Here is an 81,055-nt window from a genome sequence, read left to right on the forward strand (position 1 = left end):
GTGTGGAAATATGGAAAACTCACGCCCTTCCTGTATACTTGGCCTTAAACCAATCCTGTCCTAACTTTTGGGGGATGCTCATTTGGAACAATGAAAGAAATTATCCCATTATGATTTATCAGATTATATCCCTTCTCTAAGAACAAAATATATAGATCTATTTGATAAGAAGCACCTTCATATTTTTTTGTCAAAAATGATTTAATGTCATCATTAAAATTTTCCCCTTTACTACCTACATAAGGCGGATTACCTACCACCACATCAAAGCCTCCTTTGGCAAAGACTTTTGGGAATTGGGTTTGCCAGTTGAAGGCTAAGTCTCCTGCTACTTCGGGATCATCAATCAGGGAGTTGCCTACTTTGATATTGGAACTGAGGGTACTGAGTTTTCTTCCTTTTTGCGCCGTGCGCAGCCATAGGCTGAGTCGAGCGATCTCGACGGACTCTTCGTTGATATCGAATCCGAAGATGTTGTTTTCGAGGATGTGGTTTTCCACGTTTGGAAAGACGATGCTGCTGCCGAAGAGCATGGATTCGAGTTCGTCCAGGTAGCGATGCTCGGCCATGAGGAATTCCAAGACTTGATTGAGGAAAGCTCCCGATCCGCAGGCCGGATCACAGATGGCGAGTTGGAGCAGCCAGTCCCGATAGGCATTGAGTTTATCCCGGAGTTCGATCTTTCGCTTTTGCTCCGCATCCTTGGTTTTATAGACTTTCCCTCGGGAGAATTCTTCGTCGACGATTTCCAATTCGGCTTTTTTCTCGGTGCAGAGTTTGCCGACGGTATTGTCCACGATGTACTTGGTGATGTATTTGGGCGTGTAGAATACCCCGTCTTTCTTCCGCTTGGTTTTGCTTTTGTCTACGAGCGTCCCTTCGAGGGAAGCGCGGACATTTTCGATGTCGTTCAGACTGTGCTCGAAGATATGCCCGAGGATATTGGTATCCACCTCGGATTCGAAGTCGTATTCGGTGAGCTTGAGGACGTGCCTTTTGAGCAGGTCATCAGAGACCTTCAGACTGTCCAGCAAGGAATCGGGTGCGAAGAGTCCTCCGTTGTAGGCGTGGATTTCGGCTTTGTCCTTGCGGGTAGGTCGCCCTGAATTCATAAAGCCAAAATACAACTTGAATCGGTCGTAAAGCGGTACATAAGAATCCAGCCGCTCCAAGGTCTCCCATTGCTTGATGATTTCGGAAATGGAATTGGGCGGAAGGAGTCCTTTGTCCTCGGCAAAGAAGATAAAGAGAAAACGGTCGAGGAGCTTTTGGCTTTTTTTGTAGAGGAGCAGTTCGTCAAGGCCGGGATTATTGGTGACCATATCCTGCCAGAGTTGCTGCTTGAAGGCAGAGTAGTCGGAATAGAGTTTTTTGGTGACCTGCTCTTCAATAAGCAGGGATTCTGTCTTGATCTGTTGAGGGATTCCCTTGAGAAGGTTGTCCTTTTGCAATAGAAGCCACAAGAGTTTGAATTCCTCCCACTGCATGTGCAGGATAGAAAACTCCTGATAATCGACTGCATTGTGTATGTAGAAGCGCAGCTTTTCAAAGTTGCTAGTGATCACATAGATGCAGTCGGGTTGATTGTTTTTGTAATTGAAGGCTTGATCACGGATTTTTTCCAAGTCTTTGGTATCGGTTCCTTTGAGCTCGATTACAGCAAGTGCTTTGCCGCCTTTAAGTATGGCCCCGTCGGTTTTCTTGCTGTCCTTTATGTTTTTGAGTTCCGTGGTCAGGTTGTAATCCGGATCGGGATTGATCGTGTAGCCGAAAATATTTATAAATAGCTCCCGAAGAAACCCCTCCTGAAACTGTTCTTCTTTGGAAGCGCGGATATTCAATCGGCGCATTGGATCGTGAAAGTAAGACATGTAGGCTCCGAAAGCGGCATGCATCGGGGCATGTTCCTGAGCAGCTAGGTATTTCTTAAGGACTGAACTTTGGAATAGAGCCATGAAAAAGGTGGGTGGAAATCTTAACACCTAAAGATATTGGTTTGCTTGAAAACGAAAAGCAATTTCTTGGATGAGAAGGGGAATGTCGGAGTAAAAAAATAATCTAGGCTAATTCTTCTTCCAATTACCTGTAAAAGCAAAAACCACTCATTTCTGAGTGGTTTTTTGAAAAGAGCCCCTTGCCGGGATCGTCCCGATAGCTATCGCGGACAGCGACCTCCTGATTTCTATCCGTGAATCTTTTCAGTAATTTTTGTATAGGTTTCTTTAAAAAGTGACCAAAAAGGAAAAGGGAAGCATTTCTGCTTCCCTTTTTTGAGCCCCTTGCCGGGATCGAACCAGCGACCTACTGATTACAAGTCAGTTGCTCTACCAGCTGAGCTAAAGAGGCTTACCTTTATCGTGGTGCAAATATAGACTTTGGGTCCATTCACTCCAAACCCGCCACCGAAGAAATCTCTATCTCTCAGATTTTGAGCGGGAAAAATTTAAAATTCCCTCAGGATCGTCAGTTTCTTTTTCAACTTGTCGATTTCATCCTCCGCCTTCTGGATTTTGACGTCGAACTGATCCTTGAGTTTATCGGCGGTCTTGGAGGCCGTGAAGAACTCAAGGTTGTTTTTCCAAAGCGTGATGCTGTTTTCCAAGTCAGAAATTTGCTTACGAATACCATGCTCCTTCTTATTCAAGGTCTTCACTGCATTCGGGTCAGACTGAATTCGGTTGAGATTCAGTCTAAACAGGAAGTCCTCCCGGTCTGTACCACTAGGATCCAGTTTCTCCAAGTATTTATCAACGGCCTCTTTGAATTGCGCCTGAATTTCCTTGATATTCTTGCGAGGTACAAAGCCGATGTCATTGAATTCAGAAACCCAAGTGGTCAAGCTATCTTCACTCAGGTCTTCACCGTTTGCAGCCTCTAAAATCCGTGCTATGAGCTCCTGCTTTTTCTTGAGGTTCTGATCAAACTCGGAATTTGCTTGCTTGTTAGAATTCCTTCTGTTTTCAAAGAAAGTATCACAGGCAGCTTTGAATTTCTTATAGAGTGAATCTCTATTCTTCTCTGGAGTCGGGCCAAGTTTTTTCCAGTCTTGCTGGAGTTTTACCAGTTGATTGGCAGTGTTTTGCCAATCCGTATTTCCCATCAACGCTTCAGCCTGCACGATCAGGTCTTCCGCTTTCTTTTGATTGGTGGCACGGATTTCATCCAGTTCTTTGAAGAATAGGTTTTTGTTGTGAAAAAAGTGCTTAAACGCTGCCCAAAAGGCTTTGTTAATCTCTTTCCCTGCTTCCTTGGGCACAGGCCCGATCTTTTCCCAGGTTTTCTGTATCTCCAGGATATCCTTGGTTTTAGCGTTCCAGTCCCTGATTCGGTCGGCCTTAAATTCCGCAAATGGAGCCAATAGGCCAATCAATTCCTCTTTGTCCGATTGGTTTTGTTTGAAGACTTCTTTTTGTCCTTCAAAATATTCCTTTCTGCGATCGTATACCGCATCGGAAGCAGCCTTAAACCGTTGCCAAAGATTTTCCTGATCCTCTCTAGGTACCGGCCCAATGTGTTTAAACTCTTCATGAAGCTCATTCAATTGGCGAATAGCTTCTTTCAGTTCCTTCACATCCTTCAGCAATTCGGCCTTTTCACAAAGCTCAGTCTTGCTTTCCAGGTTCTTCTTACGGTCAAGTTCTTTCAGCTCAAAATAGATACTACGGTTGTCGTAGAATCTGTCCATCAGCGCGTTGAAACTCGCCCATAGATTTCTGTTTTGGGCGGTTGGTACTGGACCGATTGTCTTCCATTCTTCTTGAATCGCCTTAATCGCTCCCATGCTCAGGGTAGTCTCCTCTCCGTCTACAAGTTCGCGCAGCTTGTTAAGCAATTCGTTCTTTGCGGTGAAGTTTTTCTCTTTTTGCTTTTCAGCTTCTTTTCTCAGCGAATTGATCTGATACCTAAAGTCATTAAACACTTTGAAAAACTCGCGCTCCTCCTCGTGCTGACGGTATTCAAAATCATCTTCGGCTCCGCCCTCTGCCTTGAATTTATTAAGTGCCTCGTCTTTGTCCTTCGACACCAATTCTTCAAAGGCAGCCTTTATTTCGTGTGCCAACTTATCCAGCTTCAGAACCGCTGTATGTTGAATTTTATCTTTGAGTAATTTTAAAAGCTGAACCTTAGTCAGGTCAGCGAGCTCGATATGCTCATCCGAATGGTCTTCCTCGTCCTCTGTTTCGTCGCTCTCAGCATCATCTTTTTCGGTGTCAGCATCTGCCTCCCCTTTTACTTCGGGCTCGGCTTCAGGTACAGGGGAGATTGGAGCTTCAGAAGCGGGTACCGTTTCCTCTTCTGCGGCAGGCAGTTCAGAAGATTCTTCGACTGCTTGAGGCACTTCAGCCGGGCTTGCTTCAGCGCTGGCTTCCGATTCGATAGAGCTTGATTCCGAGCTCTTCAAATCGGCTTCATTCGAAACTTCTTCAACTTCAGGTTGGTCGGCTTGTTTTGCATTTTCAATACCTTCCGCTTCTTTTTCAGTCGCTTGGGTCACCTTGTCTTTTTCGGACAATTCGTTACTTTTTTCAGTCATAAAAACTATACTATTTCAAGGCAATATGGGCAAAAGTAGGGATTTTGCCTAATTTAATCTTGGGTCCAAGGGATAATTTGCGATTACCTTAAACTCGCCTCCCATGCTTTTCAAAAGCAAACGCCAGAGCTCGTCTGGGGTATTTTGGAGCACTTCTGAATCAATTTTATGGTCACAAATGATCCAGGTATTATCCTCGAGTTCATCCGAAAGCTGGCCTGATCCCCAGCCACTGTAGCCGATAAAAAAACGCACGCTGTAGGGATCTAAAACTCCCGTTTTCAGTTGCTCCACCAAGCTCTCGAAATCTCCTCCCCACCAGAGTTTCTCGCCAATAGCAATACTGCCTTCCAAAACCTTTTCGCCAAAATAAACAAAGTGTAGCGTATTTTGCTCCACGGGGCCTCCGACGAAGACTTCATTTTCCAGAAATGACAGCTCTTCAACCAGCTCACTCAGGTGTAGAATCGACGGCTTGTTGAGCACCAATCCAAAACTGCCTTCAGAATTATGCTCACACAGCAAAACCACAGAACGCACGAAATTTTCATCCTGCAAAAAGGGTTCGGAGATTAATAGATTGCCTGCTTGAGGTATTTTCGAAGGATCATTCTTCATGCCTTTGTCTTTACTAATTCGTGAAAAATATAGGCTTAAATTTTATAAAACCAATGGCTGTGGTACTTTTATCAGACAATTTTCAACTTTTGAAAAATAGCTATGAAGCTTTCTGAAATTCGTAAAGACTACAGCTCCAAATCACTGGATATCAGAGATGTAAACCATAATCCGATACAACAATTTCGAGCTTGGATCGGCGAAGCAATCGATTCCGAAGTCCCGGAAGTTAATGCAATGTGTCTGTCCACGCTTGGTCTCGATGGATACCCCAACGGCAGAATCGTTCTCCTGAAGGAAGTGGATCACGGGTTTGTTTTTTTCACCAACTATGAAAGTGAGAAAGGGCTGGAAATAGCGAAGTGTCCCAAGGCCTCGCTTACGTTTTTTTGGCCTGAACTAGAGCGTCAGGTTAGAATCAAGGGGAAATTGGAAAAAGTAAATTCCGAAGAATCAGATGCCTATTTTCATTCCAGGCCGATAGGTTCGCAAATTGGAGCCTGGACATCTCCACAGAGTAAACCAATCGCTAGCCGGGAAGAACTTACAAGCCGTCAACATGAATTTGAAAACAAATTCTCAACCGAAGCCATTACCAGGCCACTACATTGGGGAGGATATCGCTTGCTGGCTTCAAGGATCGAGTTTTGGCAGGGAAGACCGAGCAGGCTTCATGATCGTATCAGCTATCAAAAAAACATGGCTGAAGATTGGCAAATCATCCGCCTCGCTCCCTGATCATTTCAGATCAAACAAATCATCAACTCCGATAAACCGCTCTACGGTAAATCCCTCTCCATATTTGGACATGATTCGATGGCCAAATTCTCTGGCTCTGGATTCAATAAAAGGCAAAAATTCTGGAGAAGAGATAAAACTGGAAGGCTCTTCGTTAGTCGGATCGTAAAACTGGGATTTGAAGGCCATGATGCTGGCGACTTTTACATCCCAATATTCGGATATATCGAAGATGAAATCCGGTTCAATGTAATTGTTTTGGATATAGTGGTAGACAAATCTCGGTCTCCAAGGTTCTTGTTCTTCACCATCCTGCGAGGTTTCGATTTTTCGAAGTCCACTCATAAAGCAGGCATTGGTCGCCAGGGAAGATCCTTTCCCATGGTCGGGATGACGGTCAGAAACGGCATTGGCGAGCACGATCTCTGGCCGATACTTTCTTATGACCCGGATGAGTTCCTTTTGGTGAAACTCATCGTCTTTGAAATAGATGTCTTTGAAGCCCATGTTCTCCCGGGCGTAAAGTCCAAGGATTTTTGCAGCATCATCGGATTCTCGCAATCGAATCTGCGGGGTACCTCTGGTACCCATTTCTCCTTGGGTCAGATCCACGATCCCCACCTTATGACCTTTGGCTACGTGTGCAGCTATAGTTCCTGAACAGCCCAATTCGGCATCATCAGGATGAGCTGCCAAAACCAATACATCTAGTTTCATGTTCCGTGCTATTTTACTCTAAGATTCTGACCTACTTTCAGGATCGATCTCGTGGTGATTCCATTTAACCTGGTAAGCTGACTGAGTGAGACACCATACCTACTGGCGATAGAGCCCAGGGTATCCCCCCGTTTCACTCTGTGATAGGCGGCGGCCCTGGCTTTGGCAATGTGACTGAAGAGATCTTTGGAGATCAGGATATCCTGTTTGAACAACTCCCCTTTTTCGAAGTCATAAACTCCCTCCGGGTCAAATGCCAGTCCTTTGTATCTCATTTCATAATGCAGGTGAGATCCAGTACTTCGGCCGGTACTCCCGCCTTTTCCCACTATATCTCCGGCTTTCACCTCATCCCCTACTTCGGCGATTTGCTTAGAGAGGTGGCCGTAGAGTGTCTCTAGACCATTTTTGTGTCGTACCAAAATATAATATCCCCATCCATATCGGTCATAACCTCGGACTCGTACGATTCCATCAAATCCCGCATACACAGGATCTCCGGTGTTCAGATCCAAGTCTGTTCCATAGTGCATCCGTCCCCATCTACCACCAAAGTTGGACGTGACGACAGGTTTGTCCAACGGCATCTTCCAATCCAGTCCATACCGCGTATCATAAAGTCGGAGCTGCAGGCTGTCTTGAAAGGAGCGAATATCGAGATTATAGATATCTACTTTTTTACTATCCCAAGTGGAGTAATATTCAAATGCCGTGACCCATATGCTGTCGATCTGAACTTGCTCAGAAACTTTTATCAATTGATTTGTCGGAGCCCAAGACATTCCGCCTGGCTCCTCACTGATGATCGACCTAATCCTGGCGAGGTTTACGTCATATTGAAAAATTAAAGAATCCGTCTGGAACGTGAGCGTTCTTAGATAGGATTCTTGGTCAAATTGTCTCAGTTCGATGTTTCTTCTCTCCTGAGTATTAGCGGGGTGACTCGTACTGTTTTTCTTTACGATTTTGGGAAAAACCTGAGCATTGGCGTCAACGAAACCAATGCTCAGCATAATTCCTAATATAGCTTTCAGAATAAAATTCCTCATCAACTGGTTTTAATGATTCTCTTGCGCCGCAAGGAAGCGCTCCGCATCCAATGCTGCCATACAACCCGTACCGGCGGCAGTCACTGCCTGCCTGTAAACATTATCCTGTGCATCACCGCAGGCAAAGACGCCTTCCACGTTCGTTTTAGAAGTTCCTGGAATCGTCTTAATGTAACCGGAATGATCCATGTGGATGAAATCTTTAAAGATTTCCGTGTTTGGCTGATGTCCAATAGCAACAAAGAAGCCAGAAACTGCGAGATCCCGCTTTTCACCGGTTTTATTGTTAACAATTCTAGCACCAATAACTTCATCCTCTCCCAAGATCTCCTCAGTCTCCGAATTCCAAAGTATCTCAATCTTCGGATTATTCATTACCCGTGATTGCATAATCTGAGAAGCTCGCATTTCATCTTTCCGTACAATCATGTAGACTTTAGAGCAAATATTCGAAAGATAGGTAGCTTCCTCACAGGCGGTATCTCCCGCTCCAACAATCGCAACGTCCTGGCCTTTGAAGAAAAATCCGTCACAAACAGCACAGGCCGAAACCCCTTTACCATTCAATCTGGTTTCACTTTCTATACCCAACCATTTAGCCGATGCTCCGGTAGAAATGACGGTAGTATCGGCGTGAATCATAATCTGATCGTCCACTGTCACGACATGAGGGCGAGTAGAAAAATCGACCTTCGTCACCTGTCCATATCGCACAGACGTACCAAATCTTTCGGCTTGCTTCCTGAAATCTTCCATCATCTCGGGGCCCATGATTCCATCTGGATATCCTGGATAATTTTCTACGTCATTGGTGATTGTCAACTGGCCTCCAGGTTGCCCTCCGGTGTACAATACGGGTGTCAGTCCAGCTCTTGAGGCATAAATAGCGGCTGTGTAGCCAGCGGGGCCTGATCCGATAATCAATACTTTGACCCTTTCAATTTCCTGATTCATTAATAGCTTGTATTAAATCTGTTAAAATTTGTCATTTTTGGGTAGGTAGCAAAACTAGGGATAGTTAAAATTCCCTAACTGATGTCTTGTTACTTTCAGTGGTATAAATACTAAGGAGTATTAAATAAAAAAGGGGCCTGAGCCCCTTTAGTATTATTATCCCAGGTAGGGTTTAAGCGTCTTGCTTCTGGAAGTATGACGCAGCCTCCTGATTGCCTTTTCTTTGATTTGTCTCACCCGCTCACGGGTCAGGTTGAATTTTTCACCGATTTCCTCCAGGGTCATCGCATGCTCGCCGTTCAATCCAAAGTATAGCGTAATTACGTCAGCTTCCCGTTGAGTCAATGTAGACAACGCGCGTTGAACTTCTTTTCTCAAGGAGTCAGTCATCAATCCATCGTCTGGCTTCTCGTCGCCGTCATTTTCCAAAACGTCCAAAAGGCTGTTTTCTTCGCCCTGCACGAATGGAGCATCCATGGACACGTGACGACCGGAGATCTTCATGGTGTCTACTACCTCTGAAGCAGTCACTTCAAGCACTTCTGCCAGCTCTTCAGGAGACGGCTCTCGCTCAAATTTTTGCTCCAGCTCGCTGAAAGTCTTGGAAATCTTGTTCAGGGAACCTACTCTGTTTAGCGGAAGACGGACAATTCTAGACTGCTCAGCCAAAGCCTGCAAAATAGACTGTCTGATCCACCATACCGCGTAGGAAATGAACTTAAAACCTCTCGTCTCGTCAAATCGCTGTGCAGCTTTGATCAATCCGAGGTTACCCTCATTGATCAAATCTCCGAGAGATAGACCTTGATTCTGGTATTGCTTGGCTACAGAAACCACAAATCGAAGGTTGGCTTTGGTGAGTTTTTCGAGGGCAAGTTGATCGCCTTCACGAATTCTCTTTGCCAAAATCACTTCTTCATCAGCTGTCAACAGGTCGACTTTACCAATTTCCTGTAAGTACTTATCCAGTGATTGGGATTCTCTGTTGGTAATCTGTTTGCTAATTTTTAGCTGCCTCATTCAGGATAGAATTTGAGAAATTAAATTTTTAATGCAATAAGATAATCAATTGTTTGATCAAGCAAGACCTTAGGAAACAGGTTTTTCAGGCTTTGGCAAAAGAGCCTTTCTTGAAAGCTTGAATTTCCCGGTCTTTTTATCGACGTCGATCAATTTTACACTGATTTCTTCGCCTGGCTCCAAGACGCCTTCCATGCTTTCCAATCTCTCCCACTTGATCTCGGAGATATGGAGTAAACCATCTTTGCCCGGCATAAATTCCACAAAAGCACCAAATGGCTGAATGTTTTTCACTTTGCCAGTGTACACTTCACCGATTTCAGGCTGAGCTACGATGGCTTTGATTCGCTTGATCGCAGCGTCCATATTTGCCTGGTTGGCAGAGAACACGTTGATTTTACCTTGATTTTCAACCTCTTCGATGATAATCGTAGCCCCGGTATCCTTCTGGATTTCCTGAATTACTTTTCCTCCTGGCCCGATTACGGCACCGATGAGCTCCTTAGGGATCCACATCATGAACGAACGTGGTGTATGAGGCTTAAGGTCAGTCTTTGGCGCAGCCAAAGTCTTTGAGATCTCACTTAAAATGTGAAGGCGACCTTCTTTAGCTTGGTACAGGGCTTCTTTCAAAACTGAATAATCCAGTCCTTCCACTTTGAGATCCATCTGGCATGCAGTGATTCCTTTTTCGGTTCCAGTCACTTTGAAATCCATGTCGCCCAAGTGATCTTCGTCGCCAAGGATATCAGAAAGGATCGCATAGTTACCGGTTTTTGCATCGGAGATCATCCCCATCGCAATACCTGTTACCGGCGCTTTGATTGGAATACCTGCGTCCATCAATGCCAATGACCCTGCGCAAACAGTCGCCATGGATGAAGAACCGTTTGATTCCAAGATGTCAGATACGATACGGATGGTGTATGGATTCTCTTCTACTGGAGGAAGTACTTTCTTCAAAGCTCTCATGGCAAGGTTGCCGTGACCAACTTCTCTTCTTCCTGGGCCTCTGTTTGGTTTTACCTCACCGGTAGAGAATCCCGGGAAGTTGTAGTGCAAGTAGAACTTGTTATATCCGGAGATCACCGCGCCGTCGATCATCTGCTCGTCCATCTTGGTACCGAGAGTACAAGTGGTGACAGACTGGGTTTCCCCTCTTGTAAATACAGCCGAGCCGTGTGCAGAGGGAAGATAATCCACGACAGACCAGATCGGCCTGATTTCATTCAATGCTCTTCCGTCCAATCTTTTCTTGGTCTCAAGAGTCAGATTACGCGCTGCTTCTTTGTGAATCTTATGAAAATAGGGACCGATCAGGCTTGCCTCAAACTCATGCTCAGTGCCGAGATTCGCTACAAACTCATCCTTAATGGCTTTAATCAGCGCAGAACGCTCGGTCTTATTGGCGATTTGCTTGCTTACTGATGCGAAAAGTTTGTCATAAAGCTCAGCTTTCATCTTGTCGTAAAGCGCAGCGTCAGACTTCTCGTGGCTGTAAGTACGCTTTATTTCTTTACCCACCATCGCAGTCAGCTCGATCTGAGCTTGGCAATGTCTTTTGATTTCTTCATGCGCAAACTGCATCGCTTCGAGCATTTCCTCTTCTGCGATTTCGTTTGCTTCACCTTCTACCATCAGGATGTAATCCAAAGAACCAGCTACGATGAATTCCAACGTTGCCTGCTCCAAAGACTTAGGGCTAGGGTTGATCACCAATTTGCCATCGATTTTGGCTACTCTCACTTCTGAGATCGGGCCGTTGAATGGGATATCAGAAACAGACAAAGCCGCAGAAGCAGCAAGTCCTGCCAGGCAATCCGGCAATACTTCGCTGTCATAAGACATCAAGGTGATCGCTACTTGGGTATCGGCATGGTAATCGTCCGGGAAAATCGGACGGATCGCCCGGTCAACGATTCTACTGATCAAAATTTCGTAGTCAGACAATCTGCCCTCTCTTTTCAAAAATCCTCCTGGGATTTTTCCCGAAGAGGCAAATTTCTCTTGGTAATCAACTGACAAAGGCAAAAAGTCTACACCTTCTAGGGCGTCTTTCTTAGCAACAACGGTCGCTAGAATCATCGCATTTCCCATCCGCACTACTACAGAACCGTCGGCCTGTTTGGCAAGTGCTCCGGTTTCGATAGTGATTTCTCTGCCATCCTGTAGTTGGATGGTCTTTGTGATCAAATTTGGTAACATAAATTGTTGTTAGTATAATTTCTTCGGTCTGAAAAATCTAGGCATCTAGCTTAAAAAGAAAAAAGTAAGGTTCTCAACTTATGAGAACCTTACTAAAAGGATTATTTTCTGATTCCGAGCTCGGCAATGATTGCTCTGTAGCGCTCGATTTCTTTCTTGTGGAGGTAGTCCAGTAGGCTTCTTCTCTTACCTACGAGCTTCAACAAACCCAATCTAGTGGAGTGATCCTTCTTATTTGACTTTAGGTGCTCAGTCAAATGCTTGATTCTGTGAGTGAAGAGGGCAATCTGTGATTCAGGAGATCCTGTATCGTTAGCAGATTTTAACCGTCCATGATTCTGAAATAACTCTTGTTTTTTCTCTGATGTTAAATACATGTTTAGCTAAATTTTGTAAAACAGACACAAAGGTAAGCTTATTATTCGGGAAAGTAAACGATCAGCTGGACTTTGCTTTGATTCTGGAGAAATAAACAGCTACTTTTTTCCAAATTCCAGAATAAAAATCAGCCTCAAACAATCTCGCGTCTTTTCTTGCTTGCCTTAGGAAAAACAAGCCAAAGGGAACAAGGCATAGGTTGGAGAAAACAGTCCCAAAAAGTGGTGCTGTGATCCCCTCTTTAGCCCATTTTTCGCCTGTGATGGTCAACATGTAAAAGAGTATAAAAAAGATAATTGAGATCAAAACCGGCATACCAAGCCCTCCCTTTTTAATGATCGCACCAAGAGGTGCGCCGATCAAAAACATTACAAAACAGGCGATGGCTTGGGTATATTTCTGATACCAGGCTATTTCATACCTCCTATATTCTCTTTCATGGTTATCCACCTGAGTACTTTTGACGTCAAAGGAATTTTTAAGATTCCGTGAATTATTCAAAGCCATCGTGTAGGCATTGGAGATGTATCCGCGCTTGATAACCACCGAATCGATCAACTCGCGTTCTTTGTCCGTAAGCGGCGTAGTTCGCTTTACTTTTTTGACTTCCTCAGCAGCCAAAGTATCCGCTGCTGCGATTGACGATGATTTAGTCAACGCCACAGAATCTCCCATCGTCAGCCGGCGATTGGATTTCTGGCTAAAAATAGAATCTGACTTTGAAATCTCAGCGCTTGCGGTCACATTCAGTGGCGACTCTTTACTTTGAAGAGAGTCTTCCCCTTTAATTGCGGTAGAGTCTTCCAAATTCTTAAGATTTTTTATGGAATCCTGTTCCTTTTTCTCTCTTTCAAGCCTCGCCTTTCTTAACGCGTCATCTCTGGTTTTGCGGTCTTTAATTTCCTGAGGTGGCGTGAGCGGACGTTCTCTGGTGAAAAAAGGGTAGATACTTTGGGCTGTTTGATAATTCTGAAATTTGAGATCATTAACCAGCGTATTGATCGAATCCAATCCCAGTTTGATTTGCGCGATGTTTTTGATCGCCCGGTTAGTGGACCAGAGATCTTCTGGTGTACGGCTGAGCTGGAATGCATCGAGATCAAATACGATCACATTCTCGTCAAACTTAGTCCTTGAAAACTCCACCGGAGCCTCCTGTATTCCGCGGGTCGCCCGTTGTTCTTTATAGCTTCGTCCGTTATATAACGTCAACTTGAGGTAGCTGTCGCTGAAAAAGGTCTCCATTCTACCGGAATCAGCCAGGGTTACATTTAGATTACCCTGCTGATCCGCATGATTGTAGATTATTATATCTTTCAATCGGACATCGTCGAGTTTCTCATTGACCTTAATACTATAGGAAGGAATTCCCGAATAAAACACCCCCTCCTTAATATCCAGTGCGGGAGATTTCATCCGAATATCATACAGCAAACTGAAGGTCTTCAGATTGACTTTTGGTACGAGATAATTATTGGACAGATAGGCCGCTATGGTCAACACAACTGCGAAAATGCCGATAGGCCTCATGGCCCTAATCAATGAGATACCGCTGCTTTTGATGGCGGTCAGTTCGAAGTGCTCGCCAAGATTTCCGAAAGTCATCAAGCTGGAAAGCAAAACCGCAAGCGGCAATGCCATCGGAGAAATACTGATCACGAAGTAGCCAATCAACTCTGCGTAAATCCAAAATCCCAGCCCTTTCCCGAAGATCTCGTCAAAATACTTGAGCATGTTGACAATCAATAAGATGAAGTCAACAACCAAAAAAGTCAGTAAAAATGGCCCTATAAAGGATCCTAAAATTAGCTTATCGAGTTTTTTCATTCGTGCAAACTTCCTCCGGCAAGGAAAACGATTTACCAATGCCAGGGTTCAAAGTTGGCAAATAGAAGGGAATTTATCCACCTATAATTTCCTTGAGCTTCGAAATCAGCCCATCCCAAATCGCCTCGAGTTCCTCTTCCTCGTACTCATTCGAGTAATCAATGACCTTAATGAAAAGCGATTGGGTCAGCTCATTTTCTTCCAACTTAAATTCGATAAAGGAGTGATCGGTTTCATTTGGGATTTTTGGGTCAAAAAAATCAAACTTCACATGCAGATTTGATCTCAGTGATGTCAGCTTTGCATGATGATCCTCATTGTCAAAATTGAAAATATAATTTTTATCCTCGTCAATTCGCACCTCGTCTGCAAACCACTCCTCTAAACCACTGGCAGAACTTAAATAATGGAAAACAATTTTCTTGGAAGCATTTATTTGATAATCAGCGACAAACTTATTTTTGACCATGATGCGTTATTTTAAAGGTGACTTTTTCACACTTTTCTCAAAACTGAACTTGCATTTAAGAGTACAAGACCTCATATTTGCATTCCCTTTCGCAGGGGGCTCAAAATGGCTAATTTCGCACGGAAATCGCCTGATTTTTTGAAATTCGATGATGGTTTAAGTTAGCCATTAATTTCAAAAATCAATACCAGTAAAAATTTATTAAAATATTTGGCGAGATAGCTCATCCCGATAGCCATCGGGAGGTTAGAGCGCAGGATTCATATCCGCCGCGGCGGACGGGAGTTTAAATCTCCTGTTAGATTGACATATTACCAACAAAGAATAATGGCGAGGTAGCTCAGTTGGTTAGAGCGCAGGATTCATAACCCTGAGGTCGGGAGTTCAAATCTCCCTCTCGCTACTCAAGGCTTTCGGAAACGGAAGCCTTTTCTTTTTTTGGGAATTCGATAAACTGCTCAGTTGGTTAGAGTACAGGATTCCTATCCCTACCTTCAAGTAGGCAGGCGCTGCGCCACGGCAACAGGAAAAGCGGAAGGGAGCCAACCTTCGGCAGGTAAATTCTACCCTCTCCTTCCGAAGCCTGATTGGAATCGAGAAATTTTTCTTTTTTAGAAGGAGGAAATCGATTTGACATTCACGCCCTCTAATCCCTTCGCTCTTTCTTTTCGCCGATACTTATGTCATTGCAGCGGTTCAAGCAAAATTTTTATAGCTTAACAGCAAGGATCGAGAAATTCGGCAATTCTCTTCCGCTCTTTCCTTTGTAAAAAACGCAAACCCGAAAAACCATGAATTCAAGAATCTTCTCACTTTCCCTTGCCCTAATCCTCCTTTCTGGAATTTCCTTCGCACAGGACAACGCCTTAAGCAAGAAGGAGAAAAAAGACGGCTGGAAACTACTATTCAATGGAGAAAACTTCGAAGGATGGACCTCTCCCAAGGGAGATTCTCCCGACTCAGTATGGAAGATAGAGGACGGCGTATTTTCTCTCCAAAAAAAGAACAACGACAAGCGTATGAACATCATCACCACGGATAAATATGGGGACTTTGAACTGGTGGTCGATTTCAAATTAACAGAAGCCGCAAACTCCGGCATCAAATACTTTTACAATAATCACGATCAAAGTGTTGAGCTGGGATTGGAATATCAGATCATCGACAATGATCGCCATCCTGACGCTAAAGATGAAAATCGTCGCTTGGCTGCCCTGTATGACATGTTCGAGGTCAGTACTGTCGAAAAGGTGAATGTCGGTGAATGGAACCATATCCGAATCGTATCCAAGGGTTCAACAGTCACTCATTACTTAAATGGAGTAGAAGTATTGAGTTTTGATCGCAAAAGTGATGCCTTTGAAACAGCTCGAGCTGCCAGTAAATACAGCAAGGCGAAACCTCTTTTTGGCTCATTTGACACCGGACATATCCTGATTCAAGATCACAGCGACATCGTCTATTTCAAAAACGTCAAAATAAAAGCAAACTAAAGCCTGAATCTTCCCAGCCTTGGCCAGTTGTACTTGCCTTCAAACAACTTTATAGGTAACTCCAAGCCAATGAACCCAAAATCCATTCAAAACCCACCCGAGTCGTTTTTCAAAAAGCTGCGTTTTTTAGGGCCTGGATTTATCCTGTCTGCCTCTATTGTCGGCTCTGGAGAATTGATCGCGACGACGGTACTGGGAGCGAAAGCCGGATTCATTACCTTTTGGGTGATCTTGATCAGCTGCTTGATCAAGGTCGCCATCCAACTGGAGTTCGGAAAAAACGCCATCGTCTCTGGCAGGCCTTTGATGCAGGAATTTAACCGATTGGACGGTCCTACTTTCGGAAAGGCAAACTGGGCGGTTTGGTCGACTTTTTTGCTCACCTCCTTTAAAATACTCCAAATCGGAGGTATGATTGGCGGTTCGGCGATTGTCCTGAATCTGATCTTCCCTTCCTTTCCGATCAATCTTTGGTTGGTGCTGATTGGGCTTAGTCTTAGTTTGCTGATTTTCAAAAACTACTATCACCTGATCGAGAAAGCTTCCACGCTGATGGTGTTTGGCTTTACGATGTTCACCATCGCTTCTTTGATCGGGCTATTTTATACACCGTTTAGATTTACGTTGGACGATGTGTTGTCGGGGTTGACTTTTGATTTGCCACAGAAAGTTCTTTTTGTGGCAATCGGCGCTTTTGGAATTACCGGTGTCGCTAGTGATGAAATCATAGCCTATACTTATTGGTGTCAGGAAAAAGGGTATGCAGCCTATGTCGGTGCGAATGACGGCTCGGAATCCTGGAGACAACGTGCCCGAGGTTGGACAAAGATCATGTATCTCGATGCATTTCTGGCGATGATCATCTATACCCTAGTGACTGCCGCTTTCTATTTGTTGGGAGCTGCGGTCCTCTATGGCCGCTCGGAAATTCCGGATGGAAACGATCTGATCAATTATCTCGCGAATATCTATACCGACTCTCTTGGGTCTGGAGCGAGATTCGGCTATCTAGCTGGCGCCTTTTTTGCCTTGTATTCCAGCATCTTCGCGTCGCTGGCTTATTGGTCCAGGCTCTACCCCGATGTCTTTTGTGAGTTGGGATGGATAAGGCGTGGTGATGAATTACAAAGGAAAAAATGGGTTGGAATCCTCGCTTGGTTATTCCCGATCATCTGGGTGATTACGTATCTTTTCATAAAGCTTCCTGGCATTATGGTACTTTCAGGCGGGGTCGTCGCTTCAGTATTGTTACTGGTCGTCGTCGCTGCGGCGATCAAGTTCAGGGCAAAAAATAGAGAACTGAAACTGACTTCCGGATTAGGATCAGAGCTCATGTTTTGGCTAAGTGCTGCTGCGATCCTGGGAGTGTCTGCCTACGGGATTTGGAAGCTATTTTAATCAAAGCATTCTAAAAAATCAGTAGAAATATCAGCTTCAGCGAGGTCATTCACCAACAAAAAAAGCCTTCCCATTTGGGAAGGCTCTCCGTAAAATAAGGATGTGCCGACCTTATTTTACTCTTTCAACTACAGCTTTGAATGCTTCTGGATGGTTCATTGCCAAATCAGCCAAAACCTTACGGTTAAGTTCGATTTCTGCTTTCTTCAGCAAACCCATCAATTGAGAATAGGAAACCCCGTGTACTCTCGCACCGGCGTTGATACGCTGAATCCACAAAGCTCTGAATTCTCTTTTCTTCGCTTTACGATCTCTGTATGCGTACTGAAGACCTTTCTCGTACTTGTTTTTCGCTACAGTCCATACGTTGCTACCTCTTCCGAAATAACCTCTTGTGGCCTTTAGCACTTTTTTTCTTCTTGCTCTGGACGCTACTGCGTTTACCGATCTAGGCATAGTTTTTTTAGTTTTTGACACTTGGTGTTCCGATCATTTCGGAATCTTGTCTACCAAAGCATCTGGTGAATTAATGAACCTTAATTTTAATCTTGAGTCAAGCTGAAAATCAGATCTTCAACATGTCTCTTACTCTTCCTTCGTCGGCAACGTGTACCAAACCGGTCTTGGTCAGGTTATGCTTACGCTTGGTAGATTTTTTGGTCAGGATGTGGCTTTTGAAAGCGTGTTTCCTTTTGATTTTACCGGTTCCCGTTAGGGCGAACCGCTTTTTTGCACTGGATTTGGTTTTTACTTTTGGCATTTTGCTGTATTTATATTGGTTGAAATTACTTTTTTCCTGCCTTCGCAGCGATGAAGATGCTCATTCGCTTTCCTTCCAATTTAGGCATTTGCTCCACCACTCCATGGTCTTCGAGCTCCTGCGCAAATTTCAACAGCAGCATCTCCCCTCTTTCCTTGAAGACAATAGAACGGCCGACGAAGTGTACGTAAGCTTTCACTTTTGCTCCTTCTTTCAGAAAGTTGATCGCATGCTTTAGCTTGAAGTTGAAGTCGTGATCATCGGTATTAGGCCCGAATCTGATTTCCTTTAAAACAACTTTCGCTGCATTGGCCTTGATCTCCTTTTGCTTCTTCTTTTGCTCGTATTTAAACTTCGCATAGTCGATGATCTTACATACGGGAGGCTCTGCATTGGGAGAAATCTCGACAAGATCAAGTTCGTTGTCTTGTGCAAGTTTGATGGCTTTCTCGATAGAAAGGACGGCGTTGCCGCCTTCCACGAAATCACCGACTAGTCTTACTTCGCGAACTCTTATTTTATGATTGATTCGATAAGGTTCTTCTTGTCTTCCTCTTTGTTGCTGGTATGGTCTTTGGCTCAAGTTAGCTTTGGTTGTTCTTGTGAAATTGCCTGCAAATATCGGAATTATTTCTAATTCTAAAAAGCAGAATAAAATAATACGTTCTTACTGCTTACTCAGGGATTCTGAAATAATCCCTTGAAAATACTTGATAAACTCCTCGATTGAGAAGCTTCCCAAGTCGCCCTGCCCGTGTTTTCGCACAGACACTTTTTGTTCATCCTGCTCTTTTTCACCTACTATCAGCATGAAAGGCACTTTTTTCACTTCCGAGTCACGGATCTTACGGCCGATCTTTTCATCCCGGTTGTCAATGTGCCCGGCAATACCGGCATCGTCCAGCAACGCCTTTAGTTCCTCAGCATATCCGATATATTTTTCGGAAATAGGCAAAATATTAATCTGTTCTGGAGAAAGCCACAGCGGAAAATCGCCCGCACAGTGCTCGATCAGCACGGCTACAAATCGCTCCAAGGAGCCAAATGGCGCTCGGTGAATCATCACCGGACGGTGCTTCTGATTGTCAGATCCGATGTATTCGAGCTGGAATCGGTCAGGTAACTGATAGTCCACCTGGATGGTTCCCAGCTGCCACTTTCTACCCAAAGCGTCCTTCACCATGAAGTCCAACTTCGGCCCGTAGAATGCCGCCTCTCCCAGTTCAGTCACAGTGACCAAACCTTTCTCTGCCGCCGCTTCGATGATCGCAGATTCAGCTTTTTGCCAAGCTTCATCCCCACCGATGTATTTCTCTTTCTTTTCCGGATCTCTCAAAGAAATCTGCGCAGTATAATCCTCAAAACCCAAGGCTTTGAATACATATAGCACCAAGTCAATCACCTTGATAAACTCTTCCTTCACCTGATCTGGACGACAGAAGATATGTGCATCGTCCTGGGTAAATCCTCTCACACGAGTCAACCCATGCAACTCTCCACTTTGCTCGTATCGGTAAACGGTACCAAACTCAGCGTATCGAATAGGCAAATCCTTGTAGGACCTTGGCTTGTGTTTGTAGATTTCACAGTGATGCGGACAGTTCATCGGCTTCAGCAAAAACTCCTCCCCTTCGTGTGGCGTGGTGATCGGCTGAAAGGAATCCTTCCCGTATTTCTCGTAGTGACCGGAAGTTTCATACAAAACTTTGCTCCCAATATGGGGCGTGGTGACCTGCTGATAGCCCGATTTGTCCTGGGCTTTTTTCATAAAGTTGATCAGCCGCTCACGTAGCAAAGTGCCCTTAGGAAGCCACAAAGGCAATCCCATCCCCACTTTTTCAGAAAAAGTAAAAAGCTCCAGCTCACGGCCGATCTTGCGGTGGTCACGCTTCTTGGCTTCCTCAAGTAAAGTCAGATAATCTTTCAATTCTTGCGCCTTTGGAAAAGTAACCCCGTAGATTCGGGTCAGCATCTTGCGCTTTTCGTCTCCTCTCCAGTACGCACCGGCGATATTCGTGAGCTTCACCGCTTTGACAAAACCGGTATGTGGAATATGTGGACCACGGCAAAGATCCGTGAAATCACCCTGCTGATAGAAGGTAATCGATCCATCCTCCAGACCTTCCAGGAGATCGAGTTTGTATTCGTCTCCTTTTTCCTGAAAGAAAGCTACCGCTTCCTTTTTGCCGACATTAGTTCTGATAAACTCACTTTTCTGCTTGGCAAGCTCGATCATCTTCTGCTCGATCTTCTCCAGCTCATCCCCTTCCAGCTTGTGGTCACCGAAGTCCACATCGTAGTAGAATCCGGTCTCGATTGGAGGACCGATTCCGAATTTTGTGCCTGGGTACAAGGCTTCCAAAGCCTCGGCCATCAAGTGGGCGGATGAGTGCCAAAAGGTGTTTTTACCTTCCAGATCGTTCCAGGTGAGCAATTGCAAAGTGGAATCTTCGTCGATGGCTCGGGTAGCATCCCAAACCTGACCGTTTACTTTGGCGGCGAGGACATTCCGTGCCAAACCCTCGCTGATACTTGCAGCAATCTGTAGCCCGGTAGTTCCCTTTTCGTACTCCTTCACGGTGCCATCCGGAAGGGTAATTTTAATTTGATCAGACATGTGTTGTTTTTTTCTGCCCATACAAACAGGCAATGGGTCTAAGCTGCAAATATGCACAACCGCTTAGGAAAGGAAAAATTTAGTGAAGGGGAATAAGGAAAAGTTTCGATCAAAGTATGAACTGCGCACTGATCTTCACATGAAAAGGCTTCGCCCCCGGATTGTCCAGATAGGTCATCCGGTGGAAAAAATCCACCCGGAAAAACTTGAAGATATTCTCGATTCCGTAGCCCAGTTCCAAATAGGGATTCCCAAAATCGAGACGTCCAAAGGTGTTGAGTGGATTGCCATCGGGATCGACAGCAGGGACATTTTCCACATTGTAGTCCTTCACCGACCCCCAGAGGACATTGGCGCTACCGACTAGTCTCCATTTCAGGCGCTGGATGAGCGGAATGGAATTGAGCAAAAAACCCTCAAAGGCATGGCGATACCGGATGCTGAAATATTGATCGGAGGTGAATTCGGTGAAATTCATAGTATTGAAAGCCGCCGTGGTGTAGAACAGCGTCTCGTTACCCAAGTGATTTTTCAGAATGGGATACGGCACTTCACCGAAGATCTTTCCGGCATCCAACTCATATCTGCCGACGCCCAAAAGCCCCAGATTGATGCGCTGATAGACGTACAGGCTGAGCTTCTGGTACTCCAAATCTCCTCCGAGCCACTTCATTCCTCTGGTATAGTTGACTTCAAAAATCGGCCATTTGAGGGAACCAAGTGAAGCGCGCTCATTGTCATTGATGATTACAATCTCGTCTTTGCCATAGCGGATTCCTGCTCGGATTTCGGTCGTTGCAAAATCGGATTTATATGCTCTCGTATCTTTTTCCAAATAATAAAAATCATAGAGCGGGTCGAATTGACCGACGTTCATTCCGGCTTTTACCAAGAATCCTTTGAAAAACTCCCGCTGCAGGTTCAGCCCATGATTGGTGCTGAAATAAGGACTCCGCAGCGTACCAAACCTGCTGGCTGCCAAAAAGATGCTGTTGCTTTGCAGGTTGGCAATCTCCAATCCCACTTGGTCGATCTCTTTGTTGGAGTAAGCCTGCACTGTCGTCCAGTGGCTTCTGTCCAGAATCCGTGTGGCCGACGCTGCATACTTCCATTTCATATCCCCAAAGCCATAAGCCAGATAGCCTTTCAGCTCCCACTTTTTGCTGAACTTATAATTGGTCCGCAGGCCCATGCCGAGTCGGACATTTTCGATGTTGTTGTAGTTGAAAAATCCCGGCCACGGGCCGATGTCGATCTTACCGATCGGTTTATAGCCAGTCGCAAAAAACTTCAAGCCCTCAGAATAAAATCGGATGATTGGTATTGTCTTCAAGGTATCCACCATCTGTAGCACAGCCAATTCCTCCGAACTAAGCGGGTCCGGGCGATTTGCGACCCAAAAGTCGTCCTCTGCCATCCCAAAATCTGCCTGCAACTCAACCGCCTGATTGAAGAACTTGGTCTCCTTGGGTTGGTTGACCACCACGCTATCTGTAGCGGTATAGAACTTCGCCAACAGGCCCGCCGTGTCATCGGTCACTTGGGCGATCTTGATCAAAACCCGCGTTTTGGACGGAATCAACGGGCCTGCAGCGCTCGGACCTAGTTCCTGTTGGATCTTGATCCGATCCACAAAATTCAAGTTCGCAGCTTTGGGAATCGTCAGGTCGACTTGCTTGAGCGAATAGTCTTCCTTTTTGATCCATATTGTACCCGTGAAAGCCAAATCTTGCTCCCGTCGTGGATAGACCTGAAGCTTGTAACAGGTGTCCTGTCCCACCAAAACCGAATCCAACAAATCATAGTCGTAGAAAGACTTCCAGCTATCCGAAATCGGCGAAACAAAGTCCTTGTTGAGGATGGAGAGCCAGTTTTTGTAAAAATTGTATTCCTGGAACACCGAGCCCGTGATCTGAGAAGTAGTCGAGCCGTCGGTGATTCCGACTCCGGTGACTTTGGATTTTTCGATCACTTCCTTTCGCAGTTCGGGATTGTCTCGGTAATAAAACTTCGAAACCGTCTCCGAGAAGAATACGGGAAGGATTTTTTCTCCTTCGTCATTGGTCAGTTGCCGGATGCTGTCCAAGACCTGCGTAACCTTCTGTACCGACTTTCTCTGTCTGAATTCTTCCGAAAGATTGTCAATATCGATCTCAATCTTGGTGTAATTCTTGGTCTCATAAGCTAGCAAAGACCTTTTATCAAAAACCTTTCGCCTCTCCGCAGCCCTTCTGATGATCTCAAAAGCAGGATTTTCTCCAGCTTCAAAAACAAACGCATCAAGTTCAAAATCACTCGGTCGCAGCTGAAAATTGAGAACCTGATCTGGCTGATCCGACAGCGCTTTGGATTGGCGGAAATATCCCAGATAACTCACCACTAAGCTATCGCTCAGCGATTTGGCCTGGATCAGATAATTCCCTTCAAAATCCGTGGTAATTCCAGTCGTAGTTCCCTTCAGGATGACATTGACAAAAGCGATCGGATCACTTGTTTCAGCATCTGTCACCTTTCCCCTGATAGTAAACTGGGCCCAAAGGGAAGTGGAAAAAAGTGAGAAAAAGGCAATAAAAAGGGTTTGACGCATTGAAGGTATTCTCGCAGAAAACAGAAATCAGGCGCAAGTTAAATTCAAACCGGATTGAATTGGTTCGAAGCGCTGATGAATTTTCCAAAATCATCGCCTTCTCTAGCTTATCAAATACTCTTGAATTGTGTTTTCGACCTGTATATTTGAGACCAAATTTACTTTGAAAATGACATATGATGTAGTAATTGTCGGCGGGGGAATCGTCGGCTTGGCCACTGGGTTGAAAATACAAAAAGCACGTCCCGGTCTGAAAATCGCGGTTTTGGAAAAAGAAAACCAACTGGCAAAACACCAAACCGGCAACAATTCGGGCGTCATCCACTCGGGCTTATATTACAAACCGGGGTCACTTAAAGCCACCAATTGCATCAGCGGATATCATGAGCTGATTCGATTTTGTGAGGAGGAAAAGATCCCATTCGAGATCACCGGCAAAGTTGTCGTTGCCACACGAGATGAACAAAAACCACTTCTGCAAACGCTCTTGGATCGCGGTCTGCAAAATGGTCTGGAAGGTTCTAGGTACATCACCATGGAGGAATTGAAAGGCTACGAGCCACATTGTGCCGGAGTCGCCGCGATTCATGTGCCGCAGACCGGCATCGTCGATTATATTCAGGTCGCTCTGGCCTACGGAAGAAAAATCATCCAAAACGGAGGTCAGATTTTTCTCAATCATAAAGTTCTGAAGATAAGCCAAAAGAAAGGATTCAACTACATCGAAACGGCAAATAAGACTTTCGAAGCCAAGCTGGTGATCAACTGCGCCGGACTCTACTCCGACAAAGTTGCACAGATGAACGATCCTGCAATTGACGATGTCAAGATCATTCCTTTTCGAGGTGAATATTTCAAGCTGAAAAAGGAAAAAGAATATCTCGTCAAAAACCTGATCTATCCAGTTCCCGATCCGAATTTTCCTTTCCTCGGGGTCCATTTCACAAGAATGAAAAAGGGCGGAGTGGAAGCTGGTCCAAATGCCGTTTTGGCTTTCCGCAGGGAAGGATACAAAAAATCGCAAATCAATCTGGGAGAATTGGCTGAATCACTGGCCTGGCCTGGATTTCAAAAAGTCGCTGCCAAATACTGGAAAACCGGGTTTGGAGAGATGTATCGCTCGTTTTCAAAAGCCGCATTCACCAAAGCACTTCAGGAGCTCATTCCAGAGATTCAGGAAGGCGACCTGGTCGAAGGCGGTGCCGGCGTGAGAGCTCAGGCCTGCGACCGAAGCGGTGGGCTATTGGACGACTTTGCCATTCGAGAGTCTCAATTTGCAATCAATGTCCTAAATGCCCCATCTCCTGCCGCTACAAGTTCTCTTGCCATTGGTGGAACCGTCGCGGGCATGGCGCTGAAGAGATTTGAATAGTCCGCTATTCCAAGTGATGGGTGACCGAGTCCGGAAAATAGCGATTCGCAAAATCTACCATTTCATCGCCACGCACCAGGTCCAAAACTGTCAATTCAGAGGTATGAGTGTGCCCCGTCGCGCCGAGTAGCTCCTTGACGGCATGGACGGTGTTTTTGTGAAAATTGTAAACACGCTCCGACTTATCTGTCACGACCAGGCCTTTTTCCAAATGCTTATCCTGAGTGGCGACGCCCGTCGGACAGGCGTTGGTATTGCAGCGCAGCGCTTGGATACAACCTAGACTGAACATAAATCCTCTGGCCGAATTACACATATCTGCGCCTAATGCAAGGTTTTTCAAGATTGCAAAACCACTGATTGCTTTGCCAGATGCGATTAACTTGATTCTGTCTTTCAGGTTGTATTTCACTAAAGTCAATCGGGCAAAAATTAAAGCTGGCTCCAAAGGTAATCCTACGCTGTCCGAAAACTCAAGTGGTGCGGCTCCCGTGCCTCCCTCTGCCCCATCGATGGTGATGAAATCCGGTAAAATATCAACTGCCACCATCGCCTTACACACATCCTCAAACTCCTCTGTCTTTCCGATGCAAAGTTTGAAACCTATAGGCTTTCCTCCAGAGAGATCCCGAAGTCTCTGCACGAACTGAACCAGCTGGTCCGGGTTGGAAAAAGCCGAATGTGCAGGTGGCGATAAGATGGTTGTTCCTGGGACCACTCCTCGAATGCCTGCTATTTCAAGGGTATTTTTTACCCCGGGCAGCACACCGCCGTGTCCTGGCTTGGCGCCTTGGGAAATCTTGATTTCAATCATCTTAACCTGCGGCCATGCGGCTTTTTCTTTGAATTTTTCGTCATCGAAAAAGCCCTGTTCATTCCGACACCCGAAATATCCAGTGCCGATCTGCCAGCACAGATCCCCTCCAGCCAAGTGATGTGGCGATATCCCTCCCTCTCCGGTATTATGGAAAAAATTTCCCTTTTTGGCACCCTGATTCAGAGCCAAAACCGCATTGCCGCTCAGTGAACCAAAGCTCATCGCCGAGATATTGAAGATAGAAGCAGAATAGGGCTGTTTACATTTTGGCCCACCAACCACCACCCGAATGTCTTTCTCGTCTGGATTTTTGGCATAGATCGAATGCCGAAGTGCAACATAATCTTCCATGTTGATATCTCGTTGGGTTCCAAAAGGATGAGTATCATTCACGTTTTTTGCGCGACGATAAACCAAGGCGCGAAGGTTTCGGCTGAACGGCCTACCGCTGGTGTTAGACTCGATGAAATACTGCTGGATCTCAGGGCTGATTGATTCCAAGAAGTAGCGGAAATGCCCCACCACCGGGAAGTTTCTCAGGATGGCGTGTTTTTTCTGAAAAGCGTCATACACACCCAAACAGCCAATTAGGAAGATCACCACCAAAATCAGGTATCCGATCCTAAATGAACCGAAGTCATTCAGCCACATGAAAAACAAGGTTGACAAGAAAAGGACGCCAAGGCCAACTAATGATAATTTTCTCATAAAACAGGGGAATTATATTTCGGAAAATAACAATTCCCGATCAATCAAGCCCCATGCAAAAACGCTAAGATTCTAATTTCTCCAAAAGTAAATTCTTTGTCCTGAAGCGAAAAACCGGTGTGTCCTCCCCTTTCGGGCATTTCGAGAAAGAGATTTGACTTGGATTCAGCAAGCTTTATTGGATAGCACTCCGCACCAAGAAGCGGATCATTGAGTGCATTGACGATCAAGGTAGGAATAGCGATCCGATCCATCCAATTGTCAGCACTGACGGTTTTGTAGAAATCCGCCGCATCCTTAAAACCGTGAAGCTTCGCAGTAAACTGCGTGTCGAAGGCATCAAAATCCTGCACCCTTCGCAACAATTCCAAGTCGATCAAATTCGGAAACTGGACTGCTTTAGCTTCCATTTTCTTTTTCAATTTGCCCAGAAAGCGATTTTTATAGAAAAGATTGGAGCGTGACTTAAGTGTAGCAGCACTGGATGCTAAGTTGCAGGGCGTAGAATAAACTGCCGCTTTCGTGATTATTTTCGGAAGAGACTCACCCTTCTCTCCCAAATACTTCAGCGTCTGCGCGCCACCCATGCTGACGCCGGAAAGAACAATCTCCTGATAGATATTTTGTCCTAGCACGTGATCGACCACCGTTTCTAGGTCATAGCTTGCACCATGGTGATAGAGAATCGGCTTCAGGTTCATCTCACCGCCACATGTTCGATTATTCCAGACCAGTACGTCAATTCCGCTTTGGTTGAAAATCTTCACCAAGCCCAGCGCATAGTGCCGCCGGGAATCTCCTTCGAGGCCATGCGATAGGATCAGTAGCTTGGCACCGCCGACTTTTGACCAATCCAAATTCAAAAAATCGCCATCCGGCGTGTCGATTTTTTCCCTTGTATACTCGACGCCCGCGACCTTTCTCCACAGACTTGGAATAATGGTTTCCAGATGCCCGTTGAAAAGGTAGGCTGGGGGCTTCAGATAAGTACTGGGAATTATTGGCATGGGAAAACTAAATCTTCACCTCAAAGTAACGCAGGGATAACCACAGCAAAAAAACGGAGGGATACTTTTGCGGAAGAATTTTTCATCATAGGGTATAGATACAAAAAGGGAGCCGCGGGTGTGTGCTCCCATTTTTACTCTTTCAATCGCTTCACATCCAGAAGGACTAAATCCATCAAGATCAAAAATGAAAGGAAGTGCGATTCAAATGCTAGCCCAAAGCCTTGAGCGTCCAATATTTCTCTTCCTTCCTCTAGGGAAACTGCCACCTGATCAAAATCAAACATAACCAGCGTAGGTTTGATCTTATGACGAATTTGTTGAATTTTAACTTTGTCTTTTTCAATGCGACCCTGTGCGTAGACAGTCTGCAACTCCATTAGTCCGGTGTAGATGGCCGAGATCAGTTCACTTCTAAACTCATCATCTCCTTCAGCCATATCCAGAATCCGTTGGTTCAATTCCAGGTTATTGCTCATAGCATTTTCTCTTTAACGGACTTTCCGGCTAGGTATCCAGTCGACCAGGCAGCTTGAAAATTAAAGCCGCCTGTGATTCCATCAATGTTTAAAACTTCGCCGGCAAAGTATAGGTTGGGGTGATACTTACTTTGCATGTTTTCGGGATCAACCTGATCTAAAGTGATCCCGCCCGCTGTGACGAATTCCTCTTTGAAGGTGGTTTTCCCGCTTACAGCCAAAATATAACAAAAAAGGTTTTGAACTAACTTGTTTACGCTCTTTTTTGTAATATTTCCAGAGAGGGTGTTGTCGTATATCTCTGCTCTGTCGCAAAAATGCTCCCATAGCCGAGAGGGAATATCAAACAAAGGATGGGTGCGAACTTTGCGCAACGGGTGCGCTTTTGCGTAGTTAAGGAACTGCTCCAGATAGTCATTTTCACCATATTCCGCATTCCAATTGACGATGGCGCGGGCTTGGTACTGATGCTCGTGAAGCCATTCGGCTCCAAATGCCGAAAGCTTCAAAACGGCCGGACCGCTGATTCCCCAGTGGGTGACCAATATCGGGCCGCGATAGTTCAGCTTGGTTCCTTCAATCTTCACCAGTCCCTCCGGTACAGCGACGCCCATGAGTTGTCGAAGCTGCTCGCCCGGAGTATTAAAAGTAAAAAGAGATGGAATCGGGTCATTTACTTTGTGAATGAGTGAGTTAAGAAATTGATACCCCTCGGATTTGGGATGTCCTCCGGAGGCGACGATGACTTTGTCCACCCTGAAAACTCCCTTCTCCGTGATCAGTTCAAAACCCTTCTCGATCGGGTTTAGCTCTTTAATTCCAGTCGAAACGTGAATCCTGATTTTCAGTCGCTCGGTTTCCTTTTGTAGGCAATCGATGATGGATTGAGACGAATCGCTTGTGGGAAAAACCCTTCCATCAGGTTCGATCTTCAACTCTACGCCTCGGGATTGGAACCAGTCAAAAGTGTCGGAAATAGAAAAATGACGGAAGACGCGCTTTAGAAATTTTTCTCCCCGAGGATAATTTCTCACCAGCTTGGAAATCTCCATCGGGCGATGGGTCACATTACATCTGCCCCCCCCTGAGACCTTGACTTTGGAAAGCAGCTTGGGGGTTTTCTCAAAAATCGCCACTTCGATTCCAGGTCCGCTAGCATGGATCGCTGCGAAATAACCTGCCGCACCGCCTCCGATTACTGCAACTTTCAATTTCTATATTGAGTTAATAGTCAATTAATTAGAATTACCTTTTTCTACGGGTGAATGAACCCAATATTCCACGGGCCAATTCTCGAAACAAGGTACGACCGAGCTGCCTCACCATGGTGTTTTTGCTCAGTTCTTCAATCAAAGATTCGTCTTCCTTGGTACGGGAAGTAGTGCGACCTCCGGAGGAAGGCTTCGGAAGTTGCGCTTTCTCTTGAGCCTCTTGCACACTTTGCATCTTTCGCTCCAAGATCTCGAATGCACTGTCATGATCGATATCTTTGTTATACTTGTACACCAGATCCGACGAGGCCACCAATTGATCAATCTCCGGTTCGGTGAGAATGTCCATGCGGGAGATTGGCGCTCTGACCAGGGTATGCGAAAGTGGAGTCGGAATTCCTTTCTCGTTCAGTGCAGTAACCAATGCCTCTCCGATACCCATCGCTGTCAGTACCTCCGCCGTTTCATAGAAGGGCGAGTCCGGATAGTTCTCTGCAGTTTTGGTAATGGCTTTCCGGTCTTTGGCTGTGAAGGCTCTCAAAGCATGTTGCACTTTCAGCCCCAACTGACCCAACACATTTTCGGGTACATCAGTAGGAGTTTGGGTGCAAAAGAAAACACCTACCCCCTTAGATCTGATCAGCTTGATGATGGCTTCGATCTTTTCCAAAAGATCTTTGGACGCATTACCAAAGACCAAATGCGCTTCATCGATAAACAGGCAAAGCTTGGGCTTATCGGCATCCCCTTGCTCTGGAAAGGTCTCGTAGATCTCAGAAAGCAAACTCAACATAAATGTCGAAAACAGCTTTGGCCGACTCTGAATATCCGTCAATCGAATGACTGAAATCACACCCTTTCCATCTTTGGTTCGCACAAAGTCGGTGACATCAAACGACATTTCACCAAAAAATCGCTCCGCTCCCTGCTGCTCCAGCTCGATAATCTTGCGCATGATCGTATTGACCGAAGCAGAGGAAACCTGCCCAAATTCCTTTTGAATGGCCTCTTTTCCTTCATTGGTAATAAACTGCAACACCCGCTTGAAATCCTTAAGATCCAACAAAGGCATATGGTGGGTGTCGCAATACCGAAACACCAATGCGACGACACCCTGCTGGGTATCATTCAATTCCAAAATCTGTGAAAGCAATACCGGCCCAAACTCCGAGACGGTGGCTTTGAGGCGCACACCTTTTTCCTCTGAGATAGACATCAGCTCCACCGGCAAGCCTTGTGGGCTATATTCTACCCCAATTGTTTCAGATCGATTTAAGATGAAATCATTCGTTGTTCCCGGTTTGGCCAACCCAGAGAGATCCCCCTTGAGGTCCATCAGGACAGATGGTACTCCTTTTAGCGAAAGCTGCTCCGCAATGACCTGAAGTGTTTTGGTTTTTCCAGTGCCGGTCGCTCCGGCAATCAGTCCGTGGCGATTCATCGTCTTAAGTGGAACTTTGACCTGCGCCCCTGGAACAGGACTACCATCTAAAATCCCTGAGCCTAGGACGATAAAGTCTTTTTTAAATACCTGACCTTCGGCTAGGTGTGTTCTAAACTGATCTATTTTACTCATTGGTGGAAAGATTTGCATTCCAAACTACAAAAAAACCCTGAGTCTCCTCAAGGTTTTAGATAGCTGTAAAACTCTAATTGCTCGATCAGTGAGTTACCTTCGGGTCGAGTGCTTTCGCCTGTGCTATAAAATCCTCGACTTTGGACAAGGGTGGTACAACCTTGGTCAGCCCTTTTTCTTCCTGCGTTTTGGTCAGCGCTGCATGCAGGTTTTCCGCGTTTCTGGTTCGCAATTCCTTAACAGTGTCCACTCCGGCAGCCTTTAGCAATTCAGCAAATTGGCTTCCGATTCCATTGATTCTGAAAAGATCTGCCATGTTTACCCAATCGAGGATTTTTCCCTCGTCAATTCCAGAACTTGCAGCAATTGATTTTCGACCCGATTTGGCTCCACCTTTTTCCAAAAGCCCCTCCACGCTGGTTATTCCTGCTTCGGCCAGTTTTCCTTTGAATACCTCTCCGATTCCCTCGATCATCGTGATTGTCTTACTCATCGTTTTTAAGTTTATATTTAAAATGAAAAAAGAAAAATCCGACCCTCAGACTTCCTGTTTAAATCCAAAATAATTACAATTTTTCGAACACAAAACGGAAAATCCAAAATCTTGATCTGACCGACTGCAAATTTTAACTTTGAGTTGAAATCGGAGTTAAGTAGTTTTCGAGGAATTAAATAGAATAGACTTTGCCAGTCCAATACCGCATCCCAGTCCTGCTTTTCTTTGTTTTCCTTCCGCTTATCGGTTTCAGTCAGGTAAACCTCGGCCAGACCGACAGATGGATGAAAGGTGCGCTCGCTGCAATGGAGCGAAGCGACTATGCCACTGCCAACTCCATCTTCAGAAATCTGATCGATTCCGGCCTTCCTCTGCCAGACGAGATGCCCTATTACTTCTCCGAAACGTTGTTTGAATTGGGCCAATACGACAACAGTTCGAACTTTCTAAATAAATATCTCGAATTAACCGGATTCAAGGGAGAGAATTATGAAGGCGCTAAACAGCTACAGACGAAACTAAAAGAACCTATTGCCTCGATTCAAGCTTGCCAACTCTGTGATCGCCGTGGATACCGCTACGAGGTCTGCTTCACTTGTGATGGATCCAAGCAGATTGAACAAGTGTGTGACTATTGCAAATCAAAAAGGATCGTTGGGTGCAGCAGATGCGCCGCCTCTGGGATGATCCGGAAAGTGAACGTGTTTAACATCGTCGAGTATTTTGAGTGCGAACGATGTGCAGGCAAAGGCCGCCTGACCTGCCCCGAATGCGAAGGCTCAGGCACCGATGTCACTGATTGCAAAACCTGTTCCGGAGCGGGTAAGATTACTTCAGACACCCTGTGTGATCATGAGCCACACGAGCATAAAGGCGAAGCAGGCAAATAGATTAATCATCCGGTGTCCCCACTTCAGTGATATTTGTGAGTGGAAAGGATGTTTGGGAAATAATAAGTAGCCACCGGTGCCTGCGTACGAAGTTGCATGAAACTTCGCTGTCCGATCATTTTGCTTTCGCCCCCCAACCTAAAAAACTCATTCCTAGCTGTTTACTATCAATTGGCTGTTGGCGCCAAATCTCGTGATTCTGGTATCTTGCGTCTGAGTTCTTGATACTTAGGTCTGACTGTTCAAAACAACATTCCTGCAACCGTGGCTGTCATCAAGCAAGCTAGCGATGATGCTGCCAACGAGATAAAGCCCAGTCGACTGAGATTGCCTTGTTGGTTGGGAGCAATGATGGATATACCTCCTAGCTGAATCGCGATGGAACTGAAATTAGAAAATCCACAAAGCGCATAAGTAGCGATCACAATGGATTTAGAATTCAAGGTGCCGGCCTCTTTCATCTCCGCAAGGCTCAAATAAGCCACAAACTCGTTGATGACAGTCTTTTGCCCCAGAAGACTCCCTATCTGCAGGGTATCTACCCAATCCACTCCGATCACCCAAGCAAACACCCTAAACATTTGCCCAAAGATATATTCAAGAGAAAAGCCTTTGAACTGTCCATTGGTGGAGTTTTCGACGAAAGCGTTCAACCCGGTGTATTCCCCGATCAAACCGCTCAGGCAGTAGTTAATCGCTGCGATCACGGCGATAAACGCCAACAGCATGCCACCGACGTTCAGCGCAAGTTTCAACCCTTCCGCCGCGCCGATCGACATTGCATCTATCAGGTTTACCCCCATGGCTTCCTTATTGACTTCGAGCTTGTCTTGGACGATTTCCTTTTCTGTTTCTGGGATAAAAATCTTCGAAAGAACAATCGCCGCCGGAGCGTTCATGATACTAGCCCCTAGCAGGTAAGCCGCAAATTTGCTTTGCTCCTCCAAGCTATCTCCACCGAGAAATGCTACATAGCCCGCCAGCACACCTCCTGCAATCGTAGCCATCCCACCTGTCATCAGGCACATCAGTTCGGATTTACTCATCGTGGGGATGAATGGGCGTACCAAAAGCGGGGCTTCAGTCTGTCCGAGAAAGATATTTCCAGCTGCAGAAAGCGATTCCGGGCCAGAGAGACGCATCGTACGTGCCATTACCCAGGCGATTCCAAAAACGATTTTTTGCAAAATACCCAAGTAATACAATCCCGCTGAGACTGTCGAAAAGAAGATGATCGTCGGCAATACTTTGAATGCGAATATAAAACCAAAGGTATTTCCAGCAAGGTCCCCAAAAATAAACGTCGCGCCAGCCTCACTGAAACTCAAAAACTTAACGAATCCCTGAGAAAGCGTCTCAAAGCCTACTCTGACAAATTCAACCTTGGTTATCAAAATACCAAAAACTAATTGCAGTAAAATCCCGATTGCTACAAGTCGCCAGTCTATTCTTCTCCGGTTGTTAGAAAAGAAGTATGCTATCACCACGATGATCGCAAGTCCTAAGACTCCTCTCAAATATTCCATGCAATTCAGTTAAAATACGAAGCGCTAAAAATAGCCCAAACCGAAGCAAGAAAAAAATGATGAATTTCTGATCCAAGGGGATTTTCTAATTTCAGATGACAGGCGGCTAAGCTTTGAAAATTAAAACAGAAAAGCCGAATACGTAAGCCCGAAAAAAATGGCATTCGTGTTGGTACCGAGCGTTGGTATTACCCTGAATCTTTCCCAAACCAAACAAGGGGAAACTGGTTACCTTTTGTACGCTAAAACCGTAAAACTATAGGAAAATGAAAATTTTTGAATGTAGCAACTGCTCCAACCCACTCTTCTTTGAGAATACAAGCTGTGAAAAGTGTGGACACTTTTGTGGATTTTCTGTCTCAAACCTACAGATGTTGACTTTTGCATCCACCGAAGATCCCATGATCTCAGACCGAGAAAAAGAGGCTTATCGGTACTGTAAAAATCATGAATTCTCCGTTTGCAACTGGTTGATCCCAGCTGCGCATGACGAGGAATTTTGCGTCGCCTGCGCCCTCAACCGGACAATCCCCGATCTATCCGATCAAGAAAATTTCAAAAAATGGCAAAAGCTGGAAGAAGCAAAGCATCGCTTAGTCTACCAGCTGGAGAGGCTAAAGCTCCCCTTTGTAAATCGTACTTCCGATCAGGAAAGTGGCCTTTGTTTTGACTTTATTTCACAAAAAGAAGATTCCAGTATAATGACTGGGCATGCGGGCGGCGTGGTTACGATCCTATTATCTGAGGCCGATTCGGTGCACCGTGAGCTCATGAGAAGACAGATGTCTGAACCCTACCGAACGCTTATCGGGCATTTCCGGCATGAAGTCGGACATTATTTTTGGGATCTACTAGTTGCACCAAACGCGAAACGGCTGAAATACTTCAGAAAAGTATTTGGCGACGAGCGAGTTGACTACGGAGAAGCACTTAATCTCTATTACCAAAACGGCGCTTCGGCCGATTGGCAACAACACCATATCAGCGAATATGCCACAGCCCATCCCTGGGAAGATTGGGCAGAAAGCTGGGCACATTACCTACACATCATGGACATGGCAGAGACTGCCTACTATTTTGACATATCGACAAAACCCAGGTTAAGTTCCGTCAACACCCGCTCGGCTATTCGAACCGATCCTTACAAAGTTTCTAGATTCGACAGGATCTTTAGATCGTGGATACCGGCTTCTTTTGCCCTTAACAGCTTAAACCGATCAATGGGCGTACCAGATGCCTATCCCTTTGTGGTCAGTCAGCCTGTAGTCGAAAAGATGAAAACAATTCACGAATTGGTGATGAAGGCGAGGTGAGTATCAAAACCTGGTTCTGTTTCCGAAAAAATCGGGACGATTGGCCAACAGAAACAAATCTGCACCCGCTGGAGTTTATTGGAGTCATTTTTACGTGTAGAAAATTAAATCTAGAACGCAAATTTAAATTTCGTACCGAATAGTTTCTAATTCAAAGAAAATAATCGGAAGAAAGTGGCTGCATCAACCTGCCTTCACCACTTCTCCAATCCCAACAGCTTCTTGCCCAGAGGGCTCAGTTCGGCTTGTGGATACCTCGTTTGTTCCAAATTTCTCGGATCGCCCGGAAATGCATAGCCTTCCGGTGCAATGCGGTTTTTCCAAGAAGAAATCCGCCATTCTTTTAGTGAAGTATTTTCTTCCTGAGCTGGCATCATTGAAATATACTGAGCCATGCGAACCTTACCCATACTTCGATTTGCACGAATTCCATGAGGCTGCGTGCTGTGAAAGATCAATAAATCCCCTGCTTCCATCGGAACTTTTACCGGTTCGAAGCCAGTGGTATCCGGCTTGTAGCGATCTCGATCTGGAGGTTGGTTAAGTTTCCAGGTGTCGTAGTTTCGATACAATTCCGGGACACACTGGAAGCCCCCCATATCAGGGTCAGTCTGATCCGCCAGTGCCAAAACGCCCTGCACATTCTGTGGCTTGGTCTCTGGATCATAGTCCCAGTGGATGAATGCATTATATTCATGACCTGGTCGGATGGGGAAATTCAGGTTCGCCCGATCAATCGACACCCAGAGTTTTTCGGTGCCCCAGATATCCGCAAAGGCCTGATGGATTTTGGGATACTGACGATTGTCCCAAAGACACTGATTATTGTAAACTTCCACCATGCCGGTATTAATGAGTTCCTTCATCTGAATTTCCGCGCGTGGCGGAGTGTACCAGGTTGCTGGATCATTGGGCTCCTTTTCCTCAAACTCCCAGAGGAAGGCCGCCGTCTTTTCCACTTGTTCTTTGGGCACGGCATTTTTGATCACGATATAGCCATTTTGCTTCCAAAAAGACCAATCCTCCTCCGTCAAAACCCGCAGCGAATGTGAACGCACTGCGCTCATTTTATCCAGATCACTGTTGCTCTCCGGAGTACTGGGATTTCCAGGGATTGCGATATGTGCTCCAAGTATTAAGTCCATCATACGCTAATCGTTTGGTTGATGATCGATTCGTTTCAGTTATAACCAGTAAAACGCTATTTTCACTTCCCGGGTCGCACTCTCAATGATTAAAGGTTCATTGCCCGACTTCAAATCCAAATTGACTAATATGCTTTGGATTTAAAAAAACTATTGAAAAATCATCACACTCAACACTCTCGAGCAATGGCAGCTGAAGGAACAAAAGAAAATCCGTGGAAATTAAAAACCCCTCCATTGACATCTGACTACGAAATGTATAAAGATGTAAAAGACGGCAAAGAAGTGATTATGTGCATCGTTGGCAAGACGACGCTTATTTATGACCTAAAATGCTTGACCGACCTACAAGCCATGCTAAAAGCGCATGGGGATTGGATGGAACTCGGAAGTGCAGACGAACAAAAGCCTGCAAAAGAAGGAACAGTTGAAGCTTGGGGGCGTTCGGAAAATAATCCAAACGGTGGTTGGTATGGACTAAAAAAAGGACTTCGTGGGCGGTTTGGGATGTATATCCCTCCGTTAATGGAGAAACTTGGACTTGCAGAAGTGACCCACGATGCAAGGGGAAATAAAATGAGGGCAACGTGACTCTGCTGACCTTGACGAACCAATAACAGCACCTAGCCAAAAGATTGGAGTTTGCGGACAAGAAAATCGGGGCTAACACCGTTTCAAATCGAGTGAAGCGCTTAGTGAGAGTTTTGTTTCTCAGATCAAGTTATTGCTATAAACCCCTACTCTTTAACAGAAAGTACTTTGTGGCAGTTCTCTAAGGGGCTTTCAGCTTTCTCCACTGTGAAAAATAGACAAAAAAATCCCGAGGCTTTCACCCCGGGATTCCTAAAATTAGGTCAGTCAGACTAGATAAATCGGTTGACCAGATTTTCAAAGTATTCCTGCTTGCCGCTGATCGTAGCCGGTTCGCCCGAAGCGAGGGCGTGAGCACGGAGATCTTCCAAAGTCAGCTTGCCGGCTTCGAAGTCTTTTCCTTTTCCTGAGTCATAGCTGGCATAGCGGGTCTTTCTTCTTTCCAAGTAGTCGGACTTTTCCATAATGTCCGCTGCGATCAATAACCCTCTCGCAAAGGCATCCATGGAACCGATATGCGCCAAGAACAAATCTTCGACATCAGTAGAGTTTCTACGAATCTTCGCGTCGAAGTTTACACCGCCGCCTTGAAGTCCTCCAGCAGCCAAGATGACCAACTGTGCTTCTGCCAATTCTTGCAGGTTTAGCGCAAATTGATCGGTATCCCAACCGTTTTGGTAATCACCTCTGTTCGCATCTATACTGCCCAACATTCCTGCATCTGCGGCCGCCTGAAGCTCGTGCTGAAAGGTATGACCCGCCAAAGTCGCGTGGTTCACTTCGATATTCAATTTGAAATCCTTGTCCAGGCCATAGTGACGCAAGAAGCCGATCACGGTCTCTGAGTCGAAATCGTATTGGTGCTTGGTAGGCTCCATCGGTTTAGGCTCGATGAAAAAAGTTCCTTTGAAGCCATTCTTGCGTGCATAGTCTCTGGCCATGGTGAGGAATCTCGCCAAGTGTTCTTTCTCACGCTTCATATCGGTATTGAGCAAAGACATGTAGCCTTCACGACCGCCCCAGAACACGTAGTTCTCACCACCCAATTTGATCGTCGCGTCGATCGCATTTTTCACTTGAGTACCTGCGAAAGCAAGCACATCAAAGTTCGGATTGGTCGATGCGCCGTTCATGTAGCGCGGATTGCTGAATACGTTGGCAGTGCCCCAAAGCAATTTCATACCCGTCGCCTTCTGCTTTTCCAGTGCGTAGTCGGTGATGAGTTTCATTCTTTCCTCGTACTCTTCCAAAGTCGCCGCATCATCGATCAAGTCGATGTCGTGGAAACAATAGTATTCAGCTCCGATTTTGGTAAAAAACTCGAAAGCTGCGTCCATCTTGTCCTTTGCTCGTTGGATCGGATCCGGGCTGGCATCCCATGCGTGGTTAATGGTGCCTGGGCCAAAAGGATCGGCGCCAGTGGCACAGAAGGAATGCCAGTAAGCGATGGCAAACTTAAAGTGTTCCTTCATGGACTTGCCTGCTACTACGCGGTTTTCGTCGTAAAAACGAAAAGCCAATGGGTTTTCACTTTCACGGCCTTCAAACTTGATCTTGCCGATGTTTGGGAAATAGGTTTTAGACATAATTTAATTGGTTATAATAGGTAAAATAGGTTTTCAGGATTCTATCCGGCGATCCCGGATTTGAGCAATTCATTAAGCTTATCTTCCCAATGGAAATAAGCATCCATGTAGGGCTGACTAAAGTTCGGATTGGGTTCCATCGTCTCCAATAGCTCCAGGCCTTCGAAGGCCTCCTTTTCAGAAGCAAAAACTCCGGCTCCAATCCCCGCACCTCTTGCGGCACCCTGCGCACCGTCTGTATCGTAGAGTTCCAAATTTACCTCATTCATCTGAACAAACGTCTTTCTGAATAAGGGACTGAGAAACATATTTGCCCGACCGGCCTTTACTGTATTGAGATTCATGCCCATAGATTTCATTATGTGAAATCCATAAGTCAGAGACGCCACGATTCCCTCCTGTGCAGCACGTACCAGATGCTTTCGGTCGTGTTTTAACAGGTCAAGCCCAAGCAGGTGTGCGCCGACGGGTTTGTTTTGCATGATTCGCTCGACGCCATTTCCAAAGGGAATGAACACCAATCCTTCAGATCCGATCGTTGCACCATTGCCAATCGCGTTCATTTCTTCGTAGGATATCCACTTTCCACCCATGACTTTCTTCAGCCAGGAGTTTAGAATCCCTGTGCCATTTACACAAAGCAAAACACCATAGGAAGGTTTTTTCTCTGAGTGGTTGACGTGTACAAAGGTATTGACGCGGGAATTTGGATCGTAAAGTGGCGAGTCGCAAACCCCATAAACCGTCCCTGAGGTGCCCGCAGTGGTAGCAAGTTCTCCGGGTTTTAATACCTGAAGAGAAAAGGCGTTGTTCGGTTGGTCGCCTGCCCGATAGGAAATCGGTACGCCAGCTTCAAGACCGGTTTCTTTGGCAGCTGCTGCCGTTACTTTTCCCTGAACGGAGAAAGAAGGAACCGCTTGTGGAATCCATTCTTTTGGGATTTCCATTTGCTTGAGCAGCTTTTCGCTCAGCCCATTTTCTTTAAAATCCCAAAAGATCCCCTCGGAAAGTCCGGTTTCGGAAGTAAGAATTTCACCGCTCAGCTTCATGGCAATGTAATCGCCCGGAAGCATAATCTTATGAATCTTGGCGGCAACTTCCGGCTGATTTTCAATCACCCAGCGAAGTTTGGAAGCGGTGAAATTTCCTGGCGAATTCAGTAAATGCGGCAGACAATAATCCTCTCCGAGCGCCATAAAGGCCTTTTCTCCGATTGAAACCGCACGGCTGTCGCACCAGATGATGGAGGGTCGCAAGACATTTTGATCTTTGTCCACACAGACGAGTCCGTGCATCTGATAGGCGATGCCGATGCCTTTGAGTTCGCCGGATTTAACTTCAGATTTATTGAGAACAAAGGCAGTGGTTTCCTTTATGTACTTCCACCACATCTCCGGGTCTTGTTCCGCCCAGCCAGTTTCAGGGGCATTGATACCCATTTCCTCTTCGGGAAAAGCCTTAGAGGCGATCGATTTACCCGTAGTTGCGTCAAGTAATGAAGCCTTGATAGAGGAACTTCCTATGTCAAGGCCCAATAGTAATCTTCTCATTCTTAATTTTTTACCAGAAAATGGTGTAAAGTGCCGCGATGATACCCGTGATCAAGATAGCTCCGATCTTGAATTCAGTGCTCGTTTTAAACAGTTCCGCATTAACTTCGATGCTATTCGGATGATCCTTGCCTTTGCCTTCGACCAAGCTGATTACAATCATCAAGGCTGCCAAAACTAGGAAAACGACGCCCATTCGATCTAGGAAAGGCAGATCAGGCAATACGATTTTCAATACAACGGAAAGCGGAATACTCAAAGCTGCACCCACGAGCGCGGCATTGGAAGTGGTTTTTTTCCAGAAAACTCCAAAGAAGAAGATCGCAAATACGCCCGGGCTGATAAATCCGGTGTACTCTTGGATAAACTGGAATGCTTGATCCAATTGTCCCAAAGCCGGAGCCACAATCGCCGCGATGATAAATGCCACGACAGCTGTGATACGACCGACTTTCACCTGATTGGCTTCAGAGGAAGCTTTGCCAAAATACTTGCTGTAGATATCCATCGTGAAGATGGTCGAGGTACTGTTGGCCATCGACGCCAGCGAAGAAACAATCGCCGCAGTCAAGGCGGCAAAAGCCAAACCTTTCAAACCTGTCGGCAATACTTGAAGCAACGTCGGGTATGCGCGATCAGATTTGATAATGCCTGTCACCGGATCCTTCATCGAATCGATGAAGCCAGCATCTATCCCATTGTTGACAATCACCAAAGCGGCAATCCCCGGAACAACCACTATCAAAGGCATCAACAACTTCAGGAAGCCCGCGAAAATCATCCCCTTTTGGGCTTCATCCAAGCTTTTCGCCGCAAGTGCACGTTGGGTAATGTATTGGTTAAAACCCCAATAGCTCAAGTTGGTGATCCACATCCCACCGATCAGTACCGAAAGCCCGGGCAAATCGCCGTAGGCATCACGGGTTCCGCCTTTTCCGTCAGGGATCATCATCTCACCTTTGTCCAAGATCATGGAAAAGTGTCCAGGAACCTCTTTCCTCAAAATCCCCAATCCTTCCCAAGCGTCACCACTACCGACCATTTGCAAAGCGATATAAGTTGTCGCCAAACCGCCAGCGATCAAGAAAACCACTTGCACGACGTCAGTCCAAGCAACGGCTTTCAATCCACCATAGATGGAATAGAGCATGGCAAACAGCGCCAAACCGACGATTCCGTAGGTCATTGGTACATTGAGAATGGTATTCAAACTCAAGGCTCCGAGGTACAAGACGGAGGTCAGGTTGACAAAGACGTAGAGCAACAACCAGAAGACGGCCATTGTGGTGCGTACTCTGGTGTCATAGCGATCCAGAAGAAATCCCGGCATGGTGTAGATCCCCTTCTTGATGTAAATGGGAAGAAAAAAAATCGCAACTACCAAAAGTGTGGCCGCGGCCATCCATTCGTAGGTAGAGATCGCGAGGCCGAGCGCAAAGCCCGAACCTGACATCCCGATAAATTGCTCAGCTGAGATATTAGAGGCAATCAGGGACGCTCCGACGGCCCACCATGGCAGGGCTTTGGAAGCAAGAAAGTAATCGGAGGAGTTCTTGACGTGGCCTTTTTTCTCGCGAGAGACGAAAAGCCCCATTCCTATAATAAGGAAACAGTAGCCAAAGAAGACAACTAGGTCAATGGGTTCTAATAGCATACAATAGGTTAGATTGGTGGTTTTGGGTAATGTTAAAGGTTTATAGTTTAAATTTTACTTTTTAAGGTCGATAAATATAAGGGTTTGGTTCAAAGGTCTCAGCAAAAAATCTGTCCACCTTGGTTTTATTCAAAAATTTCTAAGAGGGGCTCCCAAGGCTCAGTAGAAAATTCCAGAGAATCGATCTTTTCCAAATAACTAATGCCCGAGGCATTGGAAACCCAAACCTGTTCGGCGCTCAGAAGCTCATTTGTTCCGAATATCCCCTGGGTGACCAAGCGGGGAATTTTTTCCAAAATAGCCCTCCTCCCTACTCCTCCAATGCATCCACAGGCTAACCCCGGAGTGAAGACCTTCTTCCCTCTCCTCCAAAAGATATTCGCTGAGCTTGCCTCTGCTACTTTTCCCAGATAATTCTGTAAAATCAGCTCGTCCAGATTCCGCTCAACACGCTCCTGTGCCGCCAGGATGTACGGCAACGCATTGAGCGTCTTGCAGGCACTCCAGGCGGTGGGGTACAGCTGCACTCCTTCCGCAAAAGCTGCCTGTGCTTTGACAAGAGGCGAAGCGACAAAGTCTTGGATGTGCAGGGTCTGCACCGATTCGTTGGTTTGGGGCGTGTAAGTACCCGATCCACTGCGAAAGACATTCCAGCGGATGCGAAGCGGTTTGCCCGAAAACTCATCCTTGAGCCAATGGTTCAGTTTCGCAAAGTCAGTTGAAAAGCCACCTATTTTCAGCGTGTCCATTCCCAATTGCAGCCTATCCAGATGAAAATCAAAAAACCGAATCCTGTCTCCATCGAACACCATTGTCTCAAAAAGTCCATCACCAAAATTCATCGCACGGTTCGGGATCGGTAACTCGGAAGCTGGTACCCAGATCCCAGTCCTAGACTCAAAAGTGTAAACTGTATCAGTTCCGCTCATAAAAGTGTTCAGATTCGATCAGAAATAAAGTTTGTTCAATAAACAAGCTGATAAAAGTAGCAAACAAAACCTCCTTTAACGTCCCGAAATGCCGAAACAATACAAAAAATACCTTATTCTTGAATTAAGAAACGTGTTAGCACCAATATTGGTTAAAATAGCCCATGGCAAACAAAAGCAGCGTATTTGATATGATCGGCCCGATAATGATTGGACCGTCATCCTCTCATACCGCCGGAGTGGTCAGAATTGCCCGCGCTGCAATTCGCATTTTAGGAGGAACACCAGACGAAGCCAATATCACCTTTTACAATTCCTTCGCCAGAACTTACGAAGGACACGGCAGTGACCGTGCGATTTTAGGTGGACTGATGGACTTCAAGACAGACGATCCCAAAATCAAAAATGCCTTGGAAATCGCTGCTGAAACTGGCTTGATGTACAAATTCAAGTCCATCGGCAACTCCTCTATCCACCATCCCAATACCATCAAGCTAAACCTCACCAAAGGCGACCGGCAGATCGAAGTAGTCGGTGAAAGTCTCGGCGGCGGCGTAATCAACATCGCGGAGGTTGACGGATTTACGGCCAATTTCTCCGCCCAAAATCATACCTTGATTATTAAAGCTGGCGACATTTCCGGCGCTATCGCCTTTATTTCAGGGGTCATTGCTCAAGAAAAAACAAACATCGCGACCATGTCGGTTTCCCGAAAAGGAAAAAACGACGTAGCTTGTCATGTGATCGAGATGGACTCTGGCATCAGAGAAATCACCGCTCAATACCTCAAATCTTTGCCTTGGGTCTCACAGCTCATCTATATTCCTGACATAGATTTATAAACCAAAAAACCTGACTAAAACCAACTACCCCCTATGAGAAAGCTTTTTACCCTTTTTCTGTTGCTGTTTGGACTGCTAGTCGAAGCCATAGCCCAGGAAGAAATTCCAGCCGGCCCCTATGACTTGCAGACAGCAATAAACATCGCTCTGGAAAACAACCTGACCTTGAAGCGAAATCTATTGAATCAGGAAATCACCGAGGCTACCCTACTTCAAAACAAAGGACAGCGATATCCCTCGCTCTCTACTGGGTCCAGCTATGGTGTCAGATGGGGTCGATCCATCAACCCTGTGACCAACCTCTTCGAAAACAACCGGATTGGAAACGTCAACTTTCAGGCAAGCTCAAACATGCCTATTTTCCAGGGCAATCGGGTAAACAACTCCATCGCCCAAGCCAAAACTGACTTGGAAGCGGGACTTTATAATCTAGAAGCCAATAAAAACACGATCACCTTAAATGTGATCAACCATTTTATCAATTTGGTTTTCAATCGGGAGCAGGTCAAGATAGCAGAAAATCAGCTCAAAAGTACCACGGAGCAGATGGAAAGAACCAAGAAGCTGGTCGATGCAGGTTCACTCCCAATGTCAGACTATCTGGATCTCCAGTCACAGAACGCATCCAACCAACTCGAAGTTATCAATGCCCAAAACGCGTATCGAGGAGCCAAGCTTAATCTCGCTCAGTCGATGCAGATTCCTTTTACGGAAGATTTTGATGTAATCGAGCCGGAGTTTGAAATGGAAGAAGGACTGATGGCCAGCGAAACCAGTCGAGAAATCTTTGAAACTGCAGTGGACATTATGCCTGAGATAAAGCTTGCCGAGGCTAATATAAGAAGCGCCGAGTATCAGGAGAAAATCGCAAAAGGAGCCTTCTACCCCACCCTTGGCGTAGGCGCCAACGTGTTCACCAACTACGTTGACCAGGTATTTGGCACGGACAGACCAGCATTTGGTCAGCAGTTCAGCGACAACCTGTCCCAAGCTCTAAACTTCCAGCTGAGCATCCCGATTTTCACCAACTTCAACAACAAATCCTCGCTTCAAAGAGCCCGTGCGCAGACAGCCATCCAGGAAGTCGCCGCTTTGGAGGCCAAAAACCTGCTGCGTCAGGACATCGAAACTGCCTACAACAGTGCGCTTGCAGCGGATCTTTCTTACAAAGCCTCCGTCGTCCGTGTGAAAAGCCTTCAGGAGACCTTTCGTATCGCCCAGCAGCGATTTGACCTGGGAGCGATCAACTCAGTGGATTTTCAGGTCGCTCAAAACAACCTGTTCAATGCACAGGCGGATTTGCTTAATGCAAAATACACCTACATCTTCAGAGTGAAAGTACTCGATTTTTATCTCGGTAACCCCATCAACTTAAACTAAACCATGGCCACTAAAAAATCCAATAAACTCTTGTATTACCTGCTGGGAGCAGTAGGACTCATCATTGTAATTGCAATCATCGGAAGGTCTGCCGGTTGGATCGGCGGAGTAAAGGAAACCGAAGTGGAATTCGCGACGGTGAAGAAAACTCAAATCATCGAAAAGGTCAGTGCTTCAGGCGAAATCCAACCTGAGGTGGAAGTCAAACTTTCTCCAGACGTCGCCGGCGAAATCATAGAGCTTCACGTCGCGGAAGGTGACTCAGTCGCGCAAGGTAAACTTTTGGTGAAAATCCGACCTGACAACTTTGTATCGGCTCTGGAAAGAAGCCGCGCCAACCTAAATCAGCAGATGGCAAATGTATCTCAATCCAAAGCCACTCTTCAGCGGTCTGAGGCACAGTTTACCCAGGCAGAACTCAACTTCAACCGTCAGAAGACGCTCTATGAGCAAAAAGCGATCTCTGATGCAGACTTTGAAACCGCACGGGCCAACTACATCTCCGCCGAGAAAGATCTGGAGGCGGCCAAGCAAAACGTTATTGCTTCAGAATTCATCGTCAAAAGTTCGCAAGCTTCTGTCAACGAAGCCGCAGAAAACCTCCGCTTGACCAATGTCAACTCACCTGTTTCAGGAATAGTCTCCAGCCTTTTGGTTGAGCAAGGAGAACGTGTAGTAGGTACCCAGCAAATGGCAGGTACTGAGATGATGACGATCGCAGACCTGTCCAAGATGGAAGTCCGAGTGGATGTGAACGAAAACGACATCGTCCGCCTCAGTTTGGGTGACACCACCCTGATAGACGTGGACTCCTACTCTGCGCTTGGCAAGCAGTTCAAAGGCATAGTGACCAGTATTGCCAATACCGCCAATGCCAAAACCTCGGCAGATGCGGTAACCGAATTCAAGGTGAAGATCAGAATCCTCAACAGCTCCTATGAAGATCTGGTAAGAGAGGGTAACAAATACCCTTTCCGTCCGGGAATGACCGCATCGGTAGAGATCCTGACCACTTCTAAGAATGACGCATTGGCGATCCCGCTCGCAGCGGTGACTACCAGGGAAACACAGGTGGACACTTTGACCGGAGGTTCCACTAGAAACAAAGAGTTGGTATTTGTCAGTGAAAACGGCAAAGCCAAGATCAGAGCGATCAAAACCGGGATCTCTGATTACGAAAACATTGAAGTCTTGGAAGGTCTGAAAGAGGGTGACGAAATCATCTCCGGTCCTTACTTCGTGGTAAGCAAGGATCTGAAGGAAGGCGACATGGTCAAGAAAATGGAAGATGGAGCTAAACCCGCTCCAGCGGCAAATTGATCTTTTCCCACTAGGTATTCAAAAGCCCGTGTCGATGATAGACACGGGCTTTTTTATTGCATTTTTCCCTCAAGGAAACAGCCACTTGAGATTTTGGGCATGTTTGAAGTTAAAAATAGACGAGCTTTCCCTACTCGAGGGGATGTGGAATTAATCCTTACAAAATCGTAAACCTCACCCCAAAAAAACCTCTGATCCCCTGATTGGGTGCAAAGACATAAGTTGGATCAAAAGTCAGTGCGTTGGGATTTTCAGGCGTTGGGATCACCTGACCTTCGGAATCAAAGTCCACACCCTTGTCAAAAGGATCAAATGCACGGGCAATGCTATTGGCAGGAGGAGTGAAATTCAGGAGATTTTTGACACCTCCATAGACCTCCCATTTTTCGCCAAGTGCCTTGGTTAGCTGGATATTTTGGATGCTAAACCAGGGCGAATATTCCGGACGGTCGTCCAATTCGCCGAGCAGAGGTAAACGCATCGGACTGTACACATTTCCGGTGTAATCCACCGTCAAGCCCAGGCGGTGAATCTCGTACCCGATCGTCCAAACTCCGGAAAATCGCTCTGTCAACATCTGCCGTACTTTTTGCCCGTCTTCTTCTAGGCTTACGTCCATCAGCGTCGCTCCTGTCATAACTTTAAATCCTGATCCCCAGGCGGCATCCAGGTTCAGAGAGATACCCTTCGAGACCGCGTTTCCATCGAGGTTGGCATAGATAATCTGGTTCGGGTTCGATTCGTAGTCTGGCACGATCCGATTGGTGAAAAAGGTGTAAAACACCGATCCATCCAGCCCAAAGTAATTTCCTCGATCGGAATAGATTTTTTTGACCAGGTTCAGATTGGAATTCCAACTCCGCTCCGGTGCCAATTCTTCCGCGAATACTACCTCGCGCGCTCCGGTCAGGGCTGCATGATCCTCAGTGAATACGTTCGCTACCCGGAAACCATTACCAAGAGAAAACCGAAACACCGTGCTTTTGTCCCCAGACATTAGCTTGTAATTCAATCTTGGGGATAAAATACTGCCGTGAAGGCTGTTGTAATCGTAGCGGATCCCGCCGAGCAAACTCTGATTTGAATTGATCTTGAATTCATTTTGCGCAAAAGCTCCCGGCAAGTGAATCTGCGAAGGAAAGTTCTCCGTGCCGTTTTTGGCTGTAGCCGTGGTATTATCGTCGTAGAACGTATAGCGATATGCAGTTCCGAGGAGTAAATTGTTTCTTCCACTTTCTTTCATCCAAGTGAGCTGACCAAAAGCAATCCGCTGATCCGCAAAGAATTTGGTCACTCCGTAGTAGGAATCCTGCTTGTGCCCATTGAGTGAAAACTGAAAGTTAACATATCCTCTCACCGGCAACTGATAGATCCCAAAAGTTTCCCAGCGACGGGTGCTGATGCTTTCACCATAGACTTGATCACCGCCTCGATCCTCGGCTGTCCAATCCATCTGTCCGCCCCAGCGATCCTCAAAAACATAGCGCCCCGCTACGGTAAATACCCGATTGGCTTTTCGCTGCATCTGGAATTTCTGGAAAACGGACATCCGCTTCTGCAGAACCAAATCCGTAAAACCGTCTCCATTGTTGTCGATAGGATTGTCGTACCAAAAGAGATTCAGGCCAGTCAGTGATTGGACGTTCTTTCCAAAACTGCTTTTCACGCCCAGATCCGCGTTGACCTCCCCCCAGCCAGAGACAAAGGCATCAGCGGCCAACACGGGAGCAATCTCCGTCCTCTTGGTGATCACGTTGATCAGTCCTCCGACCGCCTCCGAACCATAGAGTGTCGATGCAGGTCCCTTCACTACCTCGATCCGGTCGATCAGCGACTGAGGGATTCCTGTCAACCCATACACTGTCGCCAAACCGCTGACAATCGGCATCCCGTCGATCAAGATCATGGTGTAGGGACCTTCCAAGCCGTTGATGTGGATGTCGCCGGTATTGCAGACGTTACAGTTGATCTGAGGCCGGACCCCATTCACGTTTTGCAGGGATTCGAAGAGTGAAGGGGTAGGATTGGCTTTGAAAAAAGATCCCTTATATACCTCTACTGGAACCGGGCTATCAAGTTTGGATACTTCCTGCATTGTGCCGCTGACGACTACTTCATCCAAAGAGCCATCCAATGAACTGAGTTCAAAAAATAGTTCGCCTCTACTGTTTGGCACAGAAATCCGCCGGGATTCTAGACCAAACCCGATCATCGACGCTTGAATGAGGTAATCTCCCGCCGCAAGATCTCTGATCTCAAATCTCCCGAGACTATCCGTGATCGCTCCCACTCCTTTGTCTTTGACCAAGACATTGGCAAACTCCAGGGGACCGGACGCAGAGATTACTTTCCCTTTTACAGTATGCTGTGAATATGCTGAGGCGGAGCAAAGCATCGAAATTCCAAGAAGTATAAGTGGTATAAGTGAAAGATTCATAAATGCAACAGTATTGCATTTATGTGTAAAATCCGATACTTCCTCCAAAATATTTTTTTTGATGATCAAAAAGAATCTGAGAGTAAGCTGGTTCATAGGTATAATATTAGATACACAAAAGTAACAAGTTAGATTGATCTAACAAATTTGTTTTTCCAATATACGTTGTCGTATTTTTGATTGGATCAAAAATTTTGGCATGGCTTCCTTCACCGAAGAAAATTACCTCAAGGCACTTTACAATCTTTCCAACCCCCAAGGTGAGGTCAGTATCTCAGACTTGGCCCATAGCCTAAACGTCAGCATGCCCACCGCGAACAGCATGGTCAAGAGTCTTCAAAAGAGTGGATGGGTTCTCTATGAAAAGTACAAACCCGTTACTCTGACGCCAAAAGGCCATAAAGAAGCAGCGTTGATTGTAAGAAAACACCGCCTGACAGAGATGTTTTTGGTCAAGAAGATGGGATTTGGCTGGGAGGAAGTTCACGAAGTCGCAGAGCAGATTGAGCACATTCATGCTCCGAAGTTTTTTGAAAGAATGGATGAAATGCTGGGTCATCCAACGATTGACCCGCACGGATCGCCGATTCCCGACAATCAGGGCAGGATGCAGGAGTTTTCCTATACGCCCCTCTCGACCTGCAAGCCCGGCCAAACCGTTCAACTCACTGCCCTGACGAATTCATCCACGGAGTTTTTGGAGTTTCTAAACAGCCGGAAACTGGCTTTAGGCACCCAACTCAAAATCCTATCGAGGGAGGCCTACGACCAGAGTTTGGTGGTCAGCTACGATTCCCATCCCCAGGAGACGCTGAGTGAAAAAGTCTCGGAGCGCTTATTGGTTAGGATTTTGGAATGATATTTCAGTAGTTTAGAAACACATACCTGCTATTGGATGACTATGAACCTATTTTTCAATTCTCAAAAAGTAATTTTGAATTTTGACGGCTTTTACTTTTCAGCTACAATACTTTTGCTCATTACTTGGCTTCAAGCCTCAAGCACTACCAGACGGTTTTATTTTTTCAGTATAAAATTGAAAAACTGATTTGTCTTAAAGACTTTCTGAAATTTTGAGCGACAGATTTTTATGGCCTTTTAAAAAAAAATCTACCGTCATGCCAAACATCTTCATTTAGCTTAAGAACAACACTTGGCTTCTCTATTGCCCCATTTACTACAGATATGAAACTTTTAGCACCTGGATTCAAACTCGCACATCTGCCTACACTTTTGAAGGAAGCCTTCCAACTTTGGAACAAAAACAATCCTTGGAGACTTGGCGCGGTGGTGGCATATTATGCTGTACTCTCATTGCCCGGTTTGCTGATCGTGGTGATCAATTCAGTAGGAGCAATCTGGGGACAAGAGATCGTACAGGGTCAAATCACCGGTCAAATCGCAGATGCTATCGGGCAAGATGCGGCCGATTCGGTGGTGACGATCATAGAAAATGCCCAGAAGGAAGACCAAACCGTATTTTCAACGATCATGGGTGTTGCAATTTTAGTATTCGGTGCAACTGGAGTTTTCTATCAATTGCAAATATCGATGAATGAAATTTGGAGCGTCAAGATAGATCCGAATGCAGGTATCTGGAAATTAGTAAAGGATCGAGCACTAAGCCTAGCTTTCGTAATGGCGATTGCGTTTTTACTCATTATTAGTTTTGTAATATCTGCCGCTTTGACTTTTTTGAGTGAATTTCTTTCTTCGCTTTGGGAACCAGAATACATCTCGTATGCAAAAATCCTTCAATTCGGACTTTCTACCCTCGTCTTAGGATTTCTCTTTGTCCTGATATTCCGCTTTATGCCCGATATGCGGATCAAGTGGCGATCTGTATGGCTCGGTGGTTTTTTGACAGGTTTTCTATTTAATATTGGAGAAATTCTATTGAATTACTACTTCGCCTTTGCCAGTCCAGATTCTACCTATGGTGCAGCAGGTTCGGTTGTCTTGATTTTGTTGTGGGTATCCTATTCTTGTCTGATTTTATTCTTTGGAGCATCTTTCACTCGGATTTATGCCGAGAGATATGAGGATAAGGTAATTCCCAACGTCAATGCCATTAAAATTGAGGTAAAAGAAGTGGTTGTCGAAAAAGGTTGTGACACGCCAGAATCGATGGAATAGAAATAATAATTCAAGAAGAAGCCTTATTTCCAAGTGTTCTGCATTTGGAGTTTTTTATTGTTTTGAGAATCAGTTTCAGTTGTATGGCTGCATCACAATCGGATTTTTTTTACGTTTTCGGAAATCATAAAGCCTTTTTCAAGAATTAATTTCGTTTCATTCCTGAATCAACCTTTTCACGAGACCATTCAAAGTCCTCTTACTTCTCGAGTCCATAATTTCCCTATCGCTGTCAGCATTTTCTCAAGACCGAGTTACCGGAAAAATTTTTGCCACGACATCGGAAATTTTAGCTCAAAATGGAATGGCAGCTACCAGCCAACCATTAGCCACTCAAGTGGCCTTGGATATTTTGAAAAAAGGCGGTTCTGCGTTTTGAAGAGAGGCAGATCGATTGGCAAGCAGCTTATGCCACCTATCGTCCGATGGTAAATTCCTCGACGACCGACGCAGCGCTATTTGATACTTTATCCGAAATACTGGGAACGTATGACGATGGGCGTGTCAGTCTTACTGCTCCAGACATTAATAATCTTGTTGTTTAGTAAACAATAATATTGTTGTTTACTAAACAACAATAATTTATCTTTGAATTAAAAGCTGGCTATGATCTCCAAGGATTTAATTCAGGAAGTGGCTTTTAAACAAAAAGGAAATCTTCAAAAAAGATCTTTGGGATTGCTCCGGAATGAGTTAAACAGCATTTCGCTGATCCAAAGCCATGCACTTATCATATCCGGAATTCGCCGATGTGGGAAAGGCACACTTTTGGTCCAATTACTCAAAAATCAATATCCTGATGCTTTCTACCTCAATTTTGAAGACCCGAGGTTATATGGTTTTACTGTTGAGGATTTTCAAAAAATAGACAGAATCTTGACAGAAACGGGACAGACTACCTTGTTTTTGGATGAAGTTCAGGTGGTAGAAGGATGGGAAAGATTTGTGCGTCAAAAACTCGATCTGGATAATTTCGAGATCATAATTACAGGTTCCAATGCGTCATTGCTAAGCAAGGAACTCGGCACCAAACTTACCGGCAGACATGTCTCCATAGAGCTTTTCCCATTTTCTTACGATCAATTTTGTGAATTTCAAAAACTGACCAAGTCTTCCGACAGTACTTCAGAATATCTGAGTTTAGGTGGATTTCCAGAGTACTTGAAGACCGTAAGACCAGAATTACTTCATCAACTGTTTGATGATTTATTACTGCGGGACATAGCAGTCCGATACGGAGTAAGAGATGTTAAATCCTTGCAGAATCTGGCGATCTACCTGGTATCCAATGTAGCAAAGCTAGTATCCGGTAATAACTTGCGAAAGGTCTTGGAATTCAAGGCAACCAGTACCGTAATGGAGTATCTCTCTTACTTAGAGGAAAGCTGGTTATTCTTCTTTATACCAAAGTTTAGCTATTCCCAACGGAAGCAATTGATCAATGCCAAAAAGGTCTATTCCATTGACACGGGACTGGTGACAGCCAATTCCAGGTCATTTTCGGAAGATCGTGGAAGGAGATTTGAAAATATGGTCTTTTTGCATTTTCGCAGAACTTACCAAGAAATCTACTATTTCGTTGAGCAAAATGAATGCGATTTGGTCATCTTCGGAAGGCAGGGTTTGGTAGAGTTGGTGCAAGTTTGCGTCCAGTTAAACTCCGAGAACCTGAAAAGGGAACTAGATGGCTTATGGGAAGCGATGAGGTTTTTTGGAAAAAAGGAAGGACTGTTAGTCACGTTTGCACAAGATGACAACTTTGAACAAAACGAATATCGAATAAACGTAATACCATTTCATAGGCTTACTTCCTAAAGAGCAAAGGCGCTAGGATTTAAGAAAATATCAAATCCAAAGGAAACTTCAAGCCATCTTGTATGGCAAGGAAAACAAGTTTTATAGCGGCGCATCAGAGTCAAGAAAAGACGGACAGTCAGCGGGGTATTGATTTCTCCTACCTACTACACTAAATTGTAAACCTCGAGCAGCAGGAAGTATGAAATTGATTCAAACTACTTTAGTCTTCATTTTTTGTTTACTTTCTCTTCAATGCCAAAACCCTACTTCGATGAACTCGTCCCTCCGCATACATACCCTGCGCTTGCGTCCCGGTGAGGATGTAATGACTGAACTGAAGAAATTCATAAAAGACAATCAGATCGAAGCGGGTTTTATCTTATCGGCCGTGGGGAGCCTGACACAATACACGATCCGCTTTGCCAACCAAGAAAATGGCAGTCAAGCAACTGGGCATTTTGAAGTTGTGTCGCTTACCGGCCTGCTCAGTACAAATGGAAATCATGCACATCTCTCTGTGAGTGACAGTACCGGACGAACCATCGGAGGACATCTACTGGAAGGAAATCTGGTCTACACCACTCTCGAAGTAGTAATCGGTGAAGAACTCGATCATAGTTACCATCGTGAAACAGATCCTACGTTTGGGTACAAAGAGTTGGTAGTGAAAAAGAAAAACAAATAGGATTCACCGACGTACGCTCCACCAAATTTGTAATTTGGAGAACGTATCAGCCGTTTCAAAATCGAGTGATAACGGCTCGATATATCGCCCCCTTGAGTGTTCACTCACGGAACAGGTAAAAAAAAAAGTAAGTCAAATACTTAGTCTATTCAATCGAAATCACCTAAAAAACCCTTATTTTAACCCCTATCTGAAACCAACTCTAAATTCCAGCAATGAAACCCCAGGTTTTTTCGCTTGCCATTTTTCTCCTAACCAGTACACTGGCCTGTGTACCCGAGGAAGAAGAATTTTTCTATGAATCTTGTGAAGGGTTTGATTTTTCCATTCCTGCAAGAGACTGGATGCTGCTAGCTCCCGGACCAAACTACACCATAAGAAGCGGGGAGAAAATCAAAAAGGTCATCTCCGACTATACGATCAGCGAGCCCTTTACTGTAGAATCTGATCCCAACACGGTCATGGAAGGGAAAAGCAATTGCTATGGCTTATACCAATCCAATTATCGCACCGAAGACGGTATGGTCACTTTTTCCAATAAAGTTGGTTATGGAAAAACCTCCGGCTTGGGATATATGGACGTATATTTTCAGCAAATGGGATTTCGCATGGATATCGTCAATGATACCCTAGTCGGCAAAAGAATCAACCCTACAGTGGACGATTCCGGCGATTATCTTTACGAGAATTTCCCGAGCTTGGTAATCGAGGGAAAGCAATATCAAAACGTCTTTAAAATCAGCCAGTTCAATCCTAATACCCAACCCCAGGAAATCTATTTGGTTAAGCGATCGGGATTGGTGGCTTTTACCATGAAAGACAGTTTGTGGATTGTGGGGTGGTAACCCTAAGTTTTTTTTGCGGTTGATCCCTAGTTTAAACCCACAATTTTGACCTATTTTTATCTGAATCCATGACGATTTTCACCTCATAAAATCCCGGATATGTTCACTTGCTGTTTTTTTACTGGGAATGTCGGGATGTTTTCCTGAGAAAGATAAGCTCGTAGTCAACCTAAAGAAATTTACTTGGCTAAACGTCTAGGATTGATTGCTTTTGTAAAAAACGACAGCCTTTGGATTCGGGGATAACCGATTGTGAGAGAAAGACTATTTCAATTACTTTACTTTTTCAAGCCCTTCTGCCAATTCCAGCTATCCCGCATGGAGTCTTCGAGCGAATATTGAGCTTTCCAACCCAATACCTTATTGATCTTGGTCGTGTCTGCCCAGGTTTTAATCACGTCTCCCATGCGACGCGGACCGATCACATAGTTTAATTTAACCCCGCTCACTTTTTCAAAAGCATGGATTACCTCCAGAACGGTATTCCCATTTCCAGTCCCCACATTGAATACATCGTAAGAGTCAATTTCTTGATCTTGCAGAAAGCTCAGCGTCTTGACGTGCGCATCCGCCAAATCCACCACATGGATGTAATCGCGAACACAGCTACCGTCAGCAGTGTCGTAATCGTCACCAAACACCGTCAATTTTTCCCGGATTCCTGCCGCTGTCTGGGTGATAAAAGGTACTAGATTGGCTGGAACGCCCAACGGCAATTCGCCGATCTTAGCACTCGGATGGGCACCGACAGGATTAAAGTAGCGAAGAGCGACTACACGGATACCGGGCTTGCTTTTCACAAAATCCACCAAAACGTCCTCACATATCTTCTTGGTGTTTCCATACGGACTTTCGGCATCCTGTCTTGGTGTGGCTTCCGTCACAGGCAACACTTCAGGCTGGCCATAGACGGTGCATGAAGAGGAAAAAACCAAATCTTTAATCCCTTGCTCCTGCATGAAATCAAGCAGTACAAGCAGTGAACCGACATTGTTCCGGTAGTATTTTAGCGGTTGGGCGGTGCTCTCTCCCACTGCTTTGAATGCAGCGAAGTGAATCACGCCTTCCAATTTGTGGTCTTTCGCAATGGACTCTAAAATAGTTTTGTCGTTGCAGTCTCCTGTGTAAAAAGTAAGGCGCTTACCGGTGATTTCTTCCAATCTGTCCAGCACTTTCGCATCCGAATTGGACAAATCATCCAAAATAATCGGCTCCATTCCGGCTTTTAACAATTCTACTGCGGTATGTGAACCGATGTATCCGGCACCGCCGGTAATCAAAATTTTCTTCATGGGAGTTTAAAAATCGTTCAGCGACAAAACTATTCAAATCCTTCAATTTAATGGCAGTTTTTTGGCAAACAGTGATCAGTATTCGGTCTCAGTAGTTAATGGACTTCTGTGAAAACTCAGGAAATCCAGCCTTGCTCAGGGATCAGTATGGACCGTCTGTGACTCCCAACTGCGACTGAACTCAGGCAAATAGCTACTATCGAACCAACGTAAACCCGCCCCGCATTTCCTTGTAGGTTGTCACTCCCTCCAGCTCGAATCGATAACGCACAAAATAGGTATAAGTGCCGGTCGCAGCCTCTTCTCCACTTACTTTCCCATCCCAACCTGAGGCGCCTGAATAAATCAACTGCCCCCAGCGGTTGTATATCATCAGGTCAAAATCTGATTCGCAGCTGCTTACTCCCTGATAAACCGCGGGGGATTGTCTTGGGTCAAAACCTGTCGGCATCCGAATCTCAGGCTCAGCCTCACTCACGACACCTCGGCCAATGCTGATGCAGCCGGTCGCGTCTACCACCTCCAGTTCATAAACACCTGCACTCAGCCCACTGACCCGATTTCCCGAAAGACGGGAATCTTTCCATAGAAAAGTGAATTGCCCTGAGCCTCCTTTTGGCAAGGCCAGCAATTCCCCGTTGGAGCCACCGGGGCAGGCGGGCTGCTCCAGTCTGACTTCCACCTCCAAGGCAATGGGTGAAGTAATTTCAAAATTTACTGGAATCACGCATCCATTGGCATCTTTGACCTCCCAGGTGTAGATTCCCGATGGCATATCAGTCAGCGAGATCTGATCAGCAAATGTCCTTGGCCCGGAGTATTCAAACATATAGGGTGCCACCCCACCTGCGATACTCAGCGCCAATTCGCCGTCCTTTTTTCCATAGCAAGAAACCCCGATCGAATTCAAAGAAACGATGGACAAAGGTTCAGGTGAGGACAACACGATATTTTCCAGAAGCTGCACACATCCCTGCTGATCGGAGACTTTTACTGCATAGGTTCCTGCGGAGAGGTTTAATGCATCTGGGGAATTTAGCGAAGGATCGTGCGCCCATTCAAATCTGTAGGGAGCCACACCTCCATTGATGTCCAGTTGAATGCCCCCTGAATTGTCTCCAGAACAGGCGATGTTCGTCAGCGATTTGATTCCTAATAAAATTTCCCCCGCAACGGCAACTTGGATTGGAGCAGCCTTTCCCTCGCAATCGGTGTCAACCAAGCTGTATGCCGTATACTCGACGATCCCGGTGATTCCCGGCTGATCCCAACTCACTTCTATCTCACTTTCTCCCTGTCCGGAAAGAATCTGACCGCCGGTCACTGTCCAATCGTATCCTCTCCCTCCAACCGAAATCGGAGCAGAATAAGTATGAGATACGCCCGGGTCAAAGCATACCTCTAATTCACCCATAGCGGCTTCAACCACAATTCGCTGATTGACTACCACAGCCAATTCCACTGCCGCTCCTGGGCAGCCGTTCTCCGCGTAGGGAATCATCCGCAGCTTGGCGTTTGGATTTGCAGGGCCCCAGTTGACCAAGACCGAATCGCCATAATCCTGAACGATCACGCCCCCCTCCACTTCAAACTTGGTCTCAAACACGTTGACCAAATCCTTTGCCCGATACATCACTTGCTCTACGTCGGGACACACAGACAGCTCGCCCTCCAAATCACCTTTGGTTTCGATGACTTCCACTTCGAAAGTCACATCTTCTTGCTGCTCGCAGGAATTTGGACTCAATGCCGCCAAAACCTTAACTTCAAAAACTCCCGCCTTGGCGAAGGAATGACTTACTTCTTTTCCAACTACAGCAGGCGTTCCATCACCAAAATCCCAAACAAAATAGGAAAAGTCTGGGTTGGTGGAAATCAGCGTCCAAAGCCCTTCCTGATTGAGACAGGCTACTTTTTCTCCTTCTATGTCAAAATCATAGACCACTTCCGGTTCGAACTTCAGGTTGTCCAGTGCGGCTCCAGCGGCATAGCCGTAAGATTCGAGTTCTCCGAAACCATAGGAATAGGCCGCAAAGCCATCCGGGTTTCTCAGCGTATGAACACCCTGAGAGATATTGATTCTGGCAAATTTAAAATTTGAATCCCCCGGAAGCTCCGAAAACTGACTTCCGATATTTTGCCCGTCCAGAAAAGTAGCCCCTTCTGTTCCACTTTTCACCACCACATTCACATAGTGATTGACGATCGAGGGCAAGTCAATCGCATTGAAGGTAAGTGCGGTCAGAAACTGCTCGCTTGGGCTATAGGTGATCACAAACGGATCTCCAGTCAAAGCCCCCGGAGCATTTGGAATGTTGCAGGCCATACTCTTCGAAAAAACCGAAACCGAAGAAGGCTTAGAGGTATCGATCTTGCCGGACTCGTTCACGCCAAACTCCATAGCAAGAAATTTCCCGCGGTTCACGATGCCTCTGGAAACTCCATTTACGAAAACCTCCGTGTTATCTTCCGATGCGAGCACCTTGACCAACTCACCGGAAGATCGTCCCAACAAACCTACGTGTACAAAGCTCGTCCCCCAGGTATTGACCGGGTAGGCCTGCTGAAACAGGTGATCGTTTGCTTCCCCGCAGTTACCGACGGAAGTCCATTTATTTCCTCCGAAAACAGCGATCTTCTTGCATTCATCGGCATTTGCACCGACCACCCTCACCCGGGAACCCGTGAGGTCAGCACGGGCCTTGATCTGGTAACTTTGACCCCGATCCAGGGTGATGACCGAGGGCACATCGGCGCGGTTGCCGCTCAGGGAATTGACGCTGGTGGTGATTTCGATCTCGGTATTATCCTCCGTAGCCACCACCAAAAGCTCGCTTTCATTGTTGCTGTTGCCATCATAGTTTACATTGACGGTGAGCACTTCAAAATGCGAGGTGACGTAGTAATCTGTGCCCAGCGCACCAATCGGCAAGACGACCGTCCCATCGGCACTTCGCACCCGTTCGTTGAAGGCGTGCACGGCGATATTGCCGGTAGACGTGATGTGGATTCCCTTGTTTTCGACCACGCCCGAAGACCGATGAAGCAAATCCAGATCCGCCGAAGGAACTCTCAAGGTATATTGTTGCCCGGCATTTAAAGAAAATGCCACAGACCGTCCGAGGTATTCCAGTGCGCCTGTGCTCGCTTCATTGGCGGTGATGACCAAGATCGCAAAATCCGGAGCGCCGGGATTGCCCTGTCCTCCGCCAGGCACCCGGTTGTTTTCCATGAATCCGACCCAAAACTCTTTACCTACGGTGGAGATCTGGCCAAAGGCCATGAAGCTCTGGTTAAAAAAAAGAAGGACAAAAACGAGCTGTAGAAGCTTTTTGGGCATGATTTGGGGTGATCAGGATTGGGGTTTTCAATATAGCGAACTAAAAAAAATATCCTTCGGAAAAAGATGTTAAAAGGGAAAAGAAGTCTGGTTTTAGTTAGAAATAGGCAAGGTTTCAAGGTGTTAAATTCGGTGGATTGAAATAGTTGCTACTTCGGACAACGCTTATGTATTCTCAAGGCGCTGAAGGACCGGCCTAATCTGTTTGGGTTACAGAAATTTCAAGTACGTGATGGACAGGTCAGGATGAGCCCCGAGCTACCGAATTGCGTAGGTCGAGGCCTCCCCAAATGGCATCGTTTGAAGCAAGGTCAAAGAGCGCTTTTTCCGCTGGCTCAATTTTTTTTGAATAAGGACGGATAAATTCCTAGTATTCAGGATTGATCACATCAAACCCAAAAACCGCTATGAAAAGTATTTTATCCATTGTTTTGATCATCTTCCTGATGCCTCTAGGGCTTCGGGCCGAGGAAAATAATCCACCGGCAGGCACCTACACATTGATTATCGAAGGCTTTGATTGGGGACCGGCGGTGAATAAAATCATCCTAAACCTAGACCAGCCGAGCAAGGAAATAAACACGGCCGACTTTGAGGTCTTTGTAAACAGAAGCTCCAAGGATGGTGAGATTCCGGCAGCCCAAACCTCCGGCAAGCGAACCGTGGTCTACTCTTACATTTCGGATGAAAATGGAAACCGGCTAGAGGAAGGCGACCATGCCACTCTCGTTTTGGCTGTCAGCCCCGTTGCTCCCATAGGTTCACCCATCCAATATCTCCGAATGGGCAACCGGGGCGGAAATGTGTGGATAGACTATGCCGTGACTGTGATGGACACCAAATCCGGCAAGATCTGGAATGAAGAAGCGGGAAGAATCCTCCCCATCGTCGATGACTTTGATCTAGGGGGAAAGTTTACCCATGGAAATATAACCCTGCCCTATGCGACATTTACACCAAAAGGCCTAAGCGCCAAAGCCCCGCTGATCATCTGGCTGCATGGAGGCGGCGAAGGAGGCGATGATCCGACAATTCCGCTATTGGGAAACAAAGCGTTCAACTATGCTTCCCCGGAGATTCAGGCACTTTTTGGGAAAGGGGCTTACGTGCTGGTGCCACAGGCTCCAAGCTTCTGGATGCAGGCGGCGGATGGCATGACCCGTGGTCAGACAAATGACATTTACAATGAAGCTTTGTTTGCTTTGATAGAGTATTTTGTCGCCAAGAACCCAAGTGTAGACCCTACACGGATCTACGTGGGTGGCTGCTCCAATGGTGGCTATATGTCTTTGAAGTTGATCTTGGAGCATCCCGACTACTTTGCCGCAGGCTATATCAGCGCGTTGGCGTACAACAATGAATTTATCACCGACGCGATGGTTCAACGGATCAAGCATGTGCCGATGTGGTTTGTCCACTCCAAAGATGACACGACCACCAAGCCGGATGAGACGGTGGTTCCCCTATTTGACCGATTGAAAAAGGACGGAGCTAAAAACGTCCATTTCTCCTACTACGACCATGTCACGGACATCACCGGGTTTTACGGTGGGGAGGATTTCCGATACCCGGGCCACTGGTCCTGGATCTACTCCCATGCCAACGTCGCCCGCAAAGATCTGGATGGCTCAGCCATCATGCTAGAAGGCAGACCGGTGACGATTATGGAATGGATGGCTGGTCAGAAGAGGAAATAAGTAAGGAAGCGAGCTAGGCGTTTGCAAAACACCTTCATGTACCTTCGAAGGTAAAATTTCTGGGATAAGTACAGCGAAGAAAAGAATATTTAATTGCAAATTGATGAGGATATTTGGGAGTAGTTACAAACTACTCCCAGCGGGGGAAAAGTAAACGGAGGGGTATTTCGAATCTAGTCGTAGTCCGCGATAGCCATCGGGAGTAAAACGCTTTACGTTCAATTCGAATTTGCAATTCGCTAGTCTCCAGAAACAACGAAAAGTCGCCAATCGAAAATAGGACGGAGCAACCAATCCCGAAGGGATTGCATGTTTATAGAAAAATAGGGTATGAAAAAAATTCGACCCCATCGGGGTCGAACTCTTTCCCATTTTGTTCATGCTATAGACATCCGACCCTTCCCGGGTCGTTTTACCCAGCCAGCGCATATTAATCATTACGCTTGAGATGTATCCCAGCTGCCTCCTCCGCCTTCGAGACGCATTTTTATAGCGGGATTTCATCCGGCAGCGTCCAAGATTGCCGACAGTCAACAAATAATATTCTTATCTTTGCGCCCTTAAAACCAAGAATAATTCCATGATCTCAGTAGATAATTTATCCCTCAAGTTTGGTAAGCGAACTCTTTTCGATGAGGTTTCTCTCAAGTTCACCACCGGCAACTGCTACGGGGTGATTGGTGCCAACGGAGCGGGAAAATCCACTTTTTTGAAGATCCTCTCCGGAGAAATCGACTCCACCAGCGGATCGGTCAACATCACTCCAGGTCAGCGCATGGCTGTCTTGAGCCAAAACCACTTTGCTTTTGACGAAGTCGAAGTTCTGAAAACCGTGCTCATGGGCCACAAGACCCTGTACGCGATCATGTCGGAGAAGGACGCATTATACCTAAAGGAAGATTTCAGCGAAGCAGACGGACTCAGAGCTTCTGAGTTGGAGTCAGAGTTTGCCGAGATGGACGGATGGAATGCAGAATCCGACGCGGCTTCCCTCCTTTCCGGCTTGGGTATCACCGAAGACCTGCACTACCTGCCGATGAATCAATTGGCCGGTAATCAAAAAGTTCGGGTATTGCTTGCTCAGGCGCTATTTGGAAATCCTGACATCCTCATCCTCGATGAACCTACCAATGACTTGGATGCGGATACCATCGAGTGGCTGGAAAACTTCCTTTTGGATTTCAAAAACATTGTCATTGTCGTTTCCCACGACAGACACTTCCTCGATACGGTTTCCACGCACGTGGTCGATATCGATTTCAGCAAGATCAAGATCTACTCCGGTAACTATACCTTCTGGTACGAATCTTCTCAGCTGGCATTGAAGCAGCGCTCAGATTCCAATAAAAAGGCCGAAGATAAGCGTAAGGAATTGCAGTCGTTCATCGACCGTTTTTCTGCCAACGTGGCGAAGTCCAAGCAGGCTACCGCACGTAAGAAGATGATCGAAAAACTCAATATCGACGATATTGAACCGTCTTCAAGAAAGTATCCGGGCATCATTTTCAAGCCAGAAAGAGAAGCTGGAGACCAGATCTTCATGACCGAGAATTTAGAGCTGAAGGCTGACGGCGTGACTTATTTCACCGATGTGAACCTCATGGTGGACAAGGGCGACAAGATTGCTTTCATCTCCAAGACCAAGCAGGCGGTCAACAAATTTTTCCAAACCATCATGGAAGAAATTCCAGCCACCAAAGGCTCGATGAAGTGGGGCGTGACCATCAACAAGGCTTATCTGCCAAACGACAACTCCAAGTATTTCCAGACCGACCTCAACCTGATCGACTGGTTGAGACAATACTCCAGCAACCAAGAGGAAGCTTATGTGAGAACCTTCCTGGGCCGTATGCTTTTCACAGGAGAAGAGACATTTAAGAAGTGTACGGTTCTCTCGGGTGGGGAAAAGGTGCGCTGCATGATCTCCCGCATGATGCTGCAGAATCCCAACCTTTTGGTGATGGACGAGCCAACCAACCACCTTGACTTGGAATCGATCACGGCATTCAACAACGCAATAATTGAGTACAATGGGACGGTTTTGATGAGCTCGTATGACCACGCTTTCGTGCAGTCTTCTGCCAACCGCATCATCGAATTCACTCCAAACGGAACGATTGATCGCAGAATGCCTTACGACGATTACCTCGCAAGCGAGGAGATTAGGGCAGTTCGCGAGAAAATGTACGGCAAAAGCTAAGCGCTGAGCTGTGCTGCTGACCGCGATCATCTGCTACCTGGCGATCACCGTTGCCATAGGAGCCTGGGCTTCCAAATTGGTCAAAGGCTCCAAGGATTTCGTGTTGGCAGGACGCTCCCTGCCGCTATTTCTATCAGCGTCTGCGCTGTTTGCAACCTGGTTTGGCTCCGAAACGATTTTCGGAGCCTCTTCTGTTTTTTTGGAGGAAGGCTTGATCGGCGTCATCGAAGATCCCTTTGGCGGCGCGCTTTGCCTGATCCTGTTCGGCATGTTTTATCTCCGACCGATGTACAGGATGGGTGTGCTGACGATTGGGGACGTGTTTGAGCGGGCCTTCGGAAAGCAGGTTGAGTTCTTTGCAACAGTATTTATGGTTCCGGTCTTTTTCGGCTATGTGGCAGCGCAACTGGTGGCATTGAGTCTGATCTTTGGCACAGTCACCGACTTCAACTTGATCGAGGGGATACTTCTTTCAGCAGCGATAGTGGTCGTATATACATTCTTAGGAGGGATGTGGGCGATCTCGATTACCGATTTTATTCAGACTGCCATGATAGTAATCGGACTCATCGTAGTCAGCGTGATGATTTCCCGAGAGGCCGGCGGTGTGAGTAGAATCTTTGCTGAAGCCCCTGCGGAAACGTTCCGATTTTTCCCAGAGGCTGGAGTCAATGCCTGGGTCAATTATTTCGGTGCCTGGATCATCCTGGGATTGGGAAGTATCCCCAGCCAGGACATCTACCAGCGCGTGATGTCTTCCAAGTCGGAAAAGGTAGCCGTCAGGTCCACCTATCTCGCAGGAGGCTTTTACCTGACTTTTGGGCTTTTGCCACTGTTCATTGCGCTGGGGGCCAAGACACTCTATCCCGAACTCTACCTGGAAAACAAGCAAATGCTGCTTCCTTCCATGATTTTGGCACATGGTGGACTACCAGTTCAGATCATCTTCTTCGGCGCGCTGATCTCCGCAGTCATGAGTACGGCAAGTTCAGGTCTCCTCGCTCCCGCGGCTTTGATTTCCGAAAACCTTGTCAAACCCTTATTCAAAGGCAAACTCAACGACAAACAATTGCTTTGGATTCTTCGGGTCAATGTGCTGCTGGTCGCCTTGGTCGCAACCTACATGGCCAGTCAGGACTCCAACATCTACGAACTCGTAGCTGGTGCTTCTATTCTCTTGCTGGTCTCTCTTTTTGCACCGCTGACGGCTGGCCTTTATTGGAAAAAAGCCTCCAGACTCGGTGCGATTGGCTCCATGGTGATCGGCATGCTCACTTACCTGGTCTGCGACAGCATCGAATTCGCAATCGACTCGCATATTTTTGGACTTATAGCAAGTATCTTTGCCATGATCCTGGGAAGCTTGCTCTTCCCCGACCAAACTACTAATACAGATGAACTACCCTAAAATAATCCTTCAAAGAGGAAAAGAAGTTTCACCGCAACGCCGCCATCTCTGGATCTTTTCCGGGGCTATCGCCAAAGCCGATTCGGGAATCGAAAGCGGCGACTTGGTGTCCGTGTTTTCTTCGAGAAATGACTTCCTCGGGATCGGGCATTTTTCGCAAGGTTCGATCATGGTTCGGATTATTTCTTTTGAGGAAAAAGAAATCGATGCAGCGTTTTGGGAGGAAAAAATCACCTCTGCTTATGCTTTGAGAAAAAGCCTAGGATTAACTGACAATCAAGAAACTAACGTTTTTAGATTGATCCATGGAGAAGGTGATTTGCTGCCGGGATTGATCGTGGATTATTATAACGGGACGGCGGTAATTCAGGCGCATCACGTGGGAATGCATAGACATGTGACTGAGATCGCGGCGGCACTTCGTGTTGTTTTGGGAGCAAAGTTGAAGGGCGTTTACGACAAAAGCGCGGAGACTTTGCCAAAAAATCTCGGCATTGAATCCAATGAATGGGTTTGGGGAAAAGCCGAAACTGACCTCGTCCAGGAGTATGGCGCCACCTATCGGATTGACTGGGAGAAAGGCCAAAAAACGGGCTTCTTCATCGATCAGCGAGAAAATCGAAAACTCGTCTCCACCTACGCCAAAGGAAAAAAAGTCCTGAACACTTTTTGCTATTCCGGAGGCTTTTCGGTTTTGGCTTTGAACGAAGGTGCTTCGGAGGTTCACTCCGTGGACATCTCGGCCAAAGCCATCGAGCTCACCGAACAAAATGTAGCGCTGAATCCGGGCTTTTCCGGGAAACACGAATCCATCGTAGCCGATGTCGTCAAGTACATCCGCGAGATCGGAGATGACTTTGATCTGATTGTTCTCGACCCTCCTGCTTTTGCCAAAAACCTCAAAGCCAGACACAATGCCGTTCAGGCATACAAACGCCTGAATGCAGAGGCTTTTCGCAAGATCAAACCGGGTGGAATTCTCTTTACCTTCTCCTGCTCCCAAGTCGTGGACAAAAGTCTCTTCGCCCATACCATCACCGCTGCGGCCTTGGAAAGCGGAAGAAAGGTGAAGGTTTTGCATCAGCTCAGCCAGCCTGCCGACCACCCGGTCAATATCTTTCATCCTGAAACTGAATACCTCAAAGGACTCGTGCTGTACGTCGAATAAGATTCGGTCCTTTTTTCTGACATTTCTGCTATTTTCACCCAACTAAATAAACCCCCATGTATACAGGACTTCAACATCTACATTCTGGAATCGCCTATCTGGCATTGCTAGCCCTAGTTTTGGTGATATTCTATGCCCTTTTCGGATCGCTTTCCAACAGAGAATTTACCGAAAAGGACCGCAAGATCGCCCTGATTGCATTTATCCTTTCTCATATCCAACTGTTGGTCGGTTTGATCCTATATTTCGTCAGCCCACTTGGATTTTCTTTGCTCAAAGGTGGCGGAGCGATGTCAGACGCCACAGCCCGACTGACTGCCGTCGAGCATCCTTTGATCAACATCATCGCAATCATCCTGATCACCGTCGGATATAGCAGAGCGAAGAAGATCGGCACCTCCCGTGGTAAATTCCGCAGCATCTACATGATGTATGCCATTGGGTTGCTACTGATCATCAGCCGAATTCCTTGGGCAAATTGGTTGGGGTGAGTTTAAAGACGGAAGACTGGAGACCGAAGTATCCCAGCATCACACCACTTGAAATCCGACTTTGGGTCGGATTTCTCTTTTTAGGTATCAAGTAAGTAACTCTCACTTCTGCAACAATTCTCTTCAGACTAAACTTAGTCAGCTCCGTAGGATCGGCACATTAGTAGACCTGGATTTTAACCCAGGCCTGCCAGCAAAAGGAAAATCCATTTCACCCCAGAAAATAAACCTCCTGACAAACGATAATTTCGACCAAACAACGTTGATGAAGGTGACACCCTGCCGTCCCCAATGCCCACTCGGGTAAAAACTCAGCCCTAAAAGCGATAAAATCTTTTTCTTGCCTTAAACCTCTTAAACCTCTCAAAAGCCGACAACGACGCTTTTTCTCACCCTATGAATAAAACCACCCCAATCCTAGTCTTCGTTTTTATCTCACTTTTTTCACTCGGAACATTGGCTATGGTCAACTACCGGCCAGACCTTACAAATCGACTAAAAGAAACCTACGCCAGCCTTGTCGAAGAAGAAAAAGAAGAAGAAATCCATACAGAAGTTGTTGGTTTACCCACGGCCAAACCTCTCGAACTGTTGACCACCATCGAGCTGCCGGAATTTTCAGGTAGGCTGGACAAAGACTCGTATGAGGAACACCTCAATGCTGCAGAACAGATCGGATCTGGATTAATCCACGACCAAAATCAACTCCAGAAGCTGCTGGAAAATCGAGTCGTGGTGGAAATAAACAAAGGCTCGGGCTACAAAGTTGATGACCTTACCCATAGCTATCCTTATGTGACGCTTCACACCAAAAAAACCCTGGAAGAGCTAGGGAGAACATTTGAAGCCCTGCATGGAGAAGGGGAATTTTTCACAGTTTCGTCGGCCACACGTACTATCGAGCAGCAAAACAGTCTAAAAAAGCGTAATCGAAACGCCACCGATGGCAACAGTTCCCACTCCTATGGAGTCTCCTTTGACATCTCTTACATCAGATTCAATGGAAAAAAGGGTGGCAACCGCAAGGCCCAAAAGGATTTGGAGGCGATTCTCAATCACTTCCAAAAGGAGAATAAAATCTTCGTCATCAAGGAAAGACGTCAGGCTTGCTACCATGTGACGGTGAGGTGACGTCCGAATATGTATAACCGCAATCTTGCCAGTGAGGGAATTTGCTTCATCGGTCGCACCTGTCCGCTCAGACCGGATGGAAGACCGAAGTATGACAAAGCCGATAGTTTAGCATTTTTTCGCATGACCACGGTTTTCGACTGTTGCAAAAGCGGAAACTCATAAATCCGAAAAAACACCAACCAAAAAAAGACCGCCTCCCAGCGGTCTTTTTTTGGTTCCGTCTCCGGTCTCGGGTCTTTCTTCTTCTAGTACCCTAAAGTCTTCAGCATACTCTCCTCGGTCTGATCTTTCGCGAAAAGTCGGTGAACGACGTTTCCGTTTTCGTCTCGATCGATCAGCACATGCTTGGGCGCAGGGATCAGGCAATGCTGAATTCCACCATAGCCGCCCAGCGATTCCTGATAGGCTCCGGTATGGAAAAAGCCGATATACTGCTTTCTCCCCTGCTCGATCTTTGGCAGGTAAATGTTGTACTGGTGCGCTTCGGAGTTATAGTAATCCATGCTGTCGCAGGTAAGCCCGCCAAGGGAGATCCCCTGGTAGGTCTCATCCCAGTTATTTACGGCCAGCATGATGTACTTTTGGTTCAGGCCCCAGCTGTCCGGCAGTTGGGTGATGAAGGAGCCGTCGATCATGTACCAGAGTTCCTTGTCGTTTTGGAGCTTTTCCTCCAAGACGGAGTACAGCACTGCCCCGCTCTCCCCTACCGTGTAGCTGCCAAATTCGGTGAAGATGTTCGGCTCGGTCGTATTGTTTTTGGCGCACATCCATTTGATGTTTTTCACGATCTGATCCGCCATGTACTGGTAGTCATAGTCGAAAAACACGTTGGTCTTGATCGGCCAACCTCCGCCGATGTCCATCGTGTCGAGGGTTGGAGCGATCTTTTTCAAGTCCACATATTTCTGGATAAAGCGGGTCAATTCCGACCAATAGTACGCCGTGTCTCTGATGCCCGAGTTGATGAAAAAGTGAAGCATCTTCAGGCTGACCTGTGGGTTATTTTTTATTTTCTCCTCAAACAGGCTGAGAATATCATTGTACCTCACTCCAAGTCTGGAGGTATAGAAACCGAACTTCGGCTCCTCATCAGCCGCAATTCTGATCCCAACTTGAAACGGAACTTTCACATGCTCCAGATAGTAGTCGATCTCCCCGAGGTTGTCCAGGATCGGCACACAATTGTGAAAACCATCATTCAATAGCTCTGTGATGTACTTTTTATACAGTTCCCGCTTGAACCCGTTGCAGATGATGTAGGTGTCTTTGGTGATCTTCCCTTTGGCGTAGAGGCTACGAACCAAAGGAATATCGAAGGTCGAGGAAGTCTCAATGTGGATGTCATTCTTCAGTGCCTCATCCAGCACAAAGCTGAAATGCGAAGACTTGGTGCAATAGCAATAGGTGTATTTGCCCTGGTAATCGTGCGTCTGGATCGCATTGTTGAAGTAGGACTTGGCATTTTGAATGCTCTCCGAAATCTTCGGCAAATACGTCAGTTTAAGTGGTGTGCCGTAGGTTTCGATGATCTCCATCAGATTGACGCCATTAAAGTGGAGCTCATTGTTTTCAACATGAAACTCTTTGGTCGGAAAATCAAAAGTCTGTTGGATCAGGTCTGTGTATCTGTTCATTTACCGTGGGATTAAATGCAGGAATTAAGGCTGCAAAAATTGCGCTTTTATTGGGGTATTCAAGCGAAAAAGGGACAAATCCACACTGGACCTGTCCCTTTTTAGAGAATGTTAACGCTAAGTTAATCCCAAGCCCCTCCGTGAAGCGCTGAATTCAACAGCGCTTGCTCGGCATGGAATCGCTTGTTGTTTTCGAGTACCTGAACCAAAATCTTCTTAAAAGCCAACTCCTTTTTCAACAGTTCGATGATTTGGTTGACGAAGCGAATCACTTCTCTTTTTTCAGTTTGAGAGAAGGTAAAAAATGCCTGCGCTCTATCGAAGTCATAGATGAAGCTGAGCGACTGTGGCCTGCCCAACTGGGTCAAACCTCTGAAAAGTGGCAGCAATTGCTCGAATCCTTTCTCAAAACGACACATCCCCTGCATCTCATTGGCTACTTCCTGAGAAAATATTTTCAGGACCACCTGTTTGCCTACGCTGAATTGCGCGAGGTCAGGCGAAGTCGTGACAGTCCAGGAATTAGACTGCAAGTCGGATCTGAGGATTTGGGCTACTGCGCTCATAAGGAATGTATTTGATCTAATGATGAGCCAAATGTAAATGCCTGATCTCAATTTTCCTATATTCCCTATAATTTTTATAGGATTTAAAAAATTTGTCATCGACAACAGCCTTCAGACAACCTCAGGCCACTAAAGCGTGGACTGGTTTCGGTGAAAGTAGGAGCTCTTAGTTGAAATGATTGCACTGAATAAGACTGGAGTGTTAGCTTGAGTTGGCTTAGGTGTATGTTTTGCTGATAATCAGCTAATTATCATGTTTTGGAAACCATAAGCTGCTCCGCCTTATAAATGATATTTTTTGGCAATGGATTGTCCTCGGCTGACAGATTATCCGCTTAGAGCGAGGGGCTAGTCTCATTTAGTCGCATATTTGTATAAAACTAACAAACCCAAATACCAACTCACCAATGAGAGACATCAAACTCGTGGAAGTCCGATCCGAACTCGCTGCAGGCACCCGAGGAGCAAGCATGGGAATCGACGCCCTCAAAGTCGCCAGCCTGGACAAGCAGTCCGGATTTTTCACCCAATTCGATCCAATCAACGTTCCCGACGCCAACAGTTTCCTCTGGAAAGGCAACACCCACCCACACGCCAAATACATCGACGGAGTCTATCAAGTACTGAAAAATGTCGAATCGGCGATCGAATCCCTTCGTCTGGAAAAGAAATTCCCGATCGTACTGGCCGGAGATCACAGCACCGCCGCTGGCACGATCATGGGAATCAAATCCGCCCATCCCGAGCAGCGTTTGGGTGTGATCTGGATCGATGCGCACGCCGATCTTCACACGCCCTACACCACCCCATCCGGTAACATGCACGGCATGCCCCTGGCCATGGTATCACAGCTTGACAACCTGGATTGTAAGGTCAATGAGCCGGAACCTGCGACACTTTATTATTGGGAAAAGATAAAAAGCATCGGCGGCGACTTGCCTAAAATCAAGCCCGAAGATATTGTCTTCATCTCTGTCAGAGACACAGAGGAACCTGAAAACCACCTGATCCAAAAATACGGGATCAAAAACTTCAGCACGCAGGAAGTCCGTGAAAAAGGGATAGAATCTGTAGCAGCGGAAACTTTAAAAATCCTTGCTGACTGCGAGCAGATCTACATTTCCTTTGATGTAGATAGCCTAGACAGTTCCATCTCTGTAGGTACCGGCACCCCCGTTCCCAACGGACTGACGGTGGCTGAAGCCATTCAGCTCAATGCCCAATTGATCAAGGATAAGCGGGTCTGCTGCTGGGAGATCGTCGAGGTCAACCCTACTCTCGACACCGAAAACACCATGGCAGAAGCTGCATTCGAAGTCCTAGAAGCCACGACCAACTCCTTGGTGGATAATTTCTGAAAAAAAGAGAGGCTCACCCAAACGATGAGCCTCTCTTTTCGTACTTTTTTCTCTTTTCGCTCTGCTATTTATCGAGCTCATTTGGGAGAAATTCTAAAATCTCTTATTCCGGATGGGTAACATACCGCTCAAAAAACTCAACGATTCGACCAATCCGGTCCATCCTGCGAACGATATTTCCAGAGCGCGACAGCTCGTGACCTTCATCTGGATAGCGCACATATTCCACGGGCTTACCCATGATTTTTAGACTTTTGTAGAGCAATTCCGACTGCCGAACACCTGTTCTCAAGTCTACATCTCCGTGAAAGATCATTAACGGAGTCTGGATGTTTTGCACATACGTTTGGGGACTATTGTATTCCAAAATCTCTTTCACTCCCTCTTCCCAAGGATAGCCAAAGTAGTTGGGAACCAGTCTCCAGGCATTGCCTTCACCCATAAAAAAGGTCAGGTCATACACCCCCCGTTGGGTCAAAGCCGCTTTGAAGCGATGATCATGACCAACAATCCAGGCAGTGAGGTATCCGGCATAGGAACCACCCGTCAACACCAATTGGTCTTCATCAATCCATTCATATTCAGCCGCTGCTTTATCCAACGCTGTCAGCACATCCTTGGCCGGACCGTCGCCCCAGTCACGATAATTGCCTCTTTGGAAGTCTTTACCATAGCCTCCGCTACCCCGAGGATTGGCATAGACGATACCATAGCCTTTTCCAGCCAAGACTTGGAACTCATGCCACATGCTGGATTCGCCAGGACCCCACATGGCAGTCGGGCCTCCATGCATCTCCAGTAGTGTTGGATATTCTATACCATCCTTCCTCCCATACGGCTCCATCACCCAGTAATCCACCCCAAAGCCATCTTGCTCAAAATGATGTGCCTCTGGCTCAGAAACCCAACGCTCAGCAAGCCAAACCGAGTTGTATTGGGTTACCATCTTCTCTCCTTTTCCAGCCAGATCGGAGATATACAACTCACTTGGATTGGCGACTTTGGTCAGAGAATACACCAGCTGATTGCCATGAACGTCGAAGCTATTAACGCCAACCGGGCCAGAAATCACCTCGGTAGTTTTTCCGCTTCCAACTTCACTTTTATACAAAGTCACTCCGCCTTGGTTGGGACCCGCAAAAAAGACCGATTTGCTATCGTCAGCCCATTTGGCGCCTCCCACTCTCCGGTCCAGTTTTTCGGTAAACCACTTGAGTCCGCTTCCATCGGGCTTCACTACGCCGATCAGACTCTGATTGAAACTCCTGTCTTCGGTATTTTGCCCCGATATCAAAATCAATTTCCCGTCAGGGGAAAAAGTCGCATCCGAAAAACGGTAATTCTTCTGAGTAAGAAAAACACTCACCGACTTATCTAAAACGTTGATCTTGTATATATCCGAATCTGACTCCCATGACAAATCCGGATGATCCTCACTCTTCACACTGCTTACCAAAATATAGCTGCCGTCCGGTGACCAGGTGCCACTGCCGAAACTCTGATACCCAGAAGTCAGCACCGAACTCTTTTTCGTCGCAACCTCAACCATACCGAGGTGACGAAAGCTGATGTCTGTCGAAAGGCCTCTTTCGCCGAGAAAGTTGAGTCGGTCGATCACACGCGGATTGTCTTTGGAGGCGTTTTTTGCCAGCCAAGCTCGAAGTTCGTCCACGTTGCCGTCCATGTTGGGCTTGGTTTCCTCTTTTGCCAAGCCTTCTTTGATGGCCGCATAGTTGGGTTCATCCCCATAGCTACGACCCGGACGTGGGTTTTCCCAGGTTGGATTTCCTTCCATGGCCCATAGCGGAGTGGAAAATGAAAACAGAATTTTGCTTCCGTCTGGCGACCAAACTGGCGAAGTGGCTCCATTTTTTTCAGATGTCAACACCTGAGCTTCGCCCCCAGTCAGCGGTAAAATCCATATTTGGGGCTTCCCTTCCCAAGCTTTGGTAAAAGCCAGGCTTTTGCCGTCAGGCGAAAGTGCAAAGTCTGAAAGATCGTAGCTCGGACTGTTGAGTACCTGGGATTGCGAAGGATCAGACAGGCTGAGACGGATGACCTGGCTTTTGTAGTCAAATTCGCCGTCTTTTCCGGCTTCTATGAAGCTTTTGACAAAGATCACCTTTCCGTCCGGCGTAATCTCCGGATTGTCGACGGTGACGATCTTGGTCAGGTCACTGAGTTGAACTGGCTTCTTGTCCTGTGCCAGCGCTAGGCTGCAGCAGAGCACAAAGGCCGATAGCAGTAGATTTTTTTTGAATGTCATAAGGTCCCGGTTGGTTAAAAATCCAATAGTTACCTAATCTAAGCCAAAGCCGCCGATGTGAAAAACTTTTCGTGTTAGACCGGGTAAATCTTCCAACACAGGGCGAGAATGCGGGTTCAACGGAAATGCGATTAACGTTGCCGGATTTTGATCTTAAACCTTAAACGACTGCTTAGCTGGTGGTCACTAGTTGATAGTGATCGGCTGGGTCGGTGTCAAAGAGTGCAAAACCAGGAGCATCTCCTGATCGCCCAGCGGCTTGAAGTCATAGGTAAACGAGCTCGGAAATTCCCCATCCGTCCTGTCCGTGGACATCTAATCACACTTATCGAAGACTTCTGCTCGGAAGGGATGCTCCAGCTGATCGGCGAGGATGAGGTTGGGGTTTTCTTCTTGGCAGGAAAAAAATGCGAACGCAGCCGCAAAAGCGAAGAGAGCGGGAAGGTTTTTCATGGGTGGGTCTTTGCCGAAAATACAGCTGTTCGCATGGTTTTCAGTGAACTTTAGACAATGTGCTTGTCGACTCAATCCCCATAACAACCTCACCGGTTTTCCCGATACCAGGCGCCATCGGAATCATGCTTGGCTTTGCAAGCCGGGCGAAAACCCAGTGGTTAGCGGCTGCCCTAATGTCTTTTTATACACTACACAGCCCATGTCTCTTTTTTCAGGTAATTGAATACCATTTACAATAAACAAGTAGTCGTTTGAATTATTGGATCATATTGTTTGGAAGAATAGATATGGCCCTTGAATGTTCTACAACTGCATAATTTGAGATTTCAAAAAGTTCCGCATAAGGCTTAAACTTGTTCCTAAATCTTTCATTAATAAGTTGGACATCTGCTTTTTGGCTCGCATTACAATGAATAATTGTAACAAATTTAAATTGTGTTGTGTTGTTAGGAGTTGACGCAGGAAAGCAAGGATTTAACCCATCTGCATATGGGTACCCATGTTTACTTGAAAGAAACATACATAAACTATCGATCGCTTTCTTGACGATATCCCAAGATTTTTTCTCAATTGTTTCTTGCGTAGTTAAAGAGGCTAAAGAAAAGTCCTTTAATTCAATAAGCCAGTATAAATTATTATCTGTGTCAAACCAACACGCATCCATTTCTTTAAAATGGTTTCCAGAAAGTGCGGAATATCCGGCACAGGTTGCAAAACGAAAAAAGTTTGTATCAGGGAAATTGAGTGTAATACTACTCTCTGTGAATCCGGGCATAACAATTTTTTATAATCCTAAATCAAGTTTTACTTCTTCGTCGGACATTCTAATTGCTTCATCTGAAATTGGATTTTCAGGGAACTCTTTCTTTAAATCATAGATTTTGAATTCAACAGATTTTCCTTTTTTACGGTCTAATGAATAGCACTTTGTTTCAACATTATCTCGCCTAGCTGATAGGTGCATTTGCTTTAATACAAAATAATTATGAGTAGCGATGAAAATCTGAATGCCTGCTTTCGCCATAAGCATAAGCATCTCAACTAATTCTCTTGTCGCTTCAGGATGTAGTGTTGTTTCAGGTTCATTCAAAAATATAACAGAATTTGCGTTTAACTGTCTATTACGGATCAACGTAGTTAGAATGCCGATTTTCTTTATCCCTTCTGCTGTCAACTGCATTGGAAACTCTGTTTTACCCTTTTTAAACAGAAAATCATCATCCGTTTGTTGTTCTATTTGTCCTTCAAAAAGAGCTTCTAATTTTTTATTTACGTCTAACAATTCGGAGGTAATATTCCCCTTTTGTGTAGGAATTACCAAGGCTCTTATCAAATCTAGGTAGGTGTCATCAAAGCCAGGCATATGCAAATTATCGCGAGTCGCCCTAATTGCCTTTAGGGAAGTAAGCACCTCTTTGGCAGGAATAAACAAACACCGAAAATTGTCTGAAATCGTTTTTATGTCTTCCTGACAGTCAACAATTGTATTTGTAGTTGATTCGCCGAAAGAAAAGTGTAATCGATCTTCATAATTTAGTCGTGAGTGTTTGAATTCAATATTTACGGATAGTTTTTCCCTTGTTATTTTACTTACCAATTCACCAAGCCCTTTTTTTCCAGGTTGGTATGTATCGGTAAGCTTTTCAGCTAAAAGTTTTTTAAAACTTACATCATCACTTATTTTCCTTTTACCGTAAACATCAATTGTTTTAGCGGACGCGTAGAGCAGTTTGAGTAAACCGGTTTTCCCAGTATCATTCTTACCAATAATAACATTTACTGCTGCAAATTCATTGCTCTTGAATTCACTGTAGCTCATAAAGTTTTTAAGTATTGCTGATTTTATCATTTGATTAAATTAATTCGTTTCACTTTCTGCGAAATTAGTAGGAAATCTCAATTTTCATTAGATTTTAACTGGTAAAAGGGTCGGTCGAAGTCTGTCAAAGTGAAGTTACGGAGGCATTCCGGTAGCAGCTAACAACTTGTATATATCCAACTCCCTCCCCCTATTGCGACTATATCGTGCTTATCCACAGGTGTTCGGGTCGTTGGAGATCCTAAATTAATAATTTCGTCACGATAAGCTAATGGGTAGGAAATTAATTTGCTGCCAACCCAACCTCCGAAAATCACTCCAATCCTTTCTTCCCTGGATTCCAGAAAGGCTTGGTCTTAATCTGCTTGGTTTCCCAGTTCGGCTCCTGCCTGAAATAGCTGTTCAGCGCGACACATACCCGACTGTCTCCCGCCAGATAGACCATCTTTCGCCCCTGCATCCCGGAGACTAAGCCTTTCAGTTTCGCTTTGATCTCTTTTATGGGATTTTCTGGCATTTGATAAAAGTCGAAGGGCTTTGTTCCGTCCACATCGGCGAATAACTCCTCCACCTTTGGGCTATAGATCAGGCTTTGGACTTGCTTGCCCTTGGGCAAATTCCTCTTTAGCACATGGAAGTGAGAAAGCGCGGACAAATCACCGATCATCAAGTAGCTATCGGCAGAGGTATCCAAGAGGAAGTTTCCCTTTTTCCACCTAAAATGAACCTGGTCCCCGGCTTCGCAGGACTCCACCCATCTTGCGCCAACTCCCCCACTGTGCGTGGCAATGGCCAGATCCAGGATGCCATCTTTCCGGTCAAGATCCCAAACGCTATAGCTCCTCACCTTGTCTTTCAGTGAAGTCTCATCCTGACCGATCCCCACTCCCAATCTCAAAAAATGCCCAGGGACAAACTCGACGTGTTTGATGTACTCACTCTTGATCCGCAGTCTATACACTGATTCGGAAAGCTGGATCTTCTCTTCGATTGTCCCCTTTTCGAGTACCTTTTTGACAAGGTTTTCAATTAATCCCATTTTGCCAGTTAGCTATTAGTGGTTTGTTTTTTAACGAGAAATAAGCCGATGAAAAGACTTCAGTACTTTACTCTAACCGAAAATTAACTTGTAAATTCTCGATCGTAACCGAAAATATGCATGTGAATTTTCGATTAGGCCTGTTTCAGGCTACTTTCCCAAAGCCCATTTGCTTCAGTCAGGATCATCGGAGCATTGTCTGTGATAAGGATGGTCTGTTCGTGTTGGGTGACAAATCCGCCCTTGTTTCCCACCAGCGTCCAACCGTATTTTGCTCCACGGCGATGGTAGAAGAATAAGGTCTCGAGTCCTTTATGTCTGAAGTGCGGATTTATTTAAATCTTATGAATTCTTCAATATTGAACTGGTTTGCCGCCAATCCGATTCCCGGAAAATCTTGTATTTCCCGCGTGAAACTTATGCTTAATTCAATGATCTTATCGTCTAATTCCCAGGTAATCTCCTGAATATAAGCATGCTCAGCATCTACTATTATTTCATTTCTTGTTTCTACACCAAATTCCTTTTTCCGGTCTTCATGGATTTGACTGTATTTCTTTCGGAATGACTTTTCATCCGAGGCTAGCTTTTCAAGCAAAGGTCTGTTTCTATTCGCATCAAAACTGGGATTATATAACCCCCAACTGTACCTAACACCTATTAATTCATGAGCATTGTCGTCAAAGTGATACCATACATGTAGTCTTGGGATGAATGTGTCATTTACTCGGTCAAAAATGTATGAAGTTGTAGATATAGAGTTTGCAGATTCTTTTGATGGGTATTCTTGAATTCTAAAATCCACCGTATCCCCAAGAATTGAGTTAAAATTTGATTCGTATTTGATTATTTCTGGTAATGAATGTCTGGCATTGTTAAACGTCTCTTGTGCAAAAACTGTAGTGAGAACAAAAAGAAAAAGGAGTGTAGAAATAAATTCTTTCATAATATTTAAAGATTAAGCCCAAAGCCCATTTGCTTCAGTCAGGATCACCGGAGCGTTGTCTGTGATAAGGATGGTCTGTTCGTGTTGGGTGACAAATCCGCCCTTGTTTCCCACCAGCGTCCATCCGTCATTTTGCTCCACGGCGATGGTAGAAGTCGTAGAGATAAAGGTCTCGATGGCTACGGTGGTATTTTTCTTAAATCGCTCGGTATTGCTTTTGACCCGGTAGTTTAAAATGTCCTCCGGCTTCTCGTGCAGACTTCTTCCAACTCCGTGTCCGGCCAGATTTTTAATGACTTTGAAGCCTGATTTCCTGGCTTCAGTCTCTATCAGATGACCAATGTCAGCGATCTTCACTCCGCCCTTGATGGCTGAGATGGCCTTGCGGAGGATATTTTTGGAAGCATCCATCAGCGGCTGATGATTGTGGATGTCCCTGCCGAGTACAAAGGAACCGCCGTTGTCAGACCAGAAGCCATCGAGTTCGGCGGAGACGTCGATATTGATCAGATCTCCTTCCTTCAGGATTTTTTTCGGGGAAGGGATCCCGTGAGCCGCCACTTCATTGACGCTGATACAGGTATATCCCGGAAACCGGTACGTTTCATAAGGTGCGGATTTGGCCCCGTAGCTTTTCAGGATTTCTCCTCCGTACTCGTCCAGTTCCTTGGTGGACATGCCCACTTTCGCATATTCCGTCATAAGTCGGAGCGTGGTTCCCACCACTTCAGAGATCTTTTTCATTCCGATCAGCTCGGATTCTTTTGTTATTGACATGGGTTTTTCAAATGAGGTTGATCACTCTAAAGTGCCCGAAAATCTTTTAAGTTCCTGCCGCCGGTCTGGAAGTTTTTGAAATTTTTTGTTGACATTCAATTTTATCTATCGTAATATTGCAATTAACAAATTATCATCATGGGACTGACCAAGACAGAAATATTCTCTGAGCAACAAAACCAGATCGCCGTGTTTGCCAAGGCCTTTGGGCATCCTGCCCGGGTGGCGATCCTGCAGCACCTGTTCAAGATGGACACCTGTGTATGCGGCGACTTGGTCGCGGAGATCGGTTTGGCGCAGCCCACGATTTCCCAGCATCTCAAAGAACTCAAGCAGTTGGGCCTGATCAAGGGGAACATCGAAGGCACGAGTGTCTGCTACTGCATCGACCGAGAAAATTGGAACAAGATGAAGACGCTCCTGAATGAGTTTTTTGATCAGGATCTTGCGCCTACCGGCAATTGCTGCTAAAAAAATTTGAATCCATTCATCGTATTATCGCAATAAATAAATCTAACCATGAAACTATCCGAAGTAAAATCAGCATTGGGCAAGTTGGAGACGATCGCTTTCCAGCTGCCCACCGGGGAATTGGTCCCCACTCACTTTCACGTCACCGAAGTGGGCAAGATCACCAAGCATTTCATCGATTGCGGAGGAACTGTGAGAAATGAGGAAGTTGCCAATTTCCAGCTTTGGAATGCGGACGACTACAATCACAGACTACATCCGGAGAAGCTCGTCCATATCATTGAGCTCTCTGAGAAAGTGCTCCAGTTGGAAGATCTGGAAGTGGAAGTCGAATATCAGGCAGAGACGATCGGCAAATTTGGGTTGGATTTTGACGGAGTGAATTTCCTGTTGACTAGCAAGCAAACCGACTGCCTGGCTAAGGATAAATGCGGCATCCCGGAGCAAAAGCCAAGAGTAAGACTTTCCACCTTGAAAGCTGCTGAGTCCTGTACCCCAGGATCTGGCTGCTGCTAATCTCCCCTCAATCTCAACCTCATGCATTCGCCTAAGATTAATTGCCTGCCGACTTTGGCAAAAACCATAGAAAAAGCTAAATCCCTTCCGCTTCCTGCGGAAAGAAAAGAAGTCCTCCAGCGTCTGATTGACTACATTCAGCGAAAGGTGGATGCCAAGGAAGAGCTTAACCTGAACTTTATCTGCACGCATAACTCGAGAAGAAGCCAGTTTTCGCAGATCTGGGCACAGACTGCGGCAGATTACTTTGGCATACCGGCCAATTGCTTCTCGGGCGGGGTTGAGGTCACCGCCTTCAACGAACGGGCTGTGGACTCGATCAAGCGAAGCGGCTTCAGAGTTTCCAAAAAAGGCGAAGAAAACCCCACCTATTTCCTGTTTCACTCAGACGAAGCAGAACCTATTGTGGCTTTCTCCAAACTCTTTGATGACCCCATCAATCGGGGGGATCGATTTGCTACCGTCATGACCTGTGCCCATGCAGATGAAAATTGTCCCTTTATTCCCGGCGCGGAGGAGCGGATTCCCGTGCGATACGAGGACCCGAAGGCCTTTGATGATACTCCTCAGGAAGCTGACAGGTACGATGAGCGATCGCTGCAGATCGCTTCTGAGATGTTTTATGTATTTTCCAAAATATCCAGCCCACTTTAACTCATGGCCCACAAAAAGCTAAGTTTCCTCGATCAGTACCTCACACTTTGGATATTCCTGGCCATGGCGATTGGAGTGGCGATCGGCTACTTCTTCCCGTCCAGTTCGACGGTGATCGACTCTTTCAGCGTCGGCACCACCAATATCCCCATCGCCATCGGCTTGATCCTGATGATGTATCCGCCGCTGGCGAAAGTTGACTACAAGCAACTGCCCAAGGTCTTTAAGAACGTGAAGATCCTGTCGATTTCCTTGGTTTTGAACTGGATCATTGGGCCAGTGCTGATGTTTGCGCTCGCGGTGACCTTCCTACAGGATTACCCGGAATACATGGTGGGTCTGATCTTGATCGGGCTGGCCAGGTGCATCGCGATGGTCCTGGTGTGGAACGATCTGGCCGAGGGAAGCAGCGAGTATGGAGCTGGCTTGGTCGCGCTCAACAGTATTTTTCAGGTGTTTGCCTATAGTTTCTATGCTTGGATATTTATCACTGTGCTTCCTCCGTACTTCGGTTTTGACGGGGCCATCATCGATATTTCGATTGGGACTATCGCAGAGAGCGTGGCAATCTACCTGGGAATCCCATTTTTGATGGGGATCCTGAGCAGGCATTTTTTGGTGAAAGCAAAGGGTGAGGAATGGTACAAGACCAAATTCATCCCGGCAATTTCACCGATGACGCTCGTGGCGCTGCTTTTCACGATCGTGGTGATGTTTTCGATCAAAGGCGAACTGATCGTGCAGATCCCCATGGATGTGGTAAGGATAGCTGTACCGCTGTTGATCTACTTTACCCTGATGTTTTTGATTGGGTTCTTCCTGACCAAAGCGCTGGGTGCGGATTACGAAAAGTCAGCTTCTGTGGCATTCACTGCTGCCGGCAACAACTTTGAACTGGCGATCGCGGTGGCAATTGCGGTGTTTGGATTGAATTCCGGACAGGCTTTTACAGGAGTGATTGGGCCGCTGGTAGAAGTGCCGGCGCTGATCTTGCTCGTGCGGATCTCTTTTTGGCTGAGGAAAAAATACTTTCCTCAGCGGTAAAAGAAGTTCAGTTGCGATATCCATCTGGGGAAAATCACTTCAAATTTGCAAAATCTTAAACCATGAAGGGGATTAAGGAAATTAAGGCCCTCCGCAATTCTGTTCAATGCAATTGTTTTCGCTATAGCCTACCCTTTGCTTCTTAATTCCCTTATTTGACTTAATGGTTTATTCCAAAAAATTGGAATTTGATATCAGTTATTTAGCCATTAGGCCCCTTAAACTAGGACTAGGAGTTCTCAACACTATTCGAGACGCAACATCGGTCATCGGTCTTCAAACCCAATTGACAAAAAAAACAATGTTGAATTCATTTTCCCTGGACTACCTAGACGACACCTTTCCGTTCCGGATCAAAATCCACCATCCATTCGATGCCGTACTTGTCTCGGAACATCCCAAAATAGGAACCCCAAGGGCTTTCAGCTATCGGCACTTCGATACTTCCGCCTGCTGAAAGTCCGTTGAAAATCCTGTCAGCTTCTTTTTTGCTTTCTGCTCCGACCGATATTTTCGACCTGTGTTCCAGTTCATTTACACGCCCCATTCGTTCAGGAACGTCATTGCCCATCAGGACATTTTTTCCGATGGGGAAGGCAATGTGCATGATCTTATCTGCCTCATGTGCTGCTATAGGGTTTCCGGGAATGTCGAGGTCTTTGAAACGCGTAACGTTTGCGAATTCTCCACCAAAGACAGCTTTGTAAAAATTGAATGCCTCTTCTGCATTCCCGTTGAAGTTGATGTAAGGATTGATCAGTGCCATAGTGAGTTTGTCGTCTTAGTGTTTGTGATTTGTATCTATCCAAATCTACCTCTAAGCCAGGGACTTTGTATGGTCTAAAAACGTCAAAGAAAAGGCGGTATGCGACAGGAGTTTTTTATAAAAGTTCGATAGCTTTTCTGTTGCTATTTTTTCAAGGCTATAAATTTCAGAAGCTTGAAAGCTTCAGGACATGTTTTACTGACTTTTGGATCCAAGAAAAACTGCTGCTAACCTTAAAACTACTAAAAGGGCAATTACAATACTTGCCAGGCACCGAGAGTGTTCAATTAAGTGTGTCTGCTAAATTCACATCAAATGAAAAAAAGACAGACAATTGAGGATTTGTTAAATGATCCC

Annotated in this window: 69 protein-coding genes and 2 tRNA genes; 28 read left to right on the forward strand and 43 right to left on the reverse strand. The window is 46.0% G+C overall.

The genetic code is table 11. The features are described from left to right. Positions 1 to 44 precede the first annotated feature (44 nt). The 4 genes from ABD031_RS15450 to ABD031_RS15465 form a co-directional block, all read right to left on the reverse strand. A complete protein-coding gene (locus tag ABD031_RS15450; RefSeq protein ID WP_343853068.1) occupies positions 45 to 1,955 on the reverse strand; it encodes an Eco57I restriction-modification methylase domain-containing protein in 1,911 nt (636 codons plus the stop codon). Positions 1,956 to 2,273: 318 nt separating this feature from the next. Further along, positions 2,274 to 2,346, reverse strand: a tRNA-Thr gene (locus tag ABD031_RS15455). Between the two features lie 97 nt (positions 2,347 to 2,443). After that, positions 2,444 to 4,534 carry a DUF349 domain-containing protein gene (locus tag ABD031_RS15460; protein WP_343853069.1) on the reverse strand — a complete coding sequence of 697 codons (2,091 nt, stop codon included), beginning with the start codon at positions 4,532 to 4,534 and terminating at the stop codon, positions 2,444 to 2,446. Positions 4,535 to 4,582: 48 nt separating this feature from the next. Further along, a complete protein-coding gene (locus ABD031_RS15465; RefSeq protein ID WP_343853070.1) occupies positions 4,583 to 5,152 on the reverse strand; it encodes a YqgE/AlgH family protein in 570 nt (189 codons plus the stop codon). A 102-nt stretch (positions 5,153 to 5,254) separates the two neighbouring features. Between ABD031_RS15465 and pdxH the strand changes: the two genes are divergently transcribed. Beyond that, complete coding sequence (pdxH, locus tag ABD031_RS15470; RefSeq protein ID WP_343853071.1) at positions 5,255 to 5,890, forward strand: pyridoxamine 5'-phosphate oxidase; 636 nt, start codon at positions 5,255 to 5,257, stop codon at positions 5,888 to 5,890. On the opposite strand, the gene bshB1 is transcribed toward pdxH, so the two are convergent. From bshB1 to ABD031_RS15510, 8 genes are all read right to left on the reverse strand, one after another. Beyond that, positions 5,891 to 6,607 carry a bacillithiol biosynthesis deacetylase BshB1 gene (gene bshB1, locus ABD031_RS15475; RefSeq protein WP_343853072.1) on the reverse strand — a complete coding sequence of 239 codons (717 nt, stop codon included), beginning with the start codon at positions 6,605 to 6,607 and terminating at the stop codon, positions 5,891 to 5,893. It lies immediately after the preceding gene. An 8-nt stretch (positions 6,608 to 6,615) separates the two neighbouring features. Continuing rightward, positions 6,616 to 7,656, reverse strand: a complete 1,041-nt coding sequence (locus tag ABD031_RS15480) for a peptidoglycan DD-metalloendopeptidase family protein (RefSeq protein WP_343853073.1) — start codon at positions 7,654 to 7,656, stop codon at positions 6,616 to 6,618. 9 nt (positions 7,657 to 7,665) lie between these two features. After that, the gene (trxB, locus tag ABD031_RS15485) at positions 7,666 to 8,610 is read right to left on the reverse strand and encodes a thioredoxin-disulfide reductase (protein WP_343853074.1); all 945 of its coding nucleotides are present in this window, start codon (positions 8,608 to 8,610) and stop codon (positions 7,666 to 7,668) included. Between the two features lie 156 nt (positions 8,611 to 8,766). Then, the gene (locus ABD031_RS15490) at positions 8,767 to 9,630 is read right to left on the reverse strand and encodes a sigma-70 family RNA polymerase sigma factor (RefSeq protein WP_343853075.1); all 864 of its coding nucleotides are present in this window, start codon (positions 9,628 to 9,630) and stop codon (positions 8,767 to 8,769) included. Between the two features lie 69 nt (positions 9,631 to 9,699). Continuing rightward, positions 9,700 to 11,835 carry a polyribonucleotide nucleotidyltransferase gene (gene pnp / locus ABD031_RS15495; protein WP_343853076.1) on the reverse strand — a complete coding sequence of 712 codons (2,136 nt, stop codon included), beginning with the start codon at positions 11,833 to 11,835 and terminating at the stop codon, positions 9,700 to 9,702. 101 nt (positions 11,836 to 11,936) lie between these two features. Further along, positions 11,937 to 12,212 (reverse strand): 30S ribosomal protein S15, encoded by a 276-nt coding sequence (gene rpsO / locus ABD031_RS15500; RefSeq protein WP_343853077.1) that lies wholly within the window; start codon positions 12,210 to 12,212, stop codon positions 11,937 to 11,939. 61 nt (positions 12,213 to 12,273) lie between these two features. After that, positions 12,274 to 14,040: an LptF/LptG family permease gene (locus tag ABD031_RS15505; RefSeq protein ID WP_343853078.1), complete on the reverse strand. Its 1,767-nt coding sequence runs from the start codon at positions 14,038 to 14,040 to the stop codon at positions 12,274 to 12,276. A 73-nt stretch (positions 14,041 to 14,113) separates the two neighbouring features. Further along, the gene (locus ABD031_RS15510) at positions 14,114 to 14,509 is read right to left on the reverse strand and encodes an START-like domain-containing protein (RefSeq protein ID WP_343853079.1); all 396 of its coding nucleotides are present in this window, start codon (positions 14,507 to 14,509) and stop codon (positions 14,114 to 14,116) included. 329 nt (positions 14,510 to 14,838) lie between these two features. On the opposite strand from ABD031_RS15510, the gene ABD031_RS15515 reads away from it, so the two are divergent. From ABD031_RS15515 to ABD031_RS15525, 3 genes are all read left to right on the forward strand, one after another. Then, positions 14,839 to 14,912: transfer RNA gene (locus ABD031_RS15515), tRNA-Met, on the forward strand. A gap of 388 nt (positions 14,913 to 15,300) precedes the next feature. Further along, positions 15,301 to 16,002, forward strand: coding sequence for a 3-keto-disaccharide hydrolase (locus ABD031_RS15520; protein WP_343853080.1), 702 nt, complete (start codon positions 15,301 to 15,303; stop codon positions 16,000 to 16,002). Positions 16,003 to 16,071: 69 nt separating this feature from the next. Beyond that, a complete protein-coding gene (locus tag ABD031_RS15525; protein WP_343853081.1) occupies positions 16,072 to 17,400 on the forward strand; it encodes an Nramp family divalent metal transporter in 1,329 nt (442 codons plus the stop codon). Positions 17,401 to 17,511: 111 nt separating this feature from the next. Here the strand turns inward: ABD031_RS15525 and rplT are convergent, their stop codons facing one another. The 5 genes from rplT to ABD031_RS15550 all read right to left on the reverse strand — a co-directional run bounded on the left by rplT (position 17,512) and on the right by ABD031_RS15550 (position 23,364). Then, positions 17,512 to 17,856, reverse strand: a complete 345-nt coding sequence (gene rplT / locus ABD031_RS15530; protein ID WP_343853082.1) for a 50S ribosomal protein L20 — start codon at positions 17,854 to 17,856, stop codon at positions 17,512 to 17,514. A gap of 109 nt (positions 17,857 to 17,965) precedes the next feature. Continuing rightward, the gene (rpmI, locus tag ABD031_RS15535; protein ID WP_343853083.1) at positions 17,966 to 18,160 is read right to left on the reverse strand and encodes a 50S ribosomal protein L35; all 195 of its coding nucleotides are present in this window, start codon (positions 18,158 to 18,160) and stop codon (positions 17,966 to 17,968) included. Positions 18,161 to 18,185: 25 nt separating this feature from the next. Further along, on the reverse strand, positions 18,186 to 18,743 hold the full coding sequence (gene infC / locus ABD031_RS15540; protein WP_343853084.1) for a translation initiation factor IF-3: 558 nt from the start codon (positions 18,741 to 18,743) through the stop codon (positions 18,186 to 18,188). An 84-nt stretch (positions 18,744 to 18,827) separates the two neighbouring features. Beyond that, a complete protein-coding gene (thrS, locus tag ABD031_RS15545) occupies positions 18,828 to 20,777 on the reverse strand; it encodes a threonine--tRNA ligase (RefSeq protein ID WP_343853085.1) in 1,950 nt (649 codons plus the stop codon). A 109-nt stretch (positions 20,778 to 20,886) separates the two neighbouring features. Next, positions 20,887 to 23,364, reverse strand: coding sequence for a DUF5686 and carboxypeptidase-like regulatory domain-containing protein (locus tag ABD031_RS15550; protein WP_343853086.1), 2,478 nt, complete (start codon positions 23,362 to 23,364; stop codon positions 20,887 to 20,889). A gap of 169 nt (positions 23,365 to 23,533) precedes the next feature. On the opposite strand from ABD031_RS15550, the gene lhgO reads away from it, so the two are divergent. Then, a complete protein-coding gene (gene lhgO / locus ABD031_RS15555; RefSeq protein ID WP_343853087.1) occupies positions 23,534 to 24,736 on the forward strand; it encodes an L-2-hydroxyglutarate oxidase in 1,203 nt (400 codons plus the stop codon). Positions 24,737 to 24,740: 4 nt separating this feature from the next. On the opposite strand, the gene ABD031_RS15560 is transcribed toward lhgO, so the two are convergent. From ABD031_RS15560 to ABD031_RS15585, 6 genes are all read right to left on the reverse strand, one after another. Continuing rightward, entirely contained in the window at positions 24,741 to 26,261 is a 1,521-nt protein-coding gene (locus ABD031_RS15560) for an FMN-binding glutamate synthase family protein (protein ID WP_343853088.1), read from the reverse strand. A 44-nt stretch (positions 26,262 to 26,305) separates the two neighbouring features. Continuing rightward, a complete protein-coding gene (locus tag ABD031_RS15565) occupies positions 26,306 to 27,268 on the reverse strand; it encodes a YheT family hydrolase (protein ID WP_343853089.1) in 963 nt (320 codons plus the stop codon). 134 nt (positions 27,269 to 27,402) lie between these two features. Then, on the reverse strand, positions 27,403 to 27,747 hold the full coding sequence (locus ABD031_RS15570; RefSeq protein WP_343853090.1) for a hypothetical protein: 345 nt from the start codon (positions 27,745 to 27,747) through the stop codon (positions 27,403 to 27,405). Next, positions 27,744 to 28,958 (reverse strand): BaiN/RdsA family NAD(P)/FAD-dependent oxidoreductase, encoded by a 1,215-nt coding sequence (locus ABD031_RS15575; protein ID WP_343853091.1) that lies wholly within the window; start codon positions 28,956 to 28,958, stop codon positions 27,744 to 27,746. The genes ABD031_RS15570 and ABD031_RS15575 overlap by 4 nt, the downstream gene beginning before the upstream one ends. 34 nt (positions 28,959 to 28,992) lie before the next feature. Beyond that, positions 28,993 to 30,534: a helicase HerA-like domain-containing protein gene (locus ABD031_RS15580; RefSeq protein WP_343853092.1), complete on the reverse strand. Its 1,542-nt coding sequence runs from the start codon at positions 30,532 to 30,534 to the stop codon at positions 28,993 to 28,995. A gap of 85 nt (positions 30,535 to 30,619) precedes the next feature. Beyond that, the gene (locus tag ABD031_RS15585) at positions 30,620 to 31,027 is read right to left on the reverse strand and encodes a DUF4332 domain-containing protein (RefSeq protein ID WP_343853093.1); all 408 of its coding nucleotides are present in this window, start codon (positions 31,025 to 31,027) and stop codon (positions 30,620 to 30,622) included. 191 nt (positions 31,028 to 31,218) lie between these two features. Between ABD031_RS15585 and ABD031_RS15590 the strand changes: the two genes are divergently transcribed. Continuing rightward, positions 31,219 to 31,920, forward strand: a complete 702-nt coding sequence (locus ABD031_RS15590; protein ID WP_343853094.1) for a molecular chaperone DnaJ — start codon at positions 31,219 to 31,221, stop codon at positions 31,918 to 31,920. A gap of 242 nt (positions 31,921 to 32,162) precedes the next feature. On the opposite strand, the gene ABD031_RS15595 is transcribed toward ABD031_RS15590, so the two are convergent. Beyond that, positions 32,163 to 33,446: a NupC/NupG family nucleoside CNT transporter gene (locus tag ABD031_RS15595; RefSeq protein ID WP_343853095.1), complete on the reverse strand. Its 1,284-nt coding sequence runs from the start codon at positions 33,444 to 33,446 to the stop codon at positions 32,163 to 32,165. A gap of 266 nt (positions 33,447 to 33,712) precedes the next feature. Here ABD031_RS15595 and ABD031_RS15600 point away from each other — a divergent pair, with 266 nt between their 5' ends. Then, positions 33,713 to 34,759 carry a zinc-binding metallopeptidase family protein gene (locus ABD031_RS15600; RefSeq protein ID WP_343853096.1) on the forward strand — a complete coding sequence of 349 codons (1,047 nt, stop codon included), beginning with the start codon at positions 33,713 to 33,715 and terminating at the stop codon, positions 34,757 to 34,759. Positions 34,760 to 34,953: 194 nt separating this feature from the next. On the opposite strand, the gene ABD031_RS15605 is transcribed toward ABD031_RS15600, so the two are convergent. Further along, positions 34,954 to 35,907 (reverse strand): phytanoyl-CoA dioxygenase family protein, encoded by a 954-nt coding sequence (locus ABD031_RS15605; protein WP_343853097.1) that lies wholly within the window; start codon positions 35,905 to 35,907, stop codon positions 34,954 to 34,956. Positions 35,908 to 36,039: 132 nt separating this feature from the next. On the opposite strand from ABD031_RS15605, the gene ABD031_RS15610 reads away from it, so the two are divergent. Continuing rightward, positions 36,040 to 36,495: a DUF6855 family protein gene (locus ABD031_RS15610; protein ID WP_343853105.1), complete on the forward strand. Its 456-nt coding sequence runs from the start codon at positions 36,040 to 36,042 to the stop codon at positions 36,493 to 36,495. A gap of 272 nt (positions 36,496 to 36,767) precedes the next feature. On the opposite strand, the gene xylA is transcribed toward ABD031_RS15610, so the two are convergent. The 4 genes from xylA to ABD031_RS15630 form a co-directional block, all read right to left on the reverse strand. Beyond that, positions 36,768 to 38,081, reverse strand: a complete 1,314-nt coding sequence (gene xylA, locus ABD031_RS15615; protein ID WP_343853106.1) for a xylose isomerase — start codon at positions 38,079 to 38,081, stop codon at positions 36,768 to 36,770. Between the two features lie 41 nt (positions 38,082 to 38,122). Then, positions 38,123 to 39,631 carry a xylulokinase gene (locus tag ABD031_RS15620; RefSeq protein ID WP_343853107.1) on the reverse strand — a complete coding sequence of 503 codons (1,509 nt, stop codon included), beginning with the start codon at positions 39,629 to 39,631 and terminating at the stop codon, positions 38,123 to 38,125. A gap of 10 nt (positions 39,632 to 39,641) precedes the next feature. Then, entirely contained in the window at positions 39,642 to 41,285 is a 1,644-nt protein-coding gene (locus tag ABD031_RS15625) for a sodium/sugar symporter (protein WP_343853108.1), read from the reverse strand. 125 nt (positions 41,286 to 41,410) lie between these two features. Next, positions 41,411 to 42,214, reverse strand: a complete 804-nt coding sequence (locus ABD031_RS15630) for an aminotransferase class IV (RefSeq protein WP_343853110.1) — start codon at positions 42,212 to 42,214, stop codon at positions 41,411 to 41,413. Positions 42,215 to 42,378: 164 nt separating this feature from the next. Here ABD031_RS15630 and sdaAB point away from each other — a divergent pair, with 164 nt between their 5' ends. The 3 genes from sdaAB to ABD031_RS15645 are packed head-to-tail and all read left to right on the forward strand — an operon-like array spanning position 42,379 to position 45,756. Then, entirely contained in the window at positions 42,379 to 43,056 is a 678-nt protein-coding gene (gene sdaAB / locus ABD031_RS15635; RefSeq protein ID WP_343853112.1) for an L-serine ammonia-lyase, iron-sulfur-dependent subunit beta, read from the forward strand. A 33-nt stretch (positions 43,057 to 43,089) separates the two neighbouring features. Next, positions 43,090 to 44,436, forward strand: coding sequence for a TolC family protein (locus ABD031_RS15640; protein WP_343853114.1), 1,347 nt, complete (start codon positions 43,090 to 43,092; stop codon positions 44,434 to 44,436). A 3-nt stretch (positions 44,437 to 44,439) separates the two neighbouring features. Continuing rightward, on the forward strand, positions 44,440 to 45,756 hold the full coding sequence (locus ABD031_RS15645; RefSeq protein ID WP_343853115.1) for an efflux RND transporter periplasmic adaptor subunit: 1,317 nt from the start codon (positions 44,440 to 44,442) through the stop codon (positions 45,754 to 45,756). Between the two features lie 157 nt (positions 45,757 to 45,913). On the opposite strand, the gene ABD031_RS15650 is transcribed toward ABD031_RS15645, so the two are convergent. Continuing rightward, a complete protein-coding gene (locus ABD031_RS15650; RefSeq protein ID WP_343853117.1) occupies positions 45,914 to 48,193 on the reverse strand; it encodes a TonB-dependent receptor in 2,280 nt (759 codons plus the stop codon). 199 nt (positions 48,194 to 48,392) lie between these two features. On the opposite strand from ABD031_RS15650, the gene ABD031_RS15655 reads away from it, so the two are divergent. The 6 genes from ABD031_RS15655 to ABD031_RS15675 all read left to right on the forward strand — a co-directional run bounded on the left by ABD031_RS15655 (position 48,393) and on the right by ABD031_RS15675 (position 53,656). Further along, on the forward strand, positions 48,393 to 49,052 hold the full coding sequence (locus ABD031_RS15655) for a metal-dependent transcriptional regulator (protein WP_343853119.1): 660 nt from the start codon (positions 48,393 to 48,395) through the stop codon (positions 49,050 to 49,052). A gap of 326 nt (positions 49,053 to 49,378) precedes the next feature. Continuing rightward, complete coding sequence (locus tag ABD031_RS15660; RefSeq protein ID WP_343853121.1) at positions 49,379 to 50,329, forward strand: YihY/virulence factor BrkB family protein; 951 nt, start codon at positions 49,379 to 49,381, stop codon at positions 50,327 to 50,329. 368 nt (positions 50,330 to 50,697) lie between these two features. After that, positions 50,698 to 50,874, forward strand: a complete 177-nt coding sequence (locus ABD031_RS22405; protein ID WP_425542774.1) for a hypothetical protein — start codon at positions 50,698 to 50,700, stop codon at positions 50,872 to 50,874. 61 nt (positions 50,875 to 50,935) lie between these two features. Further along, positions 50,936 to 52,144: an ATP-binding protein gene (locus ABD031_RS15665; RefSeq protein WP_343853123.1), complete on the forward strand. Its 1,209-nt coding sequence runs from the start codon at positions 50,936 to 50,938 to the stop codon at positions 52,142 to 52,144. Between the two features lie 253 nt (positions 52,145 to 52,397). Continuing rightward, positions 52,398 to 52,811: a PPC domain-containing DNA-binding protein gene (locus tag ABD031_RS15670; protein WP_343853125.1), complete on the forward strand. Its 414-nt coding sequence runs from the start codon at positions 52,398 to 52,400 to the stop codon at positions 52,809 to 52,811. Positions 52,812 to 53,026: 215 nt separating this feature from the next. After that, positions 53,027 to 53,656 (forward strand): hypothetical protein, encoded by a 630-nt coding sequence (locus tag ABD031_RS15675; RefSeq protein ID WP_343853127.1) that lies wholly within the window; start codon positions 53,027 to 53,029, stop codon positions 53,654 to 53,656. Between the two features lie 278 nt (positions 53,657 to 53,934). On the opposite strand, the gene galE is transcribed toward ABD031_RS15675, so the two are convergent. Both galE and ABD031_RS15685 read right to left on the reverse strand, forming a co-directional pair. Next, the gene (gene galE / locus ABD031_RS15680) at positions 53,935 to 54,948 is read right to left on the reverse strand and encodes a UDP-glucose 4-epimerase GalE (protein ID WP_343853129.1); all 1,014 of its coding nucleotides are present in this window, start codon (positions 54,946 to 54,948) and stop codon (positions 53,935 to 53,937) included. Positions 54,949 to 55,144: 196 nt separating this feature from the next. Continuing rightward, the gene (locus ABD031_RS15685) at positions 55,145 to 58,288 is read right to left on the reverse strand and encodes a PKD domain-containing protein (protein ID WP_343853131.1); all 3,144 of its coding nucleotides are present in this window, start codon (positions 58,286 to 58,288) and stop codon (positions 55,145 to 55,147) included. Between the two features lie 407 nt (positions 58,289 to 58,695). Between ABD031_RS15685 and ABD031_RS15690 the strand changes: the two genes are divergently transcribed. From ABD031_RS15690 to ABD031_RS15715, 6 genes are all read left to right on the forward strand, one after another. Continuing rightward, complete coding sequence (locus tag ABD031_RS15690) at positions 58,696 to 59,985, forward strand: prolyl oligopeptidase family serine peptidase (RefSeq protein ID WP_343853133.1); 1,290 nt, start codon at positions 58,696 to 58,698, stop codon at positions 59,983 to 59,985. Between the two features lie 580 nt (positions 59,986 to 60,565). Further along, entirely contained in the window at positions 60,566 to 62,185 is a 1,620-nt protein-coding gene (locus ABD031_RS15695; protein WP_343853135.1) for an ABC-F family ATP-binding cassette domain-containing protein, read from the forward strand. Positions 62,186 to 62,195: 10 nt separating this feature from the next. Then, entirely contained in the window at positions 62,196 to 63,593 is a 1,398-nt protein-coding gene (locus tag ABD031_RS15700) for a high affinity choline transporter 1 (RefSeq protein WP_343853137.1), read from the forward strand. Continuing rightward, positions 63,580 to 64,761, forward strand: a complete 1,182-nt coding sequence (locus ABD031_RS15705) for a class I SAM-dependent rRNA methyltransferase (protein WP_343853139.1) — start codon at positions 63,580 to 63,582, stop codon at positions 64,759 to 64,761. The genes ABD031_RS15700 and ABD031_RS15705 overlap by 14 nt, the downstream gene beginning before the upstream one ends. 56 nt (positions 64,762 to 64,817) lie before the next feature. Next, entirely contained in the window at positions 64,818 to 65,252 is a 435-nt protein-coding gene (locus ABD031_RS15710; RefSeq protein ID WP_343853141.1) for a hypothetical protein, read from the forward strand. Positions 65,253 to 65,648: 396 nt separating this feature from the next. Beyond that, positions 65,649 to 66,383: a DUF5715 family protein gene (locus tag ABD031_RS15715; protein ID WP_343853143.1), complete on the forward strand. Its 735-nt coding sequence runs from the start codon at positions 65,649 to 65,651 to the stop codon at positions 66,381 to 66,383. A gap of 248 nt (positions 66,384 to 66,631) precedes the next feature. On the opposite strand, the gene ABD031_RS15720 is transcribed toward ABD031_RS15715, so the two are convergent. Beyond that, positions 66,632 to 68,020: an arginine decarboxylase gene (locus tag ABD031_RS15720; protein ID WP_343853145.1), complete on the reverse strand. Its 1,389-nt coding sequence runs from the start codon at positions 68,018 to 68,020 to the stop codon at positions 66,632 to 66,634. Positions 68,021 to 68,142: 122 nt separating this feature from the next. After that, the gene (locus ABD031_RS15725; RefSeq protein ID WP_343853147.1) at positions 68,143 to 68,586 is read right to left on the reverse strand and encodes a hypothetical protein; all 444 of its coding nucleotides are present in this window, start codon (positions 68,584 to 68,586) and stop codon (positions 68,143 to 68,145) included. 407 nt (positions 68,587 to 68,993) lie between these two features. On the opposite strand from ABD031_RS15725, the gene rocF reads away from it, so the two are divergent. Next, positions 68,994 to 69,944 (forward strand): arginase, encoded by a 951-nt coding sequence (gene rocF, locus ABD031_RS15730; protein ID WP_343853149.1) that lies wholly within the window; start codon positions 68,994 to 68,996, stop codon positions 69,942 to 69,944. Positions 69,945 to 70,047: 103 nt separating this feature from the next. Here rocF and ABD031_RS15735 read toward each other — a convergent pair whose 3' ends face one another. The 8 genes from ABD031_RS15735 to map form a co-directional block, all read right to left on the reverse strand. Next, complete coding sequence (locus ABD031_RS15735; protein ID WP_343853151.1) at positions 70,048 to 72,210, reverse strand: S9 family peptidase; 2,163 nt, start codon at positions 72,208 to 72,210, stop codon at positions 70,048 to 70,050. A gap of 186 nt (positions 72,211 to 72,396) precedes the next feature. Beyond that, entirely contained in the window at positions 72,397 to 72,525 is a 129-nt protein-coding gene (locus tag ABD031_RS15740) for a hypothetical protein (protein WP_343853153.1), read from the reverse strand. Continuing rightward, the gene (locus tag ABD031_RS15745; protein WP_343853155.1) at positions 72,526 to 72,663 is read right to left on the reverse strand and encodes a hypothetical protein; all 138 of its coding nucleotides are present in this window, start codon (positions 72,661 to 72,663) and stop codon (positions 72,526 to 72,528) included. 259 nt (positions 72,664 to 72,922) lie between these two features. Continuing rightward, on the reverse strand, positions 72,923 to 73,441 hold the full coding sequence (locus ABD031_RS15750; RefSeq protein ID WP_343853157.1) for a hypothetical protein: 519 nt from the start codon (positions 73,439 to 73,441) through the stop codon (positions 72,923 to 72,925). A gap of 9 nt (positions 73,442 to 73,450) precedes the next feature. Further along, positions 73,451 to 74,515, reverse strand: a complete 1,065-nt coding sequence (locus ABD031_RS15755) for an AAA family ATPase (RefSeq protein WP_343853159.1) — start codon at positions 74,513 to 74,515, stop codon at positions 73,451 to 73,453. A 283-nt stretch (positions 74,516 to 74,798) separates the two neighbouring features. Further along, a complete protein-coding gene (locus ABD031_RS15760) occupies positions 74,799 to 75,524 on the reverse strand; it encodes an SIP domain-containing protein (RefSeq protein ID WP_343853161.1) in 726 nt (241 codons plus the stop codon). A gap of 331 nt (positions 75,525 to 75,855) precedes the next feature. Further along, positions 75,856 to 76,470: a hypothetical protein gene (locus ABD031_RS15765; protein ID WP_343853163.1), complete on the reverse strand. Its 615-nt coding sequence runs from the start codon at positions 76,468 to 76,470 to the stop codon at positions 75,856 to 75,858. A gap of 12 nt (positions 76,471 to 76,482) precedes the next feature. Further along, complete coding sequence (gene map / locus ABD031_RS15770) at positions 76,483 to 77,247, reverse strand: type I methionyl aminopeptidase (RefSeq protein ID WP_343853165.1); 765 nt, start codon at positions 77,245 to 77,247, stop codon at positions 76,483 to 76,485. 138 nt (positions 77,248 to 77,385) lie between these two features. Between map and ABD031_RS15775 the strand changes: the two genes are divergently transcribed. Genes ABD031_RS15775 through arsB form a run of 4 tightly spaced genes read left to right on the forward strand, consistent with a single transcriptional unit; the run spans position 77,386 to position 79,932 of the window. Further along, on the forward strand, positions 77,386 to 77,718 hold the full coding sequence (locus ABD031_RS15775) for an ArsR/SmtB family transcription factor (RefSeq protein WP_343853167.1): 333 nt from the start codon (positions 77,386 to 77,388) through the stop codon (positions 77,716 to 77,718). 48 nt (positions 77,719 to 77,766) lie between these two features. Continuing rightward, positions 77,767 to 78,234, forward strand: coding sequence for a DUF6428 family protein (locus ABD031_RS15780; protein ID WP_343853169.1), 468 nt, complete (start codon positions 77,767 to 77,769; stop codon positions 78,232 to 78,234). Between the two features lie 21 nt (positions 78,235 to 78,255). After that, complete coding sequence (locus ABD031_RS15785; protein ID WP_343853171.1) at positions 78,256 to 78,888, forward strand: low molecular weight phosphatase family protein; 633 nt, start codon at positions 78,256 to 78,258, stop codon at positions 78,886 to 78,888. 3 nt (positions 78,889 to 78,891) lie between these two features. Next, complete coding sequence (arsB, locus tag ABD031_RS15790; protein ID WP_343853173.1) at positions 78,892 to 79,932, forward strand: ACR3 family arsenite efflux transporter; 1,041 nt, start codon at positions 78,892 to 78,894, stop codon at positions 79,930 to 79,932. Positions 79,933 to 80,260: 328 nt separating this feature from the next. On the opposite strand, the gene ABD031_RS15795 is transcribed toward arsB, so the two are convergent. Further along, a complete protein-coding gene (locus ABD031_RS15795; protein ID WP_343853175.1) occupies positions 80,261 to 80,698 on the reverse strand; it encodes a VOC family protein in 438 nt (145 codons plus the stop codon). Positions 80,699 to 81,055 lie beyond the last annotated feature (357 nt).

This window comes from Algoriphagus jejuensis (assembly GCF_039523455.1).
GTDB classification, from domain to species: Bacteria; Bacteroidota; Bacteroidia; order Cytophagales; family Cyclobacteriaceae; genus Algoriphagus; species Algoriphagus jejuensis.

Bases quoted from the DNA above. Each gene is read 5' to 3' on its own strand.
- sdaAB (WP_343853112.1), top strand. From the start codon at position 42,379: ATGGCAAACAAAAGCAGCGTATTTGATATGATCGGCCCGATAATGATT.
- ABD031_RS15740 (WP_343853153.1), bottom strand. From the start codon at position 72,525: ATGTCCACGGACAGGACGGATGGGGAATTTCCGAGCTCGTTTACCTAT.
- ABD031_RS15595 (WP_343853095.1), bottom strand. From the start codon at position 33,446: ATGGAATATTTGAGAGGAGTCTTAGGACTTGCGATCATCGTGGTGATA.
- ABD031_RS15795 (WP_343853175.1), bottom strand. From the start codon at position 80,698: ATGGCACTGATCAATCCTTACATCAACTTCAACGGGAATGCAGAAGAG.
- ABD031_RS15570 (WP_343853090.1), bottom strand. From the start codon at position 27,747: ATGAGCAATAACCTGGAATTGAACCAACGGATTCTGGATATGGCTGAA.
- ABD031_RS15650 (WP_343853117.1), bottom strand. From the start codon at position 48,193: ATGAATCTTTCACTTATACCACTTATACTTCTTGGAATTTCGATGCTT.
- ABD031_RS15460 (WP_343853069.1), bottom strand. From the start codon at position 4,534: ATGACTGAAAAAAGTAACGAATTGTCCGAAAAAGACAAGGTGACCCAA.
- ABD031_RS15630 (WP_343853110.1), bottom strand. From the start codon at position 42,214: ATGAGCGGAACTGATACAGTTTACACTTTTGAGTCTAGGACTGGGATC.
- ABD031_RS15710 (WP_343853141.1), top strand. From the start codon at position 64,818: ATGTATACAGGACTTCAACATCTACATTCTGGAATCGCCTATCTGGCA.
- rocF (WP_343853149.1), top strand. From the start codon at position 68,994: ATGAGAGACATCAAACTCGTGGAAGTCCGATCCGAACTCGCTGCAGGC.
- ABD031_RS15585 (WP_343853093.1), bottom strand. From the start codon at position 31,027: ATGAGTAAGACAATCACGATGATCGAGGGAATCGGAGAGGTATTCAAA.
- ABD031_RS15655 (WP_343853119.1), top strand. From the start codon at position 48,393: ATGGCTTCCTTCACCGAAGAAAATTACCTCAAGGCACTTTACAATCTT.
- lhgO (WP_343853087.1), top strand. From the start codon at position 23,534: ATGACATATGATGTAGTAATTGTCGGCGGGGGAATCGTCGGCTTGGCC.
- ABD031_RS15480 (WP_343853073.1), bottom strand. From the start codon at position 7,656: ATGAGGAATTTTATTCTGAAAGCTATATTAGGAATTATGCTGAGCATT.
- ABD031_RS15665 (WP_343853123.1), top strand. From the start codon at position 50,936: ATGATCTCCAAGGATTTAATTCAGGAAGTGGCTTTTAAACAAAAAGGA.
- ABD031_RS15755 (WP_343853159.1), bottom strand. From the start codon at position 74,515: ATGATAAAATCAGCAATACTTAAAAACTTTATGAGCTACAGTGAATTC.
- ABD031_RS15600 (WP_343853096.1), top strand. From the start codon at position 33,713: ATGAAAATTTTTGAATGTAGCAACTGCTCCAACCCACTCTTCTTTGAG.
- ABD031_RS15450 (WP_343853068.1), bottom strand. From the start codon at position 1,955: ATGGCTCTATTCCAAAGTTCAGTCCTTAAGAAATACCTAGCTGCTCAG.
- ABD031_RS15645 (WP_343853115.1), top strand. From the start codon at position 44,440: ATGGCCACTAAAAAATCCAATAAACTCTTGTATTACCTGCTGGGAGCA.
- trxB (WP_343853074.1), bottom strand. From the start codon at position 8,610: ATGAATCAGGAAATTGAAAGGGTCAAAGTATTGATTATCGGATCAGGC.
- ABD031_RS15640 (WP_343853114.1), top strand. From the start codon at position 43,090: ATGAGAAAGCTTTTTACCCTTTTTCTGTTGCTGTTTGGACTGCTAGTC.
- ABD031_RS15695 (WP_343853135.1), top strand. From the start codon at position 60,566: ATGATCTCAGTAGATAATTTATCCCTCAAGTTTGGTAAGCGAACTCTT.
- ABD031_RS15605 (WP_343853097.1), bottom strand. From the start codon at position 35,907: ATGATGGACTTAATACTTGGAGCACATATCGCAATCCCTGGAAATCCC.
- ABD031_RS15510 (WP_343853079.1), bottom strand. From the start codon at position 14,509: ATGGTCAAAAATAAGTTTGTCGCTGATTATCAAATAAATGCTTCCAAG.
- ABD031_RS15505 (WP_343853078.1), bottom strand. From the start codon at position 14,040: ATGAAAAAACTCGATAAGCTAATTTTAGGATCCTTTATAGGGCCATTT.
- ABD031_RS15750 (WP_343853157.1), bottom strand. From the start codon at position 73,441: ATGCCCGGATTCACAGAGAGTAGTATTACACTCAATTTCCCTGATACA.
- ABD031_RS15780 (WP_343853169.1), top strand. From the start codon at position 77,767: ATGAAACTATCCGAAGTAAAATCAGCATTGGGCAAGTTGGAGACGATC.
- ABD031_RS15625 (WP_343853108.1), bottom strand. From the start codon at position 41,285: ATGCTATTAGAACCCATTGACCTAGTTGTCTTCTTTGGCTACTGTTTC.
- pdxH (WP_343853071.1), top strand. From the start codon at position 5,255: ATGAAGCTTTCTGAAATTCGTAAAGACTACAGCTCCAAATCACTGGAT.
- ABD031_RS15670 (WP_343853125.1), top strand. From the start codon at position 52,398: ATGAACTCGTCCCTCCGCATACATACCCTGCGCTTGCGTCCCGGTGAG.
- ABD031_RS15675 (WP_343853127.1), top strand. From the start codon at position 53,027: ATGAAACCCCAGGTTTTTTCGCTTGCCATTTTTCTCCTAACCAGTACA.
- ABD031_RS15580 (WP_343853092.1), bottom strand. From the start codon at position 30,534: ATGAGTAAAATAGATCAGTTTAGAACACACCTAGCCGAAGGTCAGGTA.
- ABD031_RS15765 (WP_343853163.1), bottom strand. From the start codon at position 76,470: ATGAAAGAATTTATTTCTACACTCCTTTTTCTTTTTGTTCTCACTACA.
- ABD031_RS15490 (WP_343853075.1), bottom strand. From the start codon at position 9,630: ATGAGGCAGCTAAAAATTAGCAAACAGATTACCAACAGAGAATCCCAA.
- rpmI (WP_343853083.1), bottom strand. From the start codon at position 18,160: ATGCCAAAAGTAAAAACCAAATCCAGTGCAAAAAAGCGGTTCGCCCTA.
- ABD031_RS15720 (WP_343853145.1), bottom strand. From the start codon at position 68,020: ATGAACAGATACACAGACCTGATCCAACAGACTTTTGATTTTCCGACC.
- ABD031_RS15660 (WP_343853121.1), top strand. From the start codon at position 49,379: ATGAAACTTTTAGCACCTGGATTCAAACTCGCACATCTGCCTACACTT.
- ABD031_RS15785 (WP_343853171.1), top strand. From the start codon at position 78,256: ATGCATTCGCCTAAGATTAATTGCCTGCCGACTTTGGCAAAAACCATA.
- pnp (WP_343853076.1), bottom strand. From the start codon at position 11,835: ATGTTACCAAATTTGATCACAAAGACCATCCAACTACAGGATGGCAGA.
- ABD031_RS15735 (WP_343853151.1), bottom strand. From the start codon at position 72,210: ATGACATTCAAAAAAAATCTACTGCTATCGGCCTTTGTGCTCTGCTGC.
- rplT (WP_343853082.1), bottom strand. From the start codon at position 17,856: ATGCCTAGATCGGTAAACGCAGTAGCGTCCAGAGCAAGAAGAAAAAAA.
- ABD031_RS15465 (WP_343853070.1), bottom strand. From the start codon at position 5,152: ATGAAGAATGATCCTTCGAAAATACCTCAAGCAGGCAATCTATTAATC.
- xylA (WP_343853106.1), bottom strand. From the start codon at position 38,081: ATGTCTAAAACCTATTTCCCAAACATCGGCAAGATCAAGTTTGAAGGC.
- ABD031_RS15690 (WP_343853133.1), top strand. From the start codon at position 58,696: ATGAAAAGTATTTTATCCATTGTTTTGATCATCTTCCTGATGCCTCTA.
- ABD031_RS15560 (WP_343853088.1), bottom strand. From the start codon at position 26,261: ATGAGAAAATTATCATTAGTTGGCCTTGGCGTCCTTTTCTTGTCAACC.
- ABD031_RS15775 (WP_343853167.1), top strand. From the start codon at position 77,386: ATGGGACTGACCAAGACAGAAATATTCTCTGAGCAACAAAACCAGATC.
- ABD031_RS15715 (WP_343853143.1), top strand. From the start codon at position 65,649: ATGAATAAAACCACCCCAATCCTAGTCTTCGTTTTTATCTCACTTTTT.
- galE (WP_343853129.1), bottom strand. From the start codon at position 54,948: ATGAAGAAAATTTTGATTACCGGCGGTGCCGGATACATCGGTTCACAT.
- ABD031_RS15520 (WP_343853080.1), top strand. From the start codon at position 15,301: ATGAATTCAAGAATCTTCTCACTTTCCCTTGCCCTAATCCTCCTTTCT.
- ABD031_RS15705 (WP_343853139.1), top strand. From the start codon at position 63,580: ATGAACTACCCTAAAATAATCCTTCAAAGAGGAAAAGAAGTTTCACCG.
- ABD031_RS15525 (WP_343853081.1), top strand. From the start codon at position 16,072: ATGAACCCAAAATCCATTCAAAACCCACCCGAGTCGTTTTTCAAAAAG.
- ABD031_RS15745 (WP_343853155.1), bottom strand. From the start codon at position 72,663: ATGAAAAACCTTCCCGCTCTCTTCGCTTTTGCGGCTGCGTTCGCATTT.
- bshB1 (WP_343853072.1), bottom strand. From the start codon at position 6,607: ATGAAACTAGATGTATTGGTTTTGGCAGCTCATCCTGATGATGCCGAA.
- ABD031_RS15685 (WP_343853131.1), bottom strand. From the start codon at position 58,288: ATGCCCAAAAAGCTTCTACAGCTCGTTTTTGTCCTTCTTTTTTTTAAC.
- rpsO (WP_343853077.1), bottom strand. From the start codon at position 12,212: ATGTATTTAACATCAGAGAAAAAACAAGAGTTATTTCAGAATCATGGA.
- ABD031_RS15620 (WP_343853107.1), bottom strand. From the start codon at position 39,631: ATGAGAAGATTACTATTGGGCCTTGACATAGGAAGTTCCTCTATCAAG.
- thrS (WP_343853085.1), bottom strand. From the start codon at position 20,777: ATGTCTGATCAAATTAAAATTACCCTTCCGGATGGCACCGTGAAGGAG.
- ABD031_RS15565 (WP_343853089.1), bottom strand. From the start codon at position 27,268: ATGCCAATAATTCCCAGTACTTATCTGAAGCCCCCAGCCTACCTTTTC.
- map (WP_343853165.1), bottom strand. From the start codon at position 77,247: ATGTCAATAACAAAAGAATCCGAGCTGATCGGAATGAAAAAGATCTCT.
- ABD031_RS15550 (WP_343853086.1), bottom strand. From the start codon at position 23,364: ATGCGTCAAACCCTTTTTATTGCCTTTTTCTCACTTTTTTCCACTTCC.
- ABD031_RS15725 (WP_343853147.1), bottom strand. From the start codon at position 68,586: ATGAGCGCAGTAGCCCAAATCCTCAGATCCGACTTGCAGTCTAATTCC.
- ABD031_RS15760 (WP_343853161.1), bottom strand. From the start codon at position 75,524: ATGGGATTAATTGAAAACCTTGTCAAAAAGGTACTCGAAAAGGGGACA.
- arsB (WP_343853173.1), top strand. From the start codon at position 78,892: ATGGCCCACAAAAAGCTAAGTTTCCTCGATCAGTACCTCACACTTTGG.